The following is a 115,343-nucleotide window of genomic DNA, read 5'->3' on the forward strand; positions in this document are numbered from 1 at the left end:
TTGCTTATTATCCGCACCCAAAAAGTTGCATTTATAAGTTGAACTCAAGTTTTGATTCTTTCAGAACGCAGCGCAATGAATGATATTTATTACAACAGTCTGTGTGATTTATTTGGAGACTTTCACAATATAGACCTTAATAGACTTGACTCTAATGAAATTAAGCAATTTGTAAACATATTAGACCATTATGGATTTTGGAATAAATTCTCCGCTGAACGAATTGATAGAAAAGAGGATTATATTAAAACAGTATGTAAAGGGCAAATTAAAAATATCATTCTTAAATTACTCAATTCAAAAACTATCTTAGAGAGTTTTCAGAAATTAATCACGTCAATAAGAAAACGAAATGGCTATTATGAAGCCATACTTTTTATACTAATTGCTAGGGTATCAAAATTAGATCTTGATTTAGAGGATTTAGCATACAGTCTAAATATGTCTCAATTAAATAGTCCAAGTTTTCAAAAAGATCCTCATGTCAGAGAATTTGTTGATTTTAACACCTATTCAATAAAATCAAAATCTTCAATAATATCCCAAGTCTTATTACAACAAATATTTGATTCAACAATCGTTGTGGATGTTATGCTATCTATCTTCCGTAATCTTAATGCACATCGTCATGACGAAAAAATAAAAAGAATTTTAAAAAATATGATGATGTTTACCAACATACAACAAACCATAAACAAAGATGATGCAAACTATAAACATAATATATTGAGGTATTATGAAAACATCAAGCCACTTTCTTCGTGCAATAAGAATCCACATTTTTGGCTTCAATATGCCATTGTAAAATTATCTGAATATGATTATGAACAAGCACAAATATATTTTGATACAGCATATTCTTTTGCTAAAAAAATAGAGAATTTTGATACCTATCAAATAGATAATCACTATGCTCGTTTTATTATAGAAAATGAAATAAAGTTTGGAACAAAAGCAACATGCATGCAAGCATTTAGTTATGCACATTCTATACTAATGGATCCTAAACATAAAACAGAAGTTAGATACTACCCCTATCGTGTAGCACAAAATTATTATCCATTCTATGAGCGCTTTTATAAAGAATTAAGTCATAAAGAACAAGAAATATTTATACAGTCATGCTTTGAGATATTAAAACGATTAAAGTCATATTTAGAAACTACGACAACAGCTTCTGATCGTACAGACGTAAAGAAATCCGAGAAAAATTTACTGCGAATATTCAAAGAATTAAATATTACTTATGAAACCAAATGAATAAGATTATAAGATATTTTCTATTAGTAGATTTAAAACTTGTCATAATGTCCTGATAATAAGATTTACCCCTGTACAGATAACTGTGACAGGGGTATTTTTTCAAAAAGGGATTTTGCCACCCCTCGTAAGACATGATATTATATTAGAAAAGGTATAATTTATCTGTACCTTAAGAGATACTACCACATATATAATTCAACACTTTTTCATGTGAACAAATCAGATCTGTTACACTTTTTCCAACGAATTCACCTATTTCCCCACATTTTTTCAAGCGAATCATAAATATTCCACAAAAGATAGCCGGTCTTATGACCAATTTTCCACCATCCAACACCCTTCAAAGAATAAAAATCAACCGTAAACCACAGAAATCCCAAGAAAACCACTACCTTTGCATTTAACAAGCGTTCTGGAACATACCTGCGGAAATGCCCTATCATCCAATACATTGAATCTGATAGCGGACATTCCACAAAAGAGCTGAGAAGAGGCGGTACAACACGTATATGCAAAACCATGAAATACAATGGTTTGCATTTGTCCACACATTCTTTGTATTTGTCAAAACAGAGGTTGTACCGATTAAAATGAATAGTCGCTGATAATCAGTGATGTAAATATGCTGCATCGGGAAATGATACATCGCAATTAACCGCAACGAATTAGAATCAACTATAATGAAGTCGCTGAATTTCAGCGGCTTTTTTATTTATCCAAAATCCAGTTCATAGCGATTGGATAGTGTTGTTCACCATATTTTTCTACCGTATTTCTACCGCGAAACAAATTGGGGTTTGTCCCCGATGTCACAGTGACACATTTGGCGACATGGGTGAACAATGGTTTACGTAGAGAGACAAAAAGGGAAATTAAATCTTTATGGTTTCACTAAAAATATGGAGAAAACAACATGGAAGTAAAAAGAATTTGTCAATGGTGTGGTAAACCTTTTATAGCTCAGAAAACCACCACCAATTATTGTAGTCCTCAATGTTCTAAACGAGGCTACAAACATCGAATGAAAGAGCGAAGAATGGAGCTCATTCAGAGTCAAGAATTGTTGGAGGTAAAGAAGATGCTGGAAAATCAAGAGTACTTTACCTTTTCACAAGCAGCTAAATTGATGGGAGTTTCTCGTCAATACATCTACAAATTAGTCAAAGAGGATAAGTTGAGAGCAAGTCGGATTAGTTCACGAATGTCTTTTATTCGAAGAGCTGATATAGAACTTTTGCTTAAATCTAAACCTTATGAACGTGTGATGTCAAAAGTCGAATTTGATATTGCTGAATATTACACTGCTGAAGAAATTGCCCAAAAATACAAGGTCAACACCAAATGGGTATGGACTTATACACGGGAGTATAATGTGCCAAAAGTAAAAATCCGCCAGTTCAACTATTACAGCAAAAAGCATATTGATGTTGCTTTTGCCAAGTACAAGACAGATAATGATCTGACCGAATGGTACACTCCCGAAGAGATAGAACAAAAGTATGGGATGAGTCGGGTTGCCATCCGCTCCCATGTCTATCGCAACAACATCCCGTCCAAGAAAGAACACGGTCAGATATTCTACTCGAAGCTACATTTTGACCTATCCAAGCAGACTGCCGAAGACAATGCTTCGGAGTACTACACCGTGCAGGAAGTCATGAAGAAATACAATCTCACAAGGGATTCTGTCTATGGCATTCTGCAGTTCCACGAAATCAAACGTGAGAAGAAAGGTCGTTTCGTGAGATTCCTGAAAGTGGAATTTGATCATGTAATGGGTGTCAGAAAATAAGCCTAAGTCTGAATTTAGGCAGACCAGAAAATGATTCTAAAAATGAGCATTGTCTGTGTCAAGCCATTACGGACATTTGCAGCAAATCAAGTATAAACTAATAATAATTGTAACTATGTTAGAATGTAAAACAGTAACATTGAGAACACGTCCCTTGAAACATGGGATGCTTTCTTTCTATTTAGATTATTATCCGGGGTATCGTGACCAAGAAACAATGAAAACCATCCGTCACGAAGGATTGAACATTTATATTTATGCCAATCCTAAGAATGAACGTGAACGCAACTTCAATGCAACTATGTCGGAAAAGGCGGAAGCCATCCGATGCCGACGCTTTGAATCTATCGTTAATGACAGGTATGATTTCTTTGACAGGCACAAACTCAAAGCGGATTTTCTGGAATACTACCGCAAGCAGCTTCGCAAGCATGACCAAAAGTGGGAATTTGTGTACCACCATTTCTACAACTTCGTTCATGGCAAATGTACTTTTGAAGAAATTGATATTGACCTTTGTAATAAGTTCCGGGAGTATCTGCTAAATGCCAAGCAACTCAGGCGTGACGACCGCATTTCAAAGAACTCTGCTTCCGGCTATTGGTCAACATTCAGGGGACTTTTGAAGATTCTTTATCGCAATCGGCTAATCAAAACCAATATCAATGACTTTTTGGATAAAATCGAAACGGAAGATACTCCAAAAGACTATCTAAGTGTGGAAGAACTTTACAAATTGGCTGAGACACCTTGCAAAAAGCCGATTCTGAAGACAGCAGCATTGTTTTCATGTTTGACCAGTCTCAGAATCAGCGATATACTATCGTTACAATGGCATGAAATCGTTGACTTTGCAGCCGGAGGGAAATGTGTCCATACAATTACCCAAAAGACCAAAACAGAGGACATCATTCCAATCAGCGACGAAGCCCTGCAATTAATCGGCTATTCTCCGGAAAAAACCGGATTAGTATTTAAAGGATTGAAACGAAGTTGGACACAGCATCCCATGAAAGAGTGGATTCGCGAAGCTGGTATAACCAAGAATATCACTTTCCACTCCTACCGAAGAACATACGCAACACTTCAAGGAGCAGCCGGCACAGACATACGTACCATTCAAAGTAATATGGCACATAGAAGTATCACCACGACACAACGGTACATGAAAGTTGTGGACAGCAACAAGCGTGAAGCCAGCAACAGAATCTCTTTAATCCGCAAGTAAGAATTAAGGTTCAAATAATCCCATTTTATAGCTCAGAGTATGATATTTTGCATCAAATCATACTCTGAGCATATTTTTTCTTAAATTCTGAACGATTATCTATTACAAACAGCAACTATTTGGAAATCTGCATATACATTTGTTTTATTGTAGAACTCAAACAGTATCAGTTTATGACGAATAGTATTAAAATTACTCCTCAAAGAACCAGTTTCATACTTTCAGTAAGTGTCATCCTTTATTGGACAACAGACTCCTATTTATATCTTAATTGCCATATCGACATGATGGAGTATTCCACTCCAGTTATTTTATATATCACGGCAATGATACTTGCCTGTGGAGTACTTCAGCGTTTCTTTTTCCGATTCATTACAAAGAATGAATTGAGTTTGTCTTTTGGCAAGCAAGTAAGACCTCTACCCGAACAAATTAAGGAGATTGATCCGGAGTGTCCAAAGGACAAGGATATAAATCCGGCAATTTTAGTTGCAGAAAGTGTTGCAAAACAAGATTATATGGATAATTATGAAGTACGTGTAGCTGAAATTGAACGTAAAAAAGCCGAAAGGCAGGCAGACATTAAGCGTGTCATTCATGAATATACCACATTTGTAATGACGGAATTTCTCTCAAAAGAAGATCTTGAAATTCTGCATGAAAACATAGAGTATTTTGCGTACGGACAATCTGATTTATACAAGCCAATCCGTTCAAAAGTAGATAATTCTCTCCGTTCTATCGACCTGATGCATTTCGTATGGAACATCGGGGAGAGATTGGGCATTTCTCTTATAGATAGAGCAACATTCATACATACTATATTCCCACATGAATTAAAAGACGCTTCGATTAAATATCTGGCTAAAAATCTCCGAACATGCGGAGTTTGCAAAATAGCCCTTGATATTCCTAAAACCGGAGATTATCACTTCAAATGTATGAAAGAAGCCCAAGAATAAAAAGAAAATTCAACCGATTAGGGTTATTCAACACAGACTGAAATATTATTGCCTTCTGATAGTTGTCAGCATTACATCATTGTGTTGGTTTGCAGCATGTTTAACAAAAACAATGTTATATATGCAAAAAGACAAACTGACCTTTAATGACCTGCCTGAAGTAGTAGAAGAACTTTGCGAGAGAATCGCAAGTATGGAAACGTTGCTGGCAGAAAAACTTCATCAGCAGCATAACGAGGCAAAAAAGGATACCCATGTCCCAATGACCGTTGATGAAGTCTGCGAATACTTAGGTATCTCGAAATCATCCTTTTATTACAAAGCCAAACATGGTGGTATTCCAATCATCAAACAAGGAAAACACTTGTTTGTCTATCGTGATGAATTGGACAAATGGTTGGAAAGCGGAAGAAAAGGAGAAACGCCTATAAGCATAGAGGAAGAACACGCCCGAATGCTTGCAACTACACGTCGCAAAGCCAATCCTAAAAGCTGGTGAGTATGGAAACGGTAGCACCCATTGAAGATCTTGCTCAGGTCGCTACAAGATGGCAAGATACCATGCTCAGTTTGGAAAAGGAGTACGAACAGGAGCCGGAAGTTCTGAAAATAGGCGGAGTACCTATCGGGACATTGGGAAATTTCAGTGCATCCATAGGCAAGGCTAAAAGCAAAAAGACTTTCAATGTTTCCGCTATGGTGGCAGCAGCTTTGTCAGGGAAGGAAATTCTTAACTACACAACGGACTTCCCTGAAGGAAAGAACCGCATCCTTTACATCGACACAGAACAAAGTCAAAACCATTGTATGATTGTGATGCATCGTATCATGAAACTGGCAGAGTTGCCGGCTAATGAGGATTGCGACCGTTTCTATTTTCTCGCTCTACGCAAGTTCAATCCGAAGGAGCGTTTGGCTATCATAGATGATGCCATCAATCAGATTGAGGGTCTCGGTTTCGTGGTGATTGACGGAATCCGCGACTTGGTTTATGACATTAATTCTCCGAGCGAAGCCACGTGCGTAATCTCCAAACTCATGCAGTGGACTGACGAATACCAGATTCATCTTCACACCATCCTTCACCAGAACAAAAGCGATGAAAATGCCCGTGGGCACATCGGCACGGAAATCAACAACAAAGCGGAAACGGTCATTCAAATTGAAAAAGACAAAGATGACAGCAACATCAGCAAAGTGGAAAGTGTGCACACCCGTTCCAAAGACTTTCTGCCATTCGCTTTCTGCATCAATGACCAATCACTTCCCGAACTTCTGCCGGACTATGTGCCGACAAAAAAGAGCGTAGGTCGTCCCAAGCAGGAACCGTTCTCCCCTTATAAAGACATCCACGAAGCCATCCATCGCAAGGCTCTCGAATTGGCTTTTGACGGAAAAGAGATGATTTCGGGATATAAGGCTTTGGAAGAAGAACTGACCACTGCCTACGAACTGGCAGGAACGAAATTTAATCACAACAAGATTGTGAAGATAATTAAGTTTCTCACGAACAAACGGATGGTGGTTCAGGAAAGCCGTGGCATTTATCGGTTCATGCCGGATTACCATTATTGACTCTCCACTTGACTTTATTCTAAAAGTGTCCATTCGTATATAAGTCAAAGTCTAAGTGCAACGACTGGTTTCATAATAATCCACGGAATCGGTCGTTGCCATTGATTGGGCTTGCCCGTTGTACAGACATTATCTTGTATGGGGAGCCTAATACCCCAAGCGACCAATAGGTCGTTTGAGAGTGCCAAATCTCTCAGCAAGCTGATTGGTGATAAAAAGGCGTTATTTGAGCCTTTTATCTTTTCGCCAGCCATCGCAAAAACGAAATTTGTATACTTAATTGCTCACAGGGCTTGCCCATTATACAAATCTTATTGAGTTAGGGTAACTCAATACCCCAAGCAATAAATCGCTCGTGAGACTTTGCCAATCCTCTGCAAGCTAGATTTGGCATTATTGCGGTTTTGGAGTGTATTTCAGTAGTGCTTTTACGAACTCTTTTATGAACCCTACTGGTTCTTTTATGAACTCTTATGTGAACTCTTTTCTTGCTTTTAAGTGGTATACTGGAGTAACGTCGGTCACCATAAATGCAGATACTAAATGATGAAAACAGAACTATTGTCCGAACACTTGACAATTTAACGACATGAATCTGCCATATCCCAAAGGCGATTTTGCCAACCTCAAAATGACATTATAATTATTCAATATCTAATGCAGGAAGACTATTATCTTCAAATCTATCAAAGTCAGATTGAAAAAGACGGTCTTGAATGATCCTATACTTTTCAAACTCTGATTCAGCAAACTCTTTGGCATATTCGGCAGAAACCTTTCCGCTATCCTGTAATATCGGGCTCTCAAATAAATTAATGAATTTGTCTATTCGCTTTGCCCAATCTTCCATTGTCATAGGTATATGACGCATAGCCATACTTTCTGCCATATCAAGGGACGCATTGACTATCCTACCCATTTCTTCTAATTCTTTTTCTCGCAAATAGTTCTTTGCTACAGACACATCTGTTTTGACAATTTTTCCATTCGGAGCGTTTTCCCAAGTGGTCAATCCCATGTGTTCCTTATTCGCATCAGCTCGTTCGACTATCAACTCCGCAGCAGTATGCCCATGCACAGCATAGTGCATTTTGTTCTGTACCTTTTTGAAGAAAAGACGAGTTGTCGGAGCATCTTTGTTATAGTCTATAGCCGTAGCATAAATATCGGTCAGTTTCTGATAAAAACGACGCTCACTCAGCCTTATCTCCCTTATTTCGGCAAGCAAATGTTCAAAGTAATCTACACCTAAGAAAGCCCCGTTCTCCATTCGCTTATGATCAAGTACATATCCACGGATGGCAAACTGACGGAGTACAAACGTACACCACTGACGGAACTGTGTGGCACGAACAGAATTGACGCGATACCCGACACTGATAATGGCATCAAGATTATAGAACATTGTTTGATAATTTTTCCCGTCTGCGGCAGTTGCCGAGTTTTTCTCGGTAACTGAATCTTTGACAAGTTCTCCGGATGCGAATATGTTTTTTAAGTGCAGACTAATATTGTCAGTGGAGCAATCAAAAAGCTGCGCCATCGCCTTTTGTGTTGCCCAAATGGTCTCATCTTTATACATCACTTGAATCCCATCCTCTTTGCCTTCAAACATGAAGATAAGAAACTCAGCTGTACTATTTCGTATTTCTATATTCTTTGCCATAATTTAAATTATCACCTTCGCAATTATTCATTTCGATTTGCCATAACTTTCAATGGGTTCTGCCACCATGCTATATTCTTCTTCAGTTGTCTCATATGATTTGATTCTTCTATCCTCAAGATAAATATGGTAAAGCGTGTATTCTAAAGCCTCTAAAGTCTGTTGGCGGACTTTCGGTTTCAACTGACATTCCCAAATGGTAATACAATGCCACCCCATCGAAGTTAGCAGTTGCCGTTCCTCTATATCTCTACTCCGATTACGCTCAATTTTATTCTTCCAAAACTCAACATTTGTCTTTGGTAGAACGTAGTATTTGCATCCTTCGTGACCGTGCCAAAAGCAGCCATTTACGAAAATAACAGTTCTGTATTTACGTAAAACCAAATCGGGATGTCCTGGAAGCCGTGGGTGATTCAGCCTATACCGAAAGCCACGGCCGAACAAGAACTTTCTCACCAATAATTCCGGTTTCGTGTTCTTGCCCTTTATCGCAGACATGCAACGATGACGCTGTTCCTTGGTCAATTTATCCATTTATTAACATATTACTGACAGTTATCTATTATTCTACAAATCTATCTATACATCCCTTTACTTTTTGTGGAAGATTCGAGAATTCTTGCGTTACTATTATTCCTCGTTCATCAATTGATTCAATATAGTCTTCTAACAATTCAATATCTTCAAAGGACATCCCGTACCTTAACATCCATATATGTTTCGTATTGTAAGTACCATATTTTGTCAAATTAGCCATTTTTTCGGCTTGTTCATCCGGACAACGTTCATTGTATTTGACGAATGCTACTTGAAAGATATTGCACAAAATAATGTCCCTAATTTATGCAACGTTTATTGATGATTTTCATTTTACTTTTTTATTATTTCATCGATTGGTAGCATATATATATAATCTTCCGGATTCGAATAGGATTCAGTATTATACTGATTTGCTAAAGCGTAACAAATTTGCACATCAGGATATTTCTGGGCAATAGCCGCTATAGAAAGAGTTGATAGTTTATTGTTCATTGGACTGATTACTATATTATAATCTTTCCTATTCTCGTCAACAATCTTACCAATTTCTTTGATATTTTGCTCCAGATTTTTACATGAGAATTGAAAATTTGAAGCTCGAGAATTTTTTTCAAGTAATTTTTCGAAATTCGAACGATTAATTTCGCTTAGAGATTCATTATGACTTTCTGTTGGCGAAGCCATACCTAAATATAACTTACTAGGCTCGAAAACCTCTATCAATGTTTGAGCACGTTCATATTCAAAACCGACTAATATAATTAGTAACAAATCCTTTATTGGTGACATATCGCCAGAATAGCCAACAACAGAACGTATTGTCCTTACCCCTTTACTAAGCCAAGGTAACGAAGTACCCTCTTCATAGGATGAGTATCTACTCGACGGACAATAACACAGATGTATATCAGTAAATTCAACTATTGAAGAGGATAAGATTTTTATTATTATCAACAATGTTTCTCTAGTAAATGTTGATACATCAACATATAGGTGTTCTTTTTTGCTTGTTGTTATTGCATCAAACAAATTATCATAATTATCCAACGGATTCTCAAGAGAGAGTTCTATGATAGAAGATCGTCCTATGAATAGTTCTTTTAAACACTCAGCATTCTTCTCTGTTTCTGTATAGTTATTTGGAAAGTAGCAAATAACAGCCTCAATAGATTCATTCTTGGAAATCTCATTAGGTATTATTAAACATCTTTTCTCAAAACTTGAACTACAAATAAACAAAGAATCGTTAACTATCTCTTTATCTATACTGTTTATTAATATTTTTTTCATATCTTAAATAGGATTATTACCGTCAAACAATAGTAATTGAGTAGCCGAAGAACTGTCATCTTCGGTAAATTTAAACTGTGCTAAAAATCTCTTAGTATCAATCATTGCCATTCTCAATTTGGCGCTATCCATAAATTTGTAACCGGCAAAACTTGTAGCATCCAACTTGAAATGAGGTGCCAAAATTCTACTTAATATGATTAAGCGATTTCTTCCAGTACCTGTTTTATTTCCAATTGTACTTTTATGGAAATAACCCAGCTGTTCTCCCATGTCAATTATTTCATTCATTTCGTCATCTGGAGTATCTGTAATTGCCACAGAGAACACTCTTCTTTCTGAGGAATTAGAAGTAAGCTGCAAATGAAATAATTGTCCCAAAGAGTCTATCATTCGATATAATTTTTCCAATTGTATTTGCCTAGTGTTATTATTGTCAATATCTTTTTTAAGTTTTTCAAACTCACCAACCAAATAGTTGTTAGAGTATTTTTTTATAACTTCATCTTGAATAGAAGGTTTGATGCTGGTAATATTATCTTCATTTGCTCCAAGTTCTGTAATTGCTAACGAATACATTTCTTGCGCAGGAGCTAAGAAATGTCGAATAATACCGGAAGACACAGCTACAAGTTGATCAAAACCAGCATAGCTATATGTAGAGCCTGCTTTATGATTCTGTTGCAACCGTGTTATATATTCAGGTCTTGCATAGCGTCTTGCTGCATCCCCACCTGCATATTTTTTCTCAGGATCTGCATAATCTATCAACATCTGATTATATATCTCTTGAATCTTTAGCTCTTGTTCTTTATCCTCTGGAAAGAAATCTTTTGTCTCAATATCAAGGTTCAAATATCTCTTTAGTCTTTTCTTAACAATTTCTTGAAGTCGTTCATTATACTTACTTTTACTACTTGAATAAACTGTAGAAATGTTTATCTCAGAATAATCATGAGGTGCGTCTATTCTTTTCTCGTTATTCGTCAAATGTGTTTTATAATCTAACTGGGTAGAGATCTTAAAACATATGTCTTTTGTTGTGCGATATGACACCCAAGTGTTCAACACCTTTGTTTGAGCCACATTTAGATAGCCAGCATCGTCAATCAAAATATACAAAGGTTTATCTTGAGGGAAAAATGGTAAAGATTTTAAAGACACAAGTAGTGGTTTCATAAAATCTATGAAATCAACAATTGGTCCATCATATGGAATAGAAGTATCTTTTGACAAAGCTATTTTATTGCAATAGATTCGACAGGAACGATTTATCCGTTCTACCTCTTTTGCCATTAACTCCATCATTGTTAGTCCATCCTTGTCTGTATCGTTTGGTAATTCAACAATGTTGTTAACACCGCAGTAAGAAAGAACATCCCGAAAATCAGTATTATAATATTGCCATATCTGCTCTTTATAATCATTTAATATATTCCCCAAATAGCATCCAACCGACTTATACACATTAGACATTACGTATGTCGTTAACAAGTGCTCATTTAATATAATTTCGGCATGAATCTCAAGGCGCGCCAAGTCAGGAATATTTATATTTGTTAGTTTTATAGGAACGTATACAGCAAAATAATCCAGCTCAGATATTTGGCAATGCTTGGCTAAACACTGACAATCTGGTTGTATGTAGCGGAACATCATACTTTTACCTGAACCTCTTGGACCATTAATAAATGTATGTCCTTTTTCTAATACTTGATAAAAGTCAGGAAAAACATCAACAAATAAATCGACAACATCCTGAGCGGAGTTCTGTTCTGGAGTCTTTATTTCAAATGGATTTTCTTTCATAATGAACTATTTACACATTGATGAACATAATCACCTGTTAATTTGTTGTTACTTCGTTCTAATTGTGCCCCACAATACTCAAAAACATTATTTATTGATAACGTTGGATATCCCTTTTCCTCTATACGATAAGATATTGTATCAAAGAAAGGTTCAAACCCTTCATCTATAAATTCTATAGAAATAATAATCGAATGGAATTGATACTCATAGCTAACAAAACGATTATAGTACAAACATTCCTGGAATGTCTTGAATGTTCTTGTATATATTTCATCCAACAAATAAATAGAAGACTCACCTTTCTTATATCTATTTTGAACTTGATTCTTAGTGAGAGAAAAGCCCATCTGAATACAATGACTGTCTTTATCTGGATTGAAGTTGTACAAACTTTCAGAGAAAGCATGATACAATTTGCTATCCTCAGGTATTAAGTCCTTTTTTAGCAAGTAAGAAGACGCACGACTGTTTTCATCCGCAAGTTCATCACCAAATCTTAACAAAGCTGCTAGTTCACGGATTCTCACATCATGCCCCGAGATAGAGGTCTTGTATGGCAAATTCCCAATCGGATCATTTTTGCCTGAATGCGCTTTAGCTATATCCCCAATAATTTTTCTCTCAATTGTATCAACGTTTAAATTTTCCAGAAGATATCTGCCAGATTTTTCATGACCGTCTCTGCCATTAAAGATATGTCCCGCATCATGAATTTGAATCGCGACCAATAGTATAAAGCATTCATATGGAGTAAGGTATGAACAATCTTTCAGTATGGAAGATACTTTAACCATAACCATTTTTACATGATTAGCACTGTGATCATTTAGATACACAGTATTATCCAGTCTTGTAGTAATCGCTTTAACTTCATTATGGATCTCTGAATTCATAAACTGTTTAAAAGTGCGATATATAGCAACATAGTCTTTTTCCGATGGAAAATCCTGACTGCTTTTTGTTTCAAAATATTCTTCTAAATTCATTTTACATTATTTACGGCATTACATATCCCTTATCTTCAACATTGCTGACAATCTTCAAGAGTCTCTTACATTGGGCAGACGAAGGAAGAACCATTTTAGCTATAAATCTAGTTGCAATAGACTTAATAAAATCAAGGTCTCCGTACGAGAGAACATTTTCTTTTAAAAGTTCGTTATAAACCCTCATCCAATAGTCAGCACCCAAATTAAATATCTCAACGCTTGCTTCAATGTTTGAATTGAATTTGTGCGCTCGTTTAGCAGCAGCTTCTGTTGTTTTAATCTCCTTTTGGGAAACAAGGGATTTAATAAATTCGTCAGAGAGTTCAAACGGAACTTTCTTATAGTCATCCCAAACTGCAAGCGTTCTGGATATCGTTCTAACAAGGCCTCCACCAGCTTGTTTTGTCAAAAACTTCTGTGTATCAAAAGCTAAACGAATCAACTCATTTGCAAGAGCCGGATACAGTGTCTGTTTATTCCAAATCGTAACCCAGTCAAGATCGGCATCCTTTGGCAAAATTGATATCAGTTTTGCAATTGTGTATGGCACAATCTGAGCTTTATCTCCTCCTTTAGGATACCATTCGGACTTATTGATCATTACGTCCAATTCATCAAACATAATGACGGAGCAGATTCCTTTCTTAAAGAACACCTCATTAATACTATCCTTTGATTTATCATAAAGTTCTTCAACATAATCCGCAAAACGATTGAAGTTGATGGCAGAGCTTTGACAAACCTGGTGAGGATTCATACGAATAGTATTCAAACATTTCGCCAGCTTTTCCTTCTTGACAACCTGATTTTTCGGACTTTTCTCGCAGAAGGTTTTTCGTTGCGCTTGTGTAAGTTTCATTTGTTCCTGTTCCCATTTTCCACGAGAACGCTCGTAGAACCAACGAGTCTGATATGGTTTACCTGCAACAGGAGGAGCAAGAACCTTTTGCGATAGTTTCTCCATCATTACATGGAATGGGTGATTAGAGAAAAAATCGGCATCCGAAACAGGATTTTGGCAATTAGCGCATTTTGAGATTGTTTTAGTAATATTGTTATAACGTTCAACCTCTTCCTCAGACATATCGTTGTCCACATTCAGCACAGTCAGCTTCATCGGAACAAACAAATTGTCCATGCCTTTTTTGTCCTCTTTGCGAATAATTGCATTAGCTAACGAAGCGGTTGTCTGACCACCATTTATAATTTGTAAATCCTTAAAATGAGTAATTCGAGTGTTATCTGCAGAAAAACCTATTGAACGGGCAACAATAGCAATGCCGTTATTATAGGTAAAGAAATTCTCTGGACTATTAATGATAGTATTTCGGATACCCTTGTTTACCTTACCACGAACACTCAGGAAAGCCCGCACATTGCCTTGCAATAATTTACTCCCATATTTCAAATAGATATCTGCCAAGAACTTTCCTGGAACAATTCCAAGATATGCATCATAGTCGCTACTATCTCCTAAATCTGCTTTTAGATATTGAATCCCCTCGCAATCAAAATCTTTTGTATCAAACTCAACAATCTCACTTGCATCGGACATAAATGTTTGGAACAGCCGTTCCAGCGTCCAGATATTTAACTCTACCGGTCTCTCAAGAAAATCTTCTTGAGAGACACTCTTCACCTGCTTACTAAGAATCGAGTTAGAAATAATATAAAACTTGAAGCGAAGAATCTCTGTGTCCAACAGTCCTTTGCCAATTTTCTTTCGAAATTCTTTTGCTAAAATAATGGCAGGATCAGAATCGTCACAATAGTCACTCATCTTGCCGTTGACAACTTCGTCAAGGAAATTGCACATGTGAGTATACAAATCCACGATGCGGGTATTGGTCAACGTGTTTACGGCATCACGCTCATTGGTAAAATCACTTGCAATCAATATGAGTGCACTGTCAGCTTCGTCGTAAGCATAAGCATCAAAAGCCATGATACGACCACGCTTGCCTCTCATTTCAATAGACATCGGCATCGGATCATTAAATTCCCCGATAGATTCCAGTTCTTCTAATGTTTTTAGAATAAACTGAGTTTCCGGTTCTGTTCCTTCGTGATCGGCATCAAATCTAAGCTGATCAATAAATTGCGCTCTATATTCTTCAATCTCCATAGTGTAACGGATTTAAAGTTTATATTCTTCTAATTCAGAAAGAAAAATCTCGTACTGAATTCTGTTTATTGCATTCGGTATGTTTTTTCTGCATAAGCGAGGGAAATCGTTGCTTACATTGTACATTGAGAATCCCACATTCGTAAATACGAATTTGTCGTATTCTGGAGAGAAATCGAATGCGTACATACTCAGTTTAGACATGAAAGTCTCTCTATTTTGAGCTGTCCCCATTTTTGCCATTAGGTTTTGAACCAGTACATTCAATTTTATACCACTGAATGTTGGACTCATCTTTTCCAAACAATAAATAGCAAGATAGCCCTCGTCATCTCCATCCAGTTGCTCAAGTGATGAAATCTTTACAGAATCTTTGCCTGCACTTATTGCCTTTATCTCATACCAAACACTCTCTGTAGAATAATCCTTATGGGTCTTTTCTGGACCCATCCAGCTATCTAATGCCATATTCACACCATAGTGAGGAATCATATAATCCTGCATAAAAAGCAGTTCGCCTATCAACCCCATTACCTCATTGTCATTCATTCCACCATTATTTGGTCGGAACAATTTTTTCCATGAGAAATATCTTGAACAAAGTGTTTTATAAGCATCTTCATCGTCCTTAATAGCTTCCGTAGAATCGAGCAAATCCTGGCAAAACGTACTAAAATATTCCAGCAGCTCTGAATTACAGAGTGAAAAGCGAAGAATATAATTCTCGCCACTCTTTCCCTGCTGTACTGTAATCACATCCGACTGAGCTATTCTAACTGGAACGTATGTACCTCTAAAATCAAAGGCATAGTTTCCTTTCTCATCCTTTCCTACAAAAAGACTGAGGTCGCGGTTTTCACCAACACGGATAAAAGCTCCGCTTTGGAATCCTTGCGAGAATGTTGTAGATAATTTATTCTTCATCCTCTTCTATTTCGTCTGGTTCATCAAGCATGTTAAGCTGATAATATGTTTTATTAACTTTATATTTCTTGGTTTTACCTGTTTCTTTTAATCCAGGAAAACCAATAGCAAAAGCTATCATTTTATTGCCATTAAGTTTCTCTATGAATTTTAAGGCATTCTTGTTGGCTTCAATATTTTCTGGCTCTACCGGTTCGATGAGCATAATTATCAATACAGGTTTTCTGTGTGGAAGATGCTCAAAATATGCTTTAATAGGAATATGCCGTCCTCCAAACTCAGAACCTTCTCTCGCCCAAACTTCTCTGCATCGTTTTTCTGCCAAATCTATCTCATCTTGACTTAAGCAGAACTTTCCTTCTCGTAAACCAAGAATCCTACGACGACTCGAAATTTGAATTACATGATCATGTTCCTCAATCTGACGTTTCGGACAACGTATCATTTCAAGTCCTGGTATGTCATAAAAGGTCTGCCCATCACCACCTTCGAAAACAATATCCCATTTATCTACTCCTTCTGTTTCTTTGTCGCAAATAAAATCAATTAAGTTTTGCCGGTTAAATTTCATGTTAACTAATGAACATTTTATATTAGACAGGAAGTCTACCACCAATTCTTTGGACACATCAGAAAAATATCTAGATTTATCAATATCTGAGCATACATCCTCATCTTTGTATTTGTCGACATTCGCGAAACCAAATTTATAATCATTTTCAAACAGGTGGGCAGTAAAACATTTTACTTGATTCCAGTTCTCTTCATTATGTTCCGCCTTGACACTAAGGTAAGGGGTATCACAGATATTTCCATAGTAGGATTCCATCATCAACAATTCGTACGCGGTCCGCATCTTATTGTTGGCTGTTATCTGTAATTCGTCGCAATAGTCACGAACTTTAATGCCGAAATCTTTAGGAGTAAGATGTTGCTCAAACATTTTCTTAATATCTGCTTTCAATTCGGTAGTGGCTGTCGCTATTTCTCTATACCAAGTTGCACTTGCTTGACTTGTCCATATTTGGAACAAATCAGCATAACCAGGTCGATAACCAAACCAACGCCCCATCTGCATCAACACATCAAATGTTGCAGTGTTTCGATAGAAATAGCTTACAAGCAAGCCCTCTAATGTGAGACCTCGCGAAAGAGCAAGTCCTCCAATAGCAATTACTCTCAACGAAGGATTAGATTTGTAATCTAATTTGCTTGCGCTACTACCATTAACAACGATAATTTCCATCTTTGGAACATCAGCTTCAATATCGAACACAGCACCTAATAAATTCTTCTTTTTTATAACATCAATAAAACAGATATCAGTAATATTATCAAAATGTTTTTTCCAAAGTCGTTTCAGTTCTTTATACAGTGACAGATGAGCATTCTTTGAGGTATCTTCGTCAAAGTTGTATTTTAGTATTTGAATAAAGTTGTTCTGTATTTCTTCAATATGTTCCTTAATCACCTGTTGCACCCTTATGAAACGAGACATATTAACCAACATACTTCTTGGTTTAGAGGCATGTCCTCTTAAATCTCGAATAACATTTGCCAGATAATAACAATAGATGGACTCCTTCAGCGAATTTGGCAAGACTCCATTCCATTCTTTTTTGTGACGAGAGTAGAATGTCCCAGAATTAAGTTCTTCTATATTTTCGTGTAAATCAGTCCTATATTCATCTGAAGTGTAGTCTGGTTCTTCAACATCAGTTATAAAACGTAAATTGCGATAGTACTCTTTATCCTCATAAAAAATTTTATCGGCACCAATATATGAGGAAGGGGTCGGTAACGTATATATGAAATGCTCTGGAAACAAATCTGCATTCTTCATACTGTCCACCGAATCCGGATCTATAAAAACATTTGCAAATGGAGTAGCAGTAAAACCAATATAATTCGCAGTCTGAAAAAGATTGCAAATCTTACGAATTATAGCGTTTGTCTTAGTTGGATCTGTATTATCTTTTTTTGTATTAACCGATGCATTGTCTGCCTCATCGTCAATAAGAAGCATTGGATGGTTTATACTATTTGTACGAACATCCATATTCTGGTTTTTCAACCAATCATGCAATTTTGTCAGAACTGATACATTTTTTTTAACGACAAAAAGGACCAGAGAATTATGCTCCGATAAAGTCGTTGAAATCAAATTACTCCCTTTAACAAAATCTTTTACACATGTAGTAAAAGAAGTAGCTCTACGTTGCTTGTTGTCTTTACCAACTCCTACCTTCCCCTCGCGAATATGTTTTTCAACCTTACGAATAGTGTACCCAACAACACTTTCATCAATACGTTCTTGTGTTTGCTGACGAAGACTTTCTGTTATACCAGCTAGAAGAATAACAACTTTATATCCTGCATCAGCAGCTTTACAAATCAGACCTGAATATGTAGCGGTTTTACCAGACTGTACATCACCAATTATTAAGCCCCTCTTCAAACGTTTACCTTCAAATTCTTCCTTTGGATTGTATAAACAATTCATTATGTCAGGCAATGTCTTTTCGTGCAAAAGATTAATACTTTTGTCGTCAATTGAAGTGTGTTCTTTTAAATAACGATAATATCTCTCCCAAAAATAGCTGTCATCTACTTTATCATTGAAATACCACTTCTTTTGTTCATAATCATCATAAATAATATTGCCCAATACATGAGTGATTTTCTCTCGGTATTCTATTTCTTCCAACAATTTATTTTTGTCTTCCTCATCACAATCAATACCAGAGAAGGCTATTGCGTCTTCAATCGCAGGCTTAATATTTTCCAAAGATGGAACAAAGCCCGACAGTTCCTTCATAAGTTCCAAACGTGCGGAAATTATGAGTAGAATCTTATTATATGCTTCGTTTGTTAATTTCATCCTTGTAGTTATCTAAAAGTTTTTCCTCAACAACTTTATATTTGCAGAATGGCTCTGATTTCATCAGATCAGAAACAATCTCGACTATAGATTTCTTGTTAAAAGATTTTGCCAAGTTTACCATATAAATCCCAAGTTGGAAAATCTCATCGACACGATTATCTGGTTCATCTTGACTGATTGCATCATTAGACTTGTCAATGTAAATCTGCTGAGTCGGAACGTTTTGCTCAATTTCTTTCAAAAGCATCTCAAGCAGAGTATAGTCTTCTTCTGACATTCTATCCCTCACCATCTGGAACACTTTGCTCTCACGATTGATTTGATAATAAAAAGTCTTTCCTCTGCCTTCCATTCTATCCCAAATATAGTCAATATCCTCAACATTTTCTTTTCGACCACGATGGGTTTGCTTCCTAACAGAAATATCCATCGCTTCAATAACTGTTTGGCGCAATTGACGCTGAATCTGCTTTGGAATAGAAGCTGTTTGTTTCTTTATATCAATACTCCATATGTCATCAAGTGAATTCGGAATATCTACTCTAACTCTAGCATTTTTTGTGAGTTCACCACGCGGTTTCATCCCAAACCAAGTTCCCCAAATTATCAAACGCTTATTTCGATAAACATAGAAACCTTGTTTGATTCTTAATGTCTCTACTCCTCCTATGAGTTTTCTGTATTCATCGTTTAAATCTGTTGCAAATGGCAAGATATATGGTTTAACCCAGATTTGCCGTTCTTGACCCTTACTGTCACGAATAGCAATGGAACGTGCTTTCTTCGTTGTTGTCTTAGAATGTGATTCAAGGAAAGGATCCATTGGTTTTATTCTCCCTTTATTCAAGTACATCTTGATCTGCCCCTTACCTTTTGCTGAAAGAAAGTTATGAAAAATCAGAGCAATATTATTGGCTACAGATTCTTTAAGTTCAACAAGAGCATCATAAACCATTCCACCACTTGATTTCTCCAACACATCGAAATCCTGCCATAGTACAAGCGTGCCATGTGGCAATTCGAGGAGAGAGTGAATATAAGGAAGTGCTTTTATTTCATTTTGTGACAGCTCCTTCACCACCCACTCTTTTCTATTTTGAATATAATTATAATCCCAAGAATAGCTACTAATCTTTTCTTCCTGCAAACTGACAACCGTCAAAATTCTACATTGAGACAAAGAGGCAGATTTCATTCCTAAACCGAATCGTCCCAAATCATTTGCATTTCTTTCAAGTTCAGAGTCCCTACTTCCATACCTCATAGCTTCAAAAAGGACGCCTGCAGACATTCCTTCTCCATCATCTAAGATTCCCACAACAAGATCATCAATAGGTTCTGAAGGGAAGAATAGTTTGACTACGCTGCAATTTGCACTAATACCATTGTCAATAATATCAGCAATAGCAGCTTCGAAAGAATACCCCATTGAACGCATAGACCCCATAAGAGTATCAGCTTGTGGAATGCTTTGTCTATAAGTACCCATAGTTATTCCTTATTGTATGATGAATCGTATTCCAGAATCTGCGCCATCACAGCTTTAGACAATAACGGAGGAACCGCATTACCTATCTGCTGCTGTATGCTCATATGAGGCCCTTGAAAGATAAACGTATCAGGAAAACTTTGTAAACGTGCCGCTTCCCTCACCGATAAACCTCTGTCTTGATATGGATGAATTAGCATACTCTTCCTATAGTTTGAAATGACAACAGAAGGGCAATTTGCTTTCAGACGTTTATATATTCCACTATGACAACGGGTCTTGTCTGAATAATTTCGCATCAAGGACTCCGGAATAGCTCTCCAATTCTCACCTTGACCGATATATTTGTAACGTTGCATCACAAGGTCGTTACTCTTTGACACAAAATTCTGCTTTGATTCTATTGAACCTTTTCTCATCTGTTGCGCATAAGGGCTAGATTCCTTTATTGACTTAGTGTAAGGCAATGAATCTATCATATCACCATTATGTAAAACAGGTAAATCTCCAATAGCTTCTTCTACACTCACTTTATAATCAAAAGGCTTTGGAAACTCAAAGTCAATTCCTTGGTTGTTTCCGACCATAAACATTCTCATCCGTCTTTGTGGAACACCATATTCATCAGCCCATAGAACCTTCCATTTGACCTTATAGCCTGGCTCTATCTCCTCAAAACAATGTTTTATCATTTCTATTGTCTCTCCATTGTTCATTTTAGTCATTCCCCAAACATTTTCAAGGACAAACCATCTAGGCTTTATTTCTGAGACCAAACGAACAAACTCTTTGAACAATAAATTATTAGGATTGTCCATATTGCGAGACATCGTATTTGACATAGAAAATCCCTGACAAGGAGGGCCTCCCATGATTATAAATACTTCCTCGTCTTTATTTAAGAAATCTGTAGCTTTGACATCCCGAATATCGCCACATATTACTTTTGCTCCTTTGTGATTAAGTTCAAAAGATTTGGCTGCGTGAGGATTAACCTCAATAGCATAGCGAACCTTAATTCCCGCCATTGCCCCCCCCAGACTTAATCCGCCTGCTCCTGAAAATATGTCTATACCGATTTTTTTCATAAGCTGAGCATCATAAGTCATTATTATCTTTTGTTGTAGTTAGCAACTGTCGAATGTCAACATCCAACAAATTCGCTATTTCTTGCAATTGAATAATAGATGGTTGCGATTTATTAGAACACCATCTTGAAATTGTGTTCTCTGATTTGCCCATTTGAGTTGCCAACCATCTATTGGTTCGTTGCCTTTCAGCCAGTACCGCCTTAATCCTATTCATCATTATTTGTTGATTGTTCGACATCAGTATTCAAATTATACTCGTTATATTGCAAACAAAGATACATCTAATTTCCCATATAGCCAAGTAGATAAGCAACAAAAACATCGTTTAAAGGAATGACTACAGTTGGCATAAAGATATGCAAAAGAACACATGTATTGTTTTTATCCATTCCATCAATGAATTTCACCTTTCAAAAAATTATGCTACACAAACATTATGTTCGCGCAGCATAATACAAATCTTCAATCGCATTTCACTACTCAATTACATACAAATCAACATCATATCTCTTGGAAATTTAGCGCGTTTTTATTTGGTAATTTGGCACACTGAAACAGTTATTCTCACTTACATCGTTCATCCAACACTCCGGCAAACATATCCATCTCTCTCTTGGAAATTCCTAATCGTGTTGCCAATTCGCGCCATCCTTTTACAGCTCCAATCACCTCCGAAATAATCTTTTCTGCTGTTTTACGGTTTAGCATGTAGTCTTCGCAAGCATCCAGCAAAATACTCAACTCTGCTTTGTTAGAAGTTGATGAAACAAGCAAACTTTGATACTCATTCAACGTGGGGTTCATGTCATATGCAGGAGACAGTATCCATCCTTTTGCAGTCAAAAGGAAACCATGATTGCGGAAATGGTCGTCACTATTGCCTATGCATATATTGAAAGCCACACGACGGTATAGTTCCTGTAGGTTTCGCTCCACATCGGTACAGCTCTGAATAATAAAGTCAACTATATCCAGATAACCATGCCTGGTAGTTGCATTGTCACCATCACTCAGCCCCAATAAGGTCATGGCAGATGCTAAATGAATGCGTTTTCCTTCTTGGGTTCTATCGAAGCGTTGTGACAGCAATGTATGATATTTTTCTCCAGTTGCTAACATTTTTGTTTTTGCAGCGTTTATCCCTGTTTTTGTGGCAAGCAAATGACCGAAATGCTCCCAAAGTCCTACATCATAGTCATCCTTGCGAGACGGGAACTTGGCTACATAAAGAGTCTTATCTGCATCTACGACATTGGCTTTAGGTCTCGCACCGCCCAATGATGTTCCCGGTTGCACAAGTTGTGCAATCCATTTTCTATCGGGGAGCATATTGTTTTCTTCACATTTCTCTATCTCGGCACTGGCTGCAATCAGTTCCCGAATATCCGTCAAAGGTGGAATTTTCAATGACTCACTCACATTGATAAATTCGCCATCGAGGTCTTCCTTAAAACGGAATCCACCCATTCGAGAGAAATCATCGATACCAGTTAAGAAATCGAAAGATGACAATCTCCTTACGGGACGTTGTTCTTCTGCCGCTACAATTTGCTCACGACGCAACAACAAAGTACGTCCCCAACGGTCGGGCAAGGCATCAGAGAAACAACCAAATATATCTTTACCTGGTTGCGTGTATTGCTGACCGGGATAATTATTCAAGTCGTCACTCAAAAACAGATCGCTGTGCTGCCTTAACCATTCATTATTGAACGTAAAACTATAGCTGTCCGCACCACGAAGAGACTCATAGCCCAATTCGCCTATGAGTTCCACTTCTTTGAGCCAATCGAAATCGGCATATACATACAACTTTTTCATAGATTATTCTTTCTTGGATGCACGTTCTCTTGTTTTCAAACTCAAATCTTGCAAAGCTTTTCCCATTTTATCTTCTTTGGCAAGCAATAGAATATCATCGTCAAGTTGCAATGCGTACAAAACACGTAGATAGATCCCTATTGCAACTGTAGGAATCCCTTTTTCTATTCGGGACACAGTAAGCGGTGAACAGGTGGCACGTTCAGCAACCTGAGCCACACTCAGATTCCGACGTAAGCGAGCCAACTTAATCTGCTCGCCCACAATCTGCATCTTCTGCTCCAATTTTCGAGGAAGCTTGGTTCCCATTGTATTCTTTGCCATTACTACATCAATTTAAAGTGCAAAGCAACTATGTTAATGACTTTGCTATAATCAACCTACCATATAATATGCAAAGGTAATACTTTTTATTTATTTAATGATGTATTACACATAGAAAAATGCACGTCTTGGCATAATTAACCATATACATAATCTATTTTGAGCAAAAACTTCCAAAAACTAAATGCCATAATGCTGTTTGTAAGCACCATATACACCTACAAACAATATGTTATTCGTTACAAATGATGCAAATTGTTCATCATACACTCATCATATCAAAGAACTATTTTGCTCGCCAAAAGAAAAAGACTTGACTCTACCCCTCAACTTGACTTTAATGACCGTCATTATATACACGGGCAATAAAGTTAAGTCAAGCAGAGGGAAGAAAAGGCTTCAACTAAATTTTTCTCTTTTGGTCAGCAAACAATATCCGTGAGAATATCTTGCATTTAGTTAACATTATCGGCGAAAACATCCCAGAATTTTATACCTTTGTAGCCGGATAGAAGATAGGTGAACTTCATTGAGGATACAATATTCCCCATGGTTCTGATTCATTGAGAAAAGAGTGTAAAACAGCCTCAAAAACAAGTCCAAGAGGCTCAAAAACAACTTTTCTACCGATTAAATTGCAATAATCTATCATTCAGGCAGCTATGTATGCTGCATCGGCAAGTAAAGCTAATCATATATACCCAGTTATCCCCAAAACGAAAACGATGAGAGATTTTCCTTTATAGATAGCTTAGGATGTTCAGTTCTCCTATCTCCCATTTCAAAACAAAGGCTGTCCATTATCTAATATGTGACAGCCTTTCTATGAAAGTTTTCTTCAGATAAATATCATACTTTTTTCATAAACTCCTTCGGTGTTTTTCCAAAATACTCCTTATACCTGCCTCTGAAGTTTTTCAGATTTCGCATACCCACCATTTCAGCAACCATAGTCACAGAAAATTTTCCGCTTTCCAAAAGTTCCCGTGCCTTCTCCATCCTGATTCTCGAAATCAAATATTTGGGTGCTTCTCCCGTCAACAACTTCCACTTATTATAAAAGGTTGTCCGGCTCATGCACATCCTGGAGGCAATATCATCTACTGTCAAATCCTCTTTATCCATATTCTCCATAATGTAAAGCTTCACTTCATTCAAAAATGCCAGATTGGCATCCTGCTGAGCCCGCTCCATAGGTTTCGTTAAAAAATCTTCTCCAAAAACTTTCTGAAGAAATGTCTTCCGAAGAAAACGGCTATTATTTATCAATATGGATATTTCCACTTTAAGGTCCTCCAGATTAAAGGGCTTACATACAAAGAGATCAGCCTGAGAAGAACAACGCTTTTCCCGCCGTTTCACATCAATGTGCGCCCCCATCAATATCACCGGAATAAAGGAGGTGTCCCTCGACGTCTTCAGTTTAGAAGAAAGTTCCTCACCGCTCATACCTTTCAACATGATATCACAAATCACCAAATCCGGATACTCTTCACATATTACCTCCAATGCTTCCTGACCGTCATCAAAGCTCCTCACTACAAAACATTCCGATAAACGTTTCTCAAGATAATCCTTGAATCCCTTGTCATTATCCGCAAGTATCACTAAAGGTCTATCCATATTTTTTTTCTTCGAGAAACCATGGAAAGCTATTTCCGACTCATTCACCTGAAAAGTGTCCGGAATATTTAAGGATGTATACCCCCCCGAAACCGCACACGAACATCTTATGGGAAATCGAAGCAGAGCCTCCTTTTCCAAAGTCAGTATTTTCCCGTCACATATATTCATCAACTTGTCAAAAAACACACCGCCCATGCCATACTGCTTGCCATGCAGAGGTCGCAGAATAGGAAGCCGCGACGAGTACCATCTGCAACATTTCAGAAATCGCTTGTTGCCTGTATCCTTAATCCTGATTGCCCAGTAATCTCCCTTCAACGAAACCTGCATCGAGAGATGCGTTTCCGGCAGAGAACACTCGATGGCACTCAATACAAACCGGTCGATAACCGGAGATATCTTTCCCGGATCAAACCAAGCGCTTGCATAGTCAAAATCCGGAACCAAATCCAGCTTCATCTGTAACCCGGCCACATGAGACTGTAAAAAAGACACTTTCTTCCTCATAAATGCGCCGATTTCATGTTCTGCAACTACCAGGCTACCAGAATTGCCAAATAGTCGTTTCAACTCCATCAACGCTATCAAGTGCTGCTCCAGCCCGCCTATATGATGAAGTGCAACAGCCAGTTCCTTCTTTATGTCTTCCGGACAGTCTCCTTCGTAAACTGCCCCTAACGGTGTCTTAATCAAAGAAATGGGATTACGTATGTTTTGAAAGGTATCAATGAAATACTGATTTCCCTCTTTCAGTAAATCTCTTTCTTCACTGATACAGAGTAAATGGAACAAAAGCCAACATAATATACAGATTCCACTAGCCACTATTGGCAGAACAGACCAGGGAACCTTATGATATACGCCGATGGATAGCAGGAAAACGCATAATGACACTACTATTATTATTATCGATAAATGTTTCATACTATTATAAGTTTAAGTAATAATGATTCATACTAATATATACCCGAGTTTTCAGTCAATAGCAGGATAATCCCAAGTATGTCATCAGGAGGCGGTCTAATGGGGGAACGGTAGGTTCCTTGAGTCATCGAATTCACCTTACCAACCCTCGTTTGCTAGCAGAGCCTGCATTTCGTCCACCTGTATTTCATACCCAGCAACTCTCTAAACCATTCATTTCCCATGCCCAACGTATCTTTAAATATCAATACAACATTCCGCTTATCCAAGATAGCTCCAATCAATTATTCTCAAACAAAATAATAGTATAACAAACGGAAAGGCTAAAAAGATGATACCACTTCACACATATTCTTATCATACTCACATATCTTGCGCATGAAACAGAAAGACATTATCTTTGCAGCATGAAACAAGAACTGAAAGAAAACGGAGGATTACCGGCACATATACTCTGGACACTTGCTATCGTAGCTGGCGTGTCCGTAGCCAACTTGTATTACAATCAACCCCTGCTTAATATCATGCGGCATGAATTGGAAGTTTCTGAATTCAAAACGAACCTCATTGCCATGATTACACAAATCGGATATGCGCTGGGATTATTGTTCATCGTCCCATTAGGAGACCTCTATCGACGCAAGAATATCATCCTAACGAATTTCTTCCTACTCATATTTTCCCTTCTAGCCATTGCCATGGCACCGAACATCTACATCATCTGGGCAGCATCACTCATTACCGGCATCTGCTCCATGATACCCCAAATATTTGTACCGATTGCCTCGCAATTCTCACGCCCCGAAAACAAGGGACGGAATGTAGGTGTCGTCATCTCAGGATTACTGACTGGAATACTTGCATCACGTGTTGTCAGCGGATTTGTGGGTGAAGTGCTTGGCTGGCGTGAAATGTACTTCATCGCCGCTGGAATGATGTTACTATGCGCTATCGTTGTATTAAAGGTACTACCGGACATACAACCGACTTTCCAAGGCAAATATTCCGGGCTGATGAAGTCTCTTTTCTCATTAGTAAGAGAATACCCCTCTCTACGAATCTACTCGATACGTGCAGGACTGGCCTTTGGCTCATTCCTTGCCATGTGGTCCTGCCTTGCATTCAAAATGGGAGAAGCCCCGTTCCATGCATCCAGCGATGTCATCGGCATACTAGGGCTCTGCGGCATTGCCGGAGCCTTAACCGCATCTTTTGTAGGAAAATATGTAAAAAAGGTAGGCATACGCAATTTCAACTTTATCGGTTGCGGAATGATTCTGCTTGCATGGGCCTCGCTCTTTTTCTGCGGAAACAACTATGCAGGTATCATTACCGGTGTCATTCTTATAGACATAGGCATGCAATGTATCCAACTCAGCAACCAGACCAGTATTTTCGACATCTACCCGTCTGCCTCCAATCGGGTAAATACGATTTTCATGACCACTTACTTCATCGGCGGCTCTTTGGGTACCTTCCTTGCAGGAAGCAGTTGGCAGACTTGGGGATGGAGTGGCGTGGTCGGCACCGGCGTTATTTTAACAATAATATCGTTGTCCATCACCCTTTACAGCAAGAAATAACAAGGATACTATCATTTTTCCAAGCAAACGCAAAGATTTGATAATTTTTATTTGTCATGCAAAGGATAAGGAAGATATTGAACAGAATTGTTATACCTTTGTCGCATCAAACTATAAACGACAGATTGATAATAGATTCGTCAACCAAGCATAGTCAAAAACAACCCTATGAATTCAGCAAAGAAAATACCCTCTCCACTCGTTTCTCTATTTCCCATCGCTTTTCTCGTAGGAATGCTGTTCGCCACCATCCATACTTTCGGAAGTGACGCCTTGAGTGGAGGAAGCCAGATTTCCCTGCTTGCCACCACTGGTATGTGTGTCTTTATCGGCATGACTTTCTACCGCATCCCTTGGAAAGATTATGAACTTGCCATCACCAACAACATTTCAGGTGTTGCCACAGCTATCATTATTCTATTGATTATCGGTGCTTTGAGCGGCACATGGATGATAAGTGGGGTGGTACCTACCCTTATATATTATGGTATGCAGATTATCCATCCGAATTTTTTCCTTGCTTCTACCTGCATTATTTGTGCATTGGTATCAGTAATGACGGGAAGTTCATGGACCACTATCGCCACCATCGGTATCGCCCTTTTGGGCATAGGTAAGGCACAAGGTTTTGAAGAGGGATGGATAGCCGGTGCCATCATTTCGGGAGCCTATTTCGGAGACAAAATTTCACCGTTATCGGATACCACGGTCCTTGCCTCATCCGTAACGGAAACACCGTTATTCAGCCATATCCGCTATATGATGATCACCACCGTCCCCTCTCTCCTCATCACCCTTGTCATCTTTACAGTAATGGGACTCACACACGAAACGAACAATACACAACAGATCGCGGAATTTACGGCAGCATTGGACGCCAAATTCAACATTACTCCCTGGTTACTGGCTGTTCCCGTGATTACGGGAATACTGATTGCCCGGAGAGTGCCTTCCGTCATCACACTCTTTCTCTCCACTCTGCTGGCAGGGATATTCGCCTTCATCTTCCAACCGGGACTACTGAATGAGATAGCGGAAGGTGGGAATATGTTCAAAGGGATAATGATGACATTCTATGGCAGTACCAGTCTACAAACTGACAGTGACATGTTGACAGAACTGATTGCCACACGAGGTATGGCAGGAATGATGAATACCATCTGGCTCATCATCTGCGCCATGTGTTTCGGTGGAGCCATGACGGCAAGCGGCATGCTAGGAAGCATCACTTCCCTATTCGTCCGCTTCATGAAGAATACAGCCAGCATGGTAGCATCCACCGTATGTTCCGGATTGTTCCTGAACCTTGCCACGGCAGACCAGTACATCAGCATTATCCTCACCGGAAACATGTTCAGCAACGTTTACGCAAAGAAAGGCTACGAAAGCCGGCTACTTAGCCGTACCACGGAAGATGCCGTTACCGTCACCTCCCCGCTTATCCCATGGAACACCTGCGGCATGACGCAAGCCACCATTTTGAGTGTACCACACTGACCTACCTTCCCTATTGCTTCTTCAACCTTATCAGTCCGGTAATGAGTATCTTTATTGCTGCTATCGGATATAAAATAATTAAAAAACCGGTGAACAATCCTGGATAGGCATTGTTCTTGCAATAAACTTATAACGAACAATTTATTTAAACCTAAACAAAAAAAGATTCGATTATGAAAAAGTTTATTGCATTAGCAGCAGTAGTATTGGTAAGCATGGCAACAACGACCATGTATGCACAAGAGAGTAGAGCTGAAAAGCGCGCAGACCGTAAAGCCCAAAGAGACGCAGAACGTGCACGCCTGAAAGCTGAAGAACAAGCACAGGATGCCATTTCGTACGATGACGCAATGGCGGCCTTGAAAGCTCACCAGTTCGTAATGGAGGCAGACCAAGTGATGTTCCGCAACGGACAGACCGCATTTGTAAACTCCAACACCAACTTCGTATTGGTCAACCAAGGACGTGGCACCGTGCAGGTAGCCTTCAACACCGTATACCCAGGTCCTAACGGCATTGGCGGTGTAACAGTAGACGGAACCGTATCGGACATCCAAATGACTACCGACAAACGGGGCAACGTGAATTGTAACTTCAGCATCCAGGGTATCGGCATTTCCGCCCAGATATTCCTTACGCTGACCGATGGCGGGAACAACGCAACCGTAACCATCAGCCCGAACTTCAACTCCAACACCATGACTTTGAGCGGGAACCTGGTTCCGCTGGAACAATCCAACATATTCAAGGGACGTTCCTGGTAAAACCCTTATATAAATATATATATTCCCACTCCGCCACAAATCACACTAAAAAGTGTACATTTGTAGCGGAGTTTTTTATATACCAATGTCATGAGAGAATTTATCATTGCAGACAATCAAGATATCACCAAAGCAGGCATGATGTTCCTATTGGGCAGACAGAAAGACACCTCCCTGCTGCTGGAAGCCGACAACAAGGCAGAACTGATACAGCAACTACGCCTGCATCCCACCGCCGTTGTCATTCTGGACTATACCCTTTTTGATTTTTCGGGAGCTGAAGAGCTAATGGTACTTCACGAACGCTTCAAGGAAGCCGATTGGCTACTCTTTTCCGACGAATTGAGCCTACCGTTCCTGCGCCAGGTATTGTTCAGCAGCATGGCATTCGGCGTAGCGCTGAAGGATAATTCCAAAGAAGAGATACTGACCGCACTACAATGCGCCTCACGCAAGGAGCGATTCATCTGTAATCACGTCAGTAACCTGCTGCTCGCAGGCAACGGTTCCTCCTCCCCCACTCATCCTACCATCAAAGATGATTTACTGACTACTGCCGAACGGAGCATCCTAAAAGAGATAGCCCTGGGGAAAACAACCAAAGAAATAGCTGCCGAACGAAACCTCAGCTTCCATACGGTAAACAGCCACCGGAAGAATATCTTCCGGAAACTGGGTGTAAACAATGCGCACGAAGCCACCAAATATGCCATGAAGGCAGGCATCGTAGACTTGGTGGAATATTATATATAAATCTCCCCGCTCCCGACACACAGCCGGGCATCAGCATCATACACCACTCCGAACTGGCCCGGAGCAATGCCTTGCAGCTTTTCTTCCGAAACAATGCGGTAACCCTCCGCCTCCTTTTGCAACCTGCCTTTGACAAACTCCGGCGTATGGCGTATCTTGAAAGTCACCTCCACCTCTTCCTGCGCTCCCTTCCAGGGATTATCCGTAATGAAATGAAAATCGTACATACGGAATTCATAGCCGTATTGCAATGCCGTATCACATCCGCGGGACACGTAAATCACATTCTCCTCCACATCCTTGCGGACAACAAACCACGGTCCTCCACCCAACCCCAATCCTTTACGCTGGCCGATGGTATGAAACCAATAGCCCCGATGCTTGCCCAACTTTCTACCCGTTTCCAACTCCACAATATCCCCTTCCCTTTCGCCAAGGAAACGGCGCACAAAATCATTATAATCAATCTTTCCCAGAAAGCAGATGCCCTGACTGTCACGACGTCTGGCGCTGGGCAATCCGGCACGCAGGGCTATGTCACGAACCTCATTCTTCATCAGTCTGCCCAATGGAAACATCAGTTTGGAAACTTGCAGATAATCTATCTGTGCCAGAAAGTCGGTCTGGTCTTTCACGGAATCGGCAGCGGTACCGAGCCATGTCTTTCCATCCCTCAACACCGTAGTGGCGTAGTGCCCGGTTGCCGTGACATCGAAATCCTTCCCCACACGTTGCTCAAAGCACCCGAACTTTATCAGCTTGTTGCACATCACATCCGGATTGGGAGTCAAGCCACGTCTTATTTTATCAATGGCATAAGCCGCCACCTGGTCCCAATACTCCCGGTGCAGGTCCACTACTTCCAACGATAATCCATAACGCCGGGCAATGGCAGAAGCCATCTCCATATCCTCTTCCGCAGAGCAGTCCATATAATCGGCATCGTCCCTCCCTATTTTGATATAAAATAGAGAAGGACGGTAACCTTGTTCGCAAAGGAGATGTACCACCACGGAGCTGTCTACACCTCCCGACAATAATACAGCAATATTCATTCTATCGTATACTGTTATTCTTTTAAATTCTGTCAAATGCCTGGGACAAGTCGTCCAGCAAATCATCGATATGTTCTGTCCCGATGGAGAGGCGGACCGTGCCCGGTTTGATGCCTTGTTCTTCCAATTCCCGTGCACTCAATTGGGAATGGGTAGTGGTGGCAGGATGGATAACCAGGGATTTCACATCAGCCACATTGGCAAGCAACGAGAATATCTGTAAACTGTCAATAAACGTCTGCGCTTCCTTCACACCGCCCCGCACCTCAAACGTAAAGATAGAACCGCCTCCATTCGGAAAGTATTTCCCGTAAAGCGCGTGGTCAGGATGCTCGGGCAGGGACGGGTGGTTCACGGCAACCACTTTGGGATGCTTCTTCAAGAATTCAACCACTTTCAAGGCATTCTCCACATGACGTTCCACGCGAAGCGACAACGTCTCCAATCCTTGCAACAGAATGAAAGCATTGAAAGGACTGATTGTGGCACCGGTATCACGCAACAATACGGCACGGATACGGATGGCATAGGCAGCAGGACCGGCAGCGTCGACGAAACGTACTCCATGATAACTCGGGTCCGGTTCCGTCAGTTGGGGAAACTTCCCCGAGGCCACCCAGTCGAACTTGCCGCTATCTACAATAACACCACCCAAGGACGTACCATGCCCTCCGATGAACTTCGTTGCCGAATGGACTACAATATCTGCCCCATGCTCTATGGGACGAATCAAGTAAGGAGTACCGAAGGTGTTATCTATAATCAGAGGAATCCGGTGACGGTGTGCTATTTCAGCAACGGCATCAATGTCAATGATGTTGCAATTCGGATTTCCCAGCGTTTCAATGAATACTGCCTTGGTATTCTCCTGAATCGCTTTCTCGAAATTGTCCAGATTGCCCGGGTCCACAAAAGTAGTGGTAACCCCGTAGACAGGCAATGTGTGGGCCAGCAGATTATACGTTCCACCGTAGATGGTCTTAGCTGCCACGATATGGTCGCCTGCACGGGTGATATTCTCAAAGGCATAAGTGATGGCTGCCGCACCCGAGGCTACGGCCAATCCGGCAACACCGCCTTCCAGAGCCGCCACACGTTTCTCGAACACATCCTGGGTGGAATTCGTCAACCGCCCGTAAATATTCCCCGGGTCCTGCAAGCCAAAGCGGGCTGCCGCATGGGCCGAATTACGGAATACATACGAAGTTGTCTGATAGATAGGTACGGCGCGGGCATCAGTTGCCGGGTCGGGTTGTTCTTGTCCAACGTGAAGTTGTAGAGTCTCAAAGTGCAATTTCTTTGTTTCCATTGTCGTTTGTATTTTAGGTGAATAAACCGTTTCTCATTCGGATGTTGCAAAGATAGAGCGATAAGCCGGGGCAGACAATGACACAGATTAGGGAATTTTATACCACAATTGTGGTAGATAAGCAAGCTATTTTCTATCTTTAGATAAGATAGACTGCATTTCGGCAAAACTTTTTCATGCAAGCATGAAAGTTCTGCACTCAATTTGCACTATCTTTGCCCCCATGAAAGCAAGAAATATACTGATACTCATATTGGGAACCCTGATTCTTCCCATTTATCTGACTTCCTGCGGGGTGGACCGCTGGAAAGAGTATGCCGGACAGACCCAGACAGACCGCTGGATTGACGATACCATGCGTGTGTGGTACTATTGGGTAGACGCTATCCCCCATACCAACGACTTGAACTATTTTCAAGCCCCTTTCACTTTCTTTGCCTCGCTCAAATCCGAAGAAGACAAATTCTCCACCATCGACAGTCTGGTCAGCATCACCACTACCCGCAGCATCCCCTATACGGATTACAGCTACGGATTCCAGTTCACTACCAACCAGATAGAAGTAGAAGGAGAAGAGAATGCCATTGTTGCACAGATTCTTTACGTTGCCGACGGAAGCCCGGCCTCGGAAATCGGGCTAAAACGGGGTGACTGGATTATGAAGATGGACGGGAACTTTATTACTGAACAGAATTATAAGAAACTGTATGGAAGTAGTGCCATGGAACTTACAGTAGGTTATTACGACGTGGAGAAAAATGCCATCGTTGCTTACGACAAACCCAGACAGATAGCATCGGCGCGTCCCGTCAACGACAACCCGGTGCACTATAAGAATGTATATACATCAGGCAGCAAGAAAATAGGTTATCTGGTCTACAACCACTTCAGTTCCGGCCCCACGGACAACAGTAATGAATATGACAACGACCTGCGCAGCGCATTCCAATATTTCGCATCACAGCAAGTCAACGAATTCATCCTTGACTTGCGCTACAACAACGGTGGATTACTGAGTTGCGCAGAATTGCTGTGTACCATGCTTGCACCTTCCTCCGCCTTGGGACAAGAGTTGGGGTACCTGGAATTCAACAACCGCTTCAATCCGCAGATAGTACCGTTCACCCTGAATTCCGGACTCATCGGAAACGGAGCAAACCTAAACCTGAATACTCTCTACGTACTTACCAGCAGCCAGACTGCCTCCGCCTCCGAAATGGTGATTAACTGCCTCGACCCGTATATGGATGTTGTCATAATCGGCGGTACTACCGTAGGCAAGAATGTAGGTTCCAGGAATTTCTCCAGCCCCGAACTGATGATAACGATGAATCCCATCGTCTGCAAGATATACAATTCGGAAGGGAAATCTGATTATGAATCCGGATTCCAACCGGCCTACTCGGGATATGTAGTGAATGAGATGAGCGACATGTCACGTTTCCTGCCCTTTGGAGATACCAACGAAGCCTTATTGAGCACTGCACTCGGCGCCATCGACGGAAGCATACAACCGCCCGCACAAGAAGATACCCGTTCTTTAAGAGTGACCACTCTCGCAAACTCCATTGAACGTCGGGCAAGCCATGCCGTACGCATCAAATAAAAAGACAAATAGGATGAAACTAAACAGAAGAGTTACAATCATCACCCGATTTTCGGGAATCATGTTCAGCCTGCTGTTGCTCGGCGGACTGGCAGCTTGCAGCGATGATAACAATGGCAGTGATACGCCAGAACCGGAGCCGTCAACCTACCCCACCACTCCTTTCTCCAAAATCGAACTCAAAGAAGTGATAGAGAGCGATGCGCAACCGGTTACTGCCACCCACACCTACCTTTACAACAGTGCAGGCAGGCTGACCAGCTACACCGGCAAACAGAGCTTTACAGCAGGAGACGAACTCTTCGAGATAGAGAATACCACTACTGTCGAATACAAGGACCATCAAGCCGTGATAACCGACGAAGCAGGTACAGTATCAACCTACACGCTGAATGACAAAGGTTATGCCACCACTTGTACCAGTCAGGATATGGCAGGAAATACCCGTACTTACACCTTCTCCTACCTCATCAACACCGAAGACAAATACTATCTGGAAAACATCACAGAAAAGCTGGACGACGGAAAAGAATACTCATTCATTACAATAGACTACAGCAACTTCCGGGCATTGCGCATACAGCAAAAGGTTGACACTTTTGAGCACAACAGTACGGCTACCACACCATCAGACAATGAAATTGCAAATATCTCCGAAATACCAAGCCTATTCATTACGGACATGTATCCGCTTTCCATGCATGCGGTTGCCATATACGGGAAGATATTGGGAGAACCTGCAAACTATCTGATTACCCAACTCATCCCGGACAGCAACGGAGAAAGTGAAGAGACCACCACCTATACTTATACGTTAGATAACCGGGGTATCGTCACTTCCTGCCATGCAGTCGTCAGGCATATAAGGAACGGCTACGAGCAGGACTACACACGCACCGTGAACTATACCATCGAATAATAAGTTACTTACTTCTTAAAGAACTTGTCGAAGAAAAGGACGTGATAGTCTATGGAGTTGTTCCAATACGTTCCGGTATGTCCACCGGGACGGGTGATGAAGTCATGGTCTATCTTCCTTGCCAGCAGCCGGTTGTGCAAGTCCTTGTTCACTTCAAGAAAGAAATCGGCCTCACCGCAGTCGATGATTAGCGCCAAGTCTCCATTTACAATCTTATCCAGCTGGTTGACCACCGTATGCGCATCCCAAGATGCCTTGTTGGCAGCAAACTCTCCCAACTGCTTGTTCATTTCCCAATTCTGGGGGAACGGCCGTATATCCACTCCTCCACTCATACTGCCCGCCGCACCGAACACATCCTTATGACGGATAGCACTCCACAAAGCACCGTGGCCGCCCATACTCAATCCACTGATGGCACGCGCCTTTCTATCGGGAATGGTAGCATAGTTCCCGTCTGTATACTTCACCAATTCCGAGGTGACAAAAGTCTCATAACGGTAGGCAGGATTCTCCGGACTGTCCCAATACCAACTGTTCTTGCCGTCCGGACATACAAATATGATTCCTTTCTCATCCGCCATCTGCGGCAATTCCGGCTTCAGCTGCACCCAGCTCCGCGCATTGCCGCCATAACCGTGCAACAGATAAACCACCGGACAAGCCTGCTTGCCGATAGCCTTATCAGGCAATACATACACAACTTTTACATCCTTATTCATGGCTGCACTTCTCACCAACACCGTGTCTACACGTGCCGCCTGCAACATTACGGCAGACAGACACCACAAAAGCCCCAAGGCAATAATTCTTTTTTTCATCTATTTATTGTTTATTTTTTCTAACGGATGGCAATATTAACAATAAATACTGAAAAATCATTATCTTTGCCTCACAAACTATTCAAAATCCACTATGGAGTTTATTATCATTCTACTTTTACTTATTCTGAACGGCATTTTTGCCATGTATGAAATCGCTTTAGTCTCCTCAAGTAAAGCACGCCTTGAAACTCTTGTCGGAAAAGGGAACAAAAGAGCCAAAGGAGTATTGAAACAACTGGAAGAACCCGAAAAATTCCTCTCCACCATCCAAATCGGTATTACTCTTATCGGTATCGTATCCGGTGCCTATGGTGGTGCCACCATCGCTGATGACGTAGAACCGCTGTTCGCCCTCATTCCGGGAGTAGCCGCCTATGCCAAAACTCTCGCCATGATTACCGTAGTAGCCATCATCACCTATCTGTCGCTCATCATAGGCGAACTGGTGCCCAAGTCCATCGCCTTGAACAACCCGGAACGATGGGCCACCATGCTCAGCCCCTTCATGATTGTGCTGACCAAGATTTCCTATCCGTTTGTATGCCTGCTGAGCGCTTCCACCAAACTGATGAACAAACTCATCGGACTGAACAGCGGCGAAGAACGCCAAATGACACAAGACGAACTGAAGATGATTCTGCACCAAAGCTCGGAACAAGGCGTCATCGACAAAGACGAAACGGAAATGTTGCGTGACGTGTTCCGCTTCTCGGACAAAAGAGCGAATGACCTGATGACCTATCGCCGCGACATCGTCGTGCTCCATCCCACAGACACACCGGAAGAGGTGCTGCGTATCATCCACGAAGAACACTTCAGCAAATATCTCCTGGTGGAGCGGGGAAAGGACGAGATTATCGGTGTGGTTTCCGTAAAGGACATCATCTTGATGATGGGCGGCGAACAACCCTTCAACTTACGTAGTATTGCACGCCCTGCTTTGTTTATTCCGGAAAGTTTGTATGCAAAGAAAGTTTTAGAGCTGTTTAAGAAGAACAAAAACAAGTTCGGAGTTGTTGTAGACGAGTATGGAAATACAGAAGGTATCATCACCCTGCACGATTTGACGGAAAGTATCTTCGGAGACATCCTCGAAGAGAATGAAACGGAAGAAGAGGAAATCGTTGTTCGTCAAGACGGTTCCATGCTGGTGGAAGCTTCCATGAATCTGGATGACTTTATGGAGGCGATGGGCATTATGAACTATGATGACCTGAAAGAAGAAGACTTCACCACCTTGAGCGGTCTTGCCATGTTCTTGATAGGACGGGTGCCGAAAGCCGGAGACTTGTTCAGCTACAAAAACCTGGACTTCGAAGTGGTGGATATGGACCGCGGACGGGTGGACAAGCTGCTCGTCATCAAGAAAGAAGAAGATGAATAACAAACGCTATTGCGTCTTTATAATTAACTTAAACCATTAAAGCAATGAAAAAAGTAATGATGATTGCAGCCCTTGCCGCTGCATTGGTATCCTGCCAATCAAAAGGAACTCAGAACAATGACGCCGTCGCCATGGACGAAAGTGTAATGGCTGTTACCGGCAATGACTCGTCTGCCGTAGCCGTATACGAAGGAATCCTTCCCGCCGCCGACGGTCCGGGCATCCAGTATGTATTGAGCGTAGACAGTGTAGGTCCCGACGGAGAAAGCGGCTACACGCTGGTAACAACTTATCTGGATGCCGAAGGCCCCGGAAAGAACAAGAGCTTTACTTCCAAAGGAAAGAAAGAAGTTATCCAGAAAGACGTCGACAACAAGAAGAAAACAGCCATCAAGCTGACCCCGAACGACGGGGACACTCCGGTGTACTTCGTAGTAGTGAACGACACAACCCTGCGCCTTGTCAACGACAGCCTGCAGGAAGCAGTGAGTGACTTGAATTATGACATCATCCAGGTGAAATAGTCCATCCATACTTATAAGAAAGAACGGTACAGCCGGAATTACTGAATTCAGTGGTTCCGGCTGCTGTTTTTTCAATGAGGGGGCATTTCAAACAAGAGAACAGAAGGCTATATCAAAAAGTTAGTGCTATCTTTGTCGCTTCATCAAAGTATATATAAACATGAAACATTCTTCCGAGAAACCTTTAGCACCTGCCAACTACTCACGCTGTTTCAACAACCAATGCCCGAAAGCCGACAACTGCCTGCATCGCTTAGCCGCCCTTCGCGATACCCCCGAGTACCCGTCCATCCGCATCATCAATCCACTGTGTATTCCAGAGGATAGCAGCCAATGCGCCTATTTTCAATCGACACAAAAGATACATGTCGCGTGGGGAATCAGCCACTTGCTCGATGAAGTTCCCTACAAGAATCTCCAACCTCTGAAAAGCCAGTTGATAGCCCATTTCGGCCGCGGAAAATACTACCGCTTCTACCGGGAAGAATCTTACCTTTCCCCCGAAGACCAGAACTATATCCGCAGAACTTTCCACCAATACAACATTCCGGGAGAACCGGCTTTCGACTCTTACAGCGAGGAATACAAATGGTAGAAAGGTAATCTTCAGCCCCCTTTTCATATCATTTTATCACTGAAAATATAGATAACACTTTAGTTCACAACGGTGAACACTTTGTTACAACAGTAAGAAACAAAGTGTTCACATACTATGAAACAAACTGTTTTCTTTAACGGAACAAACTGTTTCCTACTAATGAAACAAACTGTTCTCCATATTGAAACAAACCGTTCTCCTTAGGGAAACAGACGGATTCCCTTTTGAAGCCCTACAAGGGGAATAATTATCGCCTGCGAAAATATAGGAGGAAATACAGCGACATAGTGCGATACCTATTCTCTGCAAAACGGGTGAACGTGTTCGGGAGGATATTGCAGCAACACGGGATGAGGTAAAGGAAAGAGAGGGGGAGATGGTATATTGTGTGGTAAAAGTGGAGAGGTAGAAAAGACGGAAAGGATTACAGTTGAAATAAATTCTTTTTCTTAACTTTGTGAAATAGAAACATCGAATATGACGATGAAGAAAATAAAAAGATGAAAACAACACTATCTATAAATCAACCGTTCAAGGATTGGGTAAACCACCTAAAACAAGACATTCGTAGTGCACAGATTAAAGCGGCTGTACGCGTGAACAGCGAACTGCTTCACCTTTACTGGCAACTGGGGGCAGAAATTATAGAACGGCAGAAAGAAATGACTTGGGGAAGCGGATTTCTCGAAGAGTTGAGTCGTGAGCTGATGGCAGAATTTCCTGATATGAAAGGGTTCTCATATAGAAACATACGCAGTATAAAGCAGTGGTATCTATTTTATAATGAGCCATATACAATTTGGCAACAAGTTGTTTCCAAATTAGGTGAAGAGAAATTTTTCTCCATCCCTTGGGGGCATCATCTCTATATCATCTCCCAATGCAAGGAAGTGAACTTATTCGGAGAAAGACAGTTAAACAATAAAACCGGAAACATATATGGCCGATAATTATCTTGAAAATCAGTACGAGCAATACCGGGCACGCAAAGCAGCTTGGGAGAAAGCGAAAAAATCCGGTAAGGCACAAACGCTACATAAGCCGACACTTCCCCTCAAAAAAGGCGGAAAGAAAGTTTTCGTGACCGGAGGTGCCGGGGGTATTGGCAAAGCCATTGTAGAAGCCTTCTGCAAGCTTAATTACCAAGTAGCCTTTTGTGACAAGAATGAACTGGAAGGACAACAAACCGCCCAAGCCACCGGAGCACAATTCCACCCCGTCGACCTAAACAGCAAAGAAGCATTGGAACTTTGCCTGCAAAATATTTTCAAGGAATGGGGGGATATTGACATCATTATAAACAATGCCGGCATCAGTGAATTCTCTCCCATCACAGAAACGAGTGTGGAGACTTTCGATAAAATATTGTCTGTGAATTTACGTCCGGTGTTCATTACTTCACATGCGTTGGCAGTACACCGCAAAAGTCAAAACAGCACGAATACCTACGGAAGAATCATTAATCTCTGTTCTACCCGCTATCTGATGAGTGAACCGGGCAGTGAAGGATATGCAGCTTCCAAAGGAGGCATCTATTCGTTGACGCATGCGTTGGCTTTATCGCTTGCCGAGTGGCACATCACGGTCAACTCCATCTCTCCGGGCTGGATTCAGACACACGATTATGAACAATTACGGGCAGAAGACCATTCGCAACACCCCTCCGGACGGGTTGGCAAACCGGAAGATATTGCCCGTATGTGCCTATTCCTATGTCAAGACGAGAACGACTTCATCAATGGCGAAAACATCACCATTGACGGAGGCATGACCAAAAAGATGATTTATCGGGAATAGCCCTTTTATAAAACAATCTGTCCAACATAATCATAATAATGATAGGCTTATGAACATGAAAAAGTCTTTTATAGGAATCCTGGCAGCAACCATCATCCTCAGCGGATGCGGCACAAGCCAGATGGCTGCAGGCGACCCTAACGCAGTGCTCGCAGGAGCTGCCATCGGAAGTAATGTAGGCGGTGCCATCGGCGGGCTGATAGGTGACAGTAACGGAGGCTGGCGAGGAGGATACCGGGGTTCTGCCATCGGCACCATCATAGGAACCATTGCGGGAGCTGCCATTGCCAATGCAGCCACAGCCCCCAAAAAGCAGGAGGAGTACAGCTACCGGATAGAAAGGACACAGCCCTATCCCCCGCAATCCGGAAGACAGCCGCAAGCATCGGCCATCGACCACTTGAGGATACGGAATATACGTTTCATTGACGACAGCCGCAACCACGTCATCAATTCGGGCGAAAACTGTAAAGTGATTTTTGAAATCATGAACGAAGGAAACAAAACAGCCTACAACGTAGTGCCGGTGGTGGTGGAAACCACGGGCATGAAGCGTATTTACATATCGCCGTCGGTCATGATAGAGCAAATAACTCCGCGCAACGGTGTGAAATACACCGCCAACATCAGTGCCGGAGAACGGATAAAGACGGGTAACGTCACCATACGCATAGCCATAGCCGACGAGTACGGAGACGAATATGACTGGCAGGAGTTTTCGTTGCCCACACAACGGTAGAACAATGTCTTAACAGTAGTTTTTCAAAGAAATGGAACAACAGCAATCTTCTTTCAAAGAAAAAGAACGCATAGAACTACGGGAACCCCGACGCTTTAAAGTCACCATCTACAATGATGACTTCACCACCATGGAGTTTGTGGTAAAGGTACTCACCACCGTCTTTTACAAATCATCGGTAGAAGCGGAAACACTGATGCTGCAGGTGCACAAGAGCAACTCCGCGGTAGTGGGCATCTACTCATACGACATCGCCCACTCCAAAGTACAGAAAGCCACCCGCATGGCACGCAATGAAGGTTTCCCCCTCCGGCTCACCGTCACCCCGGAGGAAGAAGAATAAGAAGAAAGAAACAATATGGATATAAAAAATACGATATTCGTAAACCAAGCATTCGCTTCCGCACAAAGAAAGGCCGAGTCTTACCGGCACGAGTTCATCATGCCCGAACATCTGCTGAGCGCCATTATAGAGCAGGAACCCTTTATCCACACCCTGCAAGATACCTTCTACAATTATGTGGAGCTCAGCATCTCACTGGAAAACTATCTGACGGAAGAAGTGGAAACTATCCCCGACAATGTGGAATACGAGTTGGGACTTTCCGTCCAGCTCAGTTCACTCCTGCAACATGCCTATATGGTGACAGAGTATTCCAGCGCCGAAGAACTGGGTGTTCCCCATCTGATACAAGGCTTGCTGCAACTGGAAGATTCCTGGGCATGCCATTTCCTGAAGGAAGCAGTCGGCGGCGACCTGCCCGAATTCCTCAGCCTGCTCATCACCCACTACGAAGAAGCGGAGCTGGCAGAAGAAGCAGGCGGTACGCCATCTCCCGATGAACAAGAGAAAACAGAACCGTGGCGTAACTACGTGACCTGCCTCAACGACCATCTGGCAGGCCACAACCCGCTTATCGGCAGGGAGATGGAGTTGGAGCGAACCATACAAGTGCTCTGCCGCAAAGAAAAGAACAACCCGTTGCATGTGGGCGAACCCGGTGTAGGCAAAACAGCCCTTGCCTATGGGCTTGCCGCCCGTATCGAAGCGGGCAACGTCCCCGAACGGCTTGCCGGCTTCCGCATTTATGAGCTGGACTTGGGCAGTCTACTGGCAGGCACACAATATCGCGGCGATTTCGAGAAGCGGCTGAAAAGTATCATGGAAGGCATCGGTCGTGAGGGAAATGCCATCGTCTACATCGACGAGATACACAACCTGATAGGCGCCGGACGCACGGGTGAAGGCTCCATGGATGCCTCCAACATGCTGAAACCCTATCTGGAAACCGGGGCAATACGTTTCATCGGCTCTACCACCTACGACGAGTACAACCGCTACTTCGCACGCAGCAAGGGACTGGTACGCCGCTTCCAGCAGATAGACATACTGGAACCGAACATTGAAGAAGCCATACATATCGTAGAAGGCCTGAAAGAGAAATACGAAACCTACCACGGCGTCACCTACGAGCCCGACGTCATCCCCTATGCCGTAAAGGCAAGCGCCCGCTACATCAGCGACCGTTTCCTGCCCGACAAAGCCATCGACCTGGTGGACGAAGCAGGAGCTTACCGGGAAATACATCCCACAGACTCCGGAGAACAGACCGTGGACAAGGCACTGATAACCGACATACTGGCACGTACCTGCAAAGTCAATGCCCTCGCCATGAAAGAGGACGACACCACCGCCTTGGAAAGCCTGCACGAACGCATCAGCTCCCGCATCTACGGGCAGGAAGAAGCCGTCCGTCAGGTGGTGGAAGCTGTGCAAATGTCCAAAGCCGGACTGCTGGACGAAAACAAACCGCTGGCAAGCCTGCTCTTTGTAGGCCCCACCGGAGTAGGAAAGACCGAAGTTGCCAAAGTGCTCGCCGCCGAGCTGGGCATCGCCCTGCAACGTTTTGACATGAGCGAATATACCGAAAAGCATACCGTAGCCAAACTGATTGGCTCGCCTGCCGGCTACGTGGGTTACGAGGACGGCGGCCTGCTGACCGACGCCATACGCAAGACTCCAAACTGCGTACTATTGCTCGATGAAATAGAAAAAGCGCATCCCGACGTATTCAACATCCTGCTGCAAGTAATGGACTATGCCGTACTGACCGACAACAAAGGACGGAAAGCCGACTGCCGACACGTGGTCCTCATCATGACCTCCAATGCCGGAGCACAATATGCCCGCCAAGCGTCCATCGGCTTCAACAGTCAGGTCACCGCCGGAGAAGCCATGCTGAAACAAGTCAAGAAAACCTTTAAGCCCGAATTCATCAACCGCCTCTCTGCCACGGTGGTCTTTCATGACATGGACCGCCCGATGGCATCACTTATCCTCGACAAGAAACTCGGAGAACTAGGCAGCAAGCTGTCTTCCCGCCAGGTGGAAATGGTATTGAGCCAGGAAGCACACGAATGGCTGCTCCAACGGGGTTTTATTCCCGAATACGGCGCCCGGGAGATGGACCGCGTGATAGCCGCCCACTTGAAACCCTTGCTGATGCGCGAAATTCTGTTCGGTACATTGAAGGCAGGAGGAAAAGTCCGCGTGCAAGTGGAAAACGGAGCATTGAAACTACAACCCGCAACCGAATAACGATATGGTCTTTCAACTGACGGATAAACTTGCTTTCCCCGACCCTCACTACGGCGACCCCGACGGGTTGCTCGCTGTGGGCGGTGACCTATCCATTGACCGCCTCATCCTGGCGTACTCCAACGGCATCTTCCCCTGGTACGCATTTCGGGAAGAACTGATACAATGGTGGTGCCCGATGGACCGTTTCGTCATCTTTCCGGACGAAATCCATATCTCCCACTCCATGCGTACGCTCATCAACAAAGGAAAGTACGAAATCACCTTCAACGAAGCTTTCCAAGACATCATACAAACCTGCGGAGAATTGCGGATGGAACAAGAAGGAGCCTGGCTCGGAACGAAGATGATGGAAGCCTATACGCACCTGCACGAACAAGGATTCGCCGCCAGCGTGGAAGTATGGGAAGAAGAGCAATTGGTAGGTGGGCTGTACGGAGTGACCCTGGGACGTTGTTTCTTTGGAGAGAGCATGTTCTCACTTGTTCCCAGCGCCTCGAAGCTGGCCCTCATCCATCTGGCCCAATTCTTCAGGGAACATGGAGGCGTCATGATAGATTGCCAGTTCGAAACCCCTCACCTCAAAACAATGGGAGGCAGGCACATCAGTTACGACGAATATATGACATACATCGAACAAGACTGCCGCTTCTAAAAGTAAAAAGGAATAACGAGGGGCTCAGAACTATCCGCGCCTAAATATAGCATAATGAAAGTACTCATATACTTTTGACACTCTCCCATTCTATTTGAAGGCCGGAGCAGGAAGATGCATACCTGCCATCGTCAATTGGTTGTCCTTGGCATATTGGAGGAAATACTTGCGTGCTTTCACGGCAGCTTCCTTATCCATATCATAGGAAGCGCAGTATTCCGGATGCTCCAACTGAAGGGCCGCACCATGGATGAGGTCACCAATCACCAGTAACTTGCCACTCTGGAAAACCGTATGACCGGGAGTATGACCGACTGCCTCCATGGCAACCACATTACCCGGCAAGGTATCGCCAAACTCAAACAGATGCAGCCGTTCCTTATAGGCATCCATCGTCTTTACGACCTGCGCCTTCCTTTCGGCAGGCATTGCCATCCAGGCATCATATTCCACTTTTGATGCGTACACTTCGGCATTCGGGAAGACTACACTGTCTCCCTTCATCATTCCACCGATATGGTCGCCATGGAAATGGGTAAGATACAGATATCCAATATCTGCCGGAGAGATACCCAAAGATTGTAATCCGGGCAACAGACGACTGCCGGGAGCTCCCATTCCCGTATCAAAAAGGATACGGATACCATTCGTATCTACCAGGAAGGTGCTCATGGAAGAAGGAATACCGCCTTGAAGCGACAAACTTTCCATCAATTCATCGCTTGCATCCGGGAAAATCGTTCTCGGCATCAAATGCTCACCAGCATTATCCTGAATCCAAGTGACCTGCACTCCCTCCAGTTGCAAGGTCTTTACGCCACTGCATGTTACACCGACACTATCCATACTTACATCTTCATTTGTTTGTTTCTTTGTCCTGCTGCCGCAACCCGCCATCAGCAATGCTGCTGACACAACAACCAGGCACGTCCATGTCTTGTTTTTCATCGGTACAGAGTTTTTTATCCATAAATATTGAAGTTCGCACAAATATAGGCAAATAAAATCATTCGGCACACGGATGTCTGAACCAAAAACGGCTGCCGACTCCCAATTCCGACTCAGCACCGATAGTCCCGCCAAGATGCTCAATGATACTTTTACAGATGGACAAGCCTAAACCCGTGCCCTTCGCAAAGGTATTAAGCTTTACAAAGCGGTCGAACACAGTAGCCACGGCATCCGGAGCAATACCCATACCGGTGTCCGTCACAGAAAACTCTATCTGACCGGTACCTTCCACCGGATGATATTCCAAAAGGATCTGCCCTTCACTGGTGAACTTCAAAGCGTTGTTTATAAAATTGGTGACCACCTGCATCAGACGTTTCTTGTCGGTATAGATACGGTAATCGGGCAAGTCGGGAGCCAACAGAACCGGTACAGCCTTGTCTTCCTTTATATCATAGTTGCGCATCACGTCCTTACAGAAGTCACTGACATCCACATACCCCATATTATAATCAAGTGTTCCCGCTTCTATCTTTGCCAAATCCAGAATGTCGGATATCAGTTGCAAGAGCAGTTCCGTATTCTCCTGCATGATGGCAAGGTATTCCTGGCGTTCTTCCCTATCGTCCAGTTCGGCAATGATGCTTGCAAAACCGACAATGGAATTGAGCGGAGTACGGATTTCATGACTCATATTGGCCAGGAAAGCAGACTTCAAGCGGTCCAGATGTTCTGCCTTATCCTTGGCGACCCGCAATTCCTCCTCTATCTTTTTCTGATGGTCGATATCCACACTGGTAATGACATGCGCCATCTGCCCGTCCACCCAAGCAAAGGCTGCACTGAACACGCGAAACCAACACTTGTCAAATGGCCGTTGATAATCCCACGAATAGACTTTGGTGGGGTGTCCGTTTTCATCTATCAAATGCCTCTTTGGGCAGAACTCACACTCCCCCGTCTTGTCCGAGTAGAGGGCCTCCCAGCATTTTTTCCCCCAGAAATGCTCGATACCGCCATATGGTTCCACCATAGACCTATTGGCATACAACATATCGTGGGAATCGAAAGAGTTGACGTAAATATCAACGCCCATATTATTCATGATACTGCCTAATGTATTGCTGGCCCTCACTTCCCTTTCCTTATATTCCCTGACCGCAATTTCCTTAGAGAACGAGCCCAGCAAGAGATGAATGATTTGCAACTCCTCTTCCGTGAGATAGGTCTCTTCCTCCCTGCCTGCAAAACCTATGAATCCGATGATTTTACCCTCAGTATCTTCAAAATGCCTGATTAACAAAGAATCCTCACCGTAGAAATCAAGAATGTCAATATCATCCCATGAAGCATCCGCATTTCTGTTTCCATAGAAAGGTTTATCCCGAGCTTTCATGGCATCGACATGCTCCTTTTTCAACTCTCCCATATCGAAACGGGGTTTCATAGTCCCACCTTCATTTCCAATCGTTTCTTTCAATAAGAAATAACGGAATCCGTCAGTCTGATAGATAAACCCTTTCGTAAAGTCATAGTAGTTGCAGAAATCGGTCAACGATTCAATAACTTTCCTTTCATTGGGTTCATTGCTATTCAACCGTTCTAAAAAATGAAGCAAGAATATGTTTAATTTCTCTTTGTTTTTGCCCATATAATCTTTTGAAAAACTTTAAGGCGCTAATATACAACTTTTTAAAGAGAAATAAGTTTCTTTTATATATCCAGGAAGTTTAAAAAACAACCATTCCCCAATAAAACAAAAAAGGCAATAACTTAATTTATTTTACAAGTATCACTAAGGCAAAAGCTCTTCATCCGTATTCATACGACGGCATAACATCTAAAGTACACAAAAAGAAGTCTATGGAAGAAGAAAATATCCGAGACAGATTAATAGTCATTTTTTAAGGATAACAGAGTTGCCAATTTATCAAAAACAAAGTTAATTCACACATATATACATATTTGTATAAACGGAGAATAAGTAAAACTTTCCCAAAGATGTTTTTTTCTTCATAAGCGATACAACCTATATACAACGAAATAAAGATTTGCAGTACAAACGGTCTGTTATGAGAGAAATATAGTATCTTTGCAACATGATGTTGCACCGTTTTACTACTTCCATAACCGACATTCCGCTTCCGGAAAGGTTCACCTATCCTTTCTGCTATACTCCGCACCCATTATGTATATTGGCAGCCAAAGAAGTACAAAGCTATCTTACCCGACAAACTGCATGGAAGGACGAACTGCGCCAAGGCAAAATGTTCGGGGTACTGATTGTACAAACCGAGCATGGAGAAACCGGATATTTAGCTGCATTCTCAGGCATATTGGCCGGAAAGAACCTACATCCCTTTTTTGTTCCTCCCGTATATAACTTGCTACAGCCACAAGGCTTTTTCAAGATAGAAGAAGAGAACATCTCTTCCATCAACCGCAACATCCGGCAACTGGAAAATGACAAAGCATATGCCGCCTTATCAGCAGAGCTTGCCCGGACCATTCAGTCAGCAGAAAACATACTGGCAACAGCCAAAGCACAGTTGAAAGAAGCCAAAACAGCCAGAGAACAGCGCAGAAAAGAAAAAGAACTCAATGCGCAGGAAGAAGCCGAACTGATACGGGAAAGCCAGTTCCAAAAGGCAGAATATAAACGCCTGGAACGTTCATGGAAAGCAAGGATTACCACACTGCAAACGCAGACAGAAGACTGGGAAAGACGGATTTCAGCATTGAAGTCTGAACGTAAAACCCGCTCTGCAGCATTGCAGCAAAAGCTATTCGAACAGTTCGGGATGCTGAATTACCGGGGAGAAGTCAAGAATCTCTGTGAGATATTCGGGCAGACCGTGCACAAGACACCTCCTGCCGGCGCAGGTGAATGTGCGGCCCCCAAACTGCTGCAACAAGCTTATCTGCACGGATGGAAACCTATTGCCATGGCCGAGTTCTGGTGGGGTGATTCCCCCAAGACAGAGATACGCCATCACGGCCACTATTATCCGGCTTGCAAAGGAAAGTGCGAACCTATACTGCAACACATGCTGCAAGGTCTACAAGTAGAGGAAAACCCCATGTTGAAAAGAATGCAGGTACCCTCCCAAAATTTGGAGATTGTTTATGAGGACCCATGGCTTTCGGTCATCAACAAACCGGCAGGAATGCTGTCTGTTCCCGGCAAGGAAGATGCAGTCTCCGTCTATAGCCTGATGCGTGAGCAATATCCCGAAGCTGACGGTCCCCTGACGGTGCATCGTCTCGACATGGCCACTTCCGGTTTAATGCTCATTGCCAAGACCAAGCGTGTACACCAGAACCTGCAGGCCCAGTTCAAGAACCGCCTGGTCAGGAAACGTTATGTCGCATTGCTCGAGGGTATTGTCCCAAAGGACAAAGGTACGGTCGACCTCCCGCTTTGCCTGAATCCACTTGACCGCCCACGGCAAATGGTACACACCGAACACGGAAAGCCCGCCATCACCGATTATCAAGTTCTGGAACGTCTGGACGGGAAACGGACCCGTATCGCTTTCTATCCGCGCACGGGAAGAACCCATCAGCTACGTATACATGCAGCACACCCGCTTGGCTTGCACTGCCCCATCATCGGTGATGAACTTTACGGGGAGAAAGCAGACCGGCTTTATCTGCATGCCGAATACTTAGAATTTACCCACCCTATAACGGGAGAAACCGTAAGGATTACCAAAGAAGCTGAATTCTGACTGCCTACTGATTAATAACCAGCAAAGTAATGCAATAAATGATGATACTCCGACCTACCCCACAAGATTATGACGAACTGTTGACCGTCTGGGAAGCCTCTGTCCGCAGCACACACCACTTCCTGGCAGAAAAGGATATACAGTTTTACAAACCGCTGATAAGAGAGCAGTACTTTCTTGCCGTAGAGCTTTACATCATCCGCAACGAAAAAGAAGAAATTGCCGCCTTTATGGGACTGAGCGATGAACTCATCGAGATGTTGTTTGTCCGTCCCGACCAACAAGGTAAGGGATACGGAAAACGGCTCATGGAGTACGCCGTCCACCAAAAACACATCCACAAAGTGGATGTAAACGAGCAGAACGGACAAGCTTGCCGATTTTACCAACATATGGGATTCCAAGTGGCCGGCCGGGACGAAACCGACCCGACGGGAAAGCCTTTCCCTATTCTGCATCTGCAATTACCAACCCCACCACAGATTACTCGGGTAGAACACAGATTATAATTTAGCAAACTTATGAAGATACATCACATCGCCATCTGGACCTTCCGACTGGAAGAGATGAAAGAGTTCTACACACGTTACTTCAACGGGAGCAGCAATGAAAAGTACATCAACCCCCAAAAAGGATTCGAATCTTATTTCCTTCACTTCGATGAAGGAACGGATTTGGAACTGATGAGCCGTACGGACATACAGAATACCCCTATTGAGGAAAACAGACTGGGACTGACCCACTTTGCCTTTGCCTTCGACAGCCAGGAAGCTGTCCTCCGACAGACAGAACGGCTACGTACAGCGGGATATACCATCGCAGGAGAGCCCCGTACCTCCGGCGACGGATATTTTGAAAGTGTCGTCCTCGACCCGGACGGTAACCGTATAGAATGTGTATTCAGGGCATAGTCTCTCAATCAGAGGAGACAAAGCTTCTCAACAGTTTTATCTCCTCTGCCCAAAGCGATTCATCGGGCGTCTCCAAAATAATAGGTATACCGTCAAAACGCACATCTTGCATAAAGCGCCGGAAGAAATCCATACCTATCAGCCCCTTGCCGATGCTGTCGTGACGGTCTACTCTGGAGCCGAGTGCTTTCTTGGAGTCATTCAGGTGTATACCGCGCAGATAGCCGAAACCTACCGCTGTGTCAAACTCCTCAAACACCTTGTCATACTCATTCACTATATCATAGCCTGCTGTATACGTGTGGCAGGTATCAAGGCAAACTCCAACGCGAGACTTGTCATCCACCCGGTCAATGATATGTCCCAGCTGCCAGAACTCATTTCCCACATTGCTACCCTGCCCGGCTGTGTTCTCTATGACAGCCACCACATCGTGCGTCTTGCCCAATATAAGATTAATGGATTCAGCGACCTTGTCCAGACACTCTTCCACGGAAATCTTATTCAGATGGCTGCCCGGATGAAAATTCAGTAACTTCAGCCCTAATTGTTCGCAGCGCTGCATCTCATCCAGAAAAGCGGCACGGCTTTTCTGTAACCCTTCTTCTTCGGGATGCCCTAAATTTATCAGATAACTGTCGTGAGGCAGGATATAGCGGGAATCGAAGCCAAGCTTCCCACAATTTTCCTTAAACACCCTGATACTCTCCTCCGTCAGCGGCCTTGCCACCCACTGACGCTGGTTCTTGGTAAACAAGGCAAAAGCATTTGCCCCTATCTCACTGGCATTGACGGGAGCCGCTTCCACTCCCCCACTGGCCGATACATGTGCACCTATAAATTTCATAATCTTATTGTATTTGCTCTTTCATGAATTCCCACTGGCATTTTTTCATGTCCACACACCCATTCTTTCTGAACGTCACGCCCTCTGCCTCCAGCAAAGCCCGCTGTTCCGCCCAGCACGGTGCCAGCCTGCCCTGGCTGTTCACTACCCGATGACAGGGCAGACACATGCCGTCGGGCACATCGTGCATAGCATGTCCCACCATGCGCGAACATTGAGGTCTTCCGACAAGATAGGCTATCTGTCCGTACGTCACCACCCGCCCCGGAGGGATTGCGGCCACTACATTATAAACCTCCTGCTGAAAAGTGTCTTTGTCCATAAAAGTCTGGTTTGGGAAGGCAAAGATATGATAAATTCAGCAGGTATGCGAACAGACGTTACAAGAAAGTGGCTGCGCCGAGCGGATTGTATGTATAGGTGACATTACGGGCACGGATGATTTCGCCCGTCGGGGTAAACAATATCTGATATTTCGTCTGGAGATTTGCCATCCCTACCTCTACCGCCACGATGGACTGCCATTTGGGAAACTGTACCCAAGTGACATTCTGCACCATCCCTCCGGAATATTCACTGGCGGCAAAAGCATTGTAAACGGCAGGGGGCACTCCGTCCATTGTCTCCCAGTCCGTCTGTTGCATTACCCATTGCGCCTGCCCGTCAAACCAGACTTTCGTATCAAAACCGTTCATCAGGAAATCTGCCACATAATAAGATTCATCATGCGACCAGGCAACATCATCTGCCGTAGGATACATTTTCTTCAGTGTAGCCTGTACATCAGCAGGTGCCCAATCGGCAGAAGCCGAGACTGATACCATCAGCATCAAAACCAGAAAAGAGAATTTCAACTTACTCATAACTTCATCAGATTATCATGTTATGAGAAGAACGGCGTATGGCAGATTTTGTTCACCTGCAACTCTCAACCATTCAACAGTTAAAAAGAGATATCCATTGTAATTCAATAGAAAATGACTAACTTCACACCAGAAATTCAGAAATATGATAAGAATACATCCCATATCCGGCAACAAAAAGCAATATCTTGACCTGCTGCTGCTTGCCGACGAACAAGAGTCCATGATTGACCGTTATCTGGAACGGGGAGAGATGTTCATCCTATCCGATAATGATACAGTCAAAGCGTCTTGTGTAATCACCTGCGAGGATAAAGGAATCTACGAAATAAAGAGCATAGCTGTCTATCCGGAATACCAGCGCCAGGGATATGGAAGACAACTGATAGCATTCGTTCTTGAACATTATAAAGACCGGTGCCATACTATGCTTGTCGGCACTGGAGACAGTCCGCTAACCATCCCCTTCTATGAAAGCTGCGGATTTGCATACTCACACCGGGTACCCGATTTCTTTATCGATAATTACGACCACCCCATATTTGAAGGAGGCAAGCAACTGAAAGACATGATTTATCTGAAAAGGACGCTTCAACCAAAATAATATCCTATATTTGCATATCACTTAACTCCACACATTATGGAAGCTAAACTTTGCCAAAGCTGCGGAATGCCCTTGTCATCTGCAGAAGTACTCGGAACCAATGCCGACGGTAGCCTCAACGAGGAATATTGCACCTATTGCTACCAGCACGGCAATTTTGCACAAGACTGCACTATGGACGAAATGATAGAACATTGTGCACAGTTCACCGACGAATTCAACAAGGATTCCGGAATGAATTTCACTAAAGAGGAAGCCATTGCCGGTATGAAAGAATTCTTCCCGACCTTGAAACGCTGGCAGTCCAAACAATAAACATGCCATCCCGTATCGAGCAGGAAAAACAGACAGTAGAACGGATGGTCCGCCTCTACTGCCGGAAAAAGGAAGGTAACAAGCAATTGTGTCCCCGATGCGAGGAATTGCTGGGATATGCCCGCATTCGTCTTTCACGCTGTCCTTTCGGTGAGAATAAATCCACCTGCAGGCAATGCAGCATTCACTGCTACAAGCCCGAAATGAAAGAACGGATGCGTAAAGTCATGCGGTATGCCGGACCACGGATGCTGTTATACCATCCCGTGGCGGCACTCTGCCATTTGTGGCAGGAATATGTCCATCAGTATCTCACCAAACGTTTCGGAGTTCCGCGCCAGGAACAGCACAAACAATAAACCGTATCCAGGTCGTATCCTTCCAATGAAGAGGTGCTGTCTTTAGGCACAATCTCGCCTTTGTCAGAGATGTAGACCGGCAGGCGCTCACCTTGTCCGTTCATCACAAAAAATGCCCCCACCTTGCATTGGGGGCATACCATCTTACGCATAATCAATTGAAATAATACAAAAATATAGCCACCCCTTCCAATGCCTTCTTCTTTTCACCTTGTATTTCGATGGCAAACTTTATTTCTGCCTTTGCTACGCCGCGCAGATTCGACAGAGATTGTAAATGGGCAACCAGTCGGATGCTCTGTCCGGACAATACCGCCTGACCGAACTTCATCTTGTCCATACCATAATTAATCATCATCTTCAGGTTGTTCACTTCAATAATCTGGTTCCACAGATATGGCAACATGGACAAGGTGAGATACCCATGTGCAATAGTGCTCTTAAAAGGGCTTTCCACTTTGGCGCGTTCCGTATCGACGTGTATCCACTGATGGTCCAATGTCGCATCAGCAAACAGATTGATACGCTCCTGAGGGAGCTCTACATATTCCGAAACACCGATTTGCTGGCCTACCAGCTTTTCAAAATCCTCGTACGAGTTGATAATCACTTTTTCCATTACTCTCTATTTTATTGATAAATTATAAATTCACACGCTTTATCCACATATCCGCCATTCGTTTATGCCCTGCAGGAGTGGGGTGGATACCGTCCCAAATCCAATAGGTGTCTTGAGAAGCCGGAGCAGTGCCGAGAATTTCATCGAACATCGCATTATAAGGAAGAAATACCGTCTGATAGTCCTTCGCTATCCTCTCTACGATGGCGGCACAGCGACGCACCAGACTATCACGTTCTGCAAAGTCCTCACTCTTACGCATATTGCCGACATTGGCAACAAAAGGAGTGCCCAGCACTATCTTCAATTCCGGATTGGCCTGTAAAGAACGGTCAAGCAAGGAACGGTAACACTTCTCCCATCCTTCAAAATCAAAAGGCTCTTTTTTGTCACCCTGCAGATAGTAATGTACATCGTTTGTCCCCACCAAGACGGAAAGCACATCCGGTTTCATTCCAATGACATCCTCTTCCCAGCGTTTCTCCAAATCCCGGAGAGTGTTTCCACTGATGCCACGGTTAAAAAAAGCATATTCCTTTTCCGGAAAATCTCCTTGATAACGACTTGCACACAAATACATATAGCCGCTACCGTAAATATGGTTCATATCCCAAAGGCTTCGTTCCGCAGTCGGTTTGGGCATCCCGCAGGCATTTCCCCAGTTACCGTCCGTGATAGAATCTCCGATAAACAAGACACGCGGGCCGCTTGCATGGAGTAAGAGTGATATGCAGAAAAAAACTATTACAAAGAGTCCAATACGCTTCATGGCATTTTCTTGTTAGAATGTAAAAATTGCAACAAATATACGTCTTATTCCGGCAAGTACAAAAACTCGGGTACCTTTTTCCCATTTCCCAAAAACACATATAACCCTTATTTTTATTTCCGTTCATCACAGATTAATTTGGAAATAATGTATCTTTGTCAATATCTTAATTGTTGTGGCAGAACAAAAACATCACTATTAAAGATTCCGGTATGAATTCTAAATTTGATTATGACTTACTGTCAGCAATGATGACCAATGCCAATATGGGATGGTGGGAAGCTGATTTAAAGACCGAAAGCTACATTTGCTCCGAATATATCTCCCGGTTGCTGGGACTGGATGAGGATGGAACCATCAGCTTTAAAGATTTCAACAAACGTATCCTGAAAGAGGAACAACGGCATACTACCACACATTCCTTCGACAATATCCGGCAGACACAAGAGACTGTATATCTGCTCAACACAGTAGAGGGTCCAACGTGGATAAGAAGCAAGATATGCCTGCAGAGAACCGATGAAAACGGTAATGTCAAAGTCTACGGCATTGCCGAAACACAAGACGGTCCCGACATGTCATCGGCATCCCAAGCCTTACAAGAGCGTAACCGTCTCCTCCATAATATTTATAAATATCTTCCGGTAGGAATTGAGCTCTATAACCGAGAGGGAATATTGATAGATATGAATGACAAAGAGCAGGAAATGTTCCATCTCAAACAGAAAGAAGATCTACTTGGAATTAATATTTTCGAGAATCCGATTTTCCCGGAAGAGATGAAAAGCAAGTTAAGAAAACATGAAAATGCAGACTTCACTTTCCGGTATGACTTCTCTAAAATAGGCAATTACTACAAGACACAGAAGAAGACGGGCACCATAGACCTTGTAACCAAAGTCACAAGCCTTTACGACGATAATCACAACCTGACCAACTATCTGCTAATCAACGCAGACAAAACGGAAACGACCGTCGCTTACAACAAAATACAAGAGTTCGAGAGCCACTTTGAGCTTATAGGTGACTATGCCAAAGTGGGATATGCCAATTATGACCTTCTTAATGAGCAAGGCTATGCCCAACGCAGCTGGTACAAGAACTTGGGTGAGAAAACAGAAACACCGTTGTCCGAAATCATCGGAACCTACAATCATCTTCACCCTGACGACCGTACTATCATGCTTGACTTCCTACAGAACGTAAAGAGAGGACTGGCACACAAGCTCAGCCGGGAAGTACGTGTTCTTAAAGAAGACGGTTCTTTCATGTGGACCCACGTCAACATCATTGTAGAACGCTACATGCCTGAACAGAACATCATAGAGATTATCTGCATCAATTACGACATCACCCAATTAAAGCAGACGGAGGCAATGCTGATACAAGCCAAGGAAAAGGCCGAAGAGGCAGACTGGCTGAAATCCGCTTTCCTTGCCAATATGAGCCATGAAATCCGCACGCCGCTAAATGCGATTATCGGTTTCTCCAGCCTGCTGCACTACGTGGAAAACGAGCAGGAAAGGGAACAGTACATCTCTTTGATAAACCACAACAACCAACTGTTGCTCAAACTAATCAACGACGTTCTGGACCTTTCCAAGATAGAGGCCGGACACATAGAGCTCCATTCCGAATGGTTCAATCCGGCAGAACTCATCGAGGAAAGTATTACCGAGTACGAACGGAACGTTCCGGCAGGAGTGAAACTCTTTGCCAGGTATCCGGCAGCCCCCGGCCAGATAGAGCACGACCCGATGCGCATCAAACAGATACTGAACAACTTCATATCGAATGCACTGAAAAACACCGTGCAGGGATATATCGAAGTGTACTACGAAACGGACACAGACGGAATAAGAATCAGTGTTTCCGATACTGGATGCGGTATTCCCCCCGACAAACTGGGAATGATATTCGAACGGTTTGAAAAGGTGGACTCTTTTGCCCAAGGTGCCGGATTAGGACTCTCCATCTGCAAATCCATCGTTGAGAAAATGAATGGAGTGATTACCGTAGATTCGACAATGGGAGTGGGAAGCACATTCACCGTGGAACTGCCCTGCCGGACAAGACCATCCTGACAACAAACGAAAAACAATGATTTATGACCGCACAGAAAGAATTTACCCTAACCCCTCGCCGGCGTGGCTTTCACCTGGTGACAGAGGAGATTATACGCAACCTTCCACCGCTTCCGTCTGCCGGAATCCTGCATCTGTTCATCAAGCATACAAGCGCAGGCCTCACCATCAACGAGAATGCAGACCCTGACGTACAGACAGATATGGAAGCCATCTTCAACCGCCTCGTAAAAGAACGGGAACCTTATTACCAACATACATGCGAAGGCGATGACGATATGCCCGCCCATGCCAAGGCAACCCTCAGCGGAACCAGCCTCACCATCCCCATCACCAATGGGCGTCTGAACATAGGTATCTGGCAAGGCATCTATCTCTGCGAGTTCCGCAACCGGGGCGGAGGAAGAAGAATTGTAGCAACCGTCATCGGATAATCCCCTATCATCATGCAGAAAGCCATCATCATCGGTGCCACTTCAGGCATCGGACAAGAAGTAGCCAGGATACTTGTACAACAAGGCTGGCATATAGGTATTGCCGGCAGAAGAGAGGAAGCATTGCATGCCCTGCAAGCCACCGCACCCGACCGGATAGTCACGGAACAGCTGGACGTTACGGAAGAGACAGCGACTCTACACCTCCATAACCTGATAAAAAAGCTGGGAGGCATAGACCTGTTTTTCCTCAGTTCCGGCGTGGGACATCAAAACCGGGACTTACAACCGGACATCGAACTGAACACGGCACGTACCAATGTAGAGGGATTTACCCGCATGGTGACTGCCGCCTTCAACTATTTCAAGGAAAAAGGCTCCGGACATATTGCTGTCATCAGTTCCATTGCAGGCACTAAAGGACTGGGCGTTGCACCGGCCTACTCTGCCACCAAACGCTTCCAGAATACCTATATCGAAGCGCTGGCACAACTTGCCCGGATGCAGCATCTTGATATACACTTCACCGACATCCGTCCGGGATTTGTTGCCACCGATTTATTGAAAAGCGGGAAATACCCGATGCTGATGAAAGCAGACCGTGTAGCACAGCACATAATCAAGGCTTTAAGAGAAAAGAGACGGGTAGTTGTCATTGACGGACGCTACCGGGTACTGGTATTTTTTTGGCGTATGATTCCACGATGGCTATGGGAAAGGTTGCCTATAACGAATTGATTTCGTATCTTCACGTCTCCAAACAGAAATAGACATACAGACATGAAGAAAAATTCAAAATATATCGTGCTTACCGCTGCCATTGCACTGTGCGCAGGTTCCAGCCTCCCCTTCCTCGCAGGCAGCAGTACGCTGAATCCCGAACGCGATTCCGTGAAATCCGAAGTTCCCTACTGCGTGACCTCCCCCAGCGTACCGGACAAGATCACTTTTGCCGGACAAGCTATTGACCTGCTTCGCTACGACCACCGCGAACGTATGGACCGCGAACTGATGTCCTTCACCTACATGCACTCCACCACCATGCTCATGGTGAAGCGTGCCAACCGCTACTTCCCCGTCATAGAGCCTATACTAAAAGCCAACGGCCTTCCCGATGACTTCAAGTACCTCGCTGTGATAGAAAGCAACCTGAACCCGCTTGCCAAATCGCCTGCGGGTGCCGCCGGCCTATGGCAGTTCATGCCTGCCACCGGACGCGAATTCGGACTGGAGGTGAACAGCAACATCGACGAACGATACCATATCGAGAAAGAGACCAAAGCAGCCTGCAAGTACCTGAAAGATGCTTATCAGAAATACGGGAACTGGCTGTGCGTAGCCGCCGCCTACAATGCCGGGCAAGGACGCATCTCCACACAGCTGCAGAAGCAAATGGTGGACCAGGCTGTCGACTTATGGCTGGTAGAAGAGACTTCGCGCTACATGTTCCGCCTGCTGGCAGCCAAAGCAGTCATCAGCAATCCACAGCAGTACGGCTTTCTGTTGAAACGGGAACATCTTTATCCGCCCATCCCCTACACGGAAGTGACCGTCACAACGGGCATCGGCAACCTGGCACAGTTTGCCAAAGATAAAGGCATCACCTATGCCCAACTGAAAGATGCCAATCCGTGGCTGCGGGACACCTCGCTGATGAATAAAAGCGGACGTACATACATACTAAAAATACCGACACAAGCCGGAATGCATTACAACCCCAAGAAAACAGTGCCCCACAATAAGAATTGGGTCATCAATTAATAAAAAAGAAAGAGAGGATACGATGATGATGTTAAACTTTGATTTTGTGCTCAGGTTGCTGGTAGCCGGAATACTGGGTGCCATTATCGGACTGGACCGGGAATACCGTGCCAAAGAAGCAGGCTACCGCACCCATTTCCTGGTATCATTGGGAAGCGCGCTCATCATGATTGTATCCCAATATGGTTTTCAGGAAATCATCAAGGAAAGCAGTGTGACGCTGGACCCCAGCCGTGTTGCCGCACAAGTAGTCAGCGGTATCGGATTCATCGGTGCGGGTACCATCATTTTCCAGAAACAGATAGTCAGGGGACTGACAACAGCCGCTGGAATATGGGCTACTGCAGGCATCGGATTGGCAGTAGGTGCAGGAATGTACACCATCAGCATTGCCGCCACCCTGCTGACTCTGGCAGGGCTCGAACTGTTGAGCCTTATTTTCAAAAGCATTGGCATGAAAAGTTCCGTGATAACCTTTTCCACTTCCAGCAAAGAGATACTGCCGCAAGTGTCCCGGCGATTCAACTCCAAAGACTATCTGGTGGTGTCCTACAACCTGGACCGGCAAGTGCAGGGAGAGTACACCAACTATCAAGTGACCATGGTCATCAAATCCAAGAAAAGCTATGATGAGGGATATTTGCTGCAACTGATGCAGGAATTTCCCGAAGTGACAGTGGAGAAAATCGAATAAAGGGAATCACTGCTGTTTTTCCGTCAGATATTTCCAATAGCGCACGGGCATGTCCTGCTTGTGCTTCCGGGGATTGAGGCGTTCCTTGATGCAGATTGCCTTGAAATAGGTTTTCCAGAGAGACTGGAAAAGCTGTTCGTCTCCGTCCATCAGACTTTCGTCGAGCATGCCGGTGACAAGATGTCCTTCGCGACTGTCCTCACCAAAAGTCACCTGGCGCACCTCCTTCAAGTCGTAATAGTACCCATAGGCTCGCCTGATGTCATAAATCAACCAACGCTGGTCGGCAAAACGGTCCTTGAAATGCCCCGTCACCAAAGGAAGGGCATTCTTTTCGGGCTCGATGGCAGCAAAGAAAGTACCGTCCGCAGCCTTCTGGAAGCGGACAAACTGAAGCAGGCGTATACGCTCCCAATCCACCCGCTTCCACATACGGGAGAACTCTAGCACATCAGGGTCGGCAAAGTTCGTTTCAATGGAGCGAGGAGCATCTATCGCCTTGCGGATATAGCGGAACAGCAGCATGGGAGTTTCCGGTTCCTCTGCCAGCCAGCATTGGGCGAGGCAGGCAAGTGCCGCAGACGACAGCTTCTTCTGCAATCCGCGCCAGACGCGACCGGACTTCTCCTCATCGGTTATCACTGTAAATATTTCATCGTAGAACAATGGTAGAGGCTCTCCCTCCAACAACAGTGCATCGGGGAAAATGCGGCGGGAATAGGCTTCAAAAACAGAAGTCAGCAATCCCTCAAAAGTCTTATCGTATAAAAAGATATTCATTCGCCAAAATCAAGCATCAACTGCCTCTCATCCACTTTTTTCTTGTTCGGTTTGGGCAACAGCAGACTGCGTACCCCTTGCGGAGTCAGCTCATTGACCGTGCGCATCGGCAACTCGCAGCAGGTAATGAAATACTGCGCCTTCTTCATCACCACCCCTATCTTCTTCAACTGGTAGAAACCTATCTTGGAGAAACGTCGGGAAGCCACTATCAGCCGTGCCGACTTCACGCCGATGCCCGGCACGCGGAGCAACATCTCATAATCCACCTTGTTCACATCGATTGGAAACTGCTCGGGATGGCGCAAAGCCCAGGACAGCTTGGGGTCAACCTCCAAATCAAGGTCTGGGTAGGCATCATCCACTATTTCCTCCACCTTGAACTGATAGAAGCGCATCAGCCAGTCGGCTTGGTAAAGGCGGTTTTCGCGCACCAAAGGGGGCTGTTTCAATGCCGGCAGGCGCTTATCGTAGGTATTGACGGAAATATAGCCCGAATAGTAGACACGCCGCATCGTAGGTCCCTTATAGAGGGCCGACGAAAGATACAGAATATCCTTGTCCGTCTCGGCGGTAGCGCCTACTATCATCTGTGTGCTTTGTCCTGCAGGAGCGAAACGAGGAGCGTGGCGGTGTTTCTTGCGTTCTTCCGAACTTTCAAGGACTCCCTGCTGGATGTAGCGCATAGGCGCATATACACTCTTATGGTCTTTCTCCGGGGCAAGCAGTTTCAGGTTCTCCTCCTTCGGTATCTCGACATTGACGCTGAGACGGTCGGCATAAAGTCCTGCCTCATTCACCAGTTCGCGGCTGGCACCGGGAATGCTCTTCAGATGGATATATCCGTTGAAACGATGGATAGTGCGGAGGTCCTTGGCAACGCGCACCAGGCGTTCCATCGTGTAATCGGGATTACGCACCACCCCACTGCTCAGGAAAAGCCCTTCGATATAGTTGCGGCGATAGAACTCCATGGTGAGGTCTACAAGCTCGGCCACCGACAGCGTGGCACGCGGCAGGTCGTTGCTGCGGCGGTTGATGCAGTAGGCGCAGTCGTAGATGCAATAATTGGTAAGCATCACTTTGAGCAGGGAGATACAACGGCCGTCCTCGGCAAAACTATGGCAGATGCCCCAGCCACCCACAGTGTTCCCCAGCATGCCTGCCTTGCCGGAGCGCACCGTACCACTGGAGGAGCAAGAGACGTCATACTTTGCCGACTCTGCCAGTATCTTCAGTTTATTGAGAACGTTTTCATCCATAATACCTGCGTCAAAAGTAGCAATAATACTTTTCAAAAACAAAAAAGACCGCCAGTAGTGGCAGTCTTTCGCAGCATCAAATATGCTTTTTTTCTTACTTCTTAGAAGCTTCTAAAGATGCTTTGCGGAATTCCTTCATAGCTTTTTCGATTTCCAAAGAAGCCTTACGAGCGCGAGTTCCTGCTGCCTTGTTACCGTTTTCCAACTGAGCGTTTGCATCTTTTGAGAAGTCTGCATACAATGCAGCTACTTTTTCAACTAATTCTTTCATAATCCTTTTTAAATTACTTCGTTAATAATGTCTGGCAAAAATACATTCTTTCTTGAAATAAATGCAGAAAAACGATATTTTTTTTGAAATATTCGGTAAAATCGCCGCAAAAAGGGGCTCTTACGCATTTTTTATCTACTTTTGCAAGCATGAAAACGCTTACTGACACCGAATATATACACGCTCTCATAGCCGAAGGAGAGCACCAACAGCAGGATTTCAAGTTCGAAATATCCGACGCCCGCAAGATAGCCAAAACCCTTTCAGCCTTTGCCAATACAGACGGTGGAAAACTGCTTATCGGAGTGAAAGATAACGGGAAAATTGCCGGTGTCCGTTCGGACGAAGAACAATATATGATAGAAGCGGCTGCCGGACTTTATTGCAGCCCCGAAGTGAACTATACCATGCAGACCTATCAGGTGGAAGGCCGTAGTGTGCTGGTGGTACAAATCGAGGAAAGTGACCGGAAGCCGGTATATGCCAAGGACGAAACGGGAAAATATCTTGCCTATCTCCGTATCAAGGATGAAAACATCCTTGCCACTCCCGTCCATCTACGTGTCTGGCAACAAAGCGAAAGTCCGAAAGGAGAACTGATAGAATATACCGAACGGGAACAGCTGCTGCTCAATCTGCTGGAAGAGAACGACCGCCTGTCATTGAACCGTTACTGCCGCCTGGCGCATCTTTCCCGACGCGCCGCCGAACATCTGCTGGCAAAGTTTGTTCGTTATGACATAGTGGAACCGGTGTTTGAAGGACACAAATTTCACTTCAAGCTGAAATAGGCAAGGAGATTCCGTCAGGTTTGTCCAGATTTGTCCATGGTACAAATCGCAGCACACGAGTTTATACCACGTTGATTATCACCGACTTGCAAGAAATCTATCTCAGTTAACGACAGAGGTAGCCTAAAGTAACGACAGAGGGTAGCACTTGTTTTGTGTGAGTTTTTTACTACAAATAGATAACTGTACATATACATTATGGGAATAATAAATCTGATAAACGACCTGCTCTGGACCTACATCCTCGTTGCCCTGCTGTTGGGATGCGCCGTATGGTTTACGCTGAGAACCCGCTTTGTACAGTTCCGGATGATAAAGGAAATGGTACGTCTGCTGGGCGACTCGGGCGGGAAAGGCGATGCCAAGGAAAAGCATATCTCATCGTTCCAGGCATTTGCCATCTCCATTGCCAGCCGTGTAGGTACGGGCAATCTTGCAGGGGTTGCCACCGCCATTGCAGTAGGCGGTCCGGGCGCTGTATTCTGGATGTGGGTGATTGCCCTCCTGGGTGCTTCCAGCTCGTTTGTAGAATCTACACTGGCCCAATTGTATAAGATAAAGGGCAAAGACTCCTTTATCGGCGGCCCGGCCTACTATATGCGTAAGGGACTGAAACAGCCGTGGATGGGGGCACTGTTTGCCGTACTTATCACCATTACCTTCGGATTTGCATTCAACTCGGTACAGAGCAATACACTGTGTGCCGCTTTCGAAGGCGCTTTCGGGTTCGACCATGCCGTTGTGGGAGGGATCATCACCGCACTCACGCTGACAATCATCTTTGGAGGCGTACAGCGCATAGCCAAAGTCAGCAGCATCATCGTCCCCATCATGGCGTTGGGATACATTGCACTGGCACTTATCATCGTTCTGTTGAACATCAAAGAGCTGCCGGGAGTCCTGGCACTCATTGTCGGCCACGCCTTCGGATGGGAGCAGGCTTTGGGAGGGGGTGTCGGCATGGCGCTGATGCAGGGCATCAAACGCGGGCTGTTCAGCAACGAGGCCGGTATGGGGTCCGCCCCCAATGTGGCGGCAACCGCACACGTCAGCCACCCCGTGAAGCAAGGCTTGATTCAGACGCTGGGAGTATTTACCGATACGCTGATTATATGTACCTGCACCGCTTTCATCATTCTGTTCAGCGGTGCTCCACTGGATGGTTCCACAAACGGCGTACAGCTTACCCAGCATGCGCTGACCAACGAGATAGGACCTTTGGGAGCCATCTTCGTTGCGGTAGCCTTGTTCTTCTTCGCATTCAGCAGCATTCTGGGAAATTATTATTACGGAGAAGCCAATGTGCGCTACCTTACCCACCGTAAATGGGTGCTCAACATCTACCGTATACTGGTGGGCGGCATGGTCATGTTCGGTGCTGTTGCCACCCTCGACCTGGCATGGAGCCTTGCCGACGTCACTATGGGACTCATGGCGCTCTGCAATCTTATCGCCATCAGCCTGCTCGGAAAATACGCTTTCAGGCTGCTTGAAGACTACCGCGCACAGAAAAGCGCCGGTATCAAAGACCCCGTTTTCACCAAGAACCGCCTGAAAGAGGTAGAAAAAGACATAGAGTGCTGGTGATAACCAACTTATTTCGTACTTTTGCAGCCGGAACCGCTGGATGACCTGCGGTCTTGTAATTTGTAATCAGTAATTCGTAATTTGATATGAGTTTATTTGCCAAACTATTCAACAAGAATACCGGAGAAGTATCTTCGAAGAATGTGGAAGACTTCGTGTCACTGACACGCGTCTACTTCCAGTCTGTAATAGCCGCCAACCTGGGCATCACCAATATCCGCTTTGTGCCGGATGTAGCCAACTTCAAGCGTCTGTTCAAAATCCCCACGCAGGGAGGCCGCCTGGGACAAGCGGAAAAGGCCGCTTCGCGCAAGATGCTGATGCAGGACTACGGCATCAGTGAAAACTTCTTCAAGGAAATTGATACTTCCGTCAAGAAGCACTGCCGTACGCAGAACGACGTACAAGGTTATCTCTTTATGTATCAAGGCTTCTCCAATGACTTGATGATGCTGATGGGAAACCTGATGCAGTGGAAATTCCGCATGCCTTCCATCTTCAAGGGAGCACTGCGCAGCATGACCGAAAAAACCGTACACGACGTCTGTACAAAAACCGTATGGAAAAAGGACGATGTACACAAAACGGCAGCGGCAGTACGCCAGTACAAAGAGCGTCTGGGATATTCGGAACAATGGATGACCGAGTACGTTTACAACGTAGTGATGCTGGCCAAAAAGGAACCGAAACAGAAAGCCAACGAAGAGAAATAAAAGAAAAAGAATTCTAAAGAACTTTAGAAACAAGAAGGCGGGAAAGAAATTTCCCGCTTTTTTTTGTTATTTTTAGCAAATGAAATCATTTTCCCCTCACGGAACACAAGGACGCACCCCGCGTCAACCATCATAAATATTAACTTCAAAAAAACAACCGCTTATGAAACAAAAGAAAATGCTTGCACTCACTCTCTCACAACTGGAACAACTTTATCGGCACGAACTCCCTGAACTGGTCAGCATCGCCGTTCAAAGCGACGATGCGGAAGCCTTCAAAGCCAACCTGGCGGAGTACATTGCCGGACATCCGGAAGTGGACAGCGAGGCCGGTAAGCAAATTCGACTCTTGATTGAATTTGACGGGCAGGAAGTACACGAGCTCTCCATCGGAGAACAGCTGCCCATATCAACTTTATCAATGCTGCATTCCTTCCTCACGGGACAATGGGAAGAGGAAACGGAAACGGACCTGTTCATCGACTTGTTCCAGCAGTTCAAACGCCTCCACCAACCCGCCCCCGCTCTGCCCTCCGCACAGAAAATCAAAACCCTGACCGAACGCTGGCCCAGCGGACTGGATGAAGACGTGCAGCATATCCGTGCAAAGAACAAGGAACGCATCCTGCATGCACTAGTGCAGAAGATTGAGCACCGCAAGAACCCGGCTTCCCGCTTCCATTTCGAAGAGGGACTCAGCTACGAGGAGAAGTTCAACCTCGTCAGCGAATGGTGGAATGACTTCCGTTTCCATCTTGCCATGGCCGTCAAAAGCCCTACGGAGCTAAACCGTCTTCTCGGCAACTCCCTTTCTGCCGAAACCATGTACCTGCTCTCAAAAGCCCGCAAGAAGGGAATGCCTTTCTTCGCCACCCCCTATTATCTGTCACTGCTGAACTGCACCGGCAGCGGATACGACGACGAGGCCCTGCGCAGCTATATACTCTATTCACCCCAACTGGTGGAAACCTACGGACAGATACGTGCCTGGGAACGGGAGGATATCGTAGAACCAGGTAAACCCAACGCCGCCGGCTGGCTGCTGCCCGACGGGCATAACATCCACCGCCGTTATCCGGAAGTGGCCATCCTCATCCCCGACACCATGGGACGCGCCTGCGGAGGACTCTGCGCATCTTGTCAGCGTATGTACGACTTTCAAAGCAAACGGCTCAATTTTGAGTTTGACACCCTGCGTCCCAAGGAGACATGGGAAAAGAAGCTGCGCCGGCTGATGGACTATTTTGAGGAAGACACGCAACTGCGGGACATTCTCATCACCGGCGGTGACGCACTGATGAGCCAAAACAAGACGCTGGGCAACATATTAGACGCCGTCTACCGCATGGCAGTCCGCAAGCGGAAAGCCAATCAGGAACGGCCCGAAGGAGAAAAGTATGCAGAGCTGCAACGTGTACGCCTCGGCTCACGCCTCCCCGCCTACCTGCCCATGCGCATCAATGACGGGCTGGTGGAGATTCTAAGGGAATTCAAGGAAAAGGCGTCTACCATCGGCATCCGCCAGTTCATTATCCAGACACATTTCCAAACCCCGCTCGAAGTCACTCCGGAAGCTGCCGAAGGAATACGCAAACTGCTGGCGGCAGGCTGGCTCATTGACAACCAACTGGTATACAACGTAGCTGCATCCCGCCGGGGGCATACTACCCGCCTGCGGCAAGTGCTCAATCAGTTGGGAGTGGTTTGCTACTACACCTTCTCCGTGAAAGGTTTTGAAGAAAACAATGCCGTGTTTACCCCCAACAGCCGTTCCGTACAAGAGCAACGGGAAGAAAAGCGCTTCGGGAAGCTGACCAAGGAAGATGCCCATAATCTGTCCGTACTGCTTGGAACCGTCCATGACCCGGCAGCCTGCATCCGGCGTTTCCTGAAAACGCACCACCTGCCTTTCCTCGCCACCGACCGCAATGTACTCAATCTGCCCGCCATCGGCAAGAGCATGACCTTCAACATGGTAGGCATCACCCCCGAAGGCAAGCGCATCCTACGGTTCGACCATGACGGCACCCGGCGCCACAGCCCTATAATAGACCAGCTGGGACAAATATATATCGTAGAAAACAAGTCCATAGCCTCCTACCTCCGTCAGCTGCAAGCCATGGGAGAAGACGCCGAAGAATATGCCACCATCTGGAACTATACGGAAGGCAAGACGGAATCCCGGTTCAGCCTCTACGAATATTCTGATTTCCCCTTCCAAATCACCGACAGAATGAGCAATCAGGACATTGCAGGATAGCATATCCAAGATATATTCCGTACTTTTGCAGGCAGAACAATGAAATTGGAAAGTATGGAAATAGAACAACACCCTTTAGAACCCTTCCTTCCCGGCAACGCCCGTCTGCTGATGCTGGGAAGCTTTCCTCCGCAGAAAAAGCGGTGGTCCATGGAGTTTTACTACCCCAACTGGAACAATGACATGTGGAGGATTACCGGGTTCCTTTTCTTCAATGACAAGGATTATTTTGTAGACAAGACGAAGAAGGCTTTCTGCAAAGAACGCCTCATCAGTTTCCTGCAGGAAAAGGGTATTGCCTTGTTCGACACAGCCTCTGCCATACGGCGCCTGCAGGACAATGCCTCGGACAAGTTTCTGGAAGTAGTGCAGCCTACGGACATTCCTGCCCTACTGCACCGGATACCGCAATGCAAGGCTATCGTCACCACCGGCGAGAAGGCAACGGACACGCTGTGCACGCAGTTTTCCATCGACAAGCCCAAAGTAGGCGACTTCACGGAGTTTCTTTTCGAAAACCATCCGATGCGCCTCTACCGGATGCCTTCTTCCTCAAGAGCCTACCCGCTGGCACTGGAAAAAAAAGCAGCAGCGTATCTCATTATGTATCAGGACTTACAGATGTTGTAAGCAACTTTCTTTATAAAATAAGTACGTCTGTTACTTGCATATTTGAAAGTTTGCATTACCTTTGCAGCCGCAAACACGGGAGTAGCTCAGTTGGTAGAGCACCGGTCTCCAAAACCGGGTGTCGGGAGTTCGAGCCTCTCCTCCCGTGCATGAACGAATAATGGCTGTAAGCATTGCTTACAGCCATTATTCGTTTTATAAATGCCTACCGGATATCTATCAGCTTATGTGTCTGCAAACTAAGTCTCCACTTAGGATGCTTCATCACGCAATCCACCGTTTCGGCCGTATTGCTGCAAGAGCAAGGCTGAAGAAAGAAATGCCCGGCGGGCAACTGCTCATAAACAGTAATATCCTGCCCTTCATACACCACCTTCACTTCATTCATACGCGTAATTTCCAGCTTTACCCCCTGCTTGGGAGAGCAGGTCACCCAATCTATATTATCCGGCAGCAGACGGGTACCGTTTGTTTCAATGCAGACATACTTTCCCGCCTGGTGCAGACAATCCACAAATTCACGGTCAATCCAAAGGGAGGGTTCTCCACCGGTCAGTATCACGGTAGCGGCAGGGTATTTACTGACTTCTGTTACGATATCTTCATCGGACATCAGTATGCCGTCCTCATGCTGCGTATCACAGAAGGGGCACTTCAGGTTGCAACCGGAAAAACGGATAAAGACAGCCGGGGTACCCGTATGGTATCCTTCTCCCTGCAAACTGTAGAATATCTCATTAATCTTCCTCATAGACGGCAATGTTTGATTCCGACTCCTGCACCTCTACCTTGAAGCAAGTGGGTATCTGGTCGCATATCCAACGGGCTATGTTCTCGGCTGTGGGATTGAAGGACAGCACTTCATTAAGATTATGATGATCCAGCTGTTCCTTTACCACCTGCTTGATGTGACTGAAGTCTACCACCATTCCGTCCGCATTCAGCTCTTTGGAACGGCAATAGACAGTGATAATCCAGTTGTGACCGTGCAGATTCTCACACTTACTGCGATAAGAAAGTTTCAGGCTATGGGCAGCCGACACTTCCATGCGTTTGATGACTGTGTACATATTGTTAATACGCTAATTAATATAATAAGTTGCCGCATCTAATGTCACCTCGATGCGACGGCAAAATTACAAAAAACTTAAGATTTATCCATTTACTTCCCTAACTTATTCGTACACACAAAGAGAATTGGCAACCTTACGCTCTGCACTGCCACTCGGGGTATTGGCTATTCCCTTATCCGGCAACGCCCCACTCCACAGCGTAGAAGAACCGCCGCCGTCCAGATTCAACGCATCCTCCCCGCCCAATATACGAATCATATGGGCAAGCTCGGGTATATTGATACCTTCCGCTTTTCCCTTCCGACGTCCGTCAACAACAATAAGCAGGATTTTTCCTTCTCTTGTCAGCGCCACAGCACTGCGGGGATGCTTGGTATTTACAAAATTCCGATTAGTCCCGGACAAGTCGCACACTTGCCCGTCCTTCAGCATCAAAGGGCCGGAAGCCAGCACAATGCCTTTTTTCAAAGTACATGCCTTTTCTTCCTGCTTGCTCCAGGGAATCAGTTCCAGCCTGCCCTTCTTTATAAGTACAGCTCCATTGGACACTGTTGCCAGAACCCCAGTAGAGGTAGTATCTATCACCACCCCGTCCTTACGCAGATAGCAGACGGAATTTCCGGCTTTCATATCAAAATAGGAGCCATTGATGGCCGCCACCGCACCTGCATGCCGGGCGGCTATACTGGTCTCCTCCTTGGGATTGTGGACGAGCACATCGAAACGGTAGCGCTTCGGGGATATTTCAAAAATAGACACTTCCTGAGGAACTCCATACAAAGAACTGAATACTGCCTTTTTATAAAGCATCCCTTTCTGCAGGGGCTCAGTCTGCCAATCGGCAGAAACGATGGCAAGAGAGTCGGCAGCAGTCTGCGCCATTGCTGCAAACATGCCGCAACAGAGAAACACTGCCAGGAATATTTTCTTTTTCATATAGAATAGATGGGATTGGTTTAAATTAATTCATAGCTGCAGATTTGAATCGGCATGTCGAGATTATGCAACACCTTTTCAAGCTGTATACCTTCACGGTTGTCGTACTCGTATCCGAAAGTAGCACGGATACCTTGCAGAATGAACTGCGTGGCACGGTCCAGGGCAATGGGCAAACTGTCGCCTTGCAACAGTGCTCCGGTGATGACACTGGTAAACGTATCCCCCGTTCCGGGATAATGGGCCGGCAGGTAAGGACACGTAACCTTCCAGTAGCGGTTACCGTTCCGGTTATAGGCATACACGGACGTCTTATGCTTATCATCCCGTACGGGCACACTGGTAATAATCACCACTTCGGGACCACAATCGGAAAGCCGGCGAAGGTATGACTTCAATTCCTCATCCGTATTCATCTCCTTATAAGGAATACCCAGCAGATAGAACAGCTCCGTCAGATTGGGAGTAACGACATCGGCCTTGGTGATGAGATGTTTCATTTCATCAATCATGGACTCGTGGAAGTTCGCATAAAGCCGTCCGTTATCACCCAACACCGGGTCTACCACAACCAGACCGTCCGGTCGGCGGAAGTCATCAATAAAGTCAGAAACAATATGTATCTGCCGCGGAGAACCCAGATAGCCGGTATAAAAGGCATCAAACTGTACTTCCAGCTTCTTCCACTCGGAAATAATCTTCGGCATTTCATCCGTCAAGTCCAGAAAAGAGAACTCCGGATACTGGGTATGGCTCGACAATACGGCTGTAGGCAACGGACACACCTGAAAGCCCATAGACGAAAGGATGGGAATGACCACCGTCAGAGACACCCGTCCGACTCCCGACAAGTCGTGGACGGCAACAACCTTCTTTACTTTATTCGCATACATATTATCTATATTATTATTTTTCCTACATTTGCCGCATGAAAACCGTCTGCATCATTTTGGGAACAGTTTCTTTGGCACTCGGCATCATCGGCATCTTCCTGCCGTTGCTGCCCACCACGCCTTTCCTGCTGCTCACGGCAGCACTCTACTTCAGAGGCTCACCCAGACTGTACCAATGGTTGCTGAACCACAAATGCCTCGGTCCCTACATCCGCAGCTTCCGCGAGAACAAAGCCATCCCTCTACGTGCCAAAATCATCTCCCTACTGCTGATGTGGGGAACAATGGTTTACTGCATCTTCTTCCTGATTCCACTAACAGAAATAAAGACAGTATTGTTCCTTGTCGCTGTGGGGGTGACTTGGCATATACTGTCATTCAAGACGTTGAGATAAATGAATGTGCTAATGTGGTTAATGTGCTAATGTGCCAATGACCTGCGGTGTGAGAGTCTAATATACACATAGCGCAGCCAATTAGCACATTGGCATATTAGCACATTAATCAAACTCCTCCCAATTTTTCGAAGAATTCTCCCAACCCCTTCCGAGCATCGGCAAGCTTGTCTTCCCAATGTTTCACGGAGTTCTGCCCGATAATATCCGTCACGTACTTCACCGAAATGAAAGGAACATTCTTGGCACGGCATACCAAAGCCTGGGCATAGGCTTCCATATCCACAACATCACCGGACACATCCGAGAGTTCTGTCAAGAAAGTATCCCCCGTATTGCATACACCGCCTGCCGGCCAGTGTAAACAATATCCTTTTTGGGACAACAAATCCATTGAATCAATCTCATACTCCATACCAAGCTCCACCAGCTTCTGCATATCACGGTCTACAAAATGACGGCATACGAAAATATCTCCTACCCGATGACGGATAGTCCCTGCCGTACCTACATTGACCACCAAGTCCGGTTGCGCATGGCTTATCGCTTCAGAAAGATAAAAAGCCGATTTCACCTTTCCCACACCGGTACGGAGATAGCCTATCTGCACCTCTTCCTCCCCTATCAGTCCGGGAAATTTCAATTCCGTAAATTCGCCTTGTACGGCATAAGTGACTAAAATTCTCATATCATTCTATCTTTTTAGAGTCTGTTTAAATTTTGTCCGGCATGAGGGTGGCAAAACGGTTGATGACACACCCTCCTCCTTCTCATGAAAAAGGCAAAGATAGAAACCTTTTTCAGAAGATTTCCATCTTTACCCCATAAATGTAAAGTCACCCACACTCACAACCTCCCTGCCAGATAAGATTTCAATGACTCTACATATTCCTCAAATGCGTCTACTCCTTGCGGAGTGATCTTACAAATCGTACAAGGCATCTTTCCTTTAAAAGTCTTTGTCACCTCCACATATCCCGCCTTGCTGAGTTTGTCTATCTGCACGCTCAGGTTTCCTGCCGTAGCTTTGGTCTGCTGGCGGATATAGACAAAGTCCGCCTCCTCGACACTAATAAGCAACGACATCACCGCAAGCCGCAGTTCGCTATGGAGCAAAGGGTTCAGTTCTTTAAACATATATCATCCTCTTCTTTTATTGTTTGTGACGCTTCGCCACACTGTTCATGTAATGTCCGGGAATCACCATCATAAAGACGAACGCCAATGCAAAAAACAGTATCTGGTCTATGCCGGGCATATAGAAACATCCCAACGAGAGCAAGGCTCCCAGCACTCCCCCTATCGTAACCACTTTCGTGTTCACAATCAGTCCCGTCAGGGCAGTTCCCATCCCCATCATCAGCAAAATGACAAACAGAATAGGAATCTTCCATACAAATATGGCGGTACACGATACCAAGAAAGCACCCAGTCCAAATACCGTCCACACATAATCCACAACACGGTCTATGTAGGTCTTCAACATTTTCCGAGCCTTCCGCTGACTCCACAACGTAGCAGGAAAGGCTATGACTGGAAGCAGGAACCATAGGAATTGCCAATTGTTATTGCCCGTTTCCTTCAATAGAAACCAAACCAGCAACGAGATAATTACCGTTACATATCCCCACAGCAAAAAAGGTGTCCCTGAATTTTCCGCCATTCTGTCCTTCGTGTTCTGTATCATCCGAGTGATGAGTTCTAAACTCTCTTTCTCATTCAATTTTCTTTCTTCCATTTTCCTGCCGCCTTATTTGTTGCTTCCTTTTAATACCCGCTTAAGTGCTATCTCCACCTGCTTCGTGTCGGCGCTCACCTCCACATCCGCTATCGCGCAATACTCAGATGGAATTCCGTCTTCCCTATCCAACTGATAATTGTTGTTTTCATCATGATAGACATAAAGCTTATATTTACCCACTGTCACATCTTTCAGTTCCAGTACCGCCTCCGTGCCCTTGGCATCTACCATACCATACTGCCCCTTGTCAGTGGCAATCATTATCTTTCCCACAGCAGAAGGTATGTTCATCACCTTCACTTTCAGAACATCTTGCGCAGACACCCCCAATGCAAATACACAAAGAAGAGCTGCCGCCATACTTCTACAAACAATCGTTTTCATAATCATTCTCTTTAAGTTATACATACCAAAATCACATTTCGGGTTCGAACTCCGATACAAAGATAAAAGGTTTATTTTATAAACCAAATTATTATATAAATTATTTTATTTATTTCTTAGCATCTCCTCCTTCCTTTACTACATACTATTCCAACCGCACCTAAAGAGTAGTGCCTAAAACAGCAAAAAGTAATTTCGGCCTTACTAAACAAGCGTCGGACGATTACTATTTAGTAACGGAGATACTAAGCTTTCGAAAAGCAAGAAATAAAATCCTTCTAAAAAGCAAATTGTTCCATACCTATCCACATCTCTTGAAAAGCCAGCCTCCGCCACCCTTTTTCAATCCCTCAAAACCAGTACTTCATAGGCCACTTCGGTTATTTCGGCACTTCTACAGCATATTTTCCCCGAAAAGTTTTTGTAATCTCCAAGTAAATTGTATTTTTGTGTACAATTTTGGTGTAGTGATGACAGACGAAGAAAAGAAGCTATTAAGTACCTTTGAAGCCAGACTGCGGCATTTAATCTATCTGCACGATGAATTAAAACGCGAAAATGCTGAGCTAAAGCAACTTCTTGAAGCCAAAGAGGAGGAATACGGGAAGGTACAAGCTGAATACCGGGAACTGGAACTTAACTACACGAACCTAAAAACAGCTACGACAATCAGCCTTAACGGCAGTGACGTGAAAGAGACGAAACTGCGATTGTCCAAATTAGTGCGTGAAGTCGATAAATGCATCGCTTTGTTGAATGAATAAAGAGAAGAGGATGTATGAACGATAAGATAAAGATAAACCTGCAGATGGCAGGAGCCTCCTACCCTCTCACAATCAACCGTGAGGACGAGGAAATGGTAAGAGAAGCCGCCAAGCAGGTAGATATCAGGCTCAATGCGTATCGGGAGCATTATCAGAATGTGTCTCTAGAGAGAATTATAGCCATGGTGGCCTATCAGTTCGCTTTAGAAAACCTTCAGTTGAAGGACCGTAATGATACTGAACCCTATACAGCTAAAATAAAGGAACTGACAGAGGTATTGGAGACCTATTTCAAGGAACAATAAGCTGCAATCCCTCCGTCGGGTCGGTAAAAGAGAGAAATTCGCGCACTGTACAAAAGTTTGCCCTTCATCAAAGCAAGCTTTTATGCAGTGCTTTTTTATTTATATACTAAAAACAAATTAATAAAATGACAGTAGTTACAATAGTATTATCCATTGCCTGCTTCATTGTCGGAGGGTTTGCCTCGTACTTGTTCTTCAAGCACGGGCTGAAAAACAAATACGACGGTATCCTGAGAGATGCGGAAGCGGAAGCGGAAGTGATTAAGAAGAATAAGTTGCTGGAAGTAAAGGAAAAATTCCTGAACAAGAAGGCAGACTTGGAAAAAGAAGTGGCCCAACGTAACCAAAAGATACAGCAGGCAGAAAACAAGCTGAAACAACGTGAATTGGTACTGAACCAACGCCAGGAAGAAATCCAGCGCAAGAAGATGGAAGCAGAAGCCGTGAAAGAAAATCTGGAAGCCCAACTGTCCATCGTAGACAAGAAGAAAGAAGAACTGGAGCACATGCAGCGCCAGGAAATAGAAAAGCTGGAAGCCATTTCCGGACTTTCTGCCGAAGAAGCCAAAGAGCGCATGGTGGAATCCCTGAAGGAAGAAGCCAAAACGCAAGCCCAGTCCTACATCAACGACATCATGGACGACGCCAAGCTGACGGCAAGCAAAGAGGCCAAGCGCATCGTGATACAGAGCATCCAACGTGTGGCTACGGAAACAGCCATTGAAAACTCAGTAACCGTATTCCACATCGAATCAGATGAAATCAAGGGACGTATCATCGGTCGCGAAGGCCGCAACATCCGCGCCCTGGAAGCTGCCACCGGTGTGGAAATTGTGGTAGACGATACTCCGGAAGCTATCGTATTGTCAGCTTTCGACCCGGTTCGCCGTGAGATTGCACGTCTGGCATTGCACCAGTTAGTAACAGACGGACGTATCCACCCAGCACGCATCGAAGAGGTAGTTGCCAAAGTACGCAAGCAGGTAGAAGAGGAAATCATCGAAACCGGTAAACGCACTACTATCGACCTGGGCATCCACGGTCTGCATCCGGAACTTATCCGCATTATCGGTAAGATGAAATACCGTTCTTCATACGGCCAGAACCTTTTGCAGCATGCACGCGAGACAGCCAATCTTTGCGCTGTGATGGCATCAGAGCTGGGACTCAACCCGAAGAAAGCAAAACGTGCCGGACTGCTGCATGATATAGGTAAGGTACCCGATGAGGAACCGGAATTGCCGCATGCACTCTATGGTATGAAGCTGGCAGAAAAGTTCAAGGAAAAGCCAGACATCTGCAACGCCATCGGTGCCCACCACGACGAAGTGGAAATGACCAGCCTGCTGGCCCCCATCGTACAAGTATGCGATGCCATTTCAGGAGCACGCCCGGGAGCACGCCGCGAAATTGTAGAAGCATACATCAAGCGCCTGAACGACCTTGAGCAACTGGCCATGTCCTATCCGGGAGTGACAAAGACATATGCCATCCAGGCAGGCCGTGAGTTGCGTGTCATTGTCGGTGCAGACAAGATTGACGACAAGCAGACGGAGAACCTTTCCGGTGAAATCGCCAAGAAGATTCAGGACGAAATGACTTATCCGGGTCAGGTGAAGATTACCGTTATCCGTGAGACACGTGCGGTGAGCTACGCAAAGTAACATCAGAAAAGAAAATAAATGCAGAAAAGGGTGAATTCGTATTCACCCTTTTCTTATTTTTGCACCACAACCATAACTTTACAAAATGAAAGATTATCAGTTTGAAGTTTGTGCCAACTCCGTAGAGAGTTGTATTGCCGCACAAGCCGGCGGAGCAGACCGGGTGGAACTATGCGCAGGCATCCCCGAGGGAGGAACAACCCCCTCATACGGCGATATCCTCATCGCACGGGAAGTATTGCAGCAGACCAAATTGCATATCATTGTCCGTCCCCGTGGAGGAGACTTCCTTTACTCCTCCACCGAACAGCGCATCATGCTGAAAGACATAGAGAATGCCCGCCGCCTAGGCGCTGACGGAGTCGTGTTCGGTTGCCTGACGGCAGAAGGAGATGTAGACATTCCATTGATGGAGCAGCTTATGAAAGCCTCACAAGGGATGTCCGTCACCTTCCACCGTGCTTTCGATGTATGCAGAAATCCACAAAAAGCAATAGAAGATATTATCGCATTAGGATGCAACCGCATCCTAACTTCCGGACAGCAATCTACAGCAGAGCAAGGCATTCCCCTTTTGAAAGAGCTCCAACAACAAGCATCAGGCCGAATCATTCTATTGGCAGGCTGTGGGGTGAATGAAGCCAACATAGCCCACATTGCCCGAGAAACCGGTATCCGCGAGTTTCATTTCTCCGCCAGGGAAAATATCGAAAGCTCCATGCTCTATCACAATTCCGCCGTCTCTATGGGAGGAACGGTACATATTGATGAATACACACACACCATCACTACTGCGGAGCGGGTAAAGCGTACAATCGGAGCATTAAAAGCCTCTCCCCTAGCCCCTCCCCCGTAGGGAGGGGGACAGAGATAGTCCTACAAAATACAAACACTTCAAAACTCCCCTCCCTACGGGGGAGGGGGCGAGGGAGAGGCCTATAAAAAAAGGATGTACTTTTCAGTACATCCTTTTTTATATCATAGGATAAATATTATTTCTTCACCGGAGAAGAGTATCTTGCATTCAGGCCATCCAGAATCTCACGGGTGATGTTGTAGACACTGTCTGCATAGAGCAGATTGTCAAAACCCGTATTGCTGATAATCATGCTGTAACCTTTTGTCTTATTGTACTCCTTCAGGAAAGCATTGATAGAATCACGCAGTTGCAGGCTGTTCTTTTCATTCTCACTCATCAGCTCAGACTGCAGCTTGTTGCTCAGGTTCTGCAAATCCTGCTCCAACTTTGCAATGCGGTTGTATTCCTGCTGTGCTCTCTCCTGAGAAAGATAAGCGTTGTTCTGATACTTTGTCTGGAATTCCTGCTTCTGCTTCTCCAGTTCGCTGGCTTTCTGGTTCAATGTCAGACGGACATTCTCGCCCTTCTTCACCATAGCCTCATTCAAGTCTATGCAATAGTTGTATTTTGCCAAAAGCGTATCTATTTCAACATAAGCAATTTTCATTTCCGATAATCCGCCGGCTTGTGCAGGAGCGCTTGTCGTCTGTTTATCAGTATTGCCGGCACATTGAGCAAATAAAACGATCAGTGCGAGAGCTGCCAGACCGTTCATGAGGTAGTTTAATCTCTTCATAATTGATAAATATTGTTTTTTAAAATTAGTTCATACTATCGTTTAAGGCTTTTTCCAGTTCATCAATGGAAAAACGGGACTTGCGTTGTGCTTCCCTATCCTGCGACTGCACACAGCCGATACCTCTATCGCGCATTGCCTTATTGCCACTGACATGCCCGTTAGGGAACCTGCCGCCTTTCACAAAAAAGACCTTTACACCCAATAAAACAATGCAAATAGCAACTATTAACAGAGTTATCAATATTGTATCAAGCATTTCCATTAATTTTGTTACATGAAAATAGTGTTTTTACTATTTTTGTGGGTGCAAATATAGGGCTTTGGTTGGACTAACTCGCCTTTTTTACTCTAAAAAAAGAGAAAGGGGAATAAAATAGTCAATCAATTTAACCATATTTAGCAATAAGTGGTTAATTTAATGGAGAATTGATATTTGACAATTGATAATGAAGGCTGCATAAACACATGTAAGGCAGCCGCTAATTCAGATAATTATGGAAAAAAAAGACTTGAAACCGGCTGGTGTATTTCACTATTTTGAGGAAATCTGCCAAGTGCCGCGCCCTTCGAAGAAGGAAGAGAAAATCATTGCTTACTTAAAAGCATTCGGAGAAAAACATAAGTTGGAAACGAAGGTGGACGAAGCCGGAAACGTTCTGATAAAGAAACCCGCTACTCCGGGTATGGAAAACCGCAAGACTGTCGTACTTCAATCGCACATCGACATGGTATGTGAAAAGAACAACGACGTGAAGCACGACTTCCTGACCGACCCTATCGAAACCGAAATTGACGGTGAATGGCTGAAAGCCAAAGGTACAACCTTGGGAGCCGACAACGGCATCGGTGTAGCCACCGAACTGGCTATCCTTGCCGACGACAGCATCGAGCACGGTCCTATCGAATGCCTCTTCACCGTGGACGAGGAGACCGGACTGACCGGTGCCTTCGCCCTGAAAGAAGGCTTCATGAACGGAGACATTCTGTTGAACCTCGATTCCGAGGATGAAGGCGAGCTCTTCATCGGCTGTGCAGGCGGTATAGATTCCGTTGCCGAATTCACCTACCGGGAAGTGGACGTACCGGCAGGGTATTTCTGCTGCAAAGTGCAGGTAAAGGGGCTGAAAGGCGGACACTCCGGCGGCGACATACACCTGGGGCGCGGCAATGCCAACAAACTGCTGAACCGCTTCCTGAGCCAGGCATCCCAGAAGTACGACATGTACCTTTGCGAAATAGACGGTGGTAACCTGCGCAACGCCATTGCCCGCGAAGCACACGCGGTAATTGCCATACCCGATGCCGACAAGCATGCCCTGCGCACAGACTTGAATGTCTTTGCCGCCGAAGTGGAGGCAGAATATGCCGTCGTTGACCCGGACCTCCAATTCGTGCTTGAATCGGAAGCAGCCCGTCCCAAAGCCATTGACAAAGATACCGCCAAGCGCTTGCTGCAAACCATCTATGCCACACCTCACGGTGTGTATGCCATGAGCCAAGACATTCCGGGGCTGGTGGAAACCTCCACCAATCTGGCCTCCGTAAAGATGAAACCCGGCCATATCATCCGTATCGAGACCAGCCAGCGCAGCTCTACCGCCTCCTCCAAACAAGACATTGCCAATATGGTGCGTACTGTATTCGAAATGGGTGGAGCAGCCGTATCTTTCGGCGACGGATATCCGGGCTGGAAGCCCAACCCGCATTCAGAAATCCTGGAAGTGGCTGTTGAGTCCTACAAACGTTTGTTCGGTGTAGATGCCAAGGTAAAAGCTATCCATGCAGGTTTGGAATGCGGACTGTTCCTTGACAAATACCCGGCACTGGACATGATTTCCTTCGGACCTACCCTGCAGGGTGTGCACTCTCCCGACGAACGGATGCTGATTCCTACCGTACAGAAGTTCTGGGAACATCTGCTGGATATACTGAAGCACATTCCGGTGAAATAAATATCCCGCGTTCCTTAAAGGGGAACGGGAATCGTTTGTATGAACGTTATCCATAAGATAGGAGTTATACTCTTCCTTCTCTGCCCGTACATCAGTCTGTACGGGCAAGAAGGAAAAGATACCCTCACGTTTCGGATAGTAAGCTACAATGTAGAAAACCTATTCGACTCCCGACATGACACACTAAAGAATGACTACGAGTTCCTGCCGGATGCCACCCGGCATTGGAATTACTCTAAATACAGAAAGAAACTGGATAATATAGCCCGCGTCATCATCGCCACCGGAGGATGGACGCCGCCCGCCCTTGTTGCCTTGTGTGAGGTGGAGAATGACAGTGTGATGCGCGACCTTACCCGCTACTCTGCCTTGCGCGAAGCAGACTACCGGTATGTGATGACACAATCTCCCGACGAACGCGGCATCGACGTAGCGCTGTTGTATCAACGTAATCTTTTCAAACTGCTTTCCTATCAGAGCTTCCCCGTAGAAAAGCCCCGGAAGAATAGCCGTCCCACACGGGACATTCTTCACGTCAGCGGATTGTTGCTGAACCGGGATACGCTTGATGTACTGGTAGCTCACTTCCCATCCCGTTCGGGAGGGGCAAAAGAATCTGAACCTTACCGGCGACTGGCTGCCCGAAAGGTGAAGCATGCCATAGACAGCCTATACACGATACGCCGACATCCGCAAATTGTCCTTTTAGGGGATTTCAACGATTATCCGGAGAATAAATCGGTAAAGGAGGTGTTGGAGGCAGCAGCACCGTCAACATTGCAAGACTCTCTACGTCCACAAAAACTTTACCATCTACTGGCAGGAAAAGCCAAAACACGCAAGCACTTCGGCAGCTACAAGTATCAAGGAGAATGGGGATTACTAGACCACATCATCGTATCAGGTACGTTGCTGCAAGAACACACACCGCTATATACAGAGGAAGCGAAGACAGACGTATTCTGCCTGCCCTTCCTACTGACAAGAGACAAGAAATACGGAGGGCAGCAACCCTTCCGCACCTACTACGGGATGAAGTATCAAGGAGGATACAGCGACCACTTGCCTGTATATGCGGAGTTCCGGTTGATATATTAGTCGGAATACTGATACAGTTTCAAGTCAAACTTCTGTACCATCACTAGCAAGTGGTCGAAGATGTCGGACTGAATGCGCTCGTACTCTTTCCATACCTTGTTGCGAGAGAAGAAATATACCTGAATGGGTACCCCATACGTCGTGGGTTCCTTCTGGCTGATAATCAAGTCCATCTCCTGGTTCACCACCGGCAAGCTACACAAATAACGTTCGATGTAGATACGATAGAGCTGTGCATTGGTTGGCACCTCTCCTTCTGCTGGCTGATAGTCGGCCATCAAGGGGACTTCCTTGCGGATATTATCCAGCATTTCCGGAGTGCAGAACTTCAGGGTACTCATATCCAGAAAGATATTCTTGTTTACCCGTCGCCCGCCACTTTCCTGCATGCCGCGCCAGTTCTGGAAGGAGTTGTTCACCAGGGTATACGGCGGTACGGTCGAGATGGTTTCATCCCAGTTGCGTATCTTGACCGTGTTCAGCGTAATCTCCTCTACAACTCCATTGGCAACGCCACCCGGCAGCGCTATCCAGTCCCCTATCCGCAACATGTCGTTGGCAGAGAGCTGCACGCCGGCCACAAACCCCAGAATGCTGTCCTTAAATACCAGCATCAGTACAGCTGCAGATGCGCCCAGACCGGCAAACAAGGTCATAGGAGACTTGCCTATCAGCACTGAAACCACTATGATACCTCCGATAAAAAACAGCAGCACTTGCAATACCTGCACGAAGCCTTTCAGCGGACGGTTCTTCTGCTTGTCCTTCATGTTATAAACATCGAGCAGTACCAGCAACAAGCCGTTAATAGTAAGCAGCACCGCCACAATGATATAGACAGCACACACCTTTTGTGAGAACTCAAGCATCTCCTTTCCACGCACAAAGGCCATGGGCAGCAGGTAGTAGATGAGGATTCCCGGCAGAATATGTATCAAATGGTGTATCACCCTGCGTTTCATCAGCAACGTATTCCACTGATGGGGAGAGCGTCGGGTATAATGCTTCATACCGCCAACGAAGATTGCCTGGCACAAATAGTCCAGCCCTATCGAAAGCCCCACCATCAGCAGTGCAATAATCGTCTCGTCAAACATATCGGCAAACTTCGGGTCTATCCCCCAACCTATCAGGACTTTATTCATCCATCCTCCTAAACTCATCATAAGCTCTCTTTTTTTTGAAGTGTCTTGTTTGTATAACAATCCAAAGATAAAGATGTTTTCAGAGAACGGCAAGCATATACCCTTTTTTCATCAACGACTCAATCCTCACGCTCGGGTCGTTTTTTAGCGACCGCCGCAGATAGGACATCTGTACATTCAAGGCAAGGGAGTTGGCATACGAGGCAGTGCCCCACACAGCATCCAGCAACGTATCGCGACTGACAGTCTTATTCACATTCAGCGCCAGCAAGCGAAGGATATCGGCTTGACGGGAAGTAATCAGCACCTTACTATTTCCCGTACGAATCTCGTTCGTACTGTAATTGAACACGGAATGGCCGAAAGCATACATCTCATCCTCCGCCACGCCGGACAACTGCGAAGTGAAACGCTCGCGGATACGCGCTGTCAGCTCTTCCGGATAGAAAGGTTTGGCAAGATAATCGTTCGCCTTCAGTTGGAATCCTTGCAGGCGGTCGGCCTTATCGCTACGGTCGGAAAGGAAAAAGATCAGGACGTGTTTATCCATCTCGCGGATGCGTTCAGCCACTTCAAAGCCATTGTAACCGGGCATATTGATATCGAGCAATACCAAATCAGGCTTTATGAGCGGAAATTGTTCCAGAGCAATTTTCCCGTTTCCGGCATAAGTCACTTCATAGCCTTCCTTCTCAAGAAAGCGCTTCAGCAGCATTGAATATTTCAAATCATCATCGGCAAAAAGTATTTTCAAGGCTTTCATATCATTGGTTATTTTAGAGTAGGGATTATGCGGGTTAGCACGGACTTATTGAGGAATATTAATTTCAATCATTGTTCCCTTGCCAGCCTGACTATTTAAAGAAATGCTTCCATGATGCGCCTCTACCAGCAACTTTACATAGCTCAACCCCAGACCAATACCGGGCAACGAACGGTCGGGAAGATTACTGCCCCGATAGAACTTATCGAATACACGGTTCTGTTCGGAAACCGGAATGCCGATGCCATCATCAGACACCCGTATCGTCAATTGGTGATCCTGCAAAAGGCAATCTACAACAATATGCACAGACTTGCCCGAATACTTTACGGCGTTCTCTATCAAATTACTGATAATATTAGAAACATGCACCGGGTCTGCCGTTACCAGAGTCTCCGAACTGAAATGGGTTTCAATAGCAACATCCTTACCCTCAGGAACATGGTAAAGCCGGACAAGCTTTTCCAAACTCGTCTTTATATCAAATGTACGGACGGAAAGCTGCGTGTGTTCATCATCGGCACGCGTCATATCACGTAGTTTTGAAAGATAGGCCGACAAGTTATCCAGCTCGGACATGGAATCGTGAACCACTTCATCCATCGCTTTCTCATCTGTTCGCATAGACTTGTCATTGAGAAAGGCTATACACATTTTCAGAGCCTGGACGGGACGTTTCAGTTCATGTATCATAGTGTTTACAAAGCTTTTTCGCAGTTCGTCTATCCGCCGTTGCTTCAAGATGGTTTTTATCTGAAACAGCAGACAAAGCCCCAGCAGAAATATCAGACATGTACTGCCCACTAACTGCCAACCCATACGCACAAGTACCACATGAGGTGAAACCTTCACGGAAACAAGCACAAACTGGCGTTTCAGGGGATTATAAGGATACATTACTTCTATATATGGATTGAACAATGTACCTTGCCGTTTCAGTTCCGCATTCCACTGGTAAATGGAATCTTCGGAAACCACCAGATGCGTAGTAAACGTTTGTTCGTCCAAACGTATGGCAAGCAAGGAATCAAATTGCTGCAACGCAAAAGGCACATCCAACTCCAAACGATAAAGATTAATAATAGAGTTCAAATTAGGAGCATCTTTATCGGACATATTGATTTTGAATGAATCCTTCGCAATGAGCCGCTCTTCCGGCAAAAGGGTGTCTAACGCCAATGCCCATTTCCTACGCTTTGCCTCTCTCTCTTTATCATCTGTACTGGCAGAGTCCTGCTGCTCTATTTTGAGAGTTTCTATATTCTTTTGGCCCAAGCTCTCCAAGTCCCGCCCTTTCAGAACACCCAAAATTAATTCGTCGATAGTGGTCCGCTTTTCCAAATCAATGGATTTGCTCAAGTGATAGAAGAACATATTGGTATTGCTAAGCACCTTTTTGGGTTGGGGAGTACGGATAGAGTCATACTGTTGGGTGGTCTGCAAGATGCAATCATAAATACCATTGATTTGTTCATCATTCATATACTGATACTGATTACGCAACCAGTAGACCTGTCCGCAGGTAATAAGCAGTATCGATGCGATGGAGAATATCCAAACGATCTTAATCCGTTGTTCCATAATTGTTCTTTTTTAGTCTCACTTAGAAAGACTTTCATTTAGTACCGACAAAGGTAGAAGTTAGCTTGCAAATATAGGTACGTGCGAGGCAGATATTATGCATTGAGTAATATTTCAGTAATAACTTTCAGCCTCTTCTGAAGCAAAATCCGCATAGTTTTGCAGTACAATAATCGCTGGAAGCAATATGTAAAACCTCTAAAAATGTAAAAACTATGAGTGCAAGAATTATTTTCCTCAATCTGTGTCTCGCTATATTGTTCGCATCACAAGCGAAGGCACAAATCATCGTTTCTGATGGAACGAAAATACAGAATGATACCATCGGTGAAGCACAAATCCTTGTGCAATATGAAACGCGCTGTATCAGTAATACGGAAAAGCCGGAAAATGTTACGGAAGAAACCATGATGCTGGAAGTCGGTAAAAATCTCTCTAAGTTCTACAGTTACACCAAGTATGTTTGCGACTCTGTACTGGCAGTAGACTTCGCCAATAAAGCCTCGCAGGAAACGATTAATGAACATCTGAAACAATACGGAACAAGCAAACTGAGCGAACGAACCTTCAGAGGTTATCCTGCCGGAAAAGTAACGACCCTCGATGAAGTGGCAGGCATGACGCGCCTGCGTTGCGAAGAAACGGATGAACGTCCGCAGTGGAAGATACTGGCAGAAAACGATAGTGTCCTCTCCTACCTTTGCAGCAAAGCCGAATGTCAATTCAAAGGCCGTACATGGACGGCATGGTTTACTGCAGAAATACCCATAAGCGAAGGTCCATGGAAGCTTTGCGGACTGCCCGGACTGATACTGAAAGCCGAAGACAGTGAAGGGCATTATTCATTCACTGCCACAGGTGTAGAGCAATGCCACACATATCGGCCGATACTTTTCGACGGAAAGAAGCACGAACCGATGAACCGCAAAGCATACAACAAAGTGCACGAACGTTATTATGCCGATCCGGTAGGATTTATCACCGGAAGCATGCCGAACGTCACCGTTAAGGTTAGTGATGAACACGGCAATGCAACCAAGAACCCGAAAAACGTTCCTTATAATCCACTGGAACGATAATATTTCTCCACACCCGTAAGCATTCGTGAAATCTATCGCATACTGAATGCATTTCAGTCGTATACTGAACCCTATTCAGTCGTATAGTGAATGCCATTCAGTCGTATACTTAAACATCCTCTTTTTACGCATTGATAATCAATAAATTACGAAATCACCATAATCGTATAAAAATTTCAACAAACTTCAATTGCCAAACAATCAATTATTGCAGTGTATGAATAAAAAAACTATCATTCTATTTTTCCTGTTTCTCTTTAGTTTCTTGTCGCCTACCTACGCCCAGACGTTGAGCGGCAAGATAACAGATGCAGAAACCAATCAACCGCTGGAAGCTGTAATGATTAGTGTATTACGCGGACACACAACGATAGACTATGCATTGACCGATGCCAAAGGACAATTTTCTTTGCCGTGGAAGCATAGCGGAATGCTGCAACTCAATATTTCTTTGTTAGGCTATAAGAGAGAAATGCGGAATATCAATGCGGCAGGAATCCTGAATCTCAGCCTACAACCGGAAGCCATCGTATTAAAAGAAGTACAAATACGTCCCGGACGTATCAATACCCGAAAAGATACGGTGAGATATGACTTGGCACAGTTTGCTTCATCTAAAGATGTGCACATAAAGGATGTATTGAAGAAACTTCCGGGCGTGGATGTAGATGAAAACGGACAGGTTAAGTATAAAGGGAAAGCCATCGACCACTACTTTGTGGAAGGAATGGACGTGACAGGCGGACGTTATAACCAAATCAACAACAATCTGAGCGCCAAAGCCGTAAAGAGTGCGGAAATCATGGAGAACTATCAGTCAGTAAAGGCCTTGAAAGGAAAAATCAATTCCGATGAGGTGGCATTGAACCTGAAACTCGACCCGAAAGCACGCGATCAATGGATAGCAAACGGTACTCTGGGAACCGGATGGAGTGAGAACAACAAAATCCTGTGGGAAGGCAGACTGAATGCCCTTCAACTGGGTAAAGGAAAACAGAGTGTCTATAATTACAAGACGAATAACAATGGCAAGGACCTCAGCAACGAGCAAACCAAACTGACCGGAAATGGCCAGCAACAAGTTCCGCTTTCCGGTTTTCTCTCCCAGCCGGGCATCAGCGCACCATTAGACAAGAATCGCTTATTATTCAATGAAACCCACACCCTGAACGGCAACCGTATGTACAAATGGAATGATGACCGCAGCTTACGCCTGCAAGCCGGATATACTCATGAGCTAATCCAACAGCAACGGGGAAATACCCAAATCTATTATCAACCGACAGATACCATACAAATAGACGAAACCTACCATTATCGTCTGAGAAGTGACATCGCTAATCTGGAACTGCGTTATGAAGACAACAGCAGCCGGAATTATATATCCAACCGCTTCACCGTAGACGGAGAAATAAATCGCGGACGTTCGGAGGAACTGGGACAAACTCTGCAAACGTCACAGCTAAGTGCCGGAAACTACTTCAATCTTATCCGAAACCGGGAAAGCGGAACCTGGGAATTTCGTTCGACGACACAGTATGCTTACCAGCCTGCATCCTTACTACTCGAAGAAGGAAAAAGTAAATTCAACCAGCACAACTTCTACACAGATAACAGTGCCGCATATCTACGAAAGTATGATGGATTTACCCAACAATATAAGGCAGGAATACAAGGAGAACGGGCTACCCTGAAATATACTCCGACAAGACAGCCCAATGATTTCAATGCTTCGCATCTGTCATTGCATATTACCCCCTACTTCCAGCTGGAACGTGGAAAATGGCTGGCTACACTTTCGCTTCCTCTGAAAGCAGATCGGTATTTCTCACAACAGCGTTCGTTCCTGTTCTTCAATCCGTCCATGTATTTGCGCTATAAACTGGATTATCATTGGACGTTCTCCCTTTATGGCAGTCTGAAACGCTCGGCAGAAGACTTCTCCGACTTGTATCCGGGACTCTACCAAACTGATTACCGCACCTGGCGAGACGGCAACGGACTTTTCCCTACCAGCCTCACGCAAACCTACAATCTCTACGGAGAGTACAAAAACACTGTACAGGAATTTTTCATCACTGCCGCACTAACCTACAGCCGCAGCAACCGGAATACTCTTTTCGAACAGAGTGTTTCCGAAAATGCCATTGTCTACACTCGTCGTGAACTACCGAACCATAACGATAGCTGGAATCTCAGCAGTACTTTCTCCAAAGGTATATACGACTGGCATTTGAAAACCTCACTCACCCTACTACTCAGTCGCAGCAATGGCGAACAGCTTACCCGCCTGGCTGACAGCGAGGGTAACCGGCAAAGTCTTCTGCAGACCTATCGTTATGATTATCTGAAAGCAGAGCCTAAAATAATCTGGTCTCCCGCAGATGTTTTTGAAGCGGAATATCATGCCACATTAGGCTATGGCGGCAGTAAGATAGGAAGTGATACCCGTCTCACCCCGTTACTGGACTTCGTACAACGGCTACATCTCACATTCAGTATCGGGCAGGTAGACCTACGGCTATCCGGCGAGCATTACCGGAATGACTTAGGAGGGGACGCACATCTCAACACCGTGTTCGCAGATGCATCCCTTATCTATAAAAGAAAAAAATGGAGATTGGAAGCAAGCCTCAACAACCTGTTCAACAAAAAAGAGTATGCTTACACAACGTATTCCACCACGCAAAGCTACACTTCACGACTAAATATACGTCCGAGGGAAGCAATGGTGACGATAAATCATCAGTTCTGAGCCTGCAATATCATCACCGTGGAATATATCAATATCCCAACTATCGTCAATCCGCCCACCAATATGGGAGCATAAATATGGGGGACTTTCTTCATGGTCTTATACCCGCTGACTTTCAGGAAAAGGCGATATACAATGTATGCGGCAATCAATCCAACCAATGTTCCCGCGATGAGATCGCCCGGATAATGCACTCCCAAGTAGACACGTGAATAGCAGGTCAGCAACGCCCATCCCATCATAAACACAGTGAGCCATCGTTTACGGAAAAGAAACCAGACAAAGAATGCCAGGCCAAAAGTATTGGCAGCATGACAGGAGGGGAATCCATAACGCCCTCCTCGATGTCCGTTTACGATATGCACCATGTCGGATATGGGATTTTCCAGATTGGCGGGACGAAGGCGTTCCACATACGGGCGTATCAATGTTGCCCCCGTCTGGTCGGCAATGGTAATTACGAGTGCCAGACCGACCATGCAGAACAAAGTCACTTTCCAATGGAAGTTGCGCAGCATCACATACCAAATGGCAGCATACATCGGCACCCAGACCCACTTACCGCTGTAGGCACTCATAAAGTAATCGAAAAAGGTGTTGTGCATCCCATTGATGAAAAGGAATATGTTTGTGTCTATATCTATCGCCCCTTGCAAGACATCCATAAGTGCTGTCATACTTTATACTCTTATACTTTAATTATCTTCCTTTATCTTTTTGCTATATCGTCATACAATTTCTGCAGATAGGCTTTGCCCAACGGCAAGTTCTTTCCCTTTGCCGTGCCCTCATCCACTACCACAGCACCTGCCTGGCAATTGAATATCACCTGGTTGTCCGCTGTCACCATACCGAAAGCATCGGGTACGGTAAAGAACGCGAAATGAGGGGAAGCGGGATTAAGCATATCTTTACTGAAAACAAACTCTTCATGGGGCAGCGCCAATTGGGCCAGCAACGTGGCTGCAATGTCATGTTGCGAGCCATAGACGTCAATGCGCCTCGGCTCTCGGATGGCACCGCCCACCATCAACAGAGGTATCCGGTAGCGTTCTACCAACAAATTGTCGATATGTTCGGGATAAGCTCCCAAGTGGTCTGGAACAAACACAATCACCGTATTCTTCCACTGGGGGAGCTCACGGAACTGTCTTACAAAATCGCCTGCACAACTATCCGTATAGGCAAAGGCGTTCAGCCGGTCATTCTCCAGACGACGGAAAGGTACTTCAAAAGGCTCGTGGCTGCTGGAGGTCTGCAAGACACGGAAATAAGGAGTTTTCTCTTCTGCAGTTCCTTCGGCAGCTTCGGTTTTCAAGTCTTCCAGCAGACGGTTGAATACGAGATGGTCGTGCGCCCCCCACTTACTTAAACGTTCCGTTACGGGAAAGTCCTGGTCGGAAACAATATCTTCAAAGCCCGATGACATCAGGTAGGAACGCATATTGGTAAAGTCGGCATCACCGCCATAATAATACTTGGTACCATAACCCGCCTTCCGCAAGCTGCCTGCAATGGCAGGAATGGACTGCGTTTTACGGGGATACTTCATAATACTCGTAGTGGGCTGGGCAGGATAGCCACTCAAGATAGCCACCAGTCCACGGTCCGTACGAAAACTGTTGGCGTAGAAGTTCGTAAAGAGCACCCCTTCCTTACTCAAGCTATCCAGATGGATGGCAATATTCGGCTCACCTCCCAAAGCTGTCATCAACCTAGAGGAAAAACTCTCAAGAATCACAAAGAGTACATCGGGACGCTGAGTATTGAATAAAGTATGCAGCGAATCGGCAGATTGCCGCACAGAATCCGTCTCTTCCGTTTGACCACCGGCAACTGCGGGTTCAAGCATGTCTTTAAAAAGCCGGTCGGCCTCCGCAGCTTCCATAAAACGGTATTGCTTGCTAAAGTCCTTCTGCTTGGCAAGAGATTCCATCAGACTGAATGCAGGGTTGATAGCTGCATGGTTCAGACGCTGCTCGGCACTGAAATAGACTTTCCCCACATTCATGGTAGATACTGTAAAGCCTCCACGGATAGGAATAAACAGCAGCCCCGTCATCAGCAACAATATACCTGACACCTTCAGGCGACGATAAGGCAGTTTCATCCGCAGCAACAGGTTCTTCTGCAGCAAGATGCCGTAGAAAACAGCATACAGCACGACAGCATAAACAGCCATTGCCACAATTCCCCCCAGCACCATCCAAATGCTGACACTGGCCACTGCGTCTTTAGGGGAGGAAAAGAAATAGAATAACGGAGTAGCATCCAAACGGAACCCCCAATACTCGTATAATCCTAAATCGACAGTAAAAATTATGGAGATAAGTACTGAAATGAAGAGGAAATAGCTGCACCAGATGCGATAAAGGGATTTAGAAAGTGTCCATACAGAGGTTATGAAAAGAAAACCGGGAATAGCTGTCAGATAACCAGCCAGAGATAGGTCTAAAGGTAACCCATGCCAAATGACACTGAACCAGTCCGCACACGAGGCATCCGGGTACAGCGATTTGTAAAACAGCATAAACAGTGGTTTTTGCAACACAAAAATGCAGACAAACAAGCAGTATGTCTTAATAAATCCTATGAGCCTATCTTTCATCGGTGCCTTATTGTATATCTAAATATAAGGCGCAAAAATAAATCTTTTTATTCTATTTCTCACCAATATTAGTCAATAATTACATTGAAAGATAGGCTTATAGGATATTTTAAGTTTATCCGTTCACGCGTTTGTAATCTTCAAGGAACTTCCTCAGACCGGAATCGGTCAGCGGATGATTAAGTAAACCCTTAATGGCCGAAAGCGGACAAGTAGCCACATCAGCACCCACCTCTATACACTGCATGATATGTGCCGTATGACGGATAGAGGCGGCAAGTACCTGGGTGGTATATCCATAATAACGGTACATCTCTACAATCTTCGCAACCAATGCAATGCCATCCTCACAGATATCATCGAGACGCCCCACAAACGGAGAAACATACGTTGCACCTGCCTTGGCTGCAAGCAATGCCTGACCGACAGAAAATACCAGAGTACAATTTGTACGGATACCTTTGCCCGAGAAGTATTTAACGGCCTTGATACCTTCTGCAATGCAAGGCACCTTCACTACGATATGCGGATTCAAGGCTGCCAATTCTTCACCCTCTTTAATCATGCCTTCATAGTCGGTGGCTATCACCTCGGCACTTACATCGCCTTGCACAATATTACAGATGTCCACATAGTGCTTACGCTGGTTCTCCACTCCTTTGATACCTTCTTTTGCCATAAGCGAAGGATTAGTGGTAACTCCGTCGAGTACGCCCAAGTCATAGGCCTCCCGAATCTGTTCCAAATTTGCCGTATCAATAAAAAACTTCATGATATAAATGTTTAGATGGTTGATATTACAAATATAACGATTTACATCATAAATGGTTCCCGCTAGTCCTTTATTATCTTTCCCTGACGCAATATTATTCGGTCAGCGGTTTCGCTTCAAGAATAAACGGTTAGTAATTGTTTGCGGCAATTCATTCTCATAGTGGGTTACCATAATCATCGTTTTATCCCGACGATGGCAGAATGCCTCTATTATCTTCTTGACCCGACGGCGGTTGTATGTATCGAGTCCATGAAGCGGTTCATCCAATATCAGCAGTTCCGGGTCCTTGACAAAAGCACGAGCCAATAATGCCAGACGCTGTTCTCCACTGGAGAGTTGCAGAAAAGGCTTGTCTTTCAAGGCTGCAATACCGAAAATATCCATCCACCACTCGCATACCGACATCTGTTCGGCATGAGGACGTTTATACAATCCGATGCTGTCGTGCAGACCGGAAGCGACAATCTCTATGGCAGGCAGATTCTTCAGATAAGCACGATGCATTTCCGGACTGACATAACCGATGTGTTTCTTGATTTCCCAAATACTCTCCCCCGTTCCGCGCTTCCGTCCGAAAAGACTGATATCGCAGGCGTATGACTGCGGATTATCCGCACAAACCAAACTAAGCAAGGTAGACTTGCCAGCACCGTTCTCGCCACTCAGCGCCCACTTCTCACCACGCATCACTGTCCAATCCAGCTCCTTCAGAATGGTACGGTCATCGTAACGGATGCTAACCCCGTTCAATTTCACCACTTCGTCCGAAGTGAAATTCGCATGTTCGTAGGGCAAATCGAGAATACGCCGCTGCAATTCCTCCAACGCTCCGGCCTCTTCCTGAATACGCATCTGATTGCCCGCACAGAATGCCTGCACATACTCCTCACGTTCCATCTTTTCGCCCACCTTCATCTCCTCTACCGGCACAACGTGTGTAACAAATGAAGGTATGTCATCCAACATGGAAAGCACAAGGACAATCTGCAACTCGCCCAGCCGGGTAAGCCGATCCAGCAAATTAAAAAGCAGTTCACGGGTAGGCGCATCCAGCCCTATGAAAGGATTGTCCATGATAAGAATTCGGGGAACAGTCAGTAAAGCTTTAGTCAACTGAAACTTGCGCAGCTCCCCACTGCTGAGAAGAATGATTTTCTTGTCAAGCATCGGCTCTATGCTGAAAAGTTCAAATAGCTGCCGCCTCAAGACATCGTCTTTTACCTCTCCCAGCACTTCGCGTACTAGCGGAGCATCCTCCTGGTCGTGGGCATTCCAACGCTGTTGATAGTAATAATTGGCATCGGCAGAACCGTAAGTATCACGGAAAGCAATGTATTTGATATTGTCATAGGCAGTTTTCGTGAGGGAGGGAGAGAAATCATAGGTAAGCTCACCATCACGCAAAGGATACTTTTCCGTCAGCATATCCACCAGGAGGCTCTTTCCGGCTCCGTTCGGTCCTACAATGGCAATGTGTTCTCCTGCCAGGAAATCAAGGGTGACAGGCTCTGTCAAACGAACAAGCGGGTTGCGTACTACGCCCCCCGCTATGTGTATTGTATGTTGTTGCATCATCCAATCATCATTTATACATAATCAGTGCCGATTGGGCCGGAACAACAACTTCGGGGCCGTACAGTGTGCCCAAACCTTGTTCATTGATAAAGCCATCCTTGCAGACCACTGTATATTTACCTTCGGGTACGGTAAGTTTGGCAGGCTCCTTACGGGCATTCAAGACTACTATAATATCTCCCCATGCATCACCGTTGGCATTTTCTTTCAGACGGTAAACCACCACATTGCTGCCGTCAACCGGTAGAAATTCCAAATGCTTACGCACCAAATCCGCATCACCCATACGGAAAGCCGGATGCTTCTTACGAAGCTGTATCAACCCTTTATAATAAGCAAATACATCTGCATGCTCCGCCTTTCGTCTCCAATCAATCGCATTGATGGAATCGGGACTCTCAAAACTATTGTGTACTCCCTTCTTGTCACGCATCACTTCCTCACCGGCATAAATAAACGGTACACCTTGGGAAGTGAATACGGCTGTTTGCGCCAGTTTGTCAAGCTTTGCCAATTCTACGGGAGTAATACCCGGGATACTTGCTTTCAGCCTATCCACCAAGCACATATCATCATGGCAGGAAACATAGCTGATCATCTGTGTAGGTTGTTCCGCCCACGGAGCCTTACTATAATTCACAGAGTCATTATTTACTTGCGGATGCCTGATGGCTCCTACAATACCAAACTTTATGCTCTCCTCTCCTCCCGGCAATCCAGCAAGGAAAGCACCTTGATGATTGTCATTAAACGGACCGCGTAAAGCATCACGCATTTCGTCAGAGAAAGCAGCAACACCCGGCATCTTATAAGTATTGGCTTTCATTGCCAGAGAATCTTCCGCCATCTGTGGAGCCGATGCCGCCCATCCTTCACCATATATAAATATAGTCGGATCTACAGACGTTGCCGCCTTACGGATTTCGTTCATTGTCTCGATGTCATGAATACCCATCAGGTCAAAACGGAATCCGTCAATGTGATATTCATTAATCCAATGTAATACAGACTCTATCATGTATTTACGCATCATCGGACGGTTGCTGGCAGTTTCATTGCCACAAGCCGAACCGTCTGCATACGTTCCGTCTGGTCGCTGACGGTAAAAGTATCCCGGCACTGTACGTTCAAAATTACTGTCGGATGTATTGAAAGTATGGTTATACACCACATCCAGAACAACACGGATACCTGCTTTGTGCAAAGCCTGCACCATCTGCTTGAATTCCCGGATACGAACATCCGGTTTGTAGGGGTCGGTAGAATAAGAGCCATCAGGCACATTGTAATTCTGCGGATCATATCCCCAATTATACTTGTTCTCGTCCAGCTTTGTCTCATCAACGGAGGCATAGTCATAAGACGGAAGGAGATGTACATGTGTCACCCCCAATTCTTTCAGATGGTCAATGCCGGTTGCCAGCTTGTCGGGACTTACCGTTCCTTGTTCTGTCAATGCCAGGAACTTTCCTTTATGCTCAATGCCCGACGACGGATCGATGGACATATCACGATGGTGCATTTCATAAAGAATCACATCGGCAGGAGAGGCCAATGCCGGACGTTTATCATCTACCCATCCTTCGGGGTCCGTGGATTTCATGTCGATGATGGCGGCACGTTTTCCATTCACCCCTACAGCTTTGGCATTGATACCCGGAGTGTCCCCCAGCCACTTATCATTGATTTTCACATTGAATGTGTAGAATTTACCCATCAAGTCCTTTTCAACTTTAGTTTTCCAAGTTCCTTCTTCAGAGGGTTCCATTGAAATAGTTTCATAGGCATGCCCTCCGTCTCCTGCTTCGAACAACATCAGGCGAACTTCATCTGCCGTAGGTGCCCACAATGTGAATTGCGTGGCAGCAGGTGTATATTCCATCTCTGTCAGACTACCCGAACGGACAGGGTAAAGTTCGTACGAAGCATACTCCGTCTTCGCGGGAGTGCAGCTTACAACCGTCGTTGCAGCCACTCCAATGATAGCAAGTTCATTCAATTTCATGATATTATTTTTAGATTCTACATTTCAATTCTTATCACTTCTTCACCTTATCCGGATTTTTGGCAATAAAGTCTTTCCAGCCATGATAGCCTTTCTCCACCGTGGGACGCCCCATCTGCAGAAAGTGACAATAGGCAGCAGCAAGCCCGTCCGTTGCATCCATAAAAGTAGGCATATCCTCTTTAGGAAAATGCAGCATACGCTGCAACATGTCTGCCACCTGTTCCTTGGATGCTTGTCCGTTTCCGGTGATGGCCATCTTTATTTTTAAAGGAGCATATTCCGTAATGGGAATATCCCTGCTCAAAGCAGCTGCCATTGCTACGCCTTGCGCACGCCCCAACTTCAACATGGACTGTACATTCTTTCCGAAGAAAGGGGCCTCAATAGCGAGCTCGTCAGGCAAATAACTCTCTATGATACTCAGTACCCGTTCATGAATATGGCGTAACTTCAGATAGTGATCTCCAAATTTGCGGAGGTCGATAATTCCCATGGCTATCATTTCCGGCTTGACACCTGCCACACGCAATACTCCATACCCCATAATGGTGGTACCAGGGTCTATACCCAATATAATTTTCTCTTTGACCGGTTGTATCACACTATTACCTCCATCAATGTAGGAAAGCCAATCACTTTATCTTTAAAGATATTCAGTAATTCCTCGTTCAGTTTCACTCCTTGCTCTTGATGCCAACGATGCAGTTTGGCAGAGTTTTCCACCTCAAACTGAACAGAATAGCAGATGCTTCCTTCTTCAATATGACTCAAGATACGGGCTATACGTGGAGCATACAATGTTCCGTTCTTTTCTACCTCGGGAAGATAGTGTTCCTGCATCCATATCAGGAAGTTTTTGTCTTCTCCTTCCTCTACATGATAAGTGGTATTATATATCAGCATAACTTATTTTTTCAAATTCTTTCGCAAACATAGCAATTATTTCAGAATAATGCATTATATTTGCACCATCAAAAACGAAAGCAAGCCTGCAAACGTTGGCAACGGGGCGTTAGCTCATCTGGCTAGAGCGCGACACTGGCAGTGTCGAGGTGATGAGTTCGAGTCTCATACGCTCCACGAAAATTAAAACGGTTAGATTAGTCTAATCGTTTTTTTTGTACGCATTAACGAGCTATAAATTTACATATAGTCCATTTTCATTCGACAACTCATGAAAGAAGCTTTTACACGCAAGTCATTACTTATTTTAGGACGTGGCATAGGGCAAGTCATGTTCCAAAACAATGCATTGTCCGGATTATTGATGTTGATTGGAATCTTTTTGAATTCATGGCAAATGGGCCTATTGGCTGTAAGTGGCAACATAATAAGTACGTTGACAGCCCGTATCTCAGGATATGACTGTGATGATATAAAAAATGGATTATATGGTTTTAACGGTACACTGGTAGGAATAGCCGTAGGGGTCTTTATGCTTCTGACTGTAAGTTCCTTGATGCTGATGGCTATTGCCTCGTGTGCATCTACCTACATTGCACGGTTTTTCAACATGCAACGCGTGTTGCCCGGATTCACTACCCCTTTTATCCTTTCTGTATGGATGCTGCTGGGATTGTGCAGTTGGCTGATGCCTGACATGCTACTCGTCTCTGATACAGAAACACCCGCTTCTTCCTCCATAAATTACTTACAATGTTTCAGTATGGGCATAGGCCAGGTGATGTTTCAAGGAAACATGATGACCGGACTATTTTTCCTTGCAGGCATTCTCGTGAATTCCCGGAATGCAGCAGTATATACCATATTGGGAGCACTTCTCCCCCTCCTCCTAGCCACATTATTGGGAGTGGATTCCGAAGCTTTGAATATGGGTCTGATGGGATATAATGGCGTATTGTGTGCCCTTGCTTTAGGAGGTAAAAGCTGGATGAGCTGTATATGGACTGCATGTTCCGTTTTACTCTCTGTTGTATTGCAAATTGTGGGAATGAATTGGGGAATTATTACATTGACCGCACCTTTCGTTCTCTCCGTATGGCTGACAATGGGAATAAAAAATCTCTATCTCTTTTTCAAATTAGGCAGAAAGCAAGCCACCAACCCCAGTAAAGGCATAAAGGCACATACATTATAAACAGCCTCTATACCATACTTATCTGCCATACCTCCCAATACAGCCGAAGCGATACCGGCAATTCCAAAAGCGAAACCAAAAAACAACCCGGAAATCAAACCCAGCTTATTGGGTAGCAATTCCTGGGCGTACAGCAATATGGCAGGAAAAGCGGAAGAAAGCATCAGACCGACACAGAAGCTCAGCACTACTGTCCATGCAAGCCCTACGTGAGGCATCATCATACTGAATGGAGCCGTTCCAAGAATGGAAGCCCAGATAACATACTTACGTCCTATCCTATCACCTACGGGACCTCCCACCAATGTTCCGATGGCAGTGGCTACCAGGAAGACAAACAAGAAAAGCTGTGAAGCCTGAACAGTAACACCAAATTTATGGATCAGATAGAATGTATAGTAGCTCGTCAAACTTGCCATATAGATATATTTGGAGAAGATAAGTATCAGCAGAATACTTATGGCAAACACCGTCATTCTTGAAGAAAGGGGACGCTCTATCTTTCCTGCCACAAGCATCGGGCGTTTCTTGATATGATTCAAGTAGGAACGGAACCAACGACATATAGGAATCATCACCACGATGGCAATCAAGGCAAAACCGTGAACAAGGCAATGTGATGCCTCCCGTAAGGAGCTACCAGCAAAGCCACCAGTAACGGTCCAAGCGAGCCACCCAAATTCCCGCCCACCTGAAATAGAGACTGCGCCAGTCCGCGTTTTCCGCCGGAAGCCAGAAAAGTAATACGTGACGCCTCCGGATGGAGTACAGACGAACCGATACCCACAATGAATACCGAAGCCAGCAACCAATACAGATTAGTAGCAAAAGCCAGATTCATGATACCGACCAAAGTAAAGCCCATACCTATCGGCAATGACCAGGCAATGGGGCGCTTATCAAAGAACAATCCCATTAGAGGCTGAAACACGGACGCCGACATCTGATACACTAACGTAATCAGACCAATCTGGGCAAAACTCAAGGATAAATCCTCCTTGAACAAAGGGTATACTGCCGAAATAACCGATTGCAGCATATCGTTCAAACAATGCGAAATACTCAATGCTATAAGAATAGGAAAAGCAATTCTACGGATAGGAGGTCTCTGATTCTGTATCATCTTATACTGTCTATTACAAAAAACGGTGCAAAGGTACGTAAAAAATACATATCCAATCCACATAAAGACAAAACTCCCCGATTCTCGTCAATACAGAATCGGGGAGTTTTATCTTTATCAGTTCAGCAATCCCGGATTGGCTTCTATGGCTTCTTTCGGAATGGCCAATGTATAGCGGGCATCATTCTCTTCGAGTACATAACGCGTACCATCAAGCACTTTCTCCAAACGCGGACGGGTGGAACGACGAAGGTCAAACCAGCGATGTCCTTCAAAAGCAAGTTCACGGGCACGTTCATCTAATATTTCCTGTACCAACGCTTCCTTATCCATGGCATTGACAACAACGGATTTCGCTTCGTAGGCCTCCGGTGCATAACGTTTCCGCATCAGTTCCAGCAGGCGGGTACGTGCCTGAGACAGTTCTCCAAGTCGGGCAGCAGCCTCAGCAGCCGTCAGATATATTTCACCCACACGGAAAGTACACAAGTAGTTATTGCTTCCCGCCTTCTTATTCTTCCGGAAACCTTTTTCATCCGTTTCAGCAAAATATTTGTCCAGCCGAAGGTCGTTCTCAACATAAAGGGAGAGAAAAACCGGAGTAGCCAGAGCAGCCCCATTGATTGTACTGCTCAGAGGCGTCTCCAGTGGAGTAATATTTTCCACGGAATTATAACTGTTAGGAAGAGTTGCAGAGGCATCATTCAAATCTACCAATACAGACTTCACGGCAAGCACTGCCTCAGCAGCATCCCAAGCCGCCTGCCACTCGCCCTTATAAAGGGATACGCGTGATTGAAACGCCTCTACCGAAGCCGCATTGAAACGATATGAATATCTCTGTTCCCATTCTGCCTTCGTGACCAGTTTGCGTGCCTCGTCAATATCTGCTTGGATGGAAGTATAAACTTCTTCCACCGTATTGCGTTTCAGGACTTTCTCTAAATCCGTATCCAATTTCAGCGGTACCGATTTGGTATCCAAAGCTCCCTCCTTAGTATAGGGCTGTCCATAAAGATTTACCAATAAGAAATGTACATAAGCACGGAGCATATACGCTTCTCCTACAAGCTGATTTATCTCTTCCTCAGTGCCTTCCTTAATATCACTTCTGCTCTCAATAACGTGATTGGCAATAAAAAGCACATTGTAATACTTGGCCCATTCAAACGATGAGGTATAGGCATTGGGAGCAAGGTCGTTCCAGCGCTCTATATCCATATAATAATTTTGGTCATATTCATTATCCCGAACCTGCATCTCGTCGGAACGGAAACAAGCCATTCCCCGGTCACTGAATTTACTCACGTCCTTATAAGAACGGGCAAGCAACGCTCTATACTCAGCCAAAGAATTGGGAATGACACTACCGGTAGGCTGTATATCCAGATAGTTGTCGCATGCCGCAAGCAGAAGCATGCAGGCCATTATCATCAGACTTATTGTTTTCTTCATTTTCTTTCTGCTTTTGAAGTTAGAAATTCAAGTTCAAACTGAATGTAACCGACTTGGGTACGGGAGTTGCATAAGGATTGTACATCGACTCCGGATCCATGTAGTTATTATATCCCGAACCAAACACGAAGAGATTGCGTCCTTCAATAGATACCGTTGCCGAGTTCATTCCCAAACGCTTTGTCAGGAGCTCAGGGATACGGTAACCCAGACGCAGATTCTGCAAACGTACGTAGTTCAGCTTCTTCACCCAGATATCCAAATCCCTCCAGATGGTTTTAGAATCATACCAGGAGTACTCTTCCGGGTTGGAAGCACTCAGCATAAATGCCGGAAGCTCCGCATTCGGGTTTTCCGGAGTCCAGCGGTTCAGCACATCCGCATTATAGTTCTTGCCATAATCCGGATTAATGATGTCATAAGAGGGCTGCGTACGTACGTACCCGCCAAACGTCAAAGAGAAATTGACATTCAGCTCCCAGTTTTTATAGCTGAAGGTATTAATCAAACCTCCCGTATAAGGAGCATCGCTACTCCCGATATACGAATAAAAGGTTCTCTCTTCGGCTGCAGTTACATCGGAAGAGGCAATACCTATCCCCCACTCGTCCTTCAGGCGGTAAAGCTCCTTCAAGGTCACTTTCTCTCCCTCCGGATTATAGAACATCATATTACCGGTTTCCTTATTCACTCCCGCAGTCTTCAGTGCGAAAATTGCCCCTACGGGATAGCCTTCACGTCCCGGAGTGGTCTGCTGCTCCGGTATGTTTTCCTGCAATACCTTATTACCGTTATAGGCAAAATTGAAATTTGTGTACCAGGAGAAGTTTTTTGTCGTTATGTTACGGGTAGACAAGCTGATTTCCACACCTTTGTTCTCCATACTTGCCCAGTTGACGTTCATTGAAGTAAAGCCCGTCTCCAGAGGAAGCATGCGCAAAGCTATCAAATCGGTACCCTTACGATAATAATAGTCCACGCTCAGATTGATAGCCTGGTTCAATACAGAAAAATCAAAGCCGGCATTGACAGACTGCGTCTTTTCCCAACGCAACTTCTTGTTGGGAGCGGAATTAATAATAATTACATCTTCCGATACTCCGGGCAAAATACTTTCCGACCGATATGTACCCAACAGGAACGGAGAAGTATTCTTGTCAATATTTCCCTGCAGACCGTAAGATGCACGGAACACCAGGTTATCCACCCACTTGGCCTGCTGCATAAACGGTTCTTGTGACAGACGCCACAAGGCACTGACAGAATAAAGAGGAAGATAGCGGTACTTCTTATCCACACCGAAAAGGTCGGAACCGTCAAAGCGGATACTTCCTCCCACCGTGTAGCGGTTCAACAAAGAGTAAGAGGCCGTAGAGTAGAAAGATACATAAGCATTCTCCTTATACGTTGTCTGATGGAGCGGGAAAGACGTGGCGTAACTTTCGTTGGGGAAAATCACCGGTTTGGTCGTCAACGTCTTGCGGTCGAAGCCATACCCTGCCGAGAACAAGGTTTCATACCAGGTCTTGCGCAGCTCGGTACCCGCCATCACTTCCAGTTCATGAATATCATTGAAACTGTCGCGATATTCTCCCATCGCCTTCCAAGTAATCTGTGAATTGGAGTTTTCATAAGACTTCTGCATACCTCCTTCGGGCAGGAAGTGTTTGGTTTCTCCGCCCTGGGAGTATTCGCTCAACTTATAGTAATAGCGCATGGCATAGCTTTCCCAGTCCGCTATTTCTTCTCTGGAAGTCTTTTCCAACTGATAGCCAAACTGGGAAGTCAGCTTCCACTTGTCATTGAACCGTAGCTCCGCATCAAATATAGATGAAAAAGAATTCACCACGCTTTCATTAGACGTGTTCTGCCGTTCTTCAAAGATGTTGAATCCTAAATCCTTATCAGTGTTGTTCTGAATATCGTAGTCGTAATTATAGTTGCCATTCTTGTCATAAAGTTCAAAATACGGATTAGCCTTGCGTGAATAGAACACGGGATTCGACATACCGTATGCATCTGTCAGATAATTGGTATTTTTGCGACGGTTGGCAAACATGGAGGCACCCACTTTCAGTATACTGTTCACCTTATAGGAAGTCTTTCCTACCAAGTTGAAACGGTCCATACCCACACCGTCCACATTTCCATCCTCTTTATAATAGCCGAAAGAGGTATAATACGTAACCCTTTCCGTACCGCCGGAAAGGCTCAAGTTATATTCCTGGCTGAAAGCATCGCGGAAAAGGATATCTCCCCAGTTTGTATTAACACTCTTCAAACGGTTGATGGCAGCTTGTGTATCACTGCTCAAGGCATCCCATCCTCCATTCTGAAAAGCAGACAACTCATTGTAATTGGAAAGAATATTATATACGCCTCCTTTATGATTGTCCGGAGAATAGTTATTACGGATCATATCCATTTCCAATCCTACTTTCTCCGCTGAGTTCAGCAAGTTCAACCGGTCAAGGCTCAATGTAGGAGTATAGGTAAACCGGGACGAGAAATTGATAACCGGTTTACCGACCTTACCCTTCTTTGTTGTAATCACAATGACGCCATTGGCTGCCCTCGCACCATAGATGGCAGTGGCTGCCGCATCCTTCAGGATGGTGATATTCTCAATATCTGCCGGATTCAGGCCTGCAATGGAAGATTGCTTCATGTTGGTGATGTCATTCAGCTCATCCGGTTCGGGAACATCCGTTCCCTCCAAAGGAATGCCGTCCAGCACCCACAAAGGGTCTTGTGTACCATTCAATGAAGCAGTACCGCGAATGCGTATCTTTGCCGGAGCACCCGGAGCACCGGAAGTCGGGCTGACAGAAAGTCCGGCAATTTGTCCGGCAAGTGCCTGGTCGATACTTTTTACTGCACCGATGGTCTCGTCCGATATATCCAGTTTGGATACCGCTGCCGTCAGCTTGCGGCGCTCCACTGTCTGGTAACCCGTCACAACAACGGCATCGAGCATTTGGGAAGATGCATGAAGTGTTATTTCATAATGTTCCTTTCCCGGAACAAGCTTCACTTCCAATACGTCATATCCCACGTAGCTACAAAAGAAACGGGTTATCCCCGCAGGTATAGCGATAGAGAACTGACCATCCACATCAGTGATGACCCCCATTGTAGTCTGAGCACTCCCCGCCTTTTTCAAGTCTTCCGCAGTCACATAAACGGAAGCACCGATAAGCGGTAGGTTATCCTCTGAAGATATTACTACGCCCTGGACTTTTTTCTCTGCAGCAAAAGCAGATGACAAAGCTCCTACAAAGCATAGCAAAACGATTAATACACGTTTTTTCATGCGTTACATATAAAATTAATTAATACTCTATTGAAAAGAAAAATCACTTTACTCCTAATGCAGTATTGATACGCAAAATCAAATCCTTATAATGATATTTAGTGGCTATATCCGATGCACCCAGACGATTTTGGAGCAATTCTTTGATGCGAAGCAACTCACCACGCTTCACGGAGATGACATCAGATACGCGGTTTATCTGCGAACCGTAGAAGTTCAGTTCGCGGTGTGCACCCATACGGTCGGCATCCAAAGTCTTACCGGCATGCTCGTCACAGCTGCAAAGGGCAGTCTGATGGTCCAGCAAGAAGTGGTTGTCCATCAGTTTTTTGTTTATTTTCACTCCTTCGCTTTCGGCAGCTGCTGTAATCAGTGCATCTACGAAGTTCTTCTGCAAGGCGCGTGTCATGACGTCCGGCAAGGCACCGCGTTCCGTAGTGGCAAAGATGTTGCGATGCAGGCCATCCACCAGCTCTACCACCGTGAAAGCCTTTTTGCCGTTCACCGATTCGTTCTCCAACATACGCATCAGGCGGTTGTTGCCCAGCAAATCCCAAAGGATATAGGATTGGGCATTCTTCAACACTTGTGTCGGTGCATTTTCCACTACGCCCAGCGGAGTGTTGCGCAGCAAGTAGGTGTACTCTCCCACTTCTGTGTCGAACAGCCATTTGGGATAGGTCAGCACTTCATCCAGCAGGAACTTCAAGGCTGCTTGCTGCTTCTCTTTCTCCACAAAGGTATAGGTTTTCTGTCCGTCTCCCACAACCGTGTTCTCTATATAGATACCACCGATATTTGCCAATACATGATAAAGATAATTGTTCCATTGGTTGATAACCGCATAGTATAGGCGGGAAGCTTCTTCATAAGTCTGTCCTTTCTCGCCGGTAGTAGTCCATTGGATGATTTGAGGAACAATACGCTTCAAGTTCTCAATACCCAGCAGAGACGAGCGGACAGCATCATCGCCCAAATCTTCATTCTGCGCACGCGGGTCTACGGCATCACGTACATCCTGCGCCTCACTATATTTATATAAACGGTCTGCATGACGGCTCAGAAAGTCGGCAAGCAAGTCCTTCTCTGCTTCTGGGGTTTCTTTACCATACCAACGATAACCGTATTCTATGGCAAACATATCATACGGGCCTATATGGGGAGAAAGTGCCGTAACGCCGTCACCCGGCTGTGCCACATAATTGAAACGTGCATAGTCCATAATAGAGGAGGAAGTGGTATTCATACGGTCCGTAAATGTTTTGGAACGCAGGGAATCTGTCGGAAAAGTCCAGGAAGCAATCATATTGTGACGCAAGCCCAGCGAGTGACCCACTTCATGGCATGCCACAAAACGCATGGCATCACCCATCAGTTCATCCGGCAGCCTTACTCCTCTTGCTTCGGGACGTACGACACCGGTTTGCACTGTAATCCATTCCTGAAGCATGCCCAGCACATTATGCCACCACATGATGTCCGCTTCCAATATCTCACCCGAACGGGGGTCGAGGATAGAGGGGCCCATGGCATTGGCTTTGGTGGAGGCGGCATAGGTCAGCACGGAGTAGTTCACGTCATCCTTATCCACATTCATGCTGTCCGTCAACTCCCTTGCAACGATGGCATTCTTGAATCCGGCACGTTCAAAAGCAGCCTGCCAATCCTCGATTCCCTGCTTGATATATTTCCGCCAACGACTGGGAGTGGAGTTCTCGATGTAGAACACAATCGGTTTGGCCGGTTCCACCAATTCACCGCGAAGGTAACGCTCCCGGTCTTCCGGTTTCGGTTCCAGACGCCAGCGGGTGATGAACGGTTTCTTGTCTACACGCTGCTGACCGTCACTGTAATTTAATAACGGATTAGTAAAATAACCTACACGCGGACTATCCAGACGTCCCATCATCGGTTTCTCCGGCAACAGCAACAGAGAGGAACTGACTTCGACCGTAACAAACACAGTCGTTGTTCCCTCAGTCACCTTAGTTGTCAGCTCGGAAGTAGCTACCACATTGTTCTCAAAAGCTTTGATAGATAAAATGCGGGAGAGATTCTTGATGGCCGAAGTTCCCAGGTTGATATTCGTAAAGACATTATTGATACTCGTCTCCGTACCATCATAAATATCGTTGACCTTGACCACTATCATGGTAGAGTCATTATTGAATGCCTCTATCTTGAAGCCGGCTATCAGCGGAGAAATATAATTATCCAGTACGGACTGCCGTATGGCATCCTCGTCCGGTGCCAACGGAAGAGGACGGCTCTGACGTACCAACAGCTTGTTGGCAGCCTTGTCCAATTCAAAACGCACCATCTGATTTTCGTAATTCGTACCACGGTTCACACCCGCCTCATTCAGTTCGGAAGGCACACGTTGTAATTTATTTACTACCAGCATATCACGTCCCAACAGCCTTGCCGGCACTTCAAAGTAATAATCGCTCTTCTTCTGGTAAACATTGAACATTCCCTTGCGGGCAATAGCATCGGAACCAGTCAATTTTTCGTAGTCGCTCTTGGATTGAACGCTGTCCTTGGTTTCACTCTTCTTTTTCTTACGGAACCATCCCATAGCTTCGGGAGAAGCAAAATCAGATGTACCGGCATGCAACAATACGGCAGGCTCACACATGAGTACTCCCGCAACTGCCACGACTGGCAGGATTGTCTTCAATTTCATCAATTCAAACTCTAACTTTAATGCAACAATTACTCCGTTAACTCTCTCTCTTTGACGTATGTTAATAAATACCAACCGCCAGTTTGTTCTACCTCCATAGAACAGTAAACGGGGCGCAAAGATACGAAAAGTATATTTTAAAAGTCACTAAACAACGCTCATTTATGTTTTTTCCATAAACAATATGAAGACTTTTACATATATATCATTTTTTCTCCCATCCTCTATCATTTCTTCTTCACATAAAATTTTGTACCACTGATACCAAATTATCTTCCCCAAGTGGAGGCAAAACAATGATAATATTGTATCTTTGCACCGTTTTTAACTTAGAAAATAAATAAGATAACAACGATATGATAGCTAAAATCAATCAGCTTCTGCAGGAAGTAGAGGCGCTGAAAGCCGCTAACGCCGAGGAATTAGAGGCACTCCGCATCAAGTACCTCAGTAAAAAAGGAGCCATCAATGACTTGATGGCAGATTTCCGCAATGTAGCCGCCGAACAGAAAAAAGAGGTGGGTATGCGCTTGAACGAACTGAAAAACAAAGCACAAGAAAAGATTGCCGCTTTGAAAGAACAGTTCGAAAGCCAAGATACCGGCTGTGACGATATTGACTTGACCCGTTCAGCCTACCCGATAGAATTAGGAACCCGCCATCCGCTCTCCATCGTGAGAAACGAAATCATCGATATATTTGCCCGTATGGGATTCAATATCGCCGATGGACCGGAAATGGAAGACGACTGGCACGTATTCTCCTCCATGAATTTTGCCGAAGACCATCCGGCACGCGACATGCAGGATACATTCTTCATCGAAAATGATACAGAAAACGTATCGCACAGCATCATTCTTCGCACACACACATCCAGCGTGCAAAGCCGTGTTATGGAGACTACACAGCCTCCTATCCGCGTGCTTTGTCCGGGACGTGTATACCGTAATGAAGCCATCAGCTACCGTGCACACGCATTCTTCCATCAGGTAGAAGCCTTATACGTAGACCGCAATGTGTCTTTCACTGACTTGAAGCAGGCCTTATTGCTCTTTGCTCAAGAGATGTTCGGCAGTGACACCAAGATTCGTCTGCGTCCTTCCTACTTCCCCTTCACCGAGCCGAGTGCCGAAATGGACATCAGCTGTAACATCTGCGGCGGCAAGGGTTGTCCTTTCTGCAAACATACGGGTTGGGTAGAAATTCTGGGATGCGGTATGGTAGATCCGAATGTATTGGAGCTGAACGGAATAGACAGTAAAGTGTATAGCGGGTATGCCCTGGGTATGGGTATAGAACGCATCACCAACTTGAAATACCAGGTGAAAGACCTTCGTATGTTCTCTGAAAATGACACACGCTTCCTGAAAGAATTCGAGAGCGCTTACTAAATATAGTGAATAACGGCTAGTGATTAGTGATTAATAAGTTGCGCATTTTCAGCATATCATTAATCACTCATCGCTAACCACTCATCGCTAACCACTATTTTTCGCTATGGCAAAAGACAAACTTGTAACTTCCGGCTATTGCCTTATCCTGGCTGCCAATTTCCTTTTGTATTTTGCCTTTTATCTGATACTACCGGTTCTTCCATTCTACCTGACTGAGGTATTCCATACCGGAAATGCAGCAGTGGGTGTCATCTTGTCATGCTACACCATTGCCTCGCTCTGCATACGCCCGTTCTCGGGATACCTGCTCGACACGCTAGCCCGCAAGCCTCTTTATCTGGTGGCATACTTCATCTTTATCACCATTTTCGCAGGTTACATGTTAGCGGGAGTCCTATCCTTATTCATCATGTTGCGGGTTGTCCACGGCCTTGCATTTGGAATGGTGACCGTAGCGGGAAATACAATTGTAATTGACATTACCCCTTCGTCCCGTCGCGGCGAAGCCGTAGGATATTATGGACTGATGAACAATACAGCCATGAGCTTCGGCCCGATGATTGGTCTTTTCATGCATGACATATATTCCTTTGAAACGATTTTTGCCTGCTCGCTCATATCAGGAACTATCGGTTTTGTTGCCGCATGCCTCGTCAAGACCCCACCCAAACAACCAGTCAAACGAGAACCTATCTCATTGGACCGCTTTGTGCTGCTGAAAGGTATCCCGGCAGGAATCGCACTGCTATTGCTCTCCATACCATATGGCATGACAAGCACTTATGTAGCCATGTATGCCAAAGAAATAGGAATTACCTTGAATTCCGGATTGTTTTTTACTTTTATGGCCGTCGGCATGGCAGTGTCCCGTATGTTCTCCGGCAAACAAGTGGATAAAGGACGTATCACCCAAGTCATAACTTTAGGACTATATCTGGTATGTAGCTGTTTCTTCATATTGTCCGCTTGCGGACTACTGATGAAGACCGTCCCGGAACTGACAAACATATTGTTTTTTATGGTTGCCCTCCTATTGGGAGTAGGCTTCGGGACGATGTTCCCCGCCTTCAATACGCTGTTCGTAAACCTGGCCCCCAACAACCAGCGCGGAACAGCCACCTCTACCTACCTGACTTCATGGGATGTAGGCATTGGTATAGGTCTGACAGCAGGAGGTTATATCGCACAGATTACCTCATTCGATATGGCATATTTTTTCGGAGCCTGCCTCACGGTTATCTCCATCTTCTATTTCAATCTGAAAGTATCTCCTCACTATCATAAAAACAAATTAAGATGAGAAAGAAAGAGCGTTATGAAAAAATCCTTGCTTGGTTTAGGGAGAACGTTCCCGTAGCCGAAACAGAGTTGCATTATGACAATCCGTTCGAGCTGTTGATAGCAGTTATTCTCTCTGCACAATGTACGGACAAACGCGTCAATATGATTACCCCCGCCCTTTACCGGGACTTCCCTACTCCCGAAGCACTCGCCGCTACTACTCCCGACGTGGTATACGAGTATATCCGCAGCGTCTCCTATCCCAACAACAAAGCTAAACATCTTGTAGGCATGGCACAGATGTTGGTGAAAGAATTCAACAGTGAGGTACCCGATACCCTTGAAGAACTGGTAAAACTGCCCGGCGTAGGCCGCAAAACAGCCAATGTCATCCAATCCGTTGTTTTCAATAAAGCGGCTATGGCAGTAGACACACACGTGTTCCGCGTCAGCCATCGCCTGGGTCTCGTATCAGATAAATGTACAACTCCGTTCAGTGTCGAAAAAGAATTGGTAAAACATATACCGGAAACAGACATCCCCATAGCTCACCACTGGCTTATCCTGCACGGTCGCTATGTATGCCAGGCACGTACTCCACAATGTGATACCTGCGGTTTGCAATTAATGTGCAAATATTACTGCCAGAAATATAAAGTTAGCAAAGAGAGCGGCAAAGACAAAGAATAAACAACGGTTTCATAGCAAAAAAAAGAAATAAATGCTAACTTTGCGCTCACTAAAAAGAAATTAGTAACACTTTTAAATAAAATAGAGTATTATGACAATTGATCAATTTAACTTTGCCGGAAAAAAGGCATTCGTTCGTGTGGACTTCAACGTACCCTTGGACGAAAACTTCAACATTACAGATGATACCCGTATGCGTGCCGCTCTTCCTACATTGAAGAAGATTTTGGCCGATGGCGGTAGTGTAATTATCGGTTCTCACCTCGGTCGTCCGAAAGGCCCGGCTGACAAGTTCTCCTTGAAGCACATTCTGAAGCATCTCGAAGAGTTGTTGGGTGTTGAGGTGCAATTTGCTAACGACTGTATGGGCGAAGAAGCTGCCGTAAAGGCTGCTGCTCTGCAACCGGGTGAAGTGTTGTTGCTCGAGAACCTCCGTTTCTACGCTGAAGAGGAAGGCAAACCCCGCGGTTTGGCTGAAGATGCTACAGACGAAGAAAAGAAGGCTGCCAAAGCTGCTGTTAAGGAAAGCCAGAAAGAATTCACCAAGAAATTGGCTTCTTATGCAGATTGCTATGTAAACGACGCTTTCGGTACCGCTCACCGTGCACACGCTTCTACTGCATTGATCGCTAAATATTTCGACAAGGACAACAAAATGTTCGGTTACCTGATGGAAAAAGAAGTAAAGGCTGTTGATAAAGTTTTGAACGATATCCAACGTCCGTTTACCGCCATCATGGGTGGTTCCAAAGTTTCTTCCAAGATTGAAATCATTGAAAACCTGCTGAACAAGGTAGACAACCTGATTATTGCCGGCGGTATGACTTATACTTTCACCAAAGCCATGGGCGGCAAAATCGGTATTTCTATCTGCGAAGATGACAAACTGGATTTGGCTCTTGACCTGGTGAAGAAAGCAAAAGAAAAAGGCGTAAACCTTGTTTTGGCTGTTGATGCCAAGATTGCCGATTCTTTCTCCAACGATGCCAACACCAAGTTCTGCCCGGTTGACGAAATTCCTGATGGCTGGGAAGGTCTTGATATCGGTCCTGAGACTGAAAAGATCTTTGCAGATGTCATCAAGAACTCCAAGACTATCCTTTGGAACGGTCCGACGGGTGTATTCGAATTCGAGAACTTCACTCACGGTTCACGCGCTGTAGGCGAAGCTATCGTAGAAGCTACCAAGAACGGTGCTTTCTCACTCGTAGGTGGCGGTGACTCTGTAGCTTGTGTCAACAAGTTCGGCTTGGCAAGCGGCGTGTCTTACGTATCTACCGGTGGCGGTGCATTGCTTGAAGCAATCGAAGGAAAAATCCTTCCGGGTATCGCTGCTATCAACGAATAAAAACAAGCAAAATAACACCCAAAGGCAGCTCTTTGAAAAAAGGGTTGCCTTTTTTACTACTATCCATCCCTATAATGAGACGAATTCTACTATCCTGCATCCTTTTATCAGCCACATGCATCCTGAAAGCACAAGATGCTTGTCTGAATGATGTAGTCAACACTTTAAAAGACCGCATTTCACTCTCCGGCTATGCCCAAGTGGGATATACATACGATGATGCGGGCGAAGGTACCAGCAATACTTTCGATATAAAGAGAGTTATCTTTATGGCGCGCGGTAAAATCACCGATAAATGGTCGGCTTACTTCATGTACAGCTTTGCCAATACCGGAAAAATTCTGGAAGCCTACACGGAATACCGCTTTCTCCCTCAACTCACAGCACGTATCGGACAGTTCAAAACCATGTATACCATTGAGAACCCGATGTCTCCCTGCTTTGTCGAATTAATAAACTGTTATTCTCAAGCCGTCAATTACCTGGCCGGTATCAATGGCAGTGATCCGTTGTATGGCTCTGCAAGCGGTCGTGATATGGGATTGTTAATTTATGGAGACTTGTTCGACTCTTTGATGACTTATAACCTTGCCATCATGAACGGACAAGGCATCAACCTAAAAGATAAAAACAATCAGAAAGATATTGTAGGCAGCCTTATGGTACATCCATTGAAATGGTTGTCCGTCGGCGGTTCCTTTGTTAAAGGGAAAGGATGCGCCGTAGCCGTTTCTTCCATTAATCCAGACATAGCCATAGGAGAGAATTACACCCGAAACCGCTGGTCGGCAGGTGCCACCATCAAAACAAAATCCGTAGATGTACGTACAGAATACTTGGCCGGAAAAGACGGACACGTTAAAAGTGACGGTTACTATGCAACCGTATCTGCCCATGTGCTTCCCAAATTTGACGTAATAGCCTCTTATGACTATTTCAACAAAAATAAAACTATTTCCGATAAACAGACCAATTATGTAGCAGGTGTACAGTATTGGTTCTATCCCAAATGCCGTCTGCAAGCCCAGTATACATACTGTAACCGCCATAAAGGAGAAAACTCAAACCTGCTTCAAGCACAGTTGCAAGTTCGTTTCTGAGCTGGGGAAATGGAAATTTATGAACTTTTTGGCATCCTTTTTGTAGTTTTATAAGATACATACCCAAAAAGAGACTGATTTATGAACGAACAAGCCATACAAGAACAATATCAGCATATCGTTACTCTACTCAAGCAGCAACGGCTGAAGGAAGCACAATCCCAACTGGAAGCCTTTCTTTGGAACAGCGGTGACTGGACACTCCGCAACCGCTTGGAACAAGCTCAGACATCCTATCAGTACATGCTGCAATACATGCGCCAGGGAATCGACGATCCTGAACGACAGAAACTATATCGCCAGATTCTGACCGAAACTTGGGAAGTCGCTGACCAGGCACGTCTGTCTCTCCTTGACGGAGTTTCCACGCACTATTACCATTCCCTGCGCAATAACCGGGAACGCCTCCCCAAAGAATACAATATTGCCGCACTGCAGAAGGTATTGGAATCTTTCCCTGATGACCTGGCCGTTTGTCAGCTGATGCCGGATAACCAAGGCATGGACGCCGTACTGCAACGGCACGAACAAACCGCCCAGGTTCTTTTCCTTTCCACATGGAGTAACAGTGACTGGTCTGCAGAAGACGAACAGCAAGCCAAAGGATTACTGGAATCAGAAATGCTTCCCGTCAATGATTTGTGCCTGTTCACCAGTGCCGTCATGCTCAGTCTGATGGAATGCTTCGATACCCGCAAATTCTCATGGTTGCTAGACGCCGTAACGCATGCAAATACGCAAGTAAACCAACGGGCTTTGGTAGGTATCGCTTTCGCACTTCTTTTTCATCCCACCCGTCTGTCGCTTTATCCCGAATTGACAGCCCGCCTTTCCCTGCTCAACGAAGACGGCAGTTTCGGCAAGCAACTGAACCGTATTTACATCGAGCTGCTCCGTAGCCAGGAAACGGAAAAGATAGACAAGAAGATGCGTGAAGAAATCATTCCGGAGATGATGAGGAATGTGAACATCATGCGCAACATGAAGTTCGGTTTTGAAGAGAACCCTGAGGAAAACGATCTTAATCCGGATTGGGAGAAAGCTTTTGAAAGTTCCGGACTGGGAGACAAGATACGGGAGATGAACGAATTACAGCTGGAAGGCGCTGACGTCTATATGAGTACGTTTGCACAACTCAAGACTTATCCGTTCTTTAAGGAACCGTACAACTGGTTCTATCCGTTCGACATGCATCACTCCAGCATCATCAAGGAATTCGGATTCAAGCCTACCGGAGACAATGCCATCCTCTCCCTTATCCTCCAATCCGGTTTCTTCTGCAATAGTGACAAGTATTCCCTTTGCTTTACAATGGCACATATACCACAGTCACAGCGTACGATGATGCTCAGCCAGATGACTTCCCAGGATTTGGATGCACTCATGGACGAAAGCAAATCTTCCGCTTTACGGCAGTATGCCGAACGACCGGATGTCATCAGCAACCAGTATGTCCACGACTTATACCGTTTCTTCAAGTTAAGCCAGCGCAGACACGAGTTCCGTGACATCTTCAAGGAAGAGATTGCCCTGCACCGTATCCCGGCACTCAAAGATATTCTGTGCAAACCCGAGCTGCTGATTACCATCGCCGATTTCCACTTCCGCAAAGAACACCCGGCAGAAGCATTGGAGCTTTATAAGGAATTGATAGCCTTGAACCATGCAAATGCAGACATTTTCCAAAAGGCTGGCTATTGCCTGCAAAAGGAAAAGAGGTATAAGGAAGCGATAGACGCCTACCTGAAAGCCGATGTACTAAAGCCCGACCATGTCTGGACAATCCGCCATCTCGCTACGTGCTACAGGCAGATAAGGGACTTTGCCTCTGCACTGGAATACTACAAGAAAGTGGAGGCAATCCAGCCGGAAAACCATAATATCCTTTTCTACGCCGGAAGCTGCCTTGCCGAACTGGAAAGATATGAAGAGGCTCTGCAATATTTCTTCAAGCTTGATTTCATCGAAAGCAATTGTATCAAAGCATGGCGTGCTATAGGCTGGTGTTCGTTTGTCAACGGCAAGTATGAGCAAGCAATGAAGTATTACGAAAAGATACTCGCCTCCAAACCACTCGCAGCAGACTATCTCAATGCCGGACATGTTGCTTGGAGAACGGGCAAAATAGAAAAAGCTGCAGAACTTTACAGTAAAGCAGCTTTGGAATATGGCGGGCAGGAGATTTTTAGAGAAATGTTCGGTAAAGACAAAGAAACACTTGTCAGACAAGGAATCAGTGAAAAAGATATCCCTCTAATGATGGATCTGGTTTAGACCTCCAACAACTCCCTGTACAGCCTCTGTACGGGGAGCCCCATTATATTATAGTAACTCCCGGATATGTTTTCCACCCCGATGAATCCAATCCACTCTTGTACACCATAAGCTCCGGCTTTATCCATGGGGTGGTATTTGTCCACATAATAGGCAATTTCCTCTTCGTTCAGTTTGGCAAAACGCACTTCTGTTGCCGCCGCAAAACTGCGTTGCCACTCAGTGGTAGTGATGCATACACCGGTAAACACTTCATGGGTACGTCCGGACATGTCGCGCAACATCTGCATAGCTTCTTCCCTATTCTTGGGTTTTCCGAGAACTTGTCCATCCAGCCAGACAATGGTATCTGCTGTAATCATCAATTCGTCCGGATGCATCATATCACGGTAGGCATCTGCCTTTTCCCTGGATATGTAGAGAGGAATATCCGCTCCCCGCAACGTTTCGGGATAAGACTCGTCCACATCGGGCAAAGTTCTTACTTCATATTCCACTCCCAAACCAGCCAGCAATTCTTTCCTTCGCGGAGAGTTAGAGGCAAGAATCACCTTATATTTCTTCAGATTATCTAACATCATATCATTTACGATTTGACGATTTACAATTTAACGATTGAAACAACTACCAACCAAAAGCTTTTTCATCTGCCATCCAAAGCCCTTGCACTTTCAATACCTGTTCCACAATGTCGCGACCACAGCCATAACCGCCTTCTGCATACGAAATATAGCGAGCCACAGCCTTTACCTCAGGCACAGCATCCTTAGGACAACACGGCAAACCACACTCACGCATCACCTCCAAGTCGGGAATATCATCACCTACATACAATATTTCCTCGTCCTTCAAGCCATGACGGTCACGGAAGTCATGGTAATCATGGATTTTAACAGAAGAACCCATATAGATATTTCCATCCTCAAAACCTAAAGAAGTAAAACGCTTGCGGACTGCTTCTGTACGTCCACCCGTAATTATACCCAGCAACACACCTTGCTTAGCAGCCAAATGCAGGGAATAACCATCCTTTATGTTGACCGTACGCAGAGGTTCACCCTCCGAACTCATAGGGATAACATTGGCACTCAGCACACCGTCCACATCAAAAACAAGGGCTTTTATCTTTTTCAAATCATAGTTTATGGTACTCATTGCACTTTTTTCTTGTTCATTATAATATACCTATATACAGCAAAACATTAGTTCAAAAGAGGCAAGCATCGGCATCCGGTTATCTTATTGCCAACCGATGTATATTCTCGCTAATCTCCCGATATAGTTCCAGCATTTGCGGCTCATCGGCAAGCATCCGCAGA

At 44.8% G+C, this 115,343-nt stretch carries 106 protein-coding genes, 2 tRNA genes and 2 pseudogenes (1 of these 110 running past the window's edge); 55 read left to right on the forward strand and 55 right to left on the reverse strand.

The annotated features are described in order from the left end of the window. Positions 1-75 precede the first annotated feature (75 nt). The 6 genes from DXD78_RS08755 (at position 76) to DXD78_RS08785 (ending at position 6,820) form a co-directional block, all read left to right on the forward strand. Positions 76-1,260, forward strand: coding sequence for a hypothetical protein (locus DXD78_RS08755; protein ID WP_233534015.1), 1,185 nt, complete (start codon positions 76-78; stop codon positions 1,258-1,260). 916 nt (positions 1,261-2,176) lie between these two features. Continuing rightward, positions 2,177-3,055 (forward strand): helix-turn-helix domain-containing protein, encoded by an 879-nt coding sequence (locus DXD78_RS08765; RefSeq protein ID WP_009036663.1) that lies wholly within the window; start codon positions 2,177-2,179, stop codon positions 3,053-3,055. A gap of 115 nt (positions 3,056-3,170) precedes the next feature. Beyond that, positions 3,171-4,283, forward strand: coding sequence for a site-specific integrase (locus DXD78_RS08770; RefSeq protein ID WP_009036662.1), 1,113 nt, complete (start codon positions 3,171-3,173; stop codon positions 4,281-4,283). A gap of 173 nt (positions 4,284-4,456) precedes the next feature. Further along, entirely contained in the window at positions 4,457-5,245 is a 789-nt protein-coding gene (locus DXD78_RS08775; protein ID WP_009036661.1) for a hypothetical protein, read from the forward strand. A 121-nt stretch (positions 5,246-5,366) separates the two neighbouring features. Beyond that, entirely contained in the window at positions 5,367-5,744 is a 378-nt protein-coding gene (locus DXD78_RS08780; protein ID WP_009036660.1) for a helix-turn-helix domain-containing protein, read from the forward strand. A 2-nt stretch (positions 5,745-5,746) separates the two neighbouring features. Continuing rightward, positions 5,747-6,820 (forward strand): AAA family ATPase, encoded by a 1,074-nt coding sequence (locus tag DXD78_RS08785; RefSeq protein ID WP_034528919.1) that lies wholly within the window; start codon positions 5,747-5,749, stop codon positions 6,818-6,820. A 643-nt stretch (positions 6,821-7,463) separates the two neighbouring features. Here the strand turns inward: DXD78_RS08785 and DXD78_RS08795 are convergent. The 14 genes from DXD78_RS08795 to DXD78_RS08865 all read right to left on the reverse strand — a co-directional run bounded on the left by DXD78_RS08795 (position 7,464) and on the right by DXD78_RS08865 (position 26,097). Then, positions 7,464-8,486: a virulence RhuM family protein gene (locus tag DXD78_RS08795; protein ID WP_009036658.1), complete on the reverse strand. Its 1,023-nt coding sequence runs from the start codon at positions 8,484-8,486 to the stop codon at positions 7,464-7,466. 27 nt (positions 8,487-8,513) lie between these two features. Next, positions 8,514-9,023, reverse strand: a complete 510-nt coding sequence (locus DXD78_RS08800; RefSeq protein ID WP_009036657.1) for a very short patch repair endonuclease — start codon at positions 9,021-9,023, stop codon at positions 8,514-8,516. A gap of 336 nt (positions 9,024-9,359) precedes the next feature. Beyond that, on the reverse strand, positions 9,360-10,319 hold the full coding sequence (locus tag DXD78_RS08810; RefSeq protein WP_009036656.1) for a hypothetical protein: 960 nt from the start codon (positions 10,317-10,319) through the stop codon (positions 9,360-9,362). A gap of 3 nt (positions 10,320-10,322) precedes the next feature. Next, complete coding sequence (locus tag DXD78_RS08815; RefSeq protein WP_009036655.1) at positions 10,323-12,128, reverse strand: hypothetical protein; 1,806 nt, start codon at positions 12,126-12,128, stop codon at positions 10,323-10,325. Then, on the reverse strand, positions 12,125-13,117 hold the full coding sequence (locus tag DXD78_RS08820) for a hypothetical protein (RefSeq protein WP_009036654.1): 993 nt from the start codon (positions 13,115-13,117) through the stop codon (positions 12,125-12,127). Before DXD78_RS08820 ends, DXD78_RS08815 begins: the two co-directional genes overlap by 4 nt. 10 nt (positions 13,118-13,127) lie before the next feature. Further along, positions 13,128-15,245, reverse strand: a complete 2,118-nt coding sequence (locus tag DXD78_RS08825; protein ID WP_009036653.1) for an AIPR family protein — start codon at positions 15,243-15,245, stop codon at positions 13,128-13,130. A 12-nt stretch (positions 15,246-15,257) separates the two neighbouring features. Next, positions 15,258-16,169 (reverse strand): PD-(D/E)XK motif protein, encoded by a 912-nt coding sequence (locus tag DXD78_RS08830; protein ID WP_009036652.1) that lies wholly within the window; start codon positions 16,167-16,169, stop codon positions 15,258-15,260. Next, positions 16,159-19,050, reverse strand: coding sequence for a Z1 domain-containing protein (locus tag DXD78_RS08835; protein WP_034528608.1), 2,892 nt, complete (start codon positions 19,048-19,050; stop codon positions 16,159-16,161). The genes DXD78_RS08830 and DXD78_RS08835 overlap by 11 nt, the downstream gene beginning before the upstream one ends. Beyond that, on the reverse strand, positions 19,025-20,542 hold the full coding sequence (locus DXD78_RS08840) for an ATP-binding protein (protein WP_009036650.1): 1,518 nt from the start codon (positions 20,540-20,542) through the stop codon (positions 19,025-19,027). The genes DXD78_RS08835 and DXD78_RS08840 overlap by 26 nt, the downstream gene beginning before the upstream one ends. Positions 20,543-20,544: 2 nt before the next feature. Then, a complete protein-coding gene (locus DXD78_RS08845) occupies positions 20,545-21,630 on the reverse strand; it encodes a DNA cytosine methyltransferase (protein WP_009036649.1) in 1,086 nt (361 codons plus the stop codon). A 10-nt stretch (positions 21,631-21,640) separates the two neighbouring features. Further along, the gene (locus tag DXD78_RS08850) at positions 21,641-21,871 is read right to left on the reverse strand and encodes a helix-turn-helix domain-containing protein (protein ID WP_009036648.1); all 231 of its coding nucleotides are present in this window, start codon (positions 21,869-21,871) and stop codon (positions 21,641-21,643) included. Between the two features lie 326 nt (positions 21,872-22,197). Further along, the gene (locus DXD78_RS08855) at positions 22,198-23,454 is read right to left on the reverse strand and encodes a type II toxin-antitoxin system HipA family toxin (protein WP_009036647.1); all 1,257 of its coding nucleotides are present in this window, start codon (positions 23,452-23,454) and stop codon (positions 22,198-22,200) included. 3 nt (positions 23,455-23,457) lie between these two features. Further along, entirely contained in the window at positions 23,458-23,778 is a 321-nt protein-coding gene (locus tag DXD78_RS08860; RefSeq protein ID WP_009036646.1) for a helix-turn-helix domain-containing protein, read from the reverse strand. Between the two features lie 849 nt (positions 23,779-24,627). Continuing rightward, the gene (locus tag DXD78_RS08865) at positions 24,628-26,097 is read right to left on the reverse strand and encodes a response regulator (protein ID WP_227740949.1); all 1,470 of its coding nucleotides are present in this window, start codon (positions 26,095-26,097) and stop codon (positions 24,628-24,630) included. Between the two features lie 638 nt (positions 26,098-26,735). Between DXD78_RS08865 and DXD78_RS08870 the strand changes: the two genes are divergently transcribed. The 4 genes and pseudogenes from DXD78_RS08870 (at position 26,736) to DXD78_RS08885 (ending at position 30,925) form a co-directional block, all read left to right on the forward strand. Continuing rightward, a complete protein-coding gene (locus DXD78_RS08870) occupies positions 26,736-27,911 on the forward strand; it encodes an MFS transporter (protein ID WP_005826523.1) in 1,176 nt (391 codons plus the stop codon). 168 nt (positions 27,912-28,079) lie between these two features. Further along, positions 28,080-29,515, forward strand: a pseudogene (gene nhaC / locus DXD78_RS08875) (Na+/H+ antiporter NhaC). A 66-nt stretch (positions 29,516-29,581) separates the two neighbouring features. Beyond that, a complete protein-coding gene (locus tag DXD78_RS08880; RefSeq protein WP_005826513.1) occupies positions 29,582-30,172 on the forward strand; it encodes a DUF4251 domain-containing protein in 591 nt (196 codons plus the stop codon). Between the two features lie 90 nt (positions 30,173-30,262). Continuing rightward, positions 30,263-30,925: a response regulator transcription factor gene (locus DXD78_RS08885; RefSeq protein WP_005826511.1), complete on the forward strand. Its 663-nt coding sequence runs from the start codon at positions 30,263-30,265 to the stop codon at positions 30,923-30,925. Here DXD78_RS08885 and mnmA read toward each other — a convergent pair. Together mnmA and DXD78_RS08895 are read right to left on the reverse strand one after the other, a co-directional pair. Further along, complete coding sequence (mnmA, locus tag DXD78_RS08890; RefSeq protein WP_005826509.1) at positions 30,916-31,980, reverse strand: tRNA 2-thiouridine(34) synthase MnmA; 1,065 nt, start codon at positions 31,978-31,980, stop codon at positions 30,916-30,918. The genes DXD78_RS08885 and mnmA overlap by 10 nt on opposite strands. A gap of 22 nt (positions 31,981-32,002) precedes the next feature. Then, complete coding sequence (locus tag DXD78_RS08895; RefSeq protein ID WP_009036643.1) at positions 32,003-33,289, reverse strand: O-acetylhomoserine aminocarboxypropyltransferase/cysteine synthase family protein; 1,287 nt, start codon at positions 33,287-33,289, stop codon at positions 32,003-32,005. Between the two features lie 184 nt (positions 33,290-33,473). Here DXD78_RS08895 and DXD78_RS08900 point away from each other — a divergent pair, with 184 nt between their 5' ends. Further along, the gene (locus tag DXD78_RS08900) at positions 33,474-34,895 is read left to right on the forward strand and encodes a S41 family peptidase (protein ID WP_050756838.1); all 1,422 of its coding nucleotides are present in this window, start codon (positions 33,474-33,476) and stop codon (positions 34,893-34,895) included. A 13-nt stretch (positions 34,896-34,908) separates the two neighbouring features. Next, positions 34,909-35,814: a DUF4595 domain-containing protein gene (locus DXD78_RS08905; protein ID WP_009036641.1), complete on the forward strand. Its 906-nt coding sequence runs from the start codon at positions 34,909-34,911 to the stop codon at positions 35,812-35,814. 8 nt (positions 35,815-35,822) lie between these two features. On the opposite strand, the gene DXD78_RS08910 is transcribed toward DXD78_RS08905, so the two are convergent. After that, the gene (locus DXD78_RS08910) at positions 35,823-36,635 is read right to left on the reverse strand and encodes an alpha/beta hydrolase family protein (protein WP_005826503.1); all 813 of its coding nucleotides are present in this window, start codon (positions 36,633-36,635) and stop codon (positions 35,823-35,825) included. A gap of 94 nt (positions 36,636-36,729) precedes the next feature. Here DXD78_RS08910 and DXD78_RS08915 point away from each other — a divergent pair, with 94 nt between their 5' ends. The 9 genes from DXD78_RS08915 (at position 36,730) to aat (ending at position 44,934) form a co-directional block, all read left to right on the forward strand. Then, on the forward strand, positions 36,730-38,022 hold the full coding sequence (locus DXD78_RS08915; RefSeq protein WP_005826501.1) for a hemolysin family protein: 1,293 nt from the start codon (positions 36,730-36,732) through the stop codon (positions 38,020-38,022). A gap of 44 nt (positions 38,023-38,066) precedes the next feature. Then, positions 38,067-38,546 carry a copper resistance protein NlpE N-terminal domain-containing protein gene (locus tag DXD78_RS08920; protein ID WP_005826499.1) on the forward strand — a complete coding sequence of 160 codons (480 nt, stop codon included), beginning with the start codon at positions 38,067-38,069 and terminating at the stop codon, positions 38,544-38,546. 160 nt (positions 38,547-38,706) lie between these two features. Then, positions 38,707-39,141 (forward strand): DUF6078 family protein, encoded by a 435-nt coding sequence (locus DXD78_RS08925; RefSeq protein WP_008663796.1) that lies wholly within the window; start codon positions 38,707-38,709, stop codon positions 39,139-39,141. Positions 39,142-39,644: 503 nt separating this feature from the next. Further along, entirely contained in the window at positions 39,645-40,094 is a 450-nt protein-coding gene (locus DXD78_RS08935) for a DUF1016 N-terminal domain-containing protein (protein ID WP_009036640.1), read from the forward strand. Next, the gene (locus DXD78_RS08940; protein WP_009036638.1) at positions 40,084-40,941 is read left to right on the forward strand and encodes an SDR family NAD(P)-dependent oxidoreductase; all 858 of its coding nucleotides are present in this window, start codon (positions 40,084-40,086) and stop codon (positions 40,939-40,941) included. Before DXD78_RS08935 ends, DXD78_RS08940 begins: the two co-directional genes overlap by 11 nt. 49 nt (positions 40,942-40,990) lie before the next feature. Then, positions 40,991-41,680 carry a hypothetical protein gene (locus DXD78_RS08945; protein WP_034528603.1) on the forward strand — a complete coding sequence of 230 codons (690 nt, stop codon included), beginning with the start codon at positions 40,991-40,993 and terminating at the stop codon, positions 41,678-41,680. Between the two features lie 31 nt (positions 41,681-41,711). Next, positions 41,712-42,023, forward strand: coding sequence for an ATP-dependent Clp protease adaptor ClpS (locus tag DXD78_RS08950; RefSeq protein ID WP_008663802.1), 312 nt, complete (start codon positions 41,712-41,714; stop codon positions 42,021-42,023). A 15-nt stretch (positions 42,024-42,038) separates the two neighbouring features. Further along, positions 42,039-44,279 carry an AAA family ATPase gene (locus DXD78_RS08955; RefSeq protein WP_009036636.1) on the forward strand — a complete coding sequence of 747 codons (2,241 nt, stop codon included), beginning with the start codon at positions 42,039-42,041 and terminating at the stop codon, positions 44,277-44,279. 4 nt (positions 44,280-44,283) lie between these two features. Continuing rightward, on the forward strand, positions 44,284-44,934 hold the full coding sequence (gene aat, locus DXD78_RS08960) for a leucyl/phenylalanyl-tRNA--protein transferase (protein ID WP_008663806.1): 651 nt from the start codon (positions 44,284-44,286) through the stop codon (positions 44,932-44,934). Positions 44,935-45,024: 90 nt separating this feature from the next. Here aat and DXD78_RS08965 read toward each other — a convergent pair whose 3' ends face one another. Then, positions 45,025-45,882, reverse strand: a complete 858-nt coding sequence (locus DXD78_RS08965) for an MBL fold metallo-hydrolase (RefSeq protein WP_009036635.1) — start codon at positions 45,880-45,882, stop codon at positions 45,025-45,027. Between the two features lie 58 nt (positions 45,883-45,940). Next, the gene (locus DXD78_RS08970; RefSeq protein ID WP_009036634.1) at positions 45,941-47,536 is read right to left on the reverse strand and encodes a sensor histidine kinase KdpD; all 1,596 of its coding nucleotides are present in this window, start codon (positions 47,534-47,536) and stop codon (positions 45,941-45,943) included. Between the two features lie 451 nt (positions 47,537-47,987). Here DXD78_RS08970 and DXD78_RS08980 point away from each other — a divergent pair, with 451 nt between their 5' ends. From DXD78_RS08980 to DXD78_RS08990, 3 genes are read left to right on the forward strand one after another with little or no spacing between them, the layout of a single operon-like run. Then, on the forward strand, positions 47,988-49,616 hold the full coding sequence (locus DXD78_RS08980; RefSeq protein WP_165853819.1) for a pseudouridine synthase: 1,629 nt from the start codon (positions 47,988-47,990) through the stop codon (positions 49,614-49,616). Positions 49,617-49,654: 38 nt separating this feature from the next. Further along, positions 49,655-50,125, forward strand: a complete 471-nt coding sequence (locus DXD78_RS08985; RefSeq protein WP_009036631.1) for a GNAT family N-acetyltransferase — start codon at positions 49,655-49,657, stop codon at positions 50,123-50,125. 12 nt (positions 50,126-50,137) lie between these two features. Then, positions 50,138-50,527: a VOC family protein gene (locus DXD78_RS08990; RefSeq protein ID WP_009036630.1), complete on the forward strand. Its 390-nt coding sequence runs from the start codon at positions 50,138-50,140 to the stop codon at positions 50,525-50,527. Positions 50,528-50,531: 4 nt separating this feature from the next. Here the strand turns inward: DXD78_RS08990 and nfo are convergent, their stop codons facing one another. From nfo to DXD78_RS09005, 3 genes are read right to left on the reverse strand one after another with little or no spacing between them, the layout of a single operon-like run. Then, entirely contained in the window at positions 50,532-51,374 is an 843-nt protein-coding gene (gene nfo / locus DXD78_RS08995) for a deoxyribonuclease IV (protein ID WP_005835868.1), read from the reverse strand. A 4-nt stretch (positions 51,375-51,378) separates the two neighbouring features. Then, a complete protein-coding gene (locus DXD78_RS09000) occupies positions 51,379-51,696 on the reverse strand; it encodes an MGMT family protein (protein ID WP_005826471.1) in 318 nt (105 codons plus the stop codon). A gap of 58 nt (positions 51,697-51,754) precedes the next feature. After that, positions 51,755-52,237, reverse strand: a complete 483-nt coding sequence (locus DXD78_RS09005; protein ID WP_117652684.1) for a PepSY-like domain-containing protein — start codon at positions 52,235-52,237, stop codon at positions 51,755-51,757. 145 nt (positions 52,238-52,382) lie between these two features. Here DXD78_RS09005 and DXD78_RS09015 point away from each other — a divergent pair, with 145 nt between their 5' ends. Genes DXD78_RS09015 through DXD78_RS09025 form a run of 3 tightly spaced genes read left to right on the forward strand, consistent with a single transcriptional unit; the run spans position 52,383 to position 53,515 of the window. Beyond that, entirely contained in the window at positions 52,383-52,841 is a 459-nt protein-coding gene (locus tag DXD78_RS09015; protein ID WP_005835863.1) for a GNAT family N-acetyltransferase, read from the forward strand. 36 nt (positions 52,842-52,877) lie between these two features. Next, a complete protein-coding gene (locus tag DXD78_RS09020) occupies positions 52,878-53,156 on the forward strand; it encodes a zinc ribbon domain-containing protein (RefSeq protein WP_005835861.1) in 279 nt (92 codons plus the stop codon). A gap of 2 nt (positions 53,157-53,158) precedes the next feature. Then, the gene (locus DXD78_RS09025) at positions 53,159-53,515 is read left to right on the forward strand and encodes a nitrous oxide-stimulated promoter family protein (protein ID WP_009036628.1); all 357 of its coding nucleotides are present in this window, start codon (positions 53,159-53,161) and stop codon (positions 53,513-53,515) included. Here DXD78_RS09025 and DXD78_RS09030 read toward each other — a convergent pair. Genes DXD78_RS09030 through DXD78_RS09040 form a run of 3 tightly spaced genes read right to left on the reverse strand, consistent with a single transcriptional unit; the run spans position 53,461 to position 54,903 of the window. Next, positions 53,461-53,667: a hypothetical protein gene (locus tag DXD78_RS09030; RefSeq protein WP_009036627.1), complete on the reverse strand. Its 207-nt coding sequence runs from the start codon at positions 53,665-53,667 to the stop codon at positions 53,461-53,463. The genes DXD78_RS09025 and DXD78_RS09030 overlap by 55 nt on opposite strands. 2 nt (positions 53,668-53,669) lie before the next feature. Beyond that, positions 53,670-54,134: a MaoC family dehydratase gene (locus tag DXD78_RS09035; protein ID WP_005826461.1), complete on the reverse strand. Its 465-nt coding sequence runs from the start codon at positions 54,132-54,134 to the stop codon at positions 53,670-53,672. A gap of 22 nt (positions 54,135-54,156) precedes the next feature. Then, entirely contained in the window at positions 54,157-54,903 is a 747-nt protein-coding gene (locus DXD78_RS09040; RefSeq protein WP_009036626.1) for an SGNH/GDSL hydrolase family protein, read from the reverse strand. Positions 54,904-55,115: 212 nt separating this feature from the next. On the opposite strand from DXD78_RS09040, the gene DXD78_RS09050 reads away from it, so the two are divergent. From DXD78_RS09050 to DXD78_RS09070, 5 genes are read left to right on the forward strand one after another with little or no spacing between them, the layout of a single operon-like run. Further along, complete coding sequence (locus DXD78_RS09050) at positions 55,116-56,987, forward strand: PAS domain-containing sensor histidine kinase (protein ID WP_117652685.1); 1,872 nt, start codon at positions 55,116-55,118, stop codon at positions 56,985-56,987. Positions 56,988-57,010: 23 nt separating this feature from the next. Next, on the forward strand, positions 57,011-57,421 hold the full coding sequence (locus DXD78_RS09055) for a secondary thiamine-phosphate synthase enzyme YjbQ (protein ID WP_005826454.1): 411 nt from the start codon (positions 57,011-57,013) through the stop codon (positions 57,419-57,421). A gap of 12 nt (positions 57,422-57,433) precedes the next feature. Next, the gene (locus tag DXD78_RS09060) at positions 57,434-58,159 is read left to right on the forward strand and encodes an SDR family oxidoreductase (protein ID WP_005826453.1); all 726 of its coding nucleotides are present in this window, start codon (positions 57,434-57,436) and stop codon (positions 58,157-58,159) included. 42 nt (positions 58,160-58,201) lie between these two features. Beyond that, a complete protein-coding gene (locus DXD78_RS09065; protein ID WP_005826452.1) occupies positions 58,202-59,182 on the forward strand; it encodes a lytic transglycosylase domain-containing protein in 981 nt (326 codons plus the stop codon). A gap of 25 nt (positions 59,183-59,207) precedes the next feature. Continuing rightward, complete coding sequence (locus DXD78_RS09070) at positions 59,208-59,876, forward strand: MgtC/SapB family protein (protein WP_009036622.1); 669 nt, start codon at positions 59,208-59,210, stop codon at positions 59,874-59,876. Positions 59,877-59,882: 6 nt separating this feature from the next. Here the strand turns inward: DXD78_RS09070 and DXD78_RS09075 are convergent, their stop codons facing one another. The 3 genes from DXD78_RS09075 to DXD78_RS09085 all read right to left on the reverse strand — a co-directional run bounded on the left by DXD78_RS09075 (position 59,883) and on the right by DXD78_RS09085 (position 62,189). Next, positions 59,883-60,656 carry a TIGR03915 family putative DNA repair protein gene (locus DXD78_RS09075; protein WP_009036621.1) on the reverse strand — a complete coding sequence of 258 codons (774 nt, stop codon included), beginning with the start codon at positions 60,654-60,656 and terminating at the stop codon, positions 59,883-59,885. Then, on the reverse strand, positions 60,653-61,918 hold the full coding sequence (locus tag DXD78_RS09080) for a putative DNA modification/repair radical SAM protein (protein WP_008663816.1): 1,266 nt from the start codon (positions 61,916-61,918) through the stop codon (positions 60,653-60,655). The genes DXD78_RS09075 and DXD78_RS09080 overlap by 4 nt, the downstream gene beginning before the upstream one ends. Before the next feature lie 94 nt (positions 61,919-62,012). After that, positions 62,013-62,189 carry a histone H1 gene (locus DXD78_RS09085; protein WP_005826447.1) on the reverse strand — a complete coding sequence of 59 codons (177 nt, stop codon included), beginning with the start codon at positions 62,187-62,189 and terminating at the stop codon, positions 62,013-62,015. A 149-nt stretch (positions 62,190-62,338) separates the two neighbouring features. On the opposite strand from DXD78_RS09085, the gene DXD78_RS09090 reads away from it, so the two are divergent. The 6 genes from DXD78_RS09090 (at position 62,339) to DXD78_RS09115 (ending at position 68,318) form a co-directional block, all read left to right on the forward strand. Next, positions 62,339-62,980, forward strand: coding sequence for a helix-turn-helix domain-containing protein (locus DXD78_RS09090; RefSeq protein ID WP_008663818.1), 642 nt, complete (start codon positions 62,339-62,341; stop codon positions 62,978-62,980). Positions 62,981-63,178: 198 nt separating this feature from the next. Continuing rightward, a complete protein-coding gene (locus tag DXD78_RS09095; RefSeq protein ID WP_005826443.1) occupies positions 63,179-64,567 on the forward strand; it encodes a sodium:alanine symporter family protein in 1,389 nt (462 codons plus the stop codon). Positions 64,568-64,653: 86 nt separating this feature from the next. After that, positions 64,654-65,280 carry a hypothetical protein gene (locus tag DXD78_RS09100; protein ID WP_005826441.1) on the forward strand — a complete coding sequence of 209 codons (627 nt, stop codon included), beginning with the start codon at positions 64,654-64,656 and terminating at the stop codon, positions 65,278-65,280. A gap of 163 nt (positions 65,281-65,443) precedes the next feature. Continuing rightward, complete coding sequence (locus DXD78_RS09105) at positions 65,444-67,540, forward strand: KamA family radical SAM protein (protein WP_009036619.1); 2,097 nt, start codon at positions 65,444-65,446, stop codon at positions 67,538-67,540. A 54-nt stretch (positions 67,541-67,594) separates the two neighbouring features. Next, positions 67,595-68,170, forward strand: a complete 576-nt coding sequence (locus DXD78_RS09110) for a uracil-DNA glycosylase family protein (protein WP_117652692.1) — start codon at positions 67,595-67,597, stop codon at positions 68,168-68,170. A 75-nt stretch (positions 68,171-68,245) separates the two neighbouring features. Then, positions 68,246-68,318, forward strand: a tRNA-Trp gene (locus tag DXD78_RS09115). Between the two features lie 57 nt (positions 68,319-68,375). Here the strand turns inward: DXD78_RS09115 and DXD78_RS09120 are convergent. The 4 genes from DXD78_RS09120 to DXD78_RS09135 form a co-directional block, all read right to left on the reverse strand. Continuing rightward, positions 68,376-68,921, reverse strand: coding sequence for a radical SAM protein (locus DXD78_RS09120; protein WP_057089189.1), 546 nt, complete (start codon positions 68,919-68,921; stop codon positions 68,376-68,378). Next, the gene (gene queD, locus DXD78_RS09125) at positions 68,908-69,240 is read right to left on the reverse strand and encodes a 6-carboxytetrahydropterin synthase QueD (RefSeq protein WP_005826426.1); all 333 of its coding nucleotides are present in this window, start codon (positions 69,238-69,240) and stop codon (positions 68,908-68,910) included. The genes DXD78_RS09120 and queD overlap by 14 nt, the downstream gene beginning before the upstream one ends. A 105-nt stretch (positions 69,241-69,345) precedes the next feature. Then, positions 69,346-70,179, reverse strand: a complete 834-nt coding sequence (locus tag DXD78_RS09130) for a phosphodiester glycosidase family protein (protein ID WP_117652686.1) — start codon at positions 70,177-70,179, stop codon at positions 69,346-69,348. 20 nt (positions 70,180-70,199) lie between these two features. Beyond that, positions 70,200-71,072: a pyridoxamine kinase gene (locus DXD78_RS09135; RefSeq protein ID WP_022401645.1), complete on the reverse strand. Its 873-nt coding sequence runs from the start codon at positions 71,070-71,072 to the stop codon at positions 70,200-70,202. A 35-nt stretch (positions 71,073-71,107) separates the two neighbouring features. Here DXD78_RS09135 and DXD78_RS09140 point away from each other — a divergent pair, with 35 nt between their 5' ends. Further along, complete coding sequence (locus DXD78_RS09140; protein WP_009036614.1) at positions 71,108-71,467, forward strand: YbaN family protein; 360 nt, start codon at positions 71,108-71,110, stop codon at positions 71,465-71,467. Between the two features lie 109 nt (positions 71,468-71,576). Here the strand turns inward: DXD78_RS09140 and DXD78_RS09145 are convergent, their stop codons facing one another. The 4 genes from DXD78_RS09145 to DXD78_RS09160 all read right to left on the reverse strand — a co-directional run bounded on the left by DXD78_RS09145 (position 71,577) and on the right by DXD78_RS09160 (position 73,592). After that, positions 71,577-72,155, reverse strand: a complete 579-nt coding sequence (locus DXD78_RS09145; protein WP_005826419.1) for an MTA/SAH nucleosidase — start codon at positions 72,153-72,155, stop codon at positions 71,577-71,579. Positions 72,156-72,313: 158 nt separating this feature from the next. Next, positions 72,314-72,604, reverse strand: coding sequence for a transcriptional regulator (locus tag DXD78_RS09150; RefSeq protein ID WP_005826416.1), 291 nt, complete (start codon positions 72,602-72,604; stop codon positions 72,314-72,316). Between the two features lie 16 nt (positions 72,605-72,620). Then, a complete protein-coding gene (locus tag DXD78_RS09155; protein ID WP_005826414.1) occupies positions 72,621-73,205 on the reverse strand; it encodes a hypothetical protein in 585 nt (194 codons plus the stop codon). Positions 73,206-73,217: 12 nt separating this feature from the next. Then, positions 73,218-73,592: a DUF2141 domain-containing protein gene (locus DXD78_RS09160; RefSeq protein ID WP_034525507.1), complete on the reverse strand. Its 375-nt coding sequence runs from the start codon at positions 73,590-73,592 to the stop codon at positions 73,218-73,220. Positions 73,593-74,041: 449 nt separating this feature from the next. Here DXD78_RS09160 and DXD78_RS09170 point away from each other — a divergent pair, with 449 nt between their 5' ends. The 4 genes from DXD78_RS09170 (at position 74,042) to DXD78_RS09185 (ending at position 77,181) form a co-directional block, all read left to right on the forward strand. Further along, complete coding sequence (locus tag DXD78_RS09170; protein WP_005835817.1) at positions 74,042-74,356, forward strand: hypothetical protein; 315 nt, start codon at positions 74,042-74,044, stop codon at positions 74,354-74,356. Between the two features lie 14 nt (positions 74,357-74,370). Beyond that, positions 74,371-74,661, forward strand: a complete 291-nt coding sequence (locus DXD78_RS09175; protein ID WP_005826408.1) for a cell division protein ZapA — start codon at positions 74,371-74,373, stop codon at positions 74,659-74,661. Positions 74,662-74,786: 125 nt separating this feature from the next. Beyond that, positions 74,787-76,325: a ribonuclease Y gene (gene rny, locus DXD78_RS09180; protein WP_005835816.1), complete on the forward strand. Its 1,539-nt coding sequence runs from the start codon at positions 74,787-74,789 to the stop codon at positions 76,323-76,325. 85 nt (positions 76,326-76,410) lie between these two features. Further along, on the forward strand, positions 76,411-77,181 hold the full coding sequence (locus tag DXD78_RS09185) for a copper homeostasis protein CutC (protein WP_008663843.1): 771 nt from the start codon (positions 76,411-76,413) through the stop codon (positions 77,179-77,181). A 136-nt stretch (positions 77,182-77,317) separates the two neighbouring features. Here DXD78_RS09185 and DXD78_RS09190 read toward each other — a convergent pair whose 3' ends face one another. Together DXD78_RS09190 and DXD78_RS09195 are read right to left on the reverse strand one after the other, a co-directional pair. Further along, entirely contained in the window at positions 77,318-77,920 is a 603-nt protein-coding gene (locus DXD78_RS09190; RefSeq protein ID WP_005835815.1) for an OmpH family outer membrane protein, read from the reverse strand. 25 nt (positions 77,921-77,945) lie between these two features. Further along, positions 77,946-78,179 (reverse strand): hypothetical protein, encoded by a 234-nt coding sequence (locus DXD78_RS09195; protein ID WP_005835814.1) that lies wholly within the window; start codon positions 78,177-78,179, stop codon positions 77,946-77,948. 238 nt (positions 78,180-78,417) lie between these two features. On the opposite strand from DXD78_RS09195, the gene DXD78_RS09200 reads away from it, so the two are divergent. Both DXD78_RS09200 and DXD78_RS09205 read left to right on the forward strand, forming a co-directional pair. Continuing rightward, positions 78,418-79,875 carry an aminoacyl-histidine dipeptidase gene (locus DXD78_RS09200; RefSeq protein WP_117652687.1) on the forward strand — a complete coding sequence of 486 codons (1,458 nt, stop codon included), beginning with the start codon at positions 78,418-78,420 and terminating at the stop codon, positions 79,873-79,875. A gap of 39 nt (positions 79,876-79,914) precedes the next feature. Further along, positions 79,915-80,973, forward strand: a complete 1,059-nt coding sequence (locus DXD78_RS09205; protein ID WP_117652688.1) for an endonuclease/exonuclease/phosphatase family protein — start codon at positions 79,915-79,917, stop codon at positions 80,971-80,973. Here DXD78_RS09205 and DXD78_RS09210 read toward each other — a convergent pair. Genes DXD78_RS09210 through DXD78_RS09220 form a run of 3 tightly spaced genes read right to left on the reverse strand, consistent with a single transcriptional unit; the run spans position 80,970 to position 84,462 of the window. Next, positions 80,970-82,139, reverse strand: a complete 1,170-nt coding sequence (locus DXD78_RS09210) for a mechanosensitive ion channel family protein (protein ID WP_034528589.1) — start codon at positions 82,137-82,139, stop codon at positions 80,970-80,972. The genes DXD78_RS09205 and DXD78_RS09210 overlap by 4 nt on opposite strands. A gap of 58 nt (positions 82,140-82,197) precedes the next feature. Further along, positions 82,198-82,881, reverse strand: a complete 684-nt coding sequence (locus tag DXD78_RS09215; RefSeq protein ID WP_005835806.1) for a response regulator transcription factor — start codon at positions 82,879-82,881, stop codon at positions 82,198-82,200. Positions 82,882-82,926: 45 nt separating this feature from the next. Next, on the reverse strand, positions 82,927-84,462 hold the full coding sequence (locus DXD78_RS09220) for a sensor histidine kinase KdpD (protein ID WP_009036601.1): 1,536 nt from the start codon (positions 84,460-84,462) through the stop codon (positions 82,927-82,929). Positions 84,463-84,677: 215 nt separating this feature from the next. Here DXD78_RS09220 and DXD78_RS09225 point away from each other — a divergent pair, with 215 nt between their 5' ends. Both DXD78_RS09225 and DXD78_RS09230 read left to right on the forward strand, forming a co-directional pair. After that, the gene (locus tag DXD78_RS09225) at positions 84,678-85,541 is read left to right on the forward strand and encodes a GLPGLI family protein (protein WP_034528586.1); all 864 of its coding nucleotides are present in this window, start codon (positions 84,678-84,680) and stop codon (positions 85,539-85,541) included. 217 nt (positions 85,542-85,758) lie between these two features. Continuing rightward, positions 85,759-88,296 carry a carboxypeptidase-like regulatory domain-containing protein gene (locus tag DXD78_RS09230; protein ID WP_009036599.1) on the forward strand — a complete coding sequence of 846 codons (2,538 nt, stop codon included), beginning with the start codon at positions 85,759-85,761 and terminating at the stop codon, positions 88,294-88,296. Here DXD78_RS09230 and DXD78_RS09235 read toward each other — a convergent pair. From DXD78_RS09235 to DXD78_RS09265, 7 genes are all read right to left on the reverse strand, one after another. Beyond that, positions 88,287-88,973 carry a phosphatase PAP2 family protein gene (locus tag DXD78_RS09235; RefSeq protein WP_022401654.1) on the reverse strand — a complete coding sequence of 229 codons (687 nt, stop codon included), beginning with the start codon at positions 88,971-88,973 and terminating at the stop codon, positions 88,287-88,289. The genes DXD78_RS09230 and DXD78_RS09235 overlap by 10 nt on opposite strands. 32 nt (positions 88,974-89,005) lie before the next feature. Further along, the gene (locus tag DXD78_RS09240; RefSeq protein ID WP_009036597.1) at positions 89,006-90,904 is read right to left on the reverse strand and encodes an LTA synthase family protein; all 1,899 of its coding nucleotides are present in this window, start codon (positions 90,902-90,904) and stop codon (positions 89,006-89,008) included. 115 nt (positions 90,905-91,019) lie between these two features. After that, positions 91,020-91,676: a fructose-6-phosphate aldolase gene (gene fsa, locus DXD78_RS09245; protein WP_005835793.1), complete on the reverse strand. Its 657-nt coding sequence runs from the start codon at positions 91,674-91,676 to the stop codon at positions 91,020-91,022. A gap of 102 nt (positions 91,677-91,778) precedes the next feature. Further along, positions 91,779-93,251, reverse strand: coding sequence for an ATP-binding cassette domain-containing protein (locus DXD78_RS09250; RefSeq protein ID WP_034528916.1), 1,473 nt, complete (start codon positions 93,249-93,251; stop codon positions 91,779-91,781). Between the two features lie 10 nt (positions 93,252-93,261). Further along, complete coding sequence (gene pulA / locus DXD78_RS09255) at positions 93,262-95,259, reverse strand: type I pullulanase (protein ID WP_009036595.1); 1,998 nt, start codon at positions 95,257-95,259, stop codon at positions 93,262-93,264. Between the two features lie 34 nt (positions 95,260-95,293). Beyond that, positions 95,294-95,863 (reverse strand): crossover junction endodeoxyribonuclease RuvC, encoded by a 570-nt coding sequence (gene ruvC / locus DXD78_RS09260; protein ID WP_005826381.1) that lies wholly within the window; start codon positions 95,861-95,863, stop codon positions 95,294-95,296. After that, positions 95,860-96,165 carry a DUF4286 family protein gene (locus DXD78_RS09265; protein WP_005826379.1) on the reverse strand — a complete coding sequence of 102 codons (306 nt, stop codon included), beginning with the start codon at positions 96,163-96,165 and terminating at the stop codon, positions 95,860-95,862. Before DXD78_RS09265 ends, ruvC begins: the two co-directional genes overlap by 4 nt. Before the next feature lie 103 nt (positions 96,166-96,268). Between DXD78_RS09265 and DXD78_RS09270 the strand changes: the two genes are divergently transcribed. After that, positions 96,269-96,342 (forward strand) — tRNA-Ala (locus DXD78_RS09270). Positions 96,343-96,436: 94 nt separating this feature from the next. Next, positions 96,437-97,360: an urea transporter gene (locus DXD78_RS09275; RefSeq protein ID WP_009036594.1), complete on the forward strand. Its 924-nt coding sequence runs from the start codon at positions 96,437-96,439 to the stop codon at positions 97,358-97,360. Here the strand turns inward: DXD78_RS09275 and DXD78_RS09280 are convergent. The 4 genes and pseudogenes from DXD78_RS09280 to DXD78_RS09295 all read right to left on the reverse strand — a co-directional run bounded on the left by DXD78_RS09280 (position 97,288) and on the right by DXD78_RS09295 (position 105,937). Further along, positions 97,288-98,483: pseudogene (locus tag DXD78_RS09280) on the reverse strand (MFS transporter). The gene DXD78_RS09275 and the pseudogene DXD78_RS09280 overlap by 73 nt on opposite strands. A gap of 117 nt (positions 98,484-98,600) precedes the next feature. Continuing rightward, positions 98,601-99,938, reverse strand: a complete 1,338-nt coding sequence (locus DXD78_RS09285) for a RagB/SusD family nutrient uptake outer membrane protein (protein ID WP_009036592.1) — start codon at positions 99,936-99,938, stop codon at positions 98,601-98,603. Positions 99,939-99,957: 19 nt separating this feature from the next. After that, complete coding sequence (locus DXD78_RS09290) at positions 99,958-103,251, reverse strand: SusC/RagA family TonB-linked outer membrane protein (RefSeq protein WP_005826375.1); 3,294 nt, start codon at positions 103,249-103,251, stop codon at positions 99,958-99,960. A 43-nt stretch (positions 103,252-103,294) separates the two neighbouring features. Beyond that, a complete protein-coding gene (locus DXD78_RS09295; RefSeq protein ID WP_009036591.1) occupies positions 103,295-105,937 on the reverse strand; it encodes a zinc-dependent metalloprotease in 2,643 nt (880 codons plus the stop codon). Positions 105,938-106,293: 356 nt separating this feature from the next. On the opposite strand from DXD78_RS09295, the gene pheS reads away from it, so the two are divergent. The 6 genes from pheS to DXD78_RS09325 all read left to right on the forward strand — a co-directional run bounded on the left by pheS (position 106,294) and on the right by DXD78_RS09325 (position 114,024). After that, on the forward strand, positions 106,294-107,328 hold the full coding sequence (pheS, locus tag DXD78_RS09300; RefSeq protein WP_005826371.1) for a phenylalanine--tRNA ligase subunit alpha: 1,035 nt from the start codon (positions 106,294-106,296) through the stop codon (positions 107,326-107,328). Positions 107,329-107,434: 106 nt separating this feature from the next. Further along, complete coding sequence (locus DXD78_RS09305; RefSeq protein WP_005826370.1) at positions 107,435-108,631, forward strand: MFS transporter; 1,197 nt, start codon at positions 107,435-107,437, stop codon at positions 108,629-108,631. Continuing rightward, positions 108,628-109,302 carry an endonuclease III gene (gene nth / locus DXD78_RS09310; protein WP_005826369.1) on the forward strand — a complete coding sequence of 225 codons (675 nt, stop codon included), beginning with the start codon at positions 108,628-108,630 and terminating at the stop codon, positions 109,300-109,302. The genes DXD78_RS09305 and nth overlap by 4 nt, the downstream gene beginning before the upstream one ends. Positions 109,303-109,390: 88 nt before the next feature. Beyond that, positions 109,391-110,650, forward strand: coding sequence for a phosphoglycerate kinase (gene pgk / locus DXD78_RS09315; protein WP_085929901.1), 1,260 nt, complete (start codon positions 109,391-109,393; stop codon positions 110,648-110,650). Positions 110,651-110,724: 74 nt separating this feature from the next. Next, positions 110,725-111,750, forward strand: coding sequence for a porin (locus DXD78_RS09320; protein ID WP_005826362.1), 1,026 nt, complete (start codon positions 110,725-110,727; stop codon positions 111,748-111,750). A gap of 81 nt (positions 111,751-111,831) precedes the next feature. After that, the gene (locus tag DXD78_RS09325; RefSeq protein ID WP_005826360.1) at positions 111,832-114,024 is read left to right on the forward strand and encodes a tetratricopeptide repeat protein; all 2,193 of its coding nucleotides are present in this window, start codon (positions 111,832-111,834) and stop codon (positions 114,022-114,024) included. Here the strand turns inward: DXD78_RS09325 and DXD78_RS09330 are convergent. From DXD78_RS09330 to DXD78_RS09340, 3 genes are all read right to left on the reverse strand, one after another. Continuing rightward, positions 114,021-114,602 carry a Maf-like protein gene (locus tag DXD78_RS09330; RefSeq protein WP_008663872.1) on the reverse strand — a complete coding sequence of 194 codons (582 nt, stop codon included), beginning with the start codon at positions 114,600-114,602 and terminating at the stop codon, positions 114,021-114,023. The genes DXD78_RS09325 and DXD78_RS09330 overlap by 4 nt on opposite strands. Before the next feature lie 46 nt (positions 114,603-114,648). After that, entirely contained in the window at positions 114,649-115,179 is a 531-nt protein-coding gene (locus tag DXD78_RS09335; protein ID WP_005826358.1) for an HAD family hydrolase, read from the reverse strand. Positions 115,180-115,258: 79 nt separating this feature from the next. Next, a protein-coding gene (locus DXD78_RS09340; RefSeq protein ID WP_005826357.1) for a Rossmann-like and DUF2520 domain-containing protein crosses the window boundary here: on the reverse strand, positions 115,259-115,343 show its end. It continues 713 nt past the right edge of the window; 85 of the gene's 798 nt are visible here — the last part of the coding sequence; its start codon lies beyond the right edge, outside the window; the stop codon is at positions 115,259-115,261.

The sequence above is a fragment of the Bacteroides sp. D20 genome, from assembly GCF_003436255.1.
Taxonomy (GTDB): domain Bacteria; phylum Bacteroidota; class Bacteroidia; order Bacteroidales; family Bacteroidaceae; genus Bacteroides; species Bacteroides uniformis.

What these genes read in the sequence shown, in the direction of transcription:
- DXD78_RS08850 (WP_009036648.1), bottom strand. Translation starts at nt 21,871, where the DNA reads ATGTCGAACAATCAACAAATAATGATGAATAGGATTAAGGCGGTACTG.
- DXD78_RS09235 (WP_022401654.1), bottom strand. Translation starts at nt 88,973, where the DNA reads ATGACAGCACTTATGGATGTCTTGCAAGGGGCGATAGATATAGACACA.
- DXD78_RS09065 (WP_005826452.1), top strand. Translation starts at nt 58,202, where the DNA reads ATGAAGAAAAATTCAAAATATATCGTGCTTACCGCTGCCATTGCACTG.
- DXD78_RS08835 (WP_034528608.1), bottom strand. Translation starts at nt 19,050, where the DNA reads ATGAAATTAACAAACGAAGCATATAATAAGATTCTACTCATAATTTCC.
- DXD78_RS08855 (WP_009036647.1), bottom strand. Translation starts at nt 23,454, where the DNA reads ATGAAAAAGTTGTATGTATATGCCGATTTCGATTGGCTCAAAGAAGTG.
- DXD78_RS09090 (WP_008663818.1), top strand. Translation starts at nt 62,339, where the DNA reads ATGAAAACGCTTACTGACACCGAATATATACACGCTCTCATAGCCGAA.
- DXD78_RS09060 (WP_005826453.1), top strand. Translation starts at nt 57,434, where the DNA reads ATGCAGAAAGCCATCATCATCGGTGCCACTTCAGGCATCGGACAAGAA.
- DXD78_RS09275 (WP_009036594.1), top strand. Translation starts at nt 96,437, where the DNA reads ATGAAAGAAGCTTTTACACGCAAGTCATTACTTATTTTAGGACGTGGC.
- DXD78_RS08820 (WP_009036654.1), bottom strand. Translation starts at nt 13,117, where the DNA reads ATGAATTTAGAAGAATATTTTGAAACAAAAAGCAGTCAGGATTTTCCA.
- DXD78_RS09075 (WP_009036621.1), bottom strand. Translation starts at nt 60,656, where the DNA reads ATGAATATCTTTTTATACGATAAGACTTTTGAGGGATTGCTGACTTCT.
- DXD78_RS09070 (WP_009036622.1), top strand. Translation starts at nt 59,208, where the DNA reads ATGATGTTAAACTTTGATTTTGTGCTCAGGTTGCTGGTAGCCGGAATA.
- DXD78_RS09325 (WP_005826360.1), top strand. Translation starts at nt 111,832, where the DNA reads ATGAACGAACAAGCCATACAAGAACAATATCAGCATATCGTTACTCTA.
- pheS (WP_005826371.1), top strand. Translation starts at nt 106,294, where the DNA reads ATGATAGCTAAAATCAATCAGCTTCTGCAGGAAGTAGAGGCGCTGAAA.
- DXD78_RS08940 (WP_009036638.1), top strand. Translation starts at nt 40,084, where the DNA reads ATGGCCGATAATTATCTTGAAAATCAGTACGAGCAATACCGGGCACGC.
- DXD78_RS09055 (WP_005826454.1), top strand. Translation starts at nt 57,011, where the DNA reads ATGACCGCACAGAAAGAATTTACCCTAACCCCTCGCCGGCGTGGCTTT.
- DXD78_RS08780 (WP_009036660.1), top strand. Translation starts at nt 5,367, where the DNA reads ATGCAAAAAGACAAACTGACCTTTAATGACCTGCCTGAAGTAGTAGAA.
- DXD78_RS09215 (WP_005835806.1), bottom strand. Translation starts at nt 82,881, where the DNA reads ATGAAAGCCTTGAAAATACTTTTTGCCGATGATGATTTGAAATATTCA.
- DXD78_RS08955 (WP_009036636.1), top strand. Translation starts at nt 42,039, where the DNA reads ATGGATATAAAAAATACGATATTCGTAAACCAAGCATTCGCTTCCGCA.
- DXD78_RS08985 (WP_009036631.1), top strand. Translation starts at nt 49,655, where the DNA reads ATGATGATACTCCGACCTACCCCACAAGATTATGACGAACTGTTGACC.
- DXD78_RS09155 (WP_005826414.1), bottom strand. Translation starts at nt 73,205, where the DNA reads ATGGAAGAAAGAAAATTGAATGAGAAAGAGAGTTTAGAACTCATCACT.
- DXD78_RS09190 (WP_005835815.1), bottom strand. Translation starts at nt 77,920, where the DNA reads ATGAAGAGATTAAACTACCTCATGAACGGTCTGGCAGCTCTCGCACTG.
- DXD78_RS08795 (WP_009036658.1), bottom strand. Translation starts at nt 8,486, where the DNA reads ATGGCAAAGAATATAGAAATACGAAATAGTACAGCTGAGTTTCTTATC.
- DXD78_RS08840 (WP_009036650.1), bottom strand. Translation starts at nt 20,542, where the DNA reads ATGGGTACTTATAGACAAAGCATTCCACAAGCTGATACTCTTATGGGG.
- DXD78_RS08785 (WP_034528919.1), top strand. Translation starts at nt 5,747, where the DNA reads ATGGAAACGGTAGCACCCATTGAAGATCTTGCTCAGGTCGCTACAAGA.
- DXD78_RS09160 (WP_034525507.1), bottom strand. Translation starts at nt 73,592, where the DNA reads ATGAAAACGATTGTTTGTAGAAGTATGGCGGCAGCTCTTCTTTGTGTA.
- DXD78_RS09005 (WP_117652684.1), bottom strand. Translation starts at nt 52,237, where the DNA reads ATGAGTAAGTTGAAATTCTCTTTTCTGGTTTTGATGCTGATGGTATCA.
- DXD78_RS08915 (WP_005826501.1), top strand. Translation starts at nt 36,730, where the DNA reads ATGGAGTTTATTATCATTCTACTTTTACTTATTCTGAACGGCATTTTT.
- DXD78_RS09120 (WP_057089189.1), bottom strand. Translation starts at nt 68,921, where the DNA reads ATGAGGAAGATTAATGAGATATTCTACAGTTTGCAGGGAGAAGGATAC.
- DXD78_RS08880 (WP_005826513.1), top strand. Translation starts at nt 29,582, where the DNA reads ATGAAAAAGTTTATTGCATTAGCAGCAGTAGTATTGGTAAGCATGGCA.
- DXD78_RS09250 (WP_034528916.1), bottom strand. Translation starts at nt 93,251, where the DNA reads ATGCAACAACATACAATACACATAGCGGGGGGCGTAGTACGCAACCCG.
- DXD78_RS09035 (WP_005826461.1), bottom strand. Translation starts at nt 54,134, where the DNA reads ATGGAAAAAGTGATTATCAACTCGTACGAGGATTTTGAAAAGCTGGTA.
- DXD78_RS09145 (WP_005826419.1), bottom strand. Translation starts at nt 72,155, where the DNA reads ATGAGAATTTTAGTCACTTATGCCGTACAAGGCGAATTTACGGAATTG.
- DXD78_RS09050 (WP_117652685.1), top strand. Translation starts at nt 55,116, where the DNA reads ATGAATTCTAAATTTGATTATGACTTACTGTCAGCAATGATGACCAAT.
- DXD78_RS09305 (WP_005826370.1), top strand. Translation starts at nt 107,435, where the DNA reads ATGGCAAAAGACAAACTTGTAACTTCCGGCTATTGCCTTATCCTGGCT.
- mnmA (WP_005826509.1), bottom strand. Translation starts at nt 31,980, where the DNA reads ATGAATATTGCTGTATTATTGTCGGGAGGTGTAGACAGCTCCGTGGTG.
- aat (WP_008663806.1), top strand. Translation starts at nt 44,284, where the DNA reads ATGGTCTTTCAACTGACGGATAAACTTGCTTTCCCCGACCCTCACTAC.
- DXD78_RS09330 (WP_008663872.1), bottom strand. Translation starts at nt 114,602, where the DNA reads ATGTTAGATAATCTGAAGAAATATAAGGTGATTCTTGCCTCTAACTCT.
- DXD78_RS08830 (WP_009036652.1), bottom strand. Translation starts at nt 16,169, where the DNA reads ATGAAGAATAAATTATCTACAACATTCTCGCAAGGATTCCAAAGCGGA.
- pulA (WP_009036595.1), bottom strand. Translation starts at nt 95,259, where the DNA reads ATGAAATTGAATGAACTTGCTATCATTGGAGTGGCTGCAACGACGGTT.
- DXD78_RS09230 (WP_009036599.1), top strand. Translation starts at nt 85,759, where the DNA reads ATGAATAAAAAAACTATCATTCTATTTTTCCTGTTTCTCTTTAGTTTC.
- DXD78_RS09220 (WP_009036601.1), bottom strand. Translation starts at nt 84,462, where the DNA reads ATGGAACAACGGATTAAGATCGTTTGGATATTCTCCATCGCATCGATA.
- DXD78_RS08815 (WP_009036655.1), bottom strand. Translation starts at nt 12,128, where the DNA reads ATGAAAGAAAATCCATTTGAAATAAAGACTCCAGAACAGAACTCCGCT.
- rny (WP_005835816.1), top strand. Translation starts at nt 74,787, where the DNA reads ATGACAGTAGTTACAATAGTATTATCCATTGCCTGCTTCATTGTCGGA.
- DXD78_RS09290 (WP_005826375.1), bottom strand. Translation starts at nt 103,251, where the DNA reads ATGAAAAAACGTGTATTAATCGTTTTGCTATGCTTTGTAGGAGCTTTG.
- DXD78_RS08990 (WP_009036630.1), top strand. Translation starts at nt 50,138, where the DNA reads ATGAAGATACATCACATCGCCATCTGGACCTTCCGACTGGAAGAGATG.
- queD (WP_005826426.1), bottom strand. Translation starts at nt 69,240, where the DNA reads ATGTACACAGTCATCAAACGCATGGAAGTGTCGGCTGCCCATAGCCTG.
- DXD78_RS09110 (WP_117652692.1), top strand. Translation starts at nt 67,595, where the DNA reads ATGGAAATAGAACAACACCCTTTAGAACCCTTCCTTCCCGGCAACGCC.
- DXD78_RS08970 (WP_009036634.1), bottom strand. Translation starts at nt 47,536, where the DNA reads ATGGGCAAAAACAAAGAGAAATTAAACATATTCTTGCTTCATTTTTTA.
- nth (WP_005826369.1), top strand. Translation starts at nt 108,628, where the DNA reads ATGAGAAAGAAAGAGCGTTATGAAAAAATCCTTGCTTGGTTTAGGGAG.
- DXD78_RS09240 (WP_009036597.1), bottom strand. Translation starts at nt 90,904, where the DNA reads ATGAAAGATAGGCTCATAGGATTTATTAAGACATACTGCTTGTTTGTC.
- DXD78_RS08825 (WP_009036653.1), bottom strand. Translation starts at nt 15,245, where the DNA reads ATGGAGATTGAAGAATATAGAGCGCAATTTATTGATCAGCTTAGATTT.
- DXD78_RS08920 (WP_005826499.1), top strand. Translation starts at nt 38,067, where the DNA reads ATGAAAAAAGTAATGATGATTGCAGCCCTTGCCGCTGCATTGGTATCC.
- DXD78_RS09335 (WP_005826358.1), bottom strand. Translation starts at nt 115,179, where the DNA reads ATGAGTACCATAAACTATGATTTGAAAAAGATAAAAGCCCTTGTTTTT.
- fsa (WP_005835793.1), bottom strand. Translation starts at nt 91,676, where the DNA reads ATGAAGTTTTTTATTGATACGGCAAATTTGGAACAGATTCGGGAGGCC.
- DXD78_RS09085 (WP_005826447.1), bottom strand. Translation starts at nt 62,189, where the DNA reads ATGAAAGAATTAGTTGAAAAAGTAGCTGCATTGTATGCAGACTTCTCA.
- DXD78_RS08950 (WP_008663802.1), top strand. Translation starts at nt 41,712, where the DNA reads ATGGAACAACAGCAATCTTCTTTCAAAGAAAAAGAACGCATAGAACTA.
- DXD78_RS08765 (WP_009036663.1), top strand. Translation starts at nt 2,177, where the DNA reads ATGGAAGTAAAAAGAATTTGTCAATGGTGTGGTAAACCTTTTATAGCT.
- DXD78_RS09025 (WP_009036628.1), top strand. Translation starts at nt 53,159, where the DNA reads ATGCCATCCCGTATCGAGCAGGAAAAACAGACAGTAGAACGGATGGTC.
- DXD78_RS09095 (WP_005826443.1), top strand. Translation starts at nt 63,179, where the DNA reads ATGGGAATAATAAATCTGATAAACGACCTGCTCTGGACCTACATCCTC.
- DXD78_RS09175 (WP_005826408.1), top strand. Translation starts at nt 74,371, where the DNA reads ATGAACGATAAGATAAAGATAAACCTGCAGATGGCAGGAGCCTCCTAC.
- nfo (WP_005835868.1), bottom strand. Translation starts at nt 51,374, where the DNA reads ATGAAATTTATAGGTGCACATGTATCGGCCAGTGGGGGAGTGGAAGCG.
- DXD78_RS08885 (WP_005826511.1), top strand. Translation starts at nt 30,263, where the DNA reads ATGAGAGAATTTATCATTGCAGACAATCAAGATATCACCAAAGCAGGC.
- DXD78_RS08810 (WP_009036656.1), bottom strand. Translation starts at nt 10,319, where the DNA reads ATGAAAAAAATATTAATAAACAGTATAGATAAAGAGATAGTTAACGAT.
- DXD78_RS09015 (WP_005835863.1), top strand. Translation starts at nt 52,383, where the DNA reads ATGATAAGAATACATCCCATATCCGGCAACAAAAAGCAATATCTTGAC.
- DXD78_RS08770 (WP_009036662.1), top strand. Translation starts at nt 3,171, where the DNA reads ATGTTAGAATGTAAAACAGTAACATTGAGAACACGTCCCTTGAAACAT.
- DXD78_RS09200 (WP_117652687.1), top strand. Translation starts at nt 78,418, where the DNA reads ATGGAAAAAAAAGACTTGAAACCGGCTGGTGTATTTCACTATTTTGAG.
- DXD78_RS09140 (WP_009036614.1), top strand. Translation starts at nt 71,108, where the DNA reads ATGAAAACCGTCTGCATCATTTTGGGAACAGTTTCTTTGGCACTCGGC.
- DXD78_RS09000 (WP_005826471.1), bottom strand. Translation starts at nt 51,696, where the DNA reads ATGGACAAAGACACTTTTCAGCAGGAGGTTTATAATGTAGTGGCCGCA.
- DXD78_RS09100 (WP_005826441.1), top strand. Translation starts at nt 64,654, where the DNA reads ATGAGTTTATTTGCCAAACTATTCAACAAGAATACCGGAGAAGTATCT.
- DXD78_RS08895 (WP_009036643.1), bottom strand. Translation starts at nt 33,289, where the DNA reads ATGGAAACAAAGAAATTGCACTTTGAGACTCTACAACTTCACGTTGGA.
- DXD78_RS09130 (WP_117652686.1), bottom strand. Translation starts at nt 70,179, where the DNA reads ATGAAAAAGAAAATATTCCTGGCAGTGTTTCTCTGTTGCGGCATGTTT.
- DXD78_RS09135 (WP_022401645.1), bottom strand. Translation starts at nt 71,072, where the DNA reads ATGTATGCGAATAAAGTAAAGAAGGTTGTTGCCGTCCACGACTTGTCG.
- DXD78_RS08925 (WP_008663796.1), top strand. Translation starts at nt 38,707, where the DNA reads ATGAAACATTCTTCCGAGAAACCTTTAGCACCTGCCAACTACTCACGC.
- DXD78_RS09195 (WP_005835814.1), bottom strand. Translation starts at nt 78,179, where the DNA reads ATGCTTGATACAATATTGATAACTCTGTTAATAGTTGCTATTTGCATT.
- DXD78_RS09080 (WP_008663816.1), bottom strand. Translation starts at nt 61,918, where the DNA reads ATGGATGAAAACGTTCTCAATAAACTGAAGATACTGGCAGAGTCGGCA.
- DXD78_RS08800 (WP_009036657.1), bottom strand. Translation starts at nt 9,023, where the DNA reads ATGGATAAATTGACCAAGGAACAGCGTCATCGTTGCATGTCTGCGATA.
- DXD78_RS09040 (WP_009036626.1), bottom strand. Translation starts at nt 54,903, where the DNA reads ATGAAGCGTATTGGACTCTTTGTAATAGTTTTTTTCTGCATATCACTC.
- DXD78_RS09320 (WP_005826362.1), top strand. Translation starts at nt 110,725, where the DNA reads ATGAGACGAATTCTACTATCCTGCATCCTTTTATCAGCCACATGCATC.
- DXD78_RS09205 (WP_117652688.1), top strand. Translation starts at nt 79,915, where the DNA reads ATGAACGTTATCCATAAGATAGGAGTTATACTCTTCCTTCTCTGCCCG.
- DXD78_RS08845 (WP_009036649.1), bottom strand. Translation starts at nt 21,630, where the DNA reads ATGAAAAAAATCGGTATAGACATATTTTCAGGAGCAGGCGGATTAAGT.
- DXD78_RS09285 (WP_009036592.1), bottom strand. Translation starts at nt 99,938, where the DNA reads ATGAAGAAAACAATAAGTCTGATGATAATGGCCTGCATGCTTCTGCTT.
- DXD78_RS09150 (WP_005826416.1), bottom strand. Translation starts at nt 72,604, where the DNA reads ATGTTTAAAGAACTGAACCCTTTGCTCCATAGCGAACTGCGGCTTGCG.
- DXD78_RS09185 (WP_008663843.1), top strand. Translation starts at nt 76,411, where the DNA reads ATGAAAGATTATCAGTTTGAAGTTTGTGCCAACTCCGTAGAGAGTTGT.
- DXD78_RS09030 (WP_009036627.1), bottom strand. Translation starts at nt 53,667, where the DNA reads ATGCGTAAGATGGTATGCCCCCAATGCAAGGTGGGGGCATTTTTTGTG.
- DXD78_RS08755 (WP_233534015.1), top strand. Translation starts at nt 76, where the DNA reads ATGAATGATATTTATTACAACAGTCTGTGTGATTTATTTGGAGACTTT.
- DXD78_RS09020 (WP_005835861.1), top strand. Translation starts at nt 52,878, where the DNA reads ATGGAAGCTAAACTTTGCCAAAGCTGCGGAATGCCCTTGTCATCTGCA.
- DXD78_RS08900 (WP_050756838.1), top strand. Translation starts at nt 33,474, where the DNA reads ATGAAAGTTCTGCACTCAATTTGCACTATCTTTGCCCCCATGAAAGCA.
- DXD78_RS09225 (WP_034528586.1), top strand. Translation starts at nt 84,678, where the DNA reads ATGAGTGCAAGAATTATTTTCCTCAATCTGTGTCTCGCTATATTGTTC.
- DXD78_RS08775 (WP_009036661.1), top strand. Translation starts at nt 4,457, where the DNA reads ATGACGAATAGTATTAAAATTACTCCTCAAAGAACCAGTTTCATACTT.
- DXD78_RS08905 (WP_009036641.1), top strand. Translation starts at nt 34,909, where the DNA reads ATGAAACTAAACAGAAGAGTTACAATCATCACCCGATTTTCGGGAATC.
- DXD78_RS08910 (WP_005826503.1), bottom strand. Translation starts at nt 36,635, where the DNA reads ATGAAAAAAAGAATTATTGCCTTGGGGCTTTTGTGGTGTCTGTCTGCC.
- DXD78_RS09210 (WP_034528589.1), bottom strand. Translation starts at nt 82,139, where the DNA reads ATGATGAGTTTAGGAGGATGGATGAATAAAGTCCTGATAGGTTGGGGG.
- DXD78_RS08860 (WP_009036646.1), bottom strand. Translation starts at nt 23,778, where the DNA reads ATGGCAAAGAATACAATGGGAACCAAGCTTCCTCGAAAATTGGAGCAG.
- DXD78_RS08935 (WP_009036640.1), top strand. Translation starts at nt 39,645, where the DNA reads ATGAAAACAACACTATCTATAAATCAACCGTTCAAGGATTGGGTAAAC.
- DXD78_RS09105 (WP_009036619.1), top strand. Translation starts at nt 65,444, where the DNA reads ATGAAACAAAAGAAAATGCTTGCACTCACTCTCTCACAACTGGAACAA.
- DXD78_RS08980 (WP_165853819.1), top strand. Translation starts at nt 47,988, where the DNA reads ATGTTGCACCGTTTTACTACTTCCATAACCGACATTCCGCTTCCGGAA.
- DXD78_RS08965 (WP_009036635.1), bottom strand. Translation starts at nt 45,882, where the DNA reads ATGAAAAACAAGACATGGACGTGCCTGGTTGTTGTGTCAGCAGCATTG.
- DXD78_RS09265 (WP_005826379.1), bottom strand. Translation starts at nt 96,165, where the DNA reads ATGCTGATATATAATACCACTTATCATGTAGAGGAAGGAGAAGACAAA.
- DXD78_RS09295 (WP_009036591.1), bottom strand. Translation starts at nt 105,937, where the DNA reads ATGAAATTGAAGACAATCCTGCCAGTCGTGGCAGTTGCGGGAGTACTC.
- DXD78_RS08945 (WP_034528603.1), top strand. Translation starts at nt 40,991, where the DNA reads ATGAACATGAAAAAGTCTTTTATAGGAATCCTGGCAGCAACCATCATC.
- DXD78_RS08870 (WP_005826523.1), top strand. Translation starts at nt 26,736, where the DNA reads ATGAAACAAGAACTGAAAGAAAACGGAGGATTACCGGCACATATACTC.